The sequence below is a fragment of the Pseudotabrizicola sp. genome (assembly GCF_030656345.1).
Lineage (GTDB): Bacteria > Pseudomonadota > Alphaproteobacteria > Rhodobacterales > Rhodobacteraceae > Pseudotabrizicola.
Genome location: NZ_JAUSNR010000049.1, coordinates 1 through 104,056, shown reverse-complemented (window position 1 = coordinate 104,056; position 104,056 = coordinate 1). Strand labels below are relative to the sequence as shown.

General features: G+C 60.8%; 125 protein-coding genes and 2 pseudogenes. 58 read left to right on the top strand and 69 right to left on the bottom strand.

The window, feature by feature from the left end; genetic code table 11:
* The first annotated feature begins 142 nt into the window (after positions 1-142).
* The 4 genes from Q7J44_RS21975 to Q7J44_RS21960 all read left to right on the top strand — a co-directional run bounded on the left by Q7J44_RS21975 (position 143) and on the right by Q7J44_RS21960 (position 3,531).
* Positions 143-1,102 (top strand): helix-turn-helix domain-containing protein, encoded by a 960-nt coding sequence (locus Q7J44_RS21975; protein WP_304883220.1) that lies wholly within the window; start codon positions 143-145, stop codon positions 1,100-1,102.
* A gap of 248 nt (positions 1,103-1,350) precedes the next feature.
* The gene (locus Q7J44_RS21970; protein WP_370693061.1) at positions 1,351-1,560 is read left to right on the top strand and encodes a metal-sensing transcriptional repressor; all 210 of its coding nucleotides are present in this window, start codon (positions 1,351-1,353) and stop codon (positions 1,558-1,560) included.
* A complete protein-coding gene (gene dmeF, locus Q7J44_RS21965) occupies positions 1,557-2,537 on the top strand; it encodes a CDF family Co(II)/Ni(II) efflux transporter DmeF (protein ID WP_304883207.1) in 981 nt (326 codons plus the stop codon). The genes Q7J44_RS21970 and dmeF overlap by 4 nt, the downstream gene beginning before the upstream one ends.
* Positions 2,538-2,643: 106 nt before the next feature.
* On the top strand, positions 2,644-3,531 hold the full coding sequence (locus Q7J44_RS21960; protein ID WP_304883219.1) for a cation diffusion facilitator family transporter: 888 nt from the start codon (positions 2,644-2,646) through the stop codon (positions 3,529-3,531).
* Positions 3,532-4,271: 740 nt separating this feature from the next.
* On the opposite strand, the gene Q7J44_RS21955 is transcribed toward Q7J44_RS21960, so the two are convergent.
* Together Q7J44_RS21955 and Q7J44_RS21950 are read right to left on the bottom strand one after the other, a co-directional pair.
* Complete coding sequence (locus tag Q7J44_RS21955; RefSeq protein ID WP_304883206.1) at positions 4,272-5,678, bottom strand: ATP-binding protein; 1,407 nt, start codon at positions 5,676-5,678, stop codon at positions 4,272-4,274.
* Positions 5,675-6,397 (bottom strand): response regulator, encoded by a 723-nt coding sequence (locus Q7J44_RS21950; RefSeq protein WP_304883205.1) that lies wholly within the window; start codon positions 6,395-6,397, stop codon positions 5,675-5,677. The genes Q7J44_RS21955 and Q7J44_RS21950 overlap by 4 nt, the downstream gene beginning before the upstream one ends.
* 184 nt (positions 6,398-6,581) lie before the next feature.
* On the opposite strand from Q7J44_RS21950, the gene Q7J44_RS21945 reads away from it, so the two are divergent.
* The 5 genes from Q7J44_RS21945 to Q7J44_RS21925 all read left to right on the top strand — a co-directional run bounded on the left by Q7J44_RS21945 (position 6,582) and on the right by Q7J44_RS21925 (position 11,420).
* Entirely contained in the window at positions 6,582-7,082 is a 501-nt protein-coding gene (locus tag Q7J44_RS21945; protein ID WP_304883204.1) for a calcium-binding protein, read from the top strand.
* A 290-nt stretch (positions 7,083-7,372) separates the two neighbouring features.
* Positions 7,373-7,858: a DUF305 domain-containing protein gene (locus Q7J44_RS21940; RefSeq protein WP_304883203.1), complete on the top strand. Its 486-nt coding sequence runs from the start codon at positions 7,373-7,375 to the stop codon at positions 7,856-7,858.
* 66 nt (positions 7,859-7,924) lie between these two features.
* Positions 7,925-8,311, top strand: coding sequence for a DUF302 domain-containing protein (locus Q7J44_RS21935; protein ID WP_304883202.1), 387 nt, complete (start codon positions 7,925-7,927; stop codon positions 8,309-8,311).
* Positions 8,312-8,473: 162 nt separating this feature from the next.
* The gene (locus tag Q7J44_RS21930) at positions 8,474-10,798 is read left to right on the top strand and encodes a heavy metal translocating P-type ATPase (RefSeq protein ID WP_304883218.1); all 2,325 of its coding nucleotides are present in this window, start codon (positions 8,474-8,476) and stop codon (positions 10,796-10,798) included.
* Between the two features lie 10 nt (positions 10,799-10,808).
* Complete coding sequence (locus Q7J44_RS21925; RefSeq protein WP_304883201.1) at positions 10,809-11,420, top strand: trans-aconitate 2-methyltransferase; 612 nt, start codon at positions 10,809-10,811, stop codon at positions 11,418-11,420.
* Between the two features lie 88 nt (positions 11,421-11,508).
* On the opposite strand, the gene Q7J44_RS21920 is transcribed toward Q7J44_RS21925, so the two are convergent.
* The 3 genes from Q7J44_RS21920 to Q7J44_RS21910 all read right to left on the bottom strand — a co-directional run bounded on the left by Q7J44_RS21920 (position 11,509) and on the right by Q7J44_RS21910 (position 15,021).
* Positions 11,509-11,937, bottom strand: coding sequence for a YqaA family protein (locus Q7J44_RS21920; RefSeq protein ID WP_304883200.1), 429 nt, complete (start codon positions 11,935-11,937; stop codon positions 11,509-11,511).
* Positions 11,938-12,057: 120 nt separating this feature from the next.
* Entirely contained in the window at positions 12,058-12,540 is a 483-nt protein-coding gene (cueR, locus tag Q7J44_RS21915; RefSeq protein WP_304883199.1) for a Cu(I)-responsive transcriptional regulator, read from the bottom strand.
* 12 nt (positions 12,541-12,552) lie between these two features.
* Positions 12,553-15,021 carry a heavy metal translocating P-type ATPase gene (locus tag Q7J44_RS21910; protein WP_304883198.1) on the bottom strand — a complete coding sequence of 823 codons (2,469 nt, stop codon included), beginning with the start codon at positions 15,019-15,021 and terminating at the stop codon, positions 12,553-12,555.
* Positions 15,022-15,196: 175 nt separating this feature from the next.
* Between Q7J44_RS21910 and Q7J44_RS21905 the strand changes: the two genes are divergently transcribed.
* Both Q7J44_RS21905 and Q7J44_RS21900 read left to right on the top strand, forming a co-directional pair.
* Positions 15,197-15,385, top strand: a complete 189-nt coding sequence (locus Q7J44_RS21905; RefSeq protein WP_215507493.1) for a heavy-metal-associated domain-containing protein — start codon at positions 15,197-15,199, stop codon at positions 15,383-15,385.
* Between the two features lie 55 nt (positions 15,386-15,440).
* The gene (locus tag Q7J44_RS21900) at positions 15,441-15,863 is read left to right on the top strand and encodes a DUF305 domain-containing protein (RefSeq protein ID WP_304883197.1); all 423 of its coding nucleotides are present in this window, start codon (positions 15,441-15,443) and stop codon (positions 15,861-15,863) included.
* Between the two features lie 60 nt (positions 15,864-15,923).
* Here the strand turns inward: Q7J44_RS21900 and Q7J44_RS21895 are convergent, their stop codons facing one another.
* From Q7J44_RS21895 to Q7J44_RS21885, 3 genes are all read right to left on the bottom strand, one after another.
* A complete protein-coding gene (locus Q7J44_RS21895) occupies positions 15,924-16,511 on the bottom strand; it encodes a cobalamin biosynthesis protein CobQ (RefSeq protein WP_304883196.1) in 588 nt (195 codons plus the stop codon).
* Between the two features lie 4 nt (positions 16,512-16,515).
* A complete protein-coding gene (locus Q7J44_RS21890; RefSeq protein ID WP_304883217.1) occupies positions 16,516-17,004 on the bottom strand; it encodes a DsbA family protein in 489 nt (162 codons plus the stop codon).
* A 275-nt stretch (positions 17,005-17,279) separates the two neighbouring features.
* Positions 17,280-18,050, bottom strand: coding sequence for a L,D-transpeptidase (locus Q7J44_RS21885; RefSeq protein WP_370693060.1), 771 nt, complete (start codon positions 18,048-18,050; stop codon positions 17,280-17,282).
* A 314-nt stretch (positions 18,051-18,364) separates the two neighbouring features.
* On the opposite strand from Q7J44_RS21885, the gene Q7J44_RS21880 reads away from it, so the two are divergent.
* From Q7J44_RS21880 to Q7J44_RS21860, 5 genes are all read left to right on the top strand, one after another.
* Positions 18,365-18,925: a L,D-transpeptidase gene (locus Q7J44_RS21880; RefSeq protein WP_304883195.1), complete on the top strand. Its 561-nt coding sequence runs from the start codon at positions 18,365-18,367 to the stop codon at positions 18,923-18,925.
* Positions 18,926-19,492: 567 nt separating this feature from the next.
* Entirely contained in the window at positions 19,493-20,113 is a 621-nt protein-coding gene (locus Q7J44_RS21875) for a cytochrome c (protein ID WP_304883194.1), read from the top strand.
* A gap of 2 nt (positions 20,114-20,115) precedes the next feature.
* Positions 20,116-21,099 (top strand): cytochrome c, encoded by a 984-nt coding sequence (locus Q7J44_RS21870; protein WP_370693059.1) that lies wholly within the window; start codon positions 20,116-20,118, stop codon positions 21,097-21,099.
* Between the two features lie 205 nt (positions 21,100-21,304).
* A complete protein-coding gene (locus Q7J44_RS21865; RefSeq protein ID WP_304883192.1) occupies positions 21,305-21,517 on the top strand; it encodes a hypothetical protein in 213 nt (70 codons plus the stop codon).
* A 169-nt stretch (positions 21,518-21,686) separates the two neighbouring features.
* Entirely contained in the window at positions 21,687-21,998 is a 312-nt protein-coding gene (locus tag Q7J44_RS21860) for a hypothetical protein (RefSeq protein ID WP_304883191.1), read from the top strand.
* Between the two features lie 14 nt (positions 21,999-22,012).
* Here Q7J44_RS21860 and Q7J44_RS21855 read toward each other — a convergent pair whose 3' ends face one another.
* The 5 genes from Q7J44_RS21855 to Q7J44_RS21835 all read right to left on the bottom strand — a co-directional run bounded on the left by Q7J44_RS21855 (position 22,013) and on the right by Q7J44_RS21835 (position 25,070).
* Positions 22,013-22,294: a hypothetical protein gene (locus Q7J44_RS21855; protein ID WP_304883190.1), complete on the bottom strand. Its 282-nt coding sequence runs from the start codon at positions 22,292-22,294 to the stop codon at positions 22,013-22,015.
* A 105-nt stretch (positions 22,295-22,399) separates the two neighbouring features.
* Positions 22,400-22,621 (bottom strand): hypothetical protein, encoded by a 222-nt coding sequence (locus tag Q7J44_RS21850; protein ID WP_304883189.1) that lies wholly within the window; start codon positions 22,619-22,621, stop codon positions 22,400-22,402.
* Between the two features lie 2 nt (positions 22,622-22,623).
* The gene (locus tag Q7J44_RS21845; protein WP_304883188.1) at positions 22,624-24,258 is read right to left on the bottom strand and encodes an IS66 family transposase; all 1,635 of its coding nucleotides are present in this window, start codon (positions 24,256-24,258) and stop codon (positions 22,624-22,626) included.
* 60 nt (positions 24,259-24,318) lie between these two features.
* Entirely contained in the window at positions 24,319-24,669 is a 351-nt protein-coding gene (gene tnpB / locus Q7J44_RS21840) for an IS66 family insertion sequence element accessory protein TnpB (protein WP_304883187.1), read from the bottom strand.
* Positions 24,666-25,070 (bottom strand): transposase, encoded by a 405-nt coding sequence (locus Q7J44_RS21835; protein ID WP_238373424.1) that lies wholly within the window; start codon positions 25,068-25,070, stop codon positions 24,666-24,668. Before Q7J44_RS21835 ends, tnpB (Q7J44_RS21840) begins: the two co-directional genes overlap by 4 nt.
* Positions 25,071-25,136: 66 nt before the next feature.
* Between Q7J44_RS21835 and Q7J44_RS21830 the strand changes: the two genes are divergently transcribed.
* The 5 genes from Q7J44_RS21830 (at position 25,137) to Q7J44_RS21810 (ending at position 29,415) form a co-directional block, all read left to right on the top strand.
* Positions 25,137-25,517: a hypothetical protein gene (locus tag Q7J44_RS21830; RefSeq protein ID WP_304883186.1), complete on the top strand. Its 381-nt coding sequence runs from the start codon at positions 25,137-25,139 to the stop codon at positions 25,515-25,517.
* Entirely contained in the window at positions 25,498-27,450 is a 1,953-nt protein-coding gene (gene mrdA / locus Q7J44_RS21825) for a penicillin-binding protein 2 (protein ID WP_304883185.1), read from the top strand. Before Q7J44_RS21830 ends, mrdA begins: the two co-directional genes overlap by 20 nt.
* Positions 27,447-27,923 carry a cytochrome c gene (locus Q7J44_RS21820; RefSeq protein ID WP_304883184.1) on the top strand — a complete coding sequence of 159 codons (477 nt, stop codon included), beginning with the start codon at positions 27,447-27,449 and terminating at the stop codon, positions 27,921-27,923. The genes mrdA and Q7J44_RS21820 overlap by 4 nt, the downstream gene beginning before the upstream one ends.
* A 104-nt stretch (positions 27,924-28,027) precedes the next feature.
* Positions 28,028-28,756, top strand: coding sequence for a DsbA family protein (locus tag Q7J44_RS21815; RefSeq protein WP_304883183.1), 729 nt, complete (start codon positions 28,028-28,030; stop codon positions 28,754-28,756).
* Between the two features lie 8 nt (positions 28,757-28,764).
* On the top strand, positions 28,765-29,415 hold the full coding sequence (locus Q7J44_RS21810; RefSeq protein ID WP_304883182.1) for a hypothetical protein: 651 nt from the start codon (positions 28,765-28,767) through the stop codon (positions 29,413-29,415).
* Positions 29,416-29,492: 77 nt separating this feature from the next.
* Here Q7J44_RS21810 and Q7J44_RS21805 read toward each other — a convergent pair whose 3' ends face one another.
* The gene (locus Q7J44_RS21805; protein ID WP_304883181.1) at positions 29,493-29,927 is read right to left on the bottom strand and encodes a DUF411 domain-containing protein; all 435 of its coding nucleotides are present in this window, start codon (positions 29,925-29,927) and stop codon (positions 29,493-29,495) included.
* Between the two features lie 133 nt (positions 29,928-30,060).
* On the bottom strand, positions 30,061-30,672 hold the full coding sequence (locus tag Q7J44_RS21800; RefSeq protein WP_304883180.1) for a hypothetical protein: 612 nt from the start codon (positions 30,670-30,672) through the stop codon (positions 30,061-30,063).
* A 151-nt stretch (positions 30,673-30,823) separates the two neighbouring features.
* On the opposite strand from Q7J44_RS21800, the gene Q7J44_RS21795 reads away from it, so the two are divergent.
* From Q7J44_RS21795 to Q7J44_RS21785, 3 genes are all read left to right on the top strand, one after another.
* On the top strand, positions 30,824-31,210 hold the full coding sequence (locus Q7J44_RS21795; protein WP_304883179.1) for a hypothetical protein: 387 nt from the start codon (positions 30,824-30,826) through the stop codon (positions 31,208-31,210).
* Between the two features lie 70 nt (positions 31,211-31,280).
* A complete protein-coding gene (locus Q7J44_RS21790; protein ID WP_304883178.1) occupies positions 31,281-32,750 on the top strand; it encodes a multicopper oxidase family protein in 1,470 nt (489 codons plus the stop codon).
* Positions 32,751-32,810: 60 nt separating this feature from the next.
* Positions 32,811-33,332 carry a TlpA disulfide reductase family protein gene (locus Q7J44_RS21785; RefSeq protein ID WP_304883177.1) on the top strand — a complete coding sequence of 174 codons (522 nt, stop codon included), beginning with the start codon at positions 32,811-32,813 and terminating at the stop codon, positions 33,330-33,332.
* A 513-nt stretch (positions 33,333-33,845) separates the two neighbouring features.
* Here the strand turns inward: Q7J44_RS21785 and Q7J44_RS21780 are convergent.
* The 3 genes from Q7J44_RS21780 to Q7J44_RS21770 all read right to left on the bottom strand — a co-directional run bounded on the left by Q7J44_RS21780 (position 33,846) and on the right by Q7J44_RS21770 (position 35,649).
* The gene (locus tag Q7J44_RS21780; RefSeq protein WP_304883176.1) at positions 33,846-34,481 is read right to left on the bottom strand and encodes a transmembrane anchor protein; all 636 of its coding nucleotides are present in this window, start codon (positions 34,479-34,481) and stop codon (positions 33,846-33,848) included.
* Between the two features lie 20 nt (positions 34,482-34,501).
* Complete coding sequence (locus tag Q7J44_RS21775) at positions 34,502-35,170, bottom strand: HupE/UreJ family protein (RefSeq protein ID WP_304883215.1); 669 nt, start codon at positions 35,168-35,170, stop codon at positions 34,502-34,504.
* Between the two features lie 119 nt (positions 35,171-35,289).
* Positions 35,290-35,649, bottom strand: a complete 360-nt coding sequence (locus tag Q7J44_RS21770) for a hypothetical protein (RefSeq protein WP_304883175.1) — start codon at positions 35,647-35,649, stop codon at positions 35,290-35,292.
* Positions 35,650-35,714: 65 nt separating this feature from the next.
* Here Q7J44_RS21770 and Q7J44_RS21765 point away from each other — a divergent pair, with 65 nt between their 5' ends.
* The 9 genes from Q7J44_RS21765 (at position 35,715) to Q7J44_RS21725 (ending at position 42,400) form a co-directional block, all read left to right on the top strand.
* Positions 35,715-35,987 carry a metal-sensing transcriptional repressor gene (locus tag Q7J44_RS21765; protein WP_304883174.1) on the top strand — a complete coding sequence of 91 codons (273 nt, stop codon included), beginning with the start codon at positions 35,715-35,717 and terminating at the stop codon, positions 35,985-35,987.
* A 9-nt stretch (positions 35,988-35,996) separates the two neighbouring features.
* On the top strand, positions 35,997-37,349 hold the full coding sequence (locus Q7J44_RS21760) for an MFS transporter (RefSeq protein WP_304883173.1): 1,353 nt from the start codon (positions 35,997-35,999) through the stop codon (positions 37,347-37,349).
* A gap of 102 nt (positions 37,350-37,451) precedes the next feature.
* Positions 37,452-37,892 (top strand): hypothetical protein, encoded by a 441-nt coding sequence (locus Q7J44_RS21755; RefSeq protein WP_304883172.1) that lies wholly within the window; start codon positions 37,452-37,454, stop codon positions 37,890-37,892.
* Positions 37,893-37,976: 84 nt separating this feature from the next.
* Positions 37,977-38,198 (top strand): hypothetical protein, encoded by a 222-nt coding sequence (locus Q7J44_RS21750; RefSeq protein ID WP_304883171.1) that lies wholly within the window; start codon positions 37,977-37,979, stop codon positions 38,196-38,198.
* Positions 38,198-39,661 (top strand): TolC family protein, encoded by a 1,464-nt coding sequence (locus tag Q7J44_RS21745; RefSeq protein WP_304883170.1) that lies wholly within the window; start codon positions 38,198-38,200, stop codon positions 39,659-39,661. Before Q7J44_RS21750 ends, Q7J44_RS21745 begins: the two co-directional genes overlap by 1 nt.
* A 23-nt stretch (positions 39,662-39,684) precedes the next feature.
* Positions 39,685-41,049: a multicopper oxidase family protein gene (locus tag Q7J44_RS21740; protein WP_304883214.1), complete on the top strand. Its 1,365-nt coding sequence runs from the start codon at positions 39,685-39,687 to the stop codon at positions 41,047-41,049.
* Between the two features lie 50 nt (positions 41,050-41,099).
* On the top strand, positions 41,100-41,573 hold the full coding sequence (locus tag Q7J44_RS21735; RefSeq protein ID WP_304883169.1) for a cupredoxin family protein: 474 nt from the start codon (positions 41,100-41,102) through the stop codon (positions 41,571-41,573).
* Positions 41,574-41,606: 33 nt separating this feature from the next.
* Complete coding sequence (locus Q7J44_RS21730) at positions 41,607-41,888, top strand: copper-binding protein (RefSeq protein WP_304883168.1); 282 nt, start codon at positions 41,607-41,609, stop codon at positions 41,886-41,888.
* Between the two features lie 77 nt (positions 41,889-41,965).
* Positions 41,966-42,400 (top strand): cytochrome c, encoded by a 435-nt coding sequence (locus Q7J44_RS21725; RefSeq protein WP_304883167.1) that lies wholly within the window; start codon positions 41,966-41,968, stop codon positions 42,398-42,400.
* A gap of 45 nt (positions 42,401-42,445) precedes the next feature.
* Here the strand turns inward: Q7J44_RS21725 and Q7J44_RS21720 are convergent.
* The 14 genes and pseudogenes from Q7J44_RS21720 to lnt (Q7J44_RS21655) form a co-directional block, all read right to left on the bottom strand.
* A pseudogene (locus Q7J44_RS21720) lies at positions 42,446-43,003 on the bottom strand (ISL3 family transposase); the annotation flags it as partial.
* A gap of 189 nt (positions 43,004-43,192) precedes the next feature.
* Complete coding sequence (locus Q7J44_RS21715; RefSeq protein ID WP_304883166.1) at positions 43,193-44,824, bottom strand: IS66 family transposase; 1,632 nt, start codon at positions 44,822-44,824, stop codon at positions 43,193-43,195.
* Positions 44,825-44,881: 57 nt separating this feature from the next.
* Positions 44,882-45,232, bottom strand: a complete 351-nt coding sequence (tnpB, locus tag Q7J44_RS21710; RefSeq protein WP_304883165.1) for an IS66 family insertion sequence element accessory protein TnpB — start codon at positions 45,230-45,232, stop codon at positions 44,882-44,884.
* Positions 45,229-45,633, bottom strand: coding sequence for a transposase (locus Q7J44_RS21705; RefSeq protein WP_304883164.1), 405 nt, complete (start codon positions 45,631-45,633; stop codon positions 45,229-45,231). Before Q7J44_RS21705 ends, tnpB (Q7J44_RS21710) begins: the two co-directional genes overlap by 4 nt.
* A 56-nt stretch (positions 45,634-45,689) precedes the next feature.
* Complete coding sequence (locus tag Q7J44_RS21700) at positions 45,690-46,199, bottom strand: hypothetical protein (protein ID WP_304883163.1); 510 nt, start codon at positions 46,197-46,199, stop codon at positions 45,690-45,692.
* A 1-nt stretch (position 46,200) separates the two neighbouring features.
* Positions 46,201-46,887 (bottom strand): IS110 family transposase, encoded by a 687-nt coding sequence (locus Q7J44_RS21695; RefSeq protein ID WP_304883213.1) that lies wholly within the window; start codon positions 46,885-46,887, stop codon positions 46,201-46,203.
* A gap of 98 nt (positions 46,888-46,985) precedes the next feature.
* Positions 46,986-47,141 (bottom strand): hypothetical protein, encoded by a 156-nt coding sequence (locus Q7J44_RS21690; protein WP_304883162.1) that lies wholly within the window; start codon positions 47,139-47,141, stop codon positions 46,986-46,988.
* A 23-nt stretch (positions 47,142-47,164) separates the two neighbouring features.
* Positions 47,165-47,569, bottom strand: coding sequence for a transposase (locus Q7J44_RS21685; RefSeq protein ID WP_304883161.1), 405 nt, complete (start codon positions 47,567-47,569; stop codon positions 47,165-47,167).
* A 68-nt stretch (positions 47,570-47,637) separates the two neighbouring features.
* Positions 47,638-47,835, bottom strand: a pseudogene (locus tag Q7J44_RS21680) (IS110 family transposase); the annotation flags it as partial.
* Between the two features lie 301 nt (positions 47,836-48,136).
* Positions 48,137-48,649, bottom strand: a complete 513-nt coding sequence (locus Q7J44_RS21675) for a murein L,D-transpeptidase family protein (RefSeq protein ID WP_304883160.1) — start codon at positions 48,647-48,649, stop codon at positions 48,137-48,139.
* Between the two features lie 364 nt (positions 48,650-49,013).
* The gene (locus Q7J44_RS21670; RefSeq protein ID WP_304883159.1) at positions 49,014-49,589 is read right to left on the bottom strand and encodes a DedA family protein; all 576 of its coding nucleotides are present in this window, start codon (positions 49,587-49,589) and stop codon (positions 49,014-49,016) included.
* Positions 49,590-49,864: 275 nt separating this feature from the next.
* Positions 49,865-50,458 (bottom strand): SCO family protein, encoded by a 594-nt coding sequence (locus Q7J44_RS21665; RefSeq protein ID WP_304883158.1) that lies wholly within the window; start codon positions 50,456-50,458, stop codon positions 49,865-49,867.
* A 107-nt stretch (positions 50,459-50,565) separates the two neighbouring features.
* Positions 50,566-50,739, bottom strand: coding sequence for a hypothetical protein (locus Q7J44_RS21660; protein WP_304883157.1), 174 nt, complete (start codon positions 50,737-50,739; stop codon positions 50,566-50,568).
* On the bottom strand, positions 50,736-52,301 hold the full coding sequence (gene lnt / locus Q7J44_RS21655) for an apolipoprotein N-acyltransferase (RefSeq protein ID WP_304883156.1): 1,566 nt from the start codon (positions 52,299-52,301) through the stop codon (positions 50,736-50,738). Before lnt (Q7J44_RS21655) ends, Q7J44_RS21660 begins: the two co-directional genes overlap by 4 nt.
* A gap of 270 nt (positions 52,302-52,571) precedes the next feature.
* On the opposite strand from lnt (Q7J44_RS21655), the gene Q7J44_RS21650 reads away from it, so the two are divergent.
* The gene (locus Q7J44_RS21650) at positions 52,572-53,237 is read left to right on the top strand and encodes a L,D-transpeptidase (RefSeq protein WP_304883212.1); all 666 of its coding nucleotides are present in this window, start codon (positions 52,572-52,574) and stop codon (positions 53,235-53,237) included.
* 49 nt (positions 53,238-53,286) lie between these two features.
* Here the strand turns inward: Q7J44_RS21650 and Q7J44_RS21645 are convergent, their stop codons facing one another.
* The 9 genes from Q7J44_RS21645 to lnt (Q7J44_RS21605) all read right to left on the bottom strand — a co-directional run bounded on the left by Q7J44_RS21645 (position 53,287) and on the right by lnt (Q7J44_RS21605) (position 59,782).
* A complete protein-coding gene (locus Q7J44_RS21645; protein ID WP_370693058.1) occupies positions 53,287-53,679 on the bottom strand; it encodes a hypothetical protein in 393 nt (130 codons plus the stop codon).
* A 54-nt stretch (positions 53,680-53,733) separates the two neighbouring features.
* Positions 53,734-54,285: a hypothetical protein gene (locus Q7J44_RS21640; RefSeq protein WP_304883155.1), complete on the bottom strand. Its 552-nt coding sequence runs from the start codon at positions 54,283-54,285 to the stop codon at positions 53,734-53,736.
* Between the two features lie 361 nt (positions 54,286-54,646).
* A complete protein-coding gene (locus tag Q7J44_RS21635) occupies positions 54,647-55,117 on the bottom strand; it encodes a DUF411 domain-containing protein (RefSeq protein ID WP_304883154.1) in 471 nt (156 codons plus the stop codon).
* Entirely contained in the window at positions 55,114-56,190 is a 1,077-nt protein-coding gene (locus Q7J44_RS21630) for a M23 family metallopeptidase (protein WP_304883153.1), read from the bottom strand. Before Q7J44_RS21630 ends, Q7J44_RS21635 begins: the two co-directional genes overlap by 4 nt.
* 103 nt (positions 56,191-56,293) lie before the next feature.
* On the bottom strand, positions 56,294-56,836 hold the full coding sequence (locus tag Q7J44_RS21625) for an SCO family protein (RefSeq protein WP_304883152.1): 543 nt from the start codon (positions 56,834-56,836) through the stop codon (positions 56,294-56,296).
* A gap of 38 nt (positions 56,837-56,874) precedes the next feature.
* Complete coding sequence (locus tag Q7J44_RS21620; RefSeq protein WP_304883151.1) at positions 56,875-57,348, bottom strand: copper chaperone PCu(A)C; 474 nt, start codon at positions 57,346-57,348, stop codon at positions 56,875-56,877.
* Between the two features lie 3 nt (positions 57,349-57,351).
* Positions 57,352-57,945, bottom strand: coding sequence for an SCO family protein (locus Q7J44_RS21615; RefSeq protein WP_304883150.1), 594 nt, complete (start codon positions 57,943-57,945; stop codon positions 57,352-57,354).
* A 104-nt stretch (positions 57,946-58,049) separates the two neighbouring features.
* A complete protein-coding gene (locus tag Q7J44_RS21610; protein WP_304883149.1) occupies positions 58,050-58,223 on the bottom strand; it encodes a hypothetical protein in 174 nt (57 codons plus the stop codon).
* Positions 58,220-59,782 carry an apolipoprotein N-acyltransferase gene (lnt, locus tag Q7J44_RS21605; protein ID WP_304883148.1) on the bottom strand — a complete coding sequence of 521 codons (1,563 nt, stop codon included), beginning with the start codon at positions 59,780-59,782 and terminating at the stop codon, positions 58,220-58,222. The genes Q7J44_RS21610 and lnt (Q7J44_RS21605) overlap by 4 nt, the downstream gene beginning before the upstream one ends.
* Positions 59,783-60,049: 267 nt before the next feature.
* Between lnt (Q7J44_RS21605) and Q7J44_RS21600 the strand changes: the two genes are divergently transcribed.
* Entirely contained in the window at positions 60,050-60,643 is a 594-nt protein-coding gene (locus tag Q7J44_RS21600; RefSeq protein WP_304883147.1) for a L,D-transpeptidase, read from the top strand.
* Between the two features lie 408 nt (positions 60,644-61,051).
* Positions 61,052-61,786: a cytochrome c biogenesis CcdA family protein gene (locus Q7J44_RS21595; protein WP_304883146.1), complete on the top strand. Its 735-nt coding sequence runs from the start codon at positions 61,052-61,054 to the stop codon at positions 61,784-61,786.
* Between the two features lie 3 nt (positions 61,787-61,789).
* Here the strand turns inward: Q7J44_RS21595 and Q7J44_RS21590 are convergent, their stop codons facing one another.
* The gene (locus Q7J44_RS21590; protein WP_304883145.1) at positions 61,790-63,115 is read right to left on the bottom strand and encodes an Nramp family divalent metal transporter; all 1,326 of its coding nucleotides are present in this window, start codon (positions 63,113-63,115) and stop codon (positions 61,790-61,792) included.
* A gap of 118 nt (positions 63,116-63,233) precedes the next feature.
* Here Q7J44_RS21590 and mntR point away from each other — a divergent pair, with 118 nt between their 5' ends.
* Entirely contained in the window at positions 63,234-63,686 is a 453-nt protein-coding gene (gene mntR / locus Q7J44_RS21585) for a manganese-binding transcriptional regulator MntR (RefSeq protein ID WP_304883144.1), read from the top strand.
* A 6-nt stretch (positions 63,687-63,692) separates the two neighbouring features.
* Here mntR and Q7J44_RS21580 read toward each other — a convergent pair whose 3' ends face one another.
* From Q7J44_RS21580 to Q7J44_RS21560, 5 genes are read right to left on the bottom strand one after another with little or no spacing between them, the layout of a single operon-like run.
* Positions 63,693-64,352, bottom strand: a complete 660-nt coding sequence (locus tag Q7J44_RS21580) for a thioredoxin domain-containing protein (protein ID WP_304883143.1) — start codon at positions 64,350-64,352, stop codon at positions 63,693-63,695.
* Entirely contained in the window at positions 64,349-64,786 is a 438-nt protein-coding gene (locus Q7J44_RS21575) for a disulfide bond formation protein B (protein ID WP_304883142.1), read from the bottom strand. Before Q7J44_RS21575 ends, Q7J44_RS21580 begins: the two co-directional genes overlap by 4 nt.
* Positions 64,773-65,258 carry a signal peptidase II gene (gene lspA, locus Q7J44_RS21570; RefSeq protein WP_304883141.1) on the bottom strand — a complete coding sequence of 162 codons (486 nt, stop codon included), beginning with the start codon at positions 65,256-65,258 and terminating at the stop codon, positions 64,773-64,775. The genes Q7J44_RS21575 and lspA overlap by 14 nt, the downstream gene beginning before the upstream one ends.
* Complete coding sequence (locus tag Q7J44_RS21565) at positions 65,255-65,878, bottom strand: isoprenylcysteine carboxylmethyltransferase family protein (RefSeq protein ID WP_304883140.1); 624 nt, start codon at positions 65,876-65,878, stop codon at positions 65,255-65,257. The genes lspA and Q7J44_RS21565 overlap by 4 nt, the downstream gene beginning before the upstream one ends.
* 4 nt (positions 65,879-65,882) lie before the next feature.
* The gene (locus tag Q7J44_RS21560) at positions 65,883-68,258 is read right to left on the bottom strand and encodes a heavy metal translocating P-type ATPase (RefSeq protein ID WP_304883139.1); all 2,376 of its coding nucleotides are present in this window, start codon (positions 68,256-68,258) and stop codon (positions 65,883-65,885) included.
* A gap of 88 nt (positions 68,259-68,346) precedes the next feature.
* On the opposite strand from Q7J44_RS21560, the gene Q7J44_RS21555 reads away from it, so the two are divergent.
* Both Q7J44_RS21555 and Q7J44_RS21550 read left to right on the top strand, forming a co-directional pair.
* On the top strand, positions 68,347-68,787 hold the full coding sequence (locus Q7J44_RS21555) for a helix-turn-helix domain-containing protein (RefSeq protein WP_304883138.1): 441 nt from the start codon (positions 68,347-68,349) through the stop codon (positions 68,785-68,787).
* A 166-nt stretch (positions 68,788-68,953) separates the two neighbouring features.
* Positions 68,954-69,385 (top strand): DUF411 domain-containing protein, encoded by a 432-nt coding sequence (locus Q7J44_RS21550; RefSeq protein ID WP_304883137.1) that lies wholly within the window; start codon positions 68,954-68,956, stop codon positions 69,383-69,385.
* A 148-nt stretch (positions 69,386-69,533) separates the two neighbouring features.
* On the opposite strand, the gene Q7J44_RS21545 is transcribed toward Q7J44_RS21550, so the two are convergent.
* Together Q7J44_RS21545 and Q7J44_RS21540 are read right to left on the bottom strand one after the other, a co-directional pair.
* A complete protein-coding gene (locus tag Q7J44_RS21545; protein ID WP_304883136.1) occupies positions 69,534-69,953 on the bottom strand; it encodes a DUF305 domain-containing protein in 420 nt (139 codons plus the stop codon).
* A gap of 20 nt (positions 69,954-69,973) precedes the next feature.
* On the bottom strand, positions 69,974-70,162 hold the full coding sequence (locus Q7J44_RS21540) for a heavy-metal-associated domain-containing protein (RefSeq protein ID WP_008030632.1): 189 nt from the start codon (positions 70,160-70,162) through the stop codon (positions 69,974-69,976).
* Between the two features lie 160 nt (positions 70,163-70,322).
* Here Q7J44_RS21540 and Q7J44_RS21535 point away from each other — a divergent pair, with 160 nt between their 5' ends.
* The 3 genes from Q7J44_RS21535 (at position 70,323) to Q7J44_RS21525 (ending at position 73,798) form a co-directional block, all read left to right on the top strand.
* Entirely contained in the window at positions 70,323-72,809 is a 2,487-nt protein-coding gene (locus Q7J44_RS21535) for a heavy metal translocating P-type ATPase (protein WP_304883135.1), read from the top strand.
* On the top strand, positions 72,806-73,243 hold the full coding sequence (gene cueR / locus Q7J44_RS21530; RefSeq protein WP_008030636.1) for a Cu(I)-responsive transcriptional regulator: 438 nt from the start codon (positions 72,806-72,808) through the stop codon (positions 73,241-73,243). Before Q7J44_RS21535 ends, cueR (Q7J44_RS21530) begins: the two co-directional genes overlap by 4 nt.
* Positions 73,244-73,324: 81 nt before the next feature.
* Positions 73,325-73,798 (top strand): DUF411 domain-containing protein, encoded by a 474-nt coding sequence (locus tag Q7J44_RS21525; protein ID WP_304883134.1) that lies wholly within the window; start codon positions 73,325-73,327, stop codon positions 73,796-73,798.
* 113 nt (positions 73,799-73,911) lie between these two features.
* Here Q7J44_RS21525 and Q7J44_RS21520 read toward each other — a convergent pair whose 3' ends face one another.
* On the bottom strand, positions 73,912-74,034 hold the full coding sequence (locus Q7J44_RS21520; protein WP_257724885.1) for a hypothetical protein: 123 nt from the start codon (positions 74,032-74,034) through the stop codon (positions 73,912-73,914).
* 39 nt (positions 74,035-74,073) lie between these two features.
* Positions 74,074-74,394, bottom strand: coding sequence for a hypothetical protein (locus Q7J44_RS21515; RefSeq protein ID WP_304883133.1), 321 nt, complete (start codon positions 74,392-74,394; stop codon positions 74,074-74,076).
* 278 nt (positions 74,395-74,672) lie between these two features.
* Here Q7J44_RS21515 and Q7J44_RS21510 point away from each other — a divergent pair, with 278 nt between their 5' ends.
* Both Q7J44_RS21510 and Q7J44_RS21505 read left to right on the top strand, forming a co-directional pair.
* Positions 74,673-74,924, top strand: a complete 252-nt coding sequence (locus Q7J44_RS21510) for a helix-turn-helix domain-containing protein (protein ID WP_304883132.1) — start codon at positions 74,673-74,675, stop codon at positions 74,922-74,924.
* Positions 74,924-76,237, top strand: a complete 1,314-nt coding sequence (locus Q7J44_RS21505) for a type II toxin-antitoxin system HipA family toxin (protein ID WP_304883131.1) — start codon at positions 74,924-74,926, stop codon at positions 76,235-76,237. The genes Q7J44_RS21510 and Q7J44_RS21505 overlap by 1 nt, the downstream gene beginning before the upstream one ends.
* 384 nt (positions 76,238-76,621) lie before the next feature.
* On the opposite strand, the gene Q7J44_RS21495 is transcribed toward Q7J44_RS21505, so the two are convergent.
* From Q7J44_RS21495 to Q7J44_RS21470, 6 genes are all read right to left on the bottom strand, one after another.
* Positions 76,622-77,134: a DUF2478 domain-containing protein gene (locus Q7J44_RS21495; RefSeq protein WP_304883130.1), complete on the bottom strand. Its 513-nt coding sequence runs from the start codon at positions 77,132-77,134 to the stop codon at positions 76,622-76,624.
* Positions 77,135-77,203: 69 nt separating this feature from the next.
* The gene (locus Q7J44_RS21490) at positions 77,204-79,663 is read right to left on the bottom strand and encodes an arsenate reductase (azurin) large subunit (RefSeq protein ID WP_304883129.1); all 2,460 of its coding nucleotides are present in this window, start codon (positions 79,661-79,663) and stop codon (positions 77,204-77,206) included.
* Between the two features lie 10 nt (positions 79,664-79,673).
* Entirely contained in the window at positions 79,674-80,201 is a 528-nt protein-coding gene (locus tag Q7J44_RS21485; protein WP_304883128.1) for an arsenate reductase (azurin) small subunit, read from the bottom strand.
* A 171-nt stretch (positions 80,202-80,372) separates the two neighbouring features.
* Complete coding sequence (locus Q7J44_RS21480) at positions 80,373-81,581, bottom strand: sigma-54 dependent transcriptional regulator (RefSeq protein WP_304883127.1); 1,209 nt, start codon at positions 81,579-81,581, stop codon at positions 80,373-80,375.
* The gene (locus Q7J44_RS21475; RefSeq protein ID WP_304883126.1) at positions 81,574-82,944 is read right to left on the bottom strand and encodes an ATP-binding protein; all 1,371 of its coding nucleotides are present in this window, start codon (positions 82,942-82,944) and stop codon (positions 81,574-81,576) included. The genes Q7J44_RS21480 and Q7J44_RS21475 overlap by 8 nt, the downstream gene beginning before the upstream one ends.
* Before the next feature lie 53 nt (positions 82,945-82,997).
* Positions 82,998-83,858: a PhnD/SsuA/transferrin family substrate-binding protein gene (locus tag Q7J44_RS21470; protein WP_304883125.1), complete on the bottom strand. Its 861-nt coding sequence runs from the start codon at positions 83,856-83,858 to the stop codon at positions 82,998-83,000.
* 133 nt (positions 83,859-83,991) lie between these two features.
* Here Q7J44_RS21470 and Q7J44_RS21465 point away from each other — a divergent pair, with 133 nt between their 5' ends.
* From Q7J44_RS21465 to arsH, 3 genes are read left to right on the top strand one after another with little or no spacing between them, the layout of a single operon-like run.
* Positions 83,992-84,315 carry a helix-turn-helix transcriptional regulator gene (locus Q7J44_RS21465; RefSeq protein WP_304883124.1) on the top strand — a complete coding sequence of 108 codons (324 nt, stop codon included), beginning with the start codon at positions 83,992-83,994 and terminating at the stop codon, positions 84,313-84,315.
* The gene (arsB, locus tag Q7J44_RS21460) at positions 84,312-85,331 is read left to right on the top strand and encodes an ACR3 family arsenite efflux transporter (RefSeq protein ID WP_304883123.1); all 1,020 of its coding nucleotides are present in this window, start codon (positions 84,312-84,314) and stop codon (positions 85,329-85,331) included. Before Q7J44_RS21465 ends, arsB begins: the two co-directional genes overlap by 4 nt.
* A complete protein-coding gene (gene arsH, locus Q7J44_RS21455; RefSeq protein WP_304883122.1) occupies positions 85,328-86,044 on the top strand; it encodes an arsenical resistance protein ArsH in 717 nt (238 codons plus the stop codon). The genes arsB and arsH overlap by 4 nt, the downstream gene beginning before the upstream one ends.
* Positions 86,045-86,046: 2 nt before the next feature.
* Here arsH and Q7J44_RS21450 read toward each other — a convergent pair whose 3' ends face one another.
* Positions 86,047-86,829: a sulfite exporter TauE/SafE family protein gene (locus tag Q7J44_RS21450; RefSeq protein ID WP_304883121.1), complete on the bottom strand. Its 783-nt coding sequence runs from the start codon at positions 86,827-86,829 to the stop codon at positions 86,047-86,049.
* 46 nt (positions 86,830-86,875) lie between these two features.
* On the opposite strand from Q7J44_RS21450, the gene Q7J44_RS21445 reads away from it, so the two are divergent.
* On the top strand, positions 86,876-87,019 hold the full coding sequence (locus Q7J44_RS21445; RefSeq protein ID WP_304883120.1) for a hypothetical protein: 144 nt from the start codon (positions 86,876-86,878) through the stop codon (positions 87,017-87,019).
* Here the strand turns inward: Q7J44_RS21445 and Q7J44_RS21440 are convergent, their stop codons facing one another.
* Genes Q7J44_RS21440 through Q7J44_RS21420 form a run of 5 tightly spaced genes read right to left on the bottom strand, consistent with a single transcriptional unit; the run spans position 87,020 to position 89,813 of the window.
* On the bottom strand, positions 87,020-87,898 hold the full coding sequence (locus Q7J44_RS21440; RefSeq protein WP_304883119.1) for a cation diffusion facilitator family transporter: 879 nt from the start codon (positions 87,896-87,898) through the stop codon (positions 87,020-87,022).
* A gap of 4 nt (positions 87,899-87,902) precedes the next feature.
* Positions 87,903-88,307 carry an OsmC family protein gene (locus tag Q7J44_RS21435; RefSeq protein WP_304883118.1) on the bottom strand — a complete coding sequence of 135 codons (405 nt, stop codon included), beginning with the start codon at positions 88,305-88,307 and terminating at the stop codon, positions 87,903-87,905.
* Positions 88,304-88,531, bottom strand: a complete 228-nt coding sequence (locus Q7J44_RS21430; RefSeq protein ID WP_304883117.1) for a thioredoxin family protein — start codon at positions 88,529-88,531, stop codon at positions 88,304-88,306. The genes Q7J44_RS21435 and Q7J44_RS21430 overlap by 4 nt, the downstream gene beginning before the upstream one ends.
* 11 nt (positions 88,532-88,542) lie before the next feature.
* Positions 88,543-89,541: a permease gene (locus tag Q7J44_RS21425; protein WP_304883116.1), complete on the bottom strand. Its 999-nt coding sequence runs from the start codon at positions 89,539-89,541 to the stop codon at positions 88,543-88,545.
* A complete protein-coding gene (locus Q7J44_RS21420; protein WP_304883115.1) occupies positions 89,538-89,813 on the bottom strand; it encodes a metalloregulator ArsR/SmtB family transcription factor in 276 nt (91 codons plus the stop codon). Before Q7J44_RS21420 ends, Q7J44_RS21425 begins: the two co-directional genes overlap by 4 nt.
* 139 nt (positions 89,814-89,952) lie before the next feature.
* Here Q7J44_RS21420 and Q7J44_RS21415 point away from each other — a divergent pair, with 139 nt between their 5' ends.
* From Q7J44_RS21415 to arsJ, 3 genes are all read left to right on the top strand, one after another.
* Positions 89,953-90,807 (top strand): metalloregulator ArsR/SmtB family transcription factor, encoded by an 855-nt coding sequence (locus Q7J44_RS21415; protein WP_304883114.1) that lies wholly within the window; start codon positions 89,953-89,955, stop codon positions 90,805-90,807.
* 5 nt (positions 90,808-90,812) lie between these two features.
* Positions 90,813-91,820 (top strand): ArsJ-associated glyceraldehyde-3-phosphate dehydrogenase, encoded by a 1,008-nt coding sequence (locus Q7J44_RS21410; protein ID WP_304883113.1) that lies wholly within the window; start codon positions 90,813-90,815, stop codon positions 91,818-91,820.
* A gap of 80 nt (positions 91,821-91,900) precedes the next feature.
* A complete protein-coding gene (gene arsJ / locus Q7J44_RS21405; protein WP_370693062.1) occupies positions 91,901-93,088 on the top strand; it encodes an organoarsenical effux MFS transporter ArsJ in 1,188 nt (395 codons plus the stop codon).
* Here arsJ and Q7J44_RS21400 read toward each other — a convergent pair.
* From Q7J44_RS21400 to Q7J44_RS21375, 6 genes are all read right to left on the bottom strand, one after another.
* Positions 93,075-94,235, bottom strand: coding sequence for an MFS transporter (locus Q7J44_RS21400; RefSeq protein WP_304883111.1), 1,161 nt, complete (start codon positions 94,233-94,235; stop codon positions 93,075-93,077). The genes arsJ and Q7J44_RS21400 overlap by 14 nt on opposite strands.
* Positions 94,226-95,593: an NAD(P)-binding domain-containing protein gene (locus Q7J44_RS21395; protein ID WP_304883110.1), complete on the bottom strand. Its 1,368-nt coding sequence runs from the start codon at positions 95,591-95,593 to the stop codon at positions 94,226-94,228. The genes Q7J44_RS21400 and Q7J44_RS21395 overlap by 10 nt, the downstream gene beginning before the upstream one ends.
* A gap of 55 nt (positions 95,594-95,648) precedes the next feature.
* Positions 95,649-95,951 carry a helix-turn-helix transcriptional regulator gene (locus Q7J44_RS21390; RefSeq protein WP_304883109.1) on the bottom strand — a complete coding sequence of 101 codons (303 nt, stop codon included), beginning with the start codon at positions 95,949-95,951 and terminating at the stop codon, positions 95,649-95,651.
* A 209-nt stretch (positions 95,952-96,160) separates the two neighbouring features.
* Positions 96,161-97,006 carry a hypothetical protein gene (locus tag Q7J44_RS21385; protein ID WP_304883108.1) on the bottom strand — a complete coding sequence of 282 codons (846 nt, stop codon included), beginning with the start codon at positions 97,004-97,006 and terminating at the stop codon, positions 96,161-96,163.
* A gap of 240 nt (positions 97,007-97,246) precedes the next feature.
* Positions 97,247-97,900: a hypothetical protein gene (locus Q7J44_RS21380; protein ID WP_304883107.1), complete on the bottom strand. Its 654-nt coding sequence runs from the start codon at positions 97,898-97,900 to the stop codon at positions 97,247-97,249.
* Positions 97,901-98,078: 178 nt separating this feature from the next.
* Entirely contained in the window at positions 98,079-98,357 is a 279-nt protein-coding gene (locus tag Q7J44_RS21375; protein ID WP_370693057.1) for a hypothetical protein, read from the bottom strand.
* A gap of 195 nt (positions 98,358-98,552) precedes the next feature.
* On the opposite strand from Q7J44_RS21375, the gene Q7J44_RS21370 reads away from it, so the two are divergent.
* The 7 genes from Q7J44_RS21370 to Q7J44_RS21340 are packed head-to-tail and all read left to right on the top strand — an operon-like array spanning position 98,553 to position 103,983.
* A complete protein-coding gene (locus Q7J44_RS21370; RefSeq protein WP_304883106.1) occupies positions 98,553-98,912 on the top strand; it encodes a hypothetical protein in 360 nt (119 codons plus the stop codon).
* Positions 98,836-99,603 carry a lytic transglycosylase domain-containing protein gene (locus Q7J44_RS21365; protein ID WP_370693056.1) on the top strand — a complete coding sequence of 256 codons (768 nt, stop codon included), beginning with the start codon at positions 98,836-98,838 and terminating at the stop codon, positions 99,601-99,603. The genes Q7J44_RS21370 and Q7J44_RS21365 overlap by 77 nt, the downstream gene beginning before the upstream one ends.
* Before the next feature lie 20 nt (positions 99,604-99,623).
* A complete protein-coding gene (locus Q7J44_RS21360; RefSeq protein WP_113901338.1) occupies positions 99,624-99,914 on the top strand; it encodes a TrbC/VirB2 family protein in 291 nt (96 codons plus the stop codon).
* Between the two features lie 9 nt (positions 99,915-99,923).
* Positions 99,924-100,202 carry a type IV secretion system protein VirB3 gene (locus tag Q7J44_RS21355; protein ID WP_304883105.1) on the top strand — a complete coding sequence of 93 codons (279 nt, stop codon included), beginning with the start codon at positions 99,924-99,926 and terminating at the stop codon, positions 100,200-100,202.
* Positions 100,192-102,588: a type IV secretion system protein B4 gene (locus Q7J44_RS21350; protein WP_304883104.1), complete on the top strand. Its 2,397-nt coding sequence runs from the start codon at positions 100,192-100,194 to the stop codon at positions 102,586-102,588. The genes Q7J44_RS21355 and Q7J44_RS21350 overlap by 11 nt, the downstream gene beginning before the upstream one ends.
* Entirely contained in the window at positions 102,585-102,800 is a 216-nt protein-coding gene (locus Q7J44_RS21345) for a hypothetical protein (protein ID WP_304883103.1), read from the top strand. Before Q7J44_RS21350 ends, Q7J44_RS21345 begins: the two co-directional genes overlap by 4 nt.
* A gap of 4 nt (positions 102,801-102,804) precedes the next feature.
* Positions 102,805-103,983, top strand: a complete 1,179-nt coding sequence (locus tag Q7J44_RS21340; RefSeq protein WP_304883102.1) for a lytic transglycosylase domain-containing protein — start codon at positions 102,805-102,807, stop codon at positions 103,981-103,983.
* Positions 103,984-104,056 lie beyond the last annotated feature (73 nt).

Here is a 104,056-nt window from a genome sequence, read left to right as displayed (position 1 = left end):
TCAAAACCTATTGAAGTCCATAATGAAATTGAAATCGCAAAGCAGAAACCCGCGCCACTTCCGGAGGTACCTTGCGGAAATCATGTGAAAACCACGCAGTGAAATCGTGAAGGAAAAGCGACATTGGTTCCTGCCCGGTCCCATGGAAGAGGAGCCGGATTATTTGCCGACCGGACCACGGGCCGAACCGCGTGAAGCCGAGGTCCTCGACGATTGGCGGAAAGCAGAGGCGGGTCATGCCGCACTTCTTGCCCGTGTGGCCGGTCGCGTCGGCGCGCTGGACGACCGGCTAAAGCGCGGCCCTGACGGATGGCGGCACAGGCTTGCCCTGATCGAGGCTGCCGACCTCAGCTGGTTCGCGGGCGACCGTATCGGCCCGGATCGGCTCGCGCTCTGGATGTCCATGCGCATTTCCGGCCTGCAAGACGACATCGACGCACTCGCGCGCGTCGGTTGGGCGGTACGTCGTCTGACAGGGGGGCCAGGCCCAGAGGTGGACCTGTCCGCCTTCCTCGACCGCCGCGATCCAGAGAACATGGCAAATGAAGCCGAGCCCTTTGCGGACCGCGCGGGCGGTTGGCTCGACCTGATGGCACAAGTCGCCGATCTTCACCCGATAGCCCGTGCTTGCGCGGGTTATCACTTCTGGAGCCTCGCGGGCCTCGGGCAGCAGGGCGATCGAATGGAAGCGGCCGTCACGGCCGCGCGGATCGCGGCCAGCGAGGAGAGAGGCGCAGTCTTTGCGCCTCTGGCCATGGGCGGGGCAGGGGGGCTGCGCGCCGGCGGCCCACCCGCTGACCGTCTGGCGCGCTGGCTTGACGGGATGGAGACCGCCTGTCTGACCGCAATGCGGCACCTTGACGATATCGAGGCATGGTCAGCGAGGGCGGAAACCGAGATGACCCCACTCTCGGGAAAGACCCCACGCGCCTTGCGCGCCGTTCTGACCGAATGGCCTATTGTCTCTGCCCCGATGGCCGAGGCCCTGACCGATGTCAGCCGCGCCGCTGTCCAGCGCAATCTCGCTTGGATGCAGGCACAGGGTCTGGTCCGCGAGATGACCGGCCAGGGGCGGTATCGGATGTGGCGCACCACGAACTGAAAGCACAGAGCGCACCTTGGGCTGTCAGGGAACAGGAACGCCTCAACTTCAATTGCGTCATTCACCACGTGAATGATTGTGATCTGGTCAGCACCGATACGGTAAAAGATGAGGCATCGGTGGCGACAAGGTGAGGCCAACATCGGGATTGAAGTTGCACTATTAATAGGGTAGCCCCCTATGCTATGGGTCATACTGTCCAGAACAAATCCAAACTTCTCGCCAGAGTCCGCCGCCTGAAGGGGCAGATGGAGGCGATCGAACGGGCGCTGGAGGCGGAAGTCTCCTGCGCCGAAATCCTGAACCTCGCCGCCTCGGTCCGCGGGGCGACGAACGGCCTCGTCGTCGAACTCCTCGAGGATCACCTGCGCAACCACGTCGTTGATGTCGAAGGCGATGCGCAGCGGAAGGCCGGGGCGGACGAACTGATCGAAGTCATGAGAAGGCACCTGAAATGAGCCCGAACGCCGCCGCACCGCACGACCACGTCTTCCTCGGCGAGAACCATGCCCGCAACGAACGCCGCACTTGGGCGGTGATCGCGCTGACCGCGACCATGATGGTCGCGGAGATCTCCGCGGGCACGATCTACGGGTCCATGGCGCTGCTGGCCGACGGCTGGCACATGTCCACCCATGCCTCGGCGCTTCTGATCACGGCGCTCGCCTATCGCTTCGCCCGGAAACATGCGCGCAACCCGCGCTTCACCTTCGGGACCGGCAAGCTCGGCGATCTTGCTGCCTTCGGAAGTGCGACCGTCCTCGCTATCGTCGCACTGCTGATCGGTTGGGAAAGCCTTGTCCGCCTGCGCAGTCCGGTCCCGATCAGCTTCGACGAGGCGATCCTCGTCGCCGTGATCGGCCTCTTGGTGAACCTCGTCAGCGCCTGGCTGCTCAAGGACGACCACAGCCATCACCAAGGCCATAGTCATCACCATGCTCATGATCATGGCCACGGGCACGGTCACAATGATCACGATCATGACCACGGGGCGGCAGCCACCCGCGCGGGAGACCGCGACAACAATCTGCGTGCGGCCTACCTCCACGTTCTCGCGGATGCCCTGACATCCGTTCTTGCCATCGCCGCACTGCTCGCGGGCCGCAGCTATGGCTGGGTCTGGCTCGACCCGGTGATCGGCATCGTCGGCGCCCTCGTCATCCTGAGCTGGTCGTGGGGACTGCTGCGCGACAGCGGATCGGTTCTCATGGACTATCTGCCCGACCACGAGGATCTTCCGGCCGAAGTGCGTGCAGCCATCGAAAGCGAGCATGACGAGATCGTCGATCTTCATGTCTGGCAGCTCGGGCCGGGGCATCACGGCGCCATCATTGCGCTGAAATCCACGCGCCCCGAACCGGTCGCGGCCTATCGTGCGCGGCTGCGGCACATCGACGAACTCTCTCACGTGACCGTGGAAATTCATCCCGCCTGAGGTGCGAGGCTTCTCGTGGGCCTCGTGATCCTGGCCAATTCCCCTGTGCCGATGACCTCGTCTCGCGGCCGCCGAACATCTCCGAAAGGTAGCTGAGATGCCGACCATGTCCCCGCTGATGAAGATCGCCACTGGAAGCATCGTGGTCGGCATCGTCGTGCTGGCGCTGAAGACGCTCGCATGGTGGATGACCGGTTCGATCGCGCTGCTGTCCGATGCGCTCGAAAGTACGGTGAACGTCGCGACCGCAATTGCAGCGCTCATTGCGATCCGCCTCGCTTCACGACCCGCGGACGCCAATCACCCCTATGGCCACCACAAGGCGGAACTGTTCAGCGCGATCCTGGAAGGCGTGATGATCATCATCGCTGCGCTGCTGATCATGCGCGAGGCGTATCACGGGTTTCTCGCGCCGCGCATGCTGGACGCGCCACTCGAAGGCCTACTGGTGAACGGCCTGGCCAGCGTGATCAATGCCTTCTGGTGCTGGATGCTGATCACGCAAGGACGCAAGCGGCGGTCGCCTGCGCTGGTTGCGGATGGCCGTCACCTTTTCACGGACGTCATCTCCTCTGTTGGCGTGACCTTCGGGGTCCTTGTGGCGATCCTGTCCGGGTGGGCCATGCTCGACCCTTTGATGGCGCTGATCGTGGCGATCAACATCCTCTGGTCCGGCTGGAGGGTGATGCGGGAGTCTCTCAGTGGTCTGCTGGACGAGGCCATCCCGGATGTGACCCTCGCGCAGGTGCGCGAGACGATCTCGCGGGAAGCCGAAGGCGCTGTCGAGGCGCATGACCTTCGCACGCGCCATGCCGGTCAGGCCTCGTTCGTCGAGTTCCACCTCATCGTCCCCGGCGATATGACGGTGAACGCCGCGCACGACATCTGCGACCGGATCGAAGCGGCATTGAAGGAGATCCTGGAGGGCTGCGTCGTCACCATCCACGTCGAGCCGGAACGCAAGGCGAAGCACTCCGGCGTGGTGGTGCTGTAAAATCTACAAGAAGATCAGGCTTCTCGTTGATCGGGCATTCTTGGGCTGACAGATGCGCGGCGAGGCTTCTGTGCACCGCTGTATGGTTTTGCCAAGTCGAGCCATGTTGCGGCTCCGCGCAAAGTGATCGCATGGAGGGCAGGGTGCTGCTGCGAGAAGTGAAAGATCAATACACAGTGCGAATGTGGCGCGCCGCGGCATGACTTACTGCCATGACCGCCCTGCATCAGGTTTTTTTGCCGGAAGATTTGGCATGTTTGCTGATGCTTCACGACGGATGATCCCTTTCCCAAGTTTTCATCTATACATTGAGCAGGCCGATTTTTTGACTGAACCTCAGCCACCGACTGGTGTCGCTTTGCCTTTAAAGGCGAGATGACGAGTTCAACAAAATCAATGGGTGTGCTTTGCCATTAAATATGAGATTTTGTCTTTAAATGCGATACTCTTACCCTTAAAGCTGAGACAGAGGTTAAGGGGGCGCGTGGCTAAGGGCGTCATCATGATCTCGGCGGAGAGCCAGTTGCGACAGGACCGACCTCGGAGGTCATCATACCCTGCTGGCCGACCAGCGCTTCATCCTGGAGCTAAACCTCCAAGGGTTTGCCCCGCAGCCCCGTACCAGATCAGTACAGTCTTCGCTGATGCGGACGATGTGCCCATCCGGCAAGGTCACCAGGTCCATGTCGCATTTCCAGTGGTCCGGTCGCCAGGAGGCCAGTGGGCTACGCCACACCAAGTTAGTGCGCATCACCGAGTGGCAAACACACAACTGCTTCCAGTCCACCTGCCAGCACATTGCGGAGCACGACTGTCCCGCCGTGTGCCTGAATGATCGTGCGGGCGATTGCCAAGCCGAGGCCGACGCCGCCGGTATCTCGGCTGCGAGACCCTTCCAAGCGTACGAACGGCTCAAAGATCGCTTCAAGCTGGTCTTCGGGCAATCCCTGGCCCTTGTCCGCGATGGTGATGATGGCCAATCCCGGCGTTCGGTCCAGCTTTACCATCGCCACCCCGCCATAGCGGACAGCATTGTCGATCAGGTTCCTTAGAGCGCGGTTCAAGGCGTGCGGGCGGACGGTGATTGGCAGAGGCGACGACGGGGCAAGATTGGCTCGTTCTCCCCCTACATCGTTGACCAGATCAGCCAGCAGGACGGCAAGATCGACTTCAGCGGCGGGTTCTGCCCGCGCAACCCCGCGTGCGAATTCCAAGGTTGCCTCGACCATGGCCTGCATTTCTTCGACCAGTGCCTTCAGGCGTACACTATCCTCGGTTTCGTCCAGCATTTCGATCCTGAGCCGCATTGCTGTAAGCGGCGATCGCAAATCATGACTCAGGGCGGCGAGCATGTGCGTGCGCTCGTTCACGAAGCGGGTCAGTCGGGCCTTCATCCGGTTGAAGGCCTGCGTGGTCTCGCGCACCTCGGATGGCCCCGTCGTCGGCAGCGGATCGGCATCAAGCCCACGGCCCAAGCGGTCGGTGCCAACAGCAAGAGCACGCATCGGGCCGACGACGCGCCGCGCAGTCCACCAGGCCACCAAAGCTACCGCAACCGCCATTAACACCACCGGCAGCAGGGCCTGCGGAGTTAATTGCAGGGCAGGGCGGTAAAACATCGTGCGTACGTTCAGCCAGTCGCCCGCCGCAAGACGGATCGACAGCGTCAGCTCAATGGGGTCGGTCCGCCCTGCCATCATCGCCTCATGCATCGGGCGCATGGACGCAGGTACTCCCTCTGGCAATGGCAGGGACGCGAGGGACAGCGCATGAACATCGGCGCGCACTTCCCGTTCCGGCTCGCCAAGGATCTGGCGGATCTGGCGCAGAACCATGTCCGCCTCGGCGCTGTCGTGGGACGCTGCAGGCTCGGGTCCGACTTCAAACCGGACAAGCGGAGAATTTGCCGCGCGGAGTATCGACATGCGCAGATCAGTGGGGGCGCCATCCAGAAGCAAGACAACATTCGCGGCGCGCCCTGCCGCCTCCAGCCCGAGGGCTGCACGAACTGCACGGTTCCGCTCGTCTGTCAGCAGCAACAGGCCAAGCCCCTGTGTGATGGCCAACGCCAAAAGCAACATGATCAGCAACTGCCCGCCAAGAGATTGCGGGAAGAGCTTGCGCAACATCGAGAAGCGCGCGCTCACGGCATTGCACTCACGTCTGCGGCAAGGCTGTAGCCACCACCCCAGACAGTTGCGATCAGCACAGGCTTGGCCGGATCGGCCTCGATCTTGCGGCGCAGGCGGCTAATCTGGTTGTCGATGGTGCGATCGAACACCTGTGCGGCGCGACCCGATGTAAGATCGAGCAGTTGTTCGCGGCTGAGCACGAAGCGCGGCCGTTCCAGAAACACCGTCAGCAGACGGAATTCTGCAGTTGTGAGTGCGACCTCGATGCCATCGTCGTCGGTCAGGGTCCGGCGGTCGGTATCAAGCACCCATCGGTCGAAGGCCAATCTGTGCCCGGCAAGGCTGCCACCAACGACGCCCCCCCGGTCGGATCGGCGCAGGATCGCCTTGATCCGGGCCAGCAACTCTCGCGGATTGAAGGGTTTGGGCAGATAGTCGTCGGCCCCGACCTCCAACCCCACGATACGGTCAGTTTCATCACCCAGGGCTGTCAGCATCAAGATCGGAATGGCCCCCTGCGCACGCAAACGTCGGCAGACCGAGAGGCCATCTTCGCCCGGCATCATCACATCCAGCACGATCAGATCGAATTGACCCACCTTCATCGCCGCATCCATTGCGACGGCATTGGCGGCAGAAGTCGCGCGCATGCCGTTCCTTTCCAGATATTTCACCAGGGCATCGCGGATATCACGGTGGTCATCGACGATCAGAATATGCGGCGGCTGGGTCATCATCTTGTCTCCTGATGTCGACCCTAGCTGAACGCGGTAGTGCTGCGGACAGAAGATTGTCGCAAACCTCTCTCAGGACCTCTGCCTGCGACAGTTTGATACAAAACAGGCGTCGCCCTGACAAACCTGTGGGACACCTCGCTCCCAGATTGGACCCATCGCAATCTGATCCAGGAGAGACAGAATGAAACGTTCGACAAAATTCGCCCTCGCTACCGTTGCCGCCCTTGGCGTAGCCGCTGTCGCCGTGCCGGTCGTCGCCCAGCAGGGTCAGATGCAGCATGATGGCATGATGGACGGAGGCATGGGCATGATGGGCCAGCATGGCGGCATGATGGGTGGCGCCATGGGAATGATGGCCGGCGGCCAGAGCTATGCCATGGCCACGTTCGATAGCAACAAAGACGGCACGCTTAGCCCCGAGGAAATGACAGCCGGGATTCAGGCTGAACTCAAGACCTACGACACCGACGCCAACGGGACTTTGTCGCTGGAGGAATTCGCGGTGATGCATGCGGCCCACACCCGACCGATGACCGTGCGTGCCTTCCAGATGCACGACGCCGACGGTGACGCACAGGTCACGGAGGCTGAAATGGCCGCCATGGCAGAAATGATGCAAAGCCACATGGGCGGGCAGCAGGGCATGCCGGGCATGGGTCATGGGATGATGGACAACGACTGACGCGCTTTATTTTCCCGCTAACTGGGCAAATCTCCGGTTAGCGGGAGGAATCCCAACACAGATCAGGAGGCCATGAAGATGAACGGCTACGGTATGGGATTTGGAATGGGCTTCGGCTGGCTCTGGATGATCGTCACCCTTGTGCTGGTCGGCCTCGCGATTGCGGCGCTGGTCAAATACTTGCGCAAGTGAGCGTTCTCCGGCCCTGAAAAGCTAAGGGCGTTGGTGCTTCGGAACGCTTCTCTGCTGAAGGGATTAACTTGGAGCAACATTTGTTCAGGAGTCGAAATATGAACTACGGACGTTTCTTTGCAATGATCGCGACTTCGACGATCGTGATGTTTGGATTGATGTATCTCAACACCTACGCGCTTGACCATATCTTCTTCTCCCAGACGCGGATGTGGATGGCGATCTATATGGGTGCGGTAATGGCAATCATCATGCTCGCTTTCATGCTGGGCATGTATTCCAACAAGAAGGTCAATCTCGCGATCTTCGCGGGCGCTGCTGCAGCCTTCGCCCTTTCGCTGTGGCTTGTCCGAAGCCAGGCGACGGTCGACGATCTCGCCTGGATGCGGGCGATGATCCCACATCATTCCATTGCAATCCTGACCAGCGAGCGGGCCGATATCTCAGACCCAAGGGTTCGGGCACTGGCAGATGCAATCATCGAGGCACAGCTCAGCGAAATCGCTGAAATGAAGATATATATCGCTGACATCGAGGCGAACGGCGAGGCACCTGCAGGCACCCCCCGCGCCGAACTTGAATGACGCCACAGCCGGGTGGAAAGCAGAGTCGGCTGCTCGAGTTGAGGTAATGAACCAAAAGGAACGACAATGGATTACACGATCAACCGCTTGATAGTAGACGCTGATTTTGACGCCGTCGACGCCCGCACCCGCGCGGCGCTGACTGACAAGGGTTTCGGCATTTTGACAGAGATCGACGTCAAGGCAACGATGAAGAAGAAGCTGGACGTGGATATGCCAGCCTACCGGATTCTCGGGGCCTGCAACCCGAAGATGGCGATGGAAGCCATTGGGATGGAACCGCGCGTCGGTGCGATGCTGCCATGCAACGTGATCCTGCGCGAGGTCGAAGGCGGGGTCGAGGTCAGTGCGATTGATCCGGTTGCTTCGATGCAGGCCATCAACAATCCCGCATTGCATGCCGTCGCAGGTCAGGTGCGCGACTTGCTGGCCAAAGTTGTTGCGGCAATTTGATTGCAACCGCAGCCGCAATCTTCGCTTGACCTTCCAATAATGGGAAGGCGCATCGTGAGTCGGTAGGCCTTTGCATCTGCCTTCGCGCGGCGCTTACCGCGACAGGAGAACGCTATGAAACCCACCGATCCGCACGGCAGCCATGCCCATCCCGACCCCGACATGCCTGAAAGCCAAGGCGCCCCACAAAGTGGAACTGGGCCAACTTCCATCGACCCAGTCTGCGGCATGACCGTCACGTTGAAACCCGACACGCGGACCGAGGCGTTTGGCGGCAAGGACTTCCATTTCTGCTCCGGCAAGTGCCAGACGAAGTTTCAGGCCGATCCGTGGTTCTACGCCTCCGGCCGTGCGGCGGGGCGCAAGAAAGTTGCCCCCGCCAATGTGCAGTATACCTGCCCAATGCACCCCGAGATCATCCGCGATGCGCCTGGCTCATGCCCGATCTGCGGCATGGCGCTGGAGCCGATGCTGCCATCGGACGAGCCCAGCCATGAGTTGACCGATTTCACCCGCCGCATGTGGATCTCAGTTGCCGCGGCGGTGCCGCTGATCGTGTTGACGATGGGAGAGTTCGTGGCCCTGCCGGTGCGCGACTGGATCGGGCATCAGGTGGCCAGTTACCTGGAGTTCGCGCTGGCAACTCCGATCATCCTTTGGGCGGCCCTTCCCTTCTTCAGACGCGGCTGGGATTCGCTGGTGAACCGGTCGCCCAACATGTGGACGCTGATCAGCCTTGGGGTGGCGGCGGCCTACCTCTATTCGCTCGTCGCGACGTTTCTGCCTGGCGTGTTCCCTGAAGTCTACCGGATGGGTCACGGCGTTGGCACCTACTATGAAGCGGCGGTGGTGATTGTGGCTCTGGTCTTTGTCGGCCAGGTCCTGGAGCTGCGCGCACGCGAACGCACCGGCGATGCGATCCGCGCGCTTCTCGACCTCGCGCCGAAGACGGCGCGGCGCATTCTGCCGGACGGCACCGAATACGATGCGCCTTTGGAGAACATCATGGAGGGCGACCGGCTGCGTGTGCGCCCCGGAGACGCCGTGCCAGTCGACGGCGTGGTGATCGAGGGTCATTCATCGTTGGACGAAAGCATGCTGACCGGCGAGTCGATGCCGGTCGAAAAAGGGCCGGGAGATGCGGTGACCGGGGCCACCATCAACAAGAACGGAAGTCTTGTTATCGAGGCAGGCAAGGTTGGCGCAGACACTGTTTTGGCTCAGATCGTGGCCATGGTATCGAACGCGCGCCGGTCGCGCGCACCAATCCAGGGGCTGGCGGATCGGGTGTCCGCAATCTTCGTTCCGACCGTAGTTGGGATCGCAATACTGGCCTTTGCGGCCTGGATGATCTTTGGCCCCGAGCCAGCCCTGGTCTTTGCCATCGCGTCGGCGGTGTCGGTGCTGATCATTGCCTGCCCCTGCGCGTTGGGTCTTGCCACCCCAATCTCGATTACGACAGCGGCTGGACGCGGCGCTCAGGCGGGTGTGCTTATCAAAGACGCTGAGGCGCTGGAGCGGATGGCGGGAGTCGATACGCTGATCGTCGACAAGACTGGCACGTTGACCATGGGCAAGCCCAAGCTCACCGATACGGTGACGCTTGGGGACGTGGCAGTCACAGACCTGTTGTCCCTTGCTGCGGCGCTGGAACGTGGGTCGGAACATCCGCTGGCCGAAGCCATTGTCGAGGGGGCTGACGCGCAGGGCGCGTCCCGACAAGAGGCTACGGGATTCGAGGCGGTCACCGGCAAGGGTGTGCGTGGCAAGGTCAAAGGTCGCGCGGTTGCGCTTGGCAACGCAGCCATGATGCAGGAAATGGGGTTGGACACTGCGCGTGCGGAGGCACAGGCCGACACTCTGCGCGCCGAGGGCAAGACCGCGATGTTCATCGCTGTCGACGGTGTGCTCGCAGGCATCCTCGCCGTCGCAGATCCGATCAAGGAGTCGACCGCGCGGGCGATCAGGGAACTGCATGCCCAAGGGTTTCGCGTCATCATGGCGACCGGCGACAACGAACGCACGGCACAAGCGGTCGCGGCCAAGCTCGGCATAGATGAGGTGCGCGCGGGCGTGCTCCCCGAGGCGAAGAAAGACCTAATCGACCGGCTACGCCGCGAGGGTCACAAGATCGCAATGGCGGGCGACGGCGTGAATGACGCGCCTGCGCTGGCGGCAGCGGATGTCGGCATCGCCATGGGTACCGGGGCTGACGTCGCGATGGAAAGCGCGGGCATCACTCTTTTGGGTGGCGACCTGATGGGCATCGTCCGGGCGCGCAAGTTGGCACGCGCAACCTTGCGCAATATCAAGCAGAACCTGTTCTTTGCCTTTGCTTACAACGCACTTGGCGTACCGATCGCAGCCGGGCTGCTCTATCCGATCACCGGCCTTCTTTTGTCGCCGATGATCGCAGCTGCGGCGATGAGCCTGTCATCGGTCTCCGTCATCACCAACGCATTGCGTCTGCGCAGGGTTGATCTGTGAAAGACCAAGAATGACTCGAGAACTTAACCGCTGGGAAGAGGTCTATCAGACCAAGCAAGACGCCGAGACCAGCTGGTTCGAGGAGCGACCGCAAATCTCTCTCGACCTGATCGCCATGGCAGGCGTAGCAAGCGATGCCGCTATTGTGGATGTGGGCGCGGGGTCCTCGCGTTTGGTGGATTGCCTGCTGGACCAAGGGTTTTCACGAATCACTACGCTTGATCTTTCAGCGACTGCGCTGGCCAAGACGAGGTCACGTCTCCCTGAGGATGCTCCGGTCGAGTGGGTCGTGGCAAATGTGCTGAATTGGCAGCCGTCGCGGCTCTTTAGTATCTGGCACGACCGTGCGGCGTTCCATTTCTTGACCGAAGCTGCCGATCAGGACACCTATCTGAGGACAATGGATCTGGCTCTTCTGCCTGGCGGCCATACAATCATCGGCACGTTCGCGCTGGATGGACCGGAAAGTTGCAGCGGCCTGCCTGTTTCCCGGTATGATTCGGCCTTATTGGCGGGGCGGCTCGGTCAAGGATACAGGCTGGTCAAATCGGTCATGCATGAGCACCGGACACCCTGGGGAAGCAATCAGAAGTTCCACTTCGGGCTGTTCAGGAAAATCTGAAGGCCACGACCGCAATGAAGGTCAGCTTTGATCACGCTGCAATTCATGCGCAAAGTAATACGCTCCAGCGGGTGACATACGTGACGTATCAAATGACCGAAAGTGTCACGAACGCAAGAGCGGCGTAGCGACCGAACTTAGCAAGTGTGACGACCAGTATGAACCGCCAGAACGGTTCCCGCATCATGCCTGCGGCCAAGGTGATCGGGTCACCGATGATCGGCAGCCACGACCCAAACAGGCTTACCCACCCCCACCGGCCATACCAGCACTGGGCCTGAACAACTTGCCGTACCGAAAACGGGAAACGTGGATGGTCGGAGAAGCGCATCAGAAACCGTCCGATGGTCCAGTTGATCGCCGCACCGAGGACGTTGCCCGCCGTCGCAACCAATAGAAGCAACCAAACGGGCTGTGTCCCGGCAAGAAGCAGTGCAACAAGCACGGCCTCGGACTGTGCTGGGATCAACGTGGCGGCGATCAACGCTGCGAAGAAAAGACCCGTCAGGGCAAGCATCGGTTCAGGCCGGCTTTGACCGACAGCGTATCAGACTGTCTATCAGAGACGCTCGTGTTCGACACGCCGCCTCCGTGCTCCCCCAGGGACGCTCAGGCGATGACGTTGAGCACGAGCGGGTCACGTCGCGGTATGGCGCGGGGACGCACTGGTCACTCTTACTGAACTAGGCAGACCAGTCTTCTTTGCAGGGCCAGTCTTGTTGACGGGGCTGGGGCCATTCCCGAGGTCGGTCAGAATTGGACAATCCGGCCGATGATCTCCACAGCAGGCGTCAGCAAGGTGTTGCAGGGTTTCCATCATGGCCTGCATCTCGCTGATTTTCCGTTCCAGCCCGTTGATCTGCTCCTGTGCCAGACGCTTCACATCGCTACTTTGGCGGGATCGGTCTCGCCAGAGCGCGAGCAGTTCCTGAATCTTCTCGACTGGAAAGCCAAGGTCGCGGGAGCGCCGGATGAAGCGCAGCATCTGCACTTCGGTGTCGGAATAGACGCGGTAGCCCGAACCGGTGCGCCCCGCCGCAGGGATCAGCCCGGTGGACTCGTAGTAGCGGATCATCTTGGCCGATACGCCCGAGGCTTTCGCTGCTTCACCAATGTTCATGATCTGGCTCCTTCAGGCTTGAATGGGGACAAAGCGGCGCAGACGCAGCGCGTTGCCAAGGACGAAGACTGACGACAGCGCCATCGCACCGGCGGCAAAGATCGGCGACAGAAGGACTCCGTAAGCTGGCCAAAGCGCACCGGCGGCGACCGGGATCAGGGCGGCATTATAAGCAAAGGCCCAGAACAGGTTCTGCCGGATGTTGCGCATCGTGGCCTTCGACAGCGCAATGGCGTCGGGCACGGCGGTGAGACGCCCCGACATCAACACCACATCGGCAGCCTCGATAGCGATATCGGTGCCTGTGCCAACGGCAAGCCCGACATCCGCCTCAGCCAGAGCCGGGGCATCGTTGATCCCATCGCCGACATACGCCAGCGTGCCAAGGGCCTTCAGCCGCTTGACGGCGGCGACCTTTCCGTCGGGCAGGACCTCGGCCACGACCTCGTCGATGCCCAACTGCCGTGCGATGGCCTGCGCCGTGCGGGCATTGTCGCCCGTGATCATCGCAACCTTCAGGCCAAGCGCATGCAGGGCCTTGATCGCCTGGGGTGTCGTTGCCTTGACTGGGTCGGCAACGGCAAGGATCGCCGCCAGCTTGCCATTTATAGCGGCATAGAGCGGCGACTTGCCCTCATCCGCCAGCCGGGCGGCGATATCGGCAAAGATCGCAACATCCAGACCCAGCTTTTCCATGTAGCGGTCGGCACCGATGTCGACCTGTTGGTCGCCCGCGCGGGCTGTGACACCATAGCCGGTGACCGAGGCAAAACCGGTGACGTCGGGCAGGGCAAGGCCCGCGTCCGCCGCCGCGGCCACGATGGCGCGGGCAATCGGGTGTTCTGATTTGCCCTCGACCGCCGCGACGGCGGCCAGCACCGGGTTATGCACAAAGCCGGGGGCAAGGTGAAGATCCGTCAGGCTGGGTTTGCCCATCGTCAGCGTGCCGGTCTTGTCAAAGGCCACCACCTTGACGTCCTGCAAGGCCTGCAACGCTTCACCCTTGCGGAACAGGATGCCCAGTTCCGCGCCGCGCCCGGTTCCGACCATGATCGATGTCGGCGTGGCCAGCCCCATTGCACAGGGGCAGGCGATGATCAGTACTGCCACGGCGTTGACAAGGCCAAAGGTCAGGGCAGGCTCAGGGCCAAAAACCAGCCAGACGATAAAGGTCAGCGCGGCCAGTGCCATAACGGCGGGCACGAACCACATGGTCACGCGGTCCACCAACGCCTGGATCGGCAGCTTTCCCCCCTGGGCGGCCTCGACCATGCGGATGATCTGGGCCAGCATCGTCGCTTCGCCCACCGCCGTGGCGCGAAAGGTGAAGGCACCGGTCTGGTTGATCGTGCCACCGGTCACGGCGCTGCCAATCGTCTTTTCCACCGGCAACGGCTCGCCCGAGATCATGCTTTCGTCGATCCAACTGGCCCCTTCGGTCACTTCACCATCGACCGGCACCCGCTCGCCGGGGCGCACCTCGACCAGATCGGACGGACGAACCTCTGCAATCGGCAACTCGACCACAGCACCATCTCGGAAAACCCGCGCCGTCTTGGCCTGCAATCCGACCAGACGCTTGATCGCCTCAGAGGTTCGCCCCTTGGCCCGTGCCTCTAACGTGCGGCCAAGCAGGATCAGCGTCACGATGACGGCCGCCGCCTCGTAGTAGACGTTCACCGTGCCTGGTGGTAGCAAAGTGGGGACGAAGGTTGCGATCAGCGAATAGCCATAGGCGGCTGAGGTGCCGACGGCGACGAGGCTGTTCATGTCTGGAGCAAGCCGTGCCAGAGCAGGCAGGCCCTTGACAAAAAAGCGCAAACCCGGGCCGAAGAGTACCGCCGTCGTCAGGGCGAACTGCAGATACCAGCTGTTCTGCATACCGATCGTATTCATTACTGCCGTGTGCACCCACATGAACAGGTGCGATCCCATCTCCAATACAAACACCGGCAGGGTCAGTGCGGCCGCAATCAGCAGATCCCGCCTCAGGGCGCTTTCCTCTGCTGCTTTTCGTAAGGTGGCCTCCTCCGACAGATCAGCGGCTGACACGGCAAGCCGCGCATCATAGCCTGCATCTTCGATGGCACGGATCAGGGCTGCTGTGTCGGCCTGTCCGATCACATGCGCCCGCTCGGTTGCCAGATTGACCGAGGCATTTGTTACCCCGGAAACGGATTTCAGCGCACGTTCCACCCGGGCGACGCAAGAGGCGCATGTCATGCCCTCGATCTGCAGATCGACAGGGAGAGAAGTAACGTCATAGCCCGCATCCTCGACAGCCTTGACGAGCAACGCACGTTCAACGGTTGCCCCGGTCACCTCTGCCCGTTCGGTGGCGAGGTTGACCGAGGCCGATTGAACGCCGGGCACCGCTTTCAGGGCGCGCTCGACACGGCCGACGCAAGAGGCGCAGGTCATGCCCTCGACGTCGAGAACGAATTTCTCTGCCTCAGCAATTGGCAATGTATTCGCCTGCATGTTCACAGCGGAACTCCTTCGGCATATGTTTCCGCTATTCGAGATAGGGCTTCCCATGATGGTAAGGTCAAGGGCTGTTTTTTGTTTTTTCACTCACGGGTTTGTGCTCTTGACCTTACAACGATGGGAAGCCCCATATGCTGTTGCATGAGACGGAACCCTGAAGGAGGTACTCATGCAGTTCCATATTGAGAACATGACCTGTGGCGGCTGCGCACGCAGCGTGACCAAGGCAATCCAGTCGGTTGATCCGACCGCCGAAGTCAATGCCGATCCCGGCGCACGCAAAGTCGATGTCAAATCCTCTGCTCCGCGCGACCAGTTGGTCAACGCCTTGACCGAAGTTGGCTATGCGCCTGCGTGATCGCGCTAGCAGGGCCATGAAGATAAAGTTCAGAAAATAAAAGGAAGAAAACGCTATGAAGAAGATCGCAACCATTGCCACGCTCGCCGCCCTCTTGGGCGCAGGAAGCTTTGTCTACGCCCAGACCGACAATATGGCAGGGATGGACCACTCGGGCATGAACATGGGAACCGACGGCATGACCATGATGAGCCATGCTGCCATGATCCCGCCAGAACTGGCCGACAATGCAGCCGTCAAAGGCTATGCCGCCGCGATGGACGCCATGATGTCCAACATGGCTCCCTATACCGGCGATGCTGACGTCGATTTCGTCAAGGGCATGATCCCGCACCATCAGGCCGCCATCGACATGGCGAAAGTGCAGCTTGAATTTGGTAAGGACCCCGAGATGCGCAAGCTGGCAGAAGAAGTAATCGCGGCGCAGGAAGCCGAGATTGCCGATATGAACGCATGGCTTGCCGCCAAAGGCAAGTAATCGGTCTTGCGCTGCGGGCATCGTGGTCAATGGCCGCTTTGCCCGCAGCATTCTTGCCCGTCACCCCATGCCGTGCAGTCCATGGAAGCCACCGGTGAGGATGACGGGCACCACGATCAGGGCTGCGGGCGCAAGGATCAGCGCCCGTTGCCATGCCCGCTCGAGCCGCCAACACAAGAATAAAGCGAGCAAGACAACCAACCCGACCTCGAAGACCGCGAAAACGTTGCCGTAGAAGCGCTGGTCCCAGTAGCTGACCGGGCTTCGGAAGATCCAGTCAGACAGCGGCCAGAACTGGCGTCGAGCGTCGTCGTGATGGGTTACGAAATCCGCTACAGCGTGAAGCAGACCAGACCCCGCGAAAGCACGAAGCAGGACGCGGCCGCTCCAAAGGGCAGCGAGGAAAAGCGGGGCCCAGATCAGGAAGCCGTGATCCACCGCGAAAATCGCTTGCCACGAGTCTGAAAAGTATAGCCGTCCAAAGACATCATGCTCCGGCAAACCGAGCACGCGGGTGGACCACAGGACCATAGCGAACATCGGCAAGTCCGGGACAAAGCCCCCGACCATCGCCGCAACAAGTGTTGCCGATGCCAGGGGCCGCGCAAAAAAAGCCGCTCCGATCAACATGTGCGACGGCGTGTTCATGACGTCAGCATACAGGTGTCTGTCTGGATTTCTCGTCTTCCGCGATGCGCCGGAGGAGAGTGTAGGGAATTGCGCCGTTGAGGACGGTTCGCCCGATCACGAGCCCCGGCGTGCCGATAAATCCAAAAATATCTGCGAGTGCTCGGGTCCGATCAAGCTCTGCCTGAACTTCCGGCGAGGCCATGTCGCGGGTAAGCTGATCGACGTCGAGTCCGATGTCGGTGGCTACGCGCAAGACGGATGCCGGTTCTGCAACCAGTGGTGTCCGCATAAAGCGGCGACGAAGCTCCTGCTGCTTGCCTTGCCGTGCGGCCGCAACCGACGCGCGTGCGGCGAGTTCGGACGCAGGCCCGAAAATCGGAAGTTCGTGCTGGATGAGGCGGAAGGATGCGGGATCCTCTGCCAAAAGCGTGTCCAGATCCCGCTCAAGTGCCCGACAGTAAGGGCAGCGGAATTCACTTAAGTATGCGATTGGGACGCTTTCCGTCGGCACCGCCGGGCCGAACAGAGCAGGGCATAGGTCGGCCCGCAAAGCGTCTGCACGCGCACGTCGCTGATCAGCATCGGCGGGCGGTGCGTCGAGTCCTATGAGTGCGACCGTTGCCCCAGAAGTCTGACCCTGTTCCTCAAGCCGGCGAAATGGCGGCAAGTCTGGCAAGTCGACATAACGTGGGCCGCGCCCGGGAAGACGGTCCCACGGCAGCGCACGCAAGCCGTAGATCAGGGCGACGGTCCCGCCAAGAATGAGAAGGCCACGGCGTGACCCTGTCACAGTACGGTAACCGGCGTGCCGACAGGCACCTGATCATAGAGCTGCTTCACATGATCATTCAGCATTCGGATGCAGCCGTTCGATACGGATTGCCCTATTGAGGCCGGATCTGTCGTGCCGTGGATGCGGAAATAGGTGTCGCGGCCGTCTTTGTAAAGATAAAGCGCCCTCGCCCCGAGAGGATTGCCAGGCCCGCCCGGCACGCCGTCCGCGAATTGCGCATAGCGGTCGGGGTCACGCCGTATCATGTCATTCGTCGGCCGCCACGAAGGCCACTCAGCCTTGCGCTCGATGATCGCTGTTCCTTTGAACTCGAGACCAGCCTTGCCAACACCGACGCCGTAGCGAATTGCGCGTTCGCTGTCGAAGACGTGGTAGAGGTAGTAAAGCCGTGGGAATACTAGGATCTGACCCGGAGCGTGCTGCTCGCGGACGCGCACCTCTCGCGGCTGAAATTCTTCGGCCAGAACGAAAGGTTCTTTAGTGTGGGCGCGCAGGATAGAAGGTGTGACAAAAGCGGCAGTTGCGGCACCGCTTAAAAGGGAACGTCGGGAAATCATGATGTCTCCTGAGATGAAACGATTGAAATTGGAGTCGTTCAGGAGACGTATCGCGGAGGCGGCGGTTGTGGAGAAGAGATGCGGCTGCTTGCCCGGACTGGCACAATTTCGAACGGCGATGAGGTAAAAGCGAACTTCAATACCGGAGTAGCGACCATACTGGCTAATAAGACCTGGCAGGCCACGTGACTGGAACCGCTGCCGCAATGGGAGTCCTGGACCATCGGCACAACAAATGTTTCCAGCAATGCGCTTTCATGAAGCGCATCACCTGAACGCGACTCCTCAAAAAAAGACGTGAGCACAATAACGCTGCAAAGAATGGCCATCAACTTTCGCATTCCTAAACATAGAGTCACTTTTGCCCCGAAGTGATATTCACATCAAAGTGAGGGCCGCTATTTTCGCGCCGCGCGGCGAAATCGCCACGGTATCACCAGTTTGTGACCATTTGATCTGTCAAACAGGTTTGACCTTCCCACGTTGGAAGGCGGCATTATCTTAAAAAAAAAAGGCAGCCCATGCGATTCAATCGACGCTACTTCGTTGCCGGAGCACTGGCATCACCCTTTTTGGTGGGTCGGGGCGCATTTGCTTCGGAAGACACTGATGCCCCGGTTCGCAATAACATCTCGTCGTTTCGGGTACACGAGTGGCAAGACCATTTCGATGCTCTGGGTCTTGGGATCATCATATCTGACACGACAGCGAGAGTTCTTCAGCACTGGACCAGTGATGGTCAGATGTACGTTTATCCGAGCTCTGTTCCACTTTCCGACGATTTGACCCGCACGGGCTACACCGAAGTCGTCGAGAAGCGCGTCAACCCAAGCTGGGCACCGACACCGTCGATGCGGGAACGAAACCCCGAATGGCCCGCACGTGTGGCAGGCGGCGATCCCAGCAACCCGCTCGGAACACGTGCTCTTTATTTGTCCTGGCAATATTACCTAATCCACGGCACCCACGATACGCGGAAAATCGGGCGCCGCTCTTCAAACGGTTGCATCGGCCTCTACAACGAGCATATTGAAGAAGTCTTCGACCGAGTTCCGGTCGGGACGCAAGTCAAGTTGATCTAACCTTATGTTGAAGACGCCGACCAAACGGACCGCATTGAGCTTCCTGCTTCCGGGCAGGATGGTGCGTCTCGTATGGTCTTGGTCTTTCGCCATCGTGCTGCTATGCGGTTTGATTATTGGTCAATCTGCATCGGCTTTCGCCACGGCTGGTCATCACCCCCCGACTTCAGTCGAGGCGTCTGACGGCCCTGCCGGACCTGCGAACATATCGCTGTCTTGCCATCCGGCGCTGGCATGCGCTGCATTTGTGTTGCCTATCGGTGCAGTGACCGCGTTCATCCCCGGCTATGCAGTGGTGTCGCGACCGCATTTTGCCCAGACCCAGCTTCGCTTCGGGGGCCCCTCTGTCAGTCTGCCCCCTCCACGCCTGCTGATCTGAAGGTCAGCCTGGGCGAGAGCCATGGTTCGACGGTGCCGTTTCAGGCCCAGTCGAGCGCTCTGTCGTTTTAATCCTGACCCAAAACATGTGCGCAGTTCGCGAACCGCCTGACGTGCGGTGCGCGGAGGTCAATCAAAAACAACAAACCGAGAGCAGTTAGGCAGATGGCAAAACAATGGACAGGCGCTATGGCGCTTGCCGCTTCCGCAGTCGCGGCAGTGGCGATGGCACACAATGGGGCGAGCGGCGTCGTCCTTGAGCGGATGAATGGCATGACAGCGATGCGAGATACCGTGGCGGAACTGGCGCCAATGATGCAAGGCGCTGTGCCTTACGATGCCTTCATCGTGTCGGAAGGTGCCGCCGTAATCGCCAGTCACGCCGGCGAAACCTTGCTGTCGCTTTTTCCCAAGGACAGCCTTGAAGGCGTAACCTATGCCAAGCCGGAGATCTGGTCAAACTGGCAGGATTTTGCAGCTCTGGCCGAAGAGATGAAACTTTATGCAGATGCCCTTTCCGTGGCCGCGCCGAACGGGCTTGAACCGGCTTCCGCACCGTCTGGAGACATGGCAAGGATGGATCACTCCGGAATGGTCATGCCGCCCGCCGAGGAGACCGGCCTACGCTTCTCGGTTGCAGAGTTGATGGGCTACGCCGAAAAGACTGCCGACAGTCTGGTGACGCGCGGACAGATAGAGCCGACGTCCCTTGCCCTGACCCTGTCAAGCCTTGCAGCAGATGACCTGTTTACGCGGATTAGCGGAACCTGCTCCTCCTGTCATGCGCAGTTCCGCGCGGGTCGGAACTGATCATGCGGGGCCTGATCCGGTTTTTTGCCATTCTTCCGGCGGTGGCAGGTGGCCTTGGTGCCGGGGTATTGGCGCTCTGGCCTATCGGAGACGCGGAGCCTGCCGCATTTCCGATGGGCGACCCTGAACGTGGGGCGTATCTGGCCCGTGCAGGCGGTTGTGTGTCGTGCCATACCAATGCGGCGGCGAAGGGCCCCGCACTTGCTGGCGGCGCACCTCTCGATACGCCGTTCGGGACTTTCGTGCCGCCGAACATCACGCCGCATCCGGTGGCGGGAATTGGACGGTGGACCATTCAGGATTTCGCGCGTGCCGTACGGCAAGGGGTCTCTCCGGAAGGAGAGCCCTATTATCCTGTTTTCACCTATTCCTTCTATGCCGGATTTACCGATCAGGAAATCGCCGACCTTTGGGAGGCTTTCCGGACAGTCCCACCCGTCGCTGATGAGGCTCCTATCCATAACGTGGGCTTCCCCTTCAGTTTCCGGTCCGGGCTGAAACTGTGGCGGGCTGCTTATCTTGACGCGCCGGTAACTGATGCGTTGATGGGCACATCGTCGCCGTGGAACCGCGGACGTGTTCTGGTCGAAGGTGCGGCGCATTGCGCGGCCTGTCACACGGGACGGAACCTCGCCGGTGGGCTGAAAGACAGCGCGCGTTTTGCGGGGAACGACAACCTGCCCGGCGGCAGCAAGGCGCCGTCGATCCTCATGGCTGACCTCGTTGGGCGGGGCTTTACGGTGTCGAACCTCAGCTATGCCCTTAAGTCCGGGCTTCTTCCGAACGGAGATGCCTTTGGCGGCAGCATGGCTGAAGTCGTGGCGCAGGGAACGTCGTTTTTCACCGATGCCGACCGCGAAGCGATCGCAACCTACCTTCTTGATCCCGATGGCACTGGCATAGTGCCCGTGCCCGCACCGCTGCCCGCCGATACACCCATGGCGGGCATGGATCATTCAAACATGGACATGAGCAATGAAAACTAGAGTTCTGGCCATTCTCGTTGCCCTCGGAATACTCGCATTTGTGGGTGCATTCGTCTGGGCAGCGATACGGCCCCCACCGTCAGTGCCGATATCATCCGCCGGAATCGCACCAGCTGCATCGGTTTCTGAAACGCTGTCGGACGGACGACTCGACGTGCAAGTCTACGCGCCGGGGAACCGAGATGTCCGAATAGAGATCCAGTTCATGCCCGACGCTGATGCCTTCGAGTCGGTTGGCATGCGCCCGGACGTCAACCTTGCCATGGTCGAGATGCACATGGACGGTCTTACACCGCCGCTTGAACTGGTCGAGGCAGGCGTATGGCGGGTCAACGTCAAGCTGCCGATGGCTGGTCAATGGATTGTTAGCGTCGGTTTCGGTGAAGAATTTGCGGAGATTCAGTTCTATGCTCCCTGAAACTCTCGGACCTGAGAAATCGCGCGCAGATCTCTTCCAAAGGCTCTTTCGTGGAACCCTAATCGGGCTGGCCCTATTCGTCGCTTTGGGCACAGTTACCGCTGTCTGGATCAATCCCTTCTTTGTGCGCATGACACCTGTTGGACCGTGGGAGCTTGGGGCCACGACTTTGACCGCGATACTGGCTGGTGTGATCGTTGGCCTCTGGGTTCCGCAGTGCCGTCTGCGAACGTCCGCGGCGGGCGGCGTTGCAAGCTTTCTCGGCATCGCCTGCCCGACCTGCAACAAAGTCCTGATGCTGATCTTCGGTGGCCCAGCCCTGCTGGCCTGGTTCGACCCAGTGCGGCCCTATCTGGCGGTGGCAGGCGTGATCATCATGTCATTCGCCGCGATGCGGGCGTGGCGAGCATTCCGTGACTTCCGAATGTCGGCGGGCAAAACAGCAAATGCCAGTTCGGCGTCGTTTGGGAGCAACAAATGAGGGACGCGGAAATATCAGGCCACGCTGCAAGTCCGCGCCGTCTGGCGCAACGGATGCCGGTTCGCCATGCGGTCGTGGCATTTCTGGCCACGGGGCTGGTTCTTGGCTTTGCCGCCGTACACATCGACTTCAGCCCAATGCACCGCTGGAACAGGGCGTTTGGGGATGCCTCCACGGTACTTGTTGCTCTTTCCGTCGGGTTGGGGCCATTGGCCCGGCTCCTCCGGGGCGTCGTGCGTGTTCTTCCTTTCCGACGTGAACTTGGCATCTACTGCTGCCTTCTTGCTATAGTTCATGCCGCTGTGATCCTGATTGGTTGGGTCCAATGGAACCTAATGCAGCTTTTTGGCTTCGAATGGCATCCTGAACTTTGTAAGCATCCGGCGTAGGCCACAGCGAGGTCAACGCGCGCGGTCGCGGTCCATTTCGATGAGCTCTTGCAGGTTTTCAATCCCGAACGGAGTGAAGGCGATGACGCTGTCGTCGCCAGGGCCGTAGACCCAGATCACGCCATCTTCGGTTTCCATGTCGATGGCGAGATGGAAGATCCGGTCGACGGTTTCGCCCAGTTCGGCTGCAACGCGGTCGATGGTCTTGACGGAATACACCTTGTTGAGCTGCATGATCATGCCGCCTCAGCGAGGTGCCACGACTTCCAGTTCCATGGCAGAAGGTCATGGATGCGCGAGACGGGCATGTCGGGCAGCCGGGCGAGGACATCGGCAAGCCAGGCCTGTGGGTCGACGTCGTTCATTTTGGCTGTGACGATGAGGGTATACATGGCGGCGGCGCGCTCACCGCCGCGCTCGGATCCCGCGAAGAGCCACGACTTTCTGCCCAAGGCCACGCCGCGCAGGGCGCGTTCGGCCGCATTATTCGTCAGGCAGATGCGCCCGTCATCGAGGAATGCCGTGAACGCCTGCCAACGGCCGTCTTTCTCGAACATGTAGTTGATCGCCTTAGCCACCTTGTTGTGTCGGGACAGTTTCGCGCGCTCTGCCAGCAGCCAATCATGGAGATTATCGACCAGGGGACGGGAGCGTTTCTGACGGGCGGCAAGCCGGGCATCGGCATCCAGCCCATTGATCTCGCGCTCGATGTCGAAGATGGCGTCGATCCGTTTCACCGCTTCCAGCGCGACCGGCGAGATTTGATGGCTGGGTTTGCCCTTGCGGACGTTGCCCGCGATGTCGGCCAGCTCGAAGAACTTTCGGCGGGCATGAGCCCAGCACAGCGCACTGGTCACAGCCCCCGCATCACGGTCGGCGCGATAAAGATCGTTGTATCCTCCATAGGCATCCGCTTGCAGCACGCCTTGCCATCCGGCCAGGTGCTGATTGGGATTGGTTGCCGCACGGTCGCGGGAGAAGTGGAAGACCGCCGCCGGCGGTGCGCCACCATTCCAGGGCCGGTCATCACGGACATAGGTCCAGAGCCGGGCCTTTTTTGCGCCGCCTCGCGCCAGAAGCGGCACGGTCGTGTCATCGCCATGCAGGCGGTGAGCGGCACGCACATGGCTCTCGATCAGCGCATGGAGGGGCTGCAGCGCGACAGTCGCGTGCCCGACCAGGTCCGCCAGGGTCGACAGGCTCAACTCGACGCCTTCACGGGCGAACCGCTCGGCCTGCCGGATCAGCGGCTGGTGCTGACCATATTTCTCGAAGACGAGCATGGCGATCAGGCTGGGCCCGGCCCATCCACGCGGGATCGCATGGAACGGGGCTGGCGGCTGGCTGATCTTCTCGCAGGCCCGGCAGGTGAACTTCTCACGCACGGTCTGGATCACCTTCCATTGCCGTGGGATTACCTCCAACGTCTCGGTGACATCTTCGCCCATCTTCACGAGACGATCCGAGCCACAGCAGGTGCAGGTGGCAGGTGCCTCAACGACAACCCGCTCGCGCGGCAGGTGATCGGGAAACGGCTTGCGCACAGGACGGCGACGCGTGAAGGCGCGCACCGTGGAGGCGGCCTTGTCGGCCGCCTCTTCGGCGGCCAGGGCATCCTCGGTTGCCGCTGTTTCCAGTTCTTCAAGCTGCAGTTCCAGTTGATCGATCAGCCGCGAGCGCCGTTCCGACGAGATGCCGTATTTGTCTCGGCGCAGTTTGGCGATCTCGAGCTTGAGCTCCTGGATCATCGCTTCCGAACAGGACACGACGGCCCGGGTCTGTGCCAGCTCACTTTCCGCAACATCTGCACGAGCCTCGGCGGCGGCCAGGGCAGCGCGTAATTTGGCGAGTTCGGAGGCGGCGTCAGACATGGCCAATATTTAGCAGCCGGGGCCGCGGAACACCAATAAAAACAGGCCTGTCAGTGCAATTTATCCAGCCTTTGCAGGGCGTTGCGTCCAGCGTGGATTGCGCCAGTCAATGCCCTCCAGAAGATAGCCCAACTGTGCCGCCGAGATCTGCACCGCCTGGCCAGACCGGCTCACCGGCCAGATGAACTTACCCGCTTCCAAGCGCTTCAGATACAGCGACATACCCACGCCGTCATGCCACAGGATCTTGACCAGATCGCCCTTACGGCCCCGGAAGCAGAATATCTCACCCGCATGGGGATCGCGGCCGAGCCCCTCCTGCACCTGTAGCGCCAGCGTGTTCATGCCCCGCCGCATATCGGTGGTGCCGCCCGCAATCCAAACCTTCACGCCCGCCGGAAACGCGATCATTGTCTGTCCACCACGGCCAGGATCCGCGCAAGCGCTTCGGGCTCCACGCCCACCGGAACGATGACCCGCCGCCCGTTCGGCAGAGCTATCTCAATCTGACAGTCCGGAGGCGGACAGGGATCAACTGAATGGGTCTGTGGCGCGGGCGCTTTCGTCACGGTCACCGGCGCGAACGATATTGGACGAGAAGACCCAAGCTCACCGTTTCGATACTGCCGCCGCCAAGTCGTCAACAGCGAGCGGCAAATGTCGTGTCGCCGCGCTGTGGCTGCCACCTGACGGTGGCCGATAAAGCTCTCCTCCACAATGCGCAGTTTGTCATCATCCGACCAATACCGGCGGCGTTCACCATCGGCAGCAGACAGAACTTCGATTTGAGGGCGGTTGATAAAGTCGGACATAAGGGCGGACTTACCATCGGAGCGAACACAAGTTCAGACGGCCGCCCCCGGAGGCTTACTGAACTTTTGACCTATGTGATGCTTCAGCATGGCTTCGGACTTGCCAATGCCATTGGGATTGCCGCCCTTCTGCTTACAATCCTGCTAGGTGCGACTTCGAGCGACTTCGCAATGCGTCGCCTTGGTATTTCGGGCTGGAAATTTCTTCAAATGGGCGTCCTGCCGCTCTGGTGGCTGACGGTTGCGCATGTCGCCTACTTTCTGTTCATGCACTTCCTTAGTTTTCACCGCGCGACCCCGCCGCCGAATACGCTCCAGCCATGGTTCGTGGGGCTCGTCGCCGCAGTTTTTGCTCTGAGAGGGGCCGCTTATGTGCTGACTGTTCGCGCCAAGAGGAAATCTCGACCGGAAGGAGACGGAGGTGACCATGCGACGATCCGAACGTGACCTTGCACAGATGTCCCAGAAAACCACACGAAGGGCGCTTCTGATGGGGGGCGTCATGACAACCGTGTTAGGCGTGCTTGGCCTGCGGATGTGGCAACTAGGTGTCCGTGATGCCGATCAATATTATCTGTTGGCCGAAGAAAACCGTATCAGCTTGCGGCTCGTGCCACCCAACCGAGGTCGCATCTATGACCGCGCAGGAAAGTTAGTGGCTGACAACGAGCAGGCTTTTCGCATCACGCTGGTGCGCGAGGAGGTCGAAGATCTTGAAGACGTGCTTGCAAAACTGCGACGCCTTCTGGGTCTTGATGACGAAGCCATCATGAAACTCAAAAGCCAGATCGAACGGGCAAGTGGCTTTGCGCCAATCACCGTGAAAGACCGGGTCATATGGGAAGAATTGGCAATTGTCGCTGTGAACGCGCCAGCACTTCCGGGCGTCTACCCGGAAACGGTCCTGTCGCGTGTCTATCCCTTTGGAGCCGATTTTGCTCACCAGGTTGGCTATGTGGGCCCGGTGAGCGAGAACGATCTGAAGGAAGAGGGGGACGCGGCTGAACCCTTGCTTCGTCTGCCAGACTTTGAGGTCGGCAAGATCGGGATCGAGCGCAGACATGAACGTGCTCTGCGCGGCTTGCCGGGAACGCGACGTGTTGAGGTCAATGTGTCTGGCCGCACTATGCGCGAACTAGCACTCGATCCGCCATCAGCCGGACCCGACATGCAAATCACGCTTGATCACCATCTGCAGAATTTTATGCGCGTGCGTCTCGAAGGTCAGAGCGCCGCAGCCATCGTCATGGATGTGACGAATGGCGATGTGCTTGGTTGCACATCGGCACCGTCGTTTGATCCGAACCTGTTCGTGCGTGGTATTTCGAACCGGGACTATGGCGCGCTGCGCGACAACGAGTTTCGCCCGCTGTCCGACAAGACAGTGCAGGGCGCCTATCCACCGGGATCAACGGTCAAGATGTCGAATGCTTTGGCGGCACTTGAAAGCGGTGTCATGGAACCTGCGGAAACCGTCACCTGCAATGGCTATGTCGAGATATCAGGCCGCCGGTTCCATTGCTGGAAACGTGGCGGGCATGGGCGGGTGGATATGGTCGGCGCTTTGCGTGAGTCCTGCGATGTCTACTTCTACGAGGTTGCGCAACGCATCGGGATTGACGGCATTTTTGCCATGAACGATAGGCTCGGGCTTGGCCAGAAGTATGATCTGCCGCTGTCCGGCATAGCGCATGGCAACAACCCCTCGCGCGAATGGAAGCAAAAGAAGTACGGGCAGGACTGGCTGATTGGCGATACGATCAACGCCTCCATTGGCCAGGGCTTTACGCTCGCCTCACCCATTCAGCTCGCAACCATGGCGGCGCGGCTTGCTTCCGGCACGGCCGTGCTGCCTCGGATGGTGCGGTCGATCAGCGGGAGGTCGACGGAAAACCCTGCTCCAGTGTCTCTTGGACTTTCAGACGAGGCGCTGTCCATCGTTCGGCAGGGGATGTTCGAGGTATCGAACCATGAACGTGGAACCGCCTACGCGTCACGAATTGTCGACCCGACAAAGGTGATGGCAGGCAAGACCGGCTCAAGCCAGGTCTTCTCGATCTCGGCTGCGGAACGCGCGGCGGGTGTGCGGACGCAGGCCGAACTGCCGTGGAACCGTCGGGACCACGCGCTGTTTGTCGCCTTTGCCCCGTTCGACGCACCCCGCTATGCTGTCACAGTGGTGGTCGAGCATGGCGGCGGAGGTTCCACGGCTGCCGCACCGATCGCACGCGATATCATGCTGTTCGCACAACACGGCGGATTGCCACCGACGGACGCCTATCCCGCGTCGCAAAGGACCCGCCTCAGCGAGCAGCTGGCACTCTTGTCCGATCGCATCCTTCCGCCCGATGGCGCGACATCAATTGTGAGCCGGACATGACCTTTTGGGAGAAGAACAGACCGCCGTTGCGCCTTCAAAGGTCGTTGCTCATCGGCGGGCTCTTGGCGAGCGTGGCCACTCCATCCTTCGCCTTCTTTCACAAAGAGCCGGATATCGAATTGGGTCGGACGACGTATCAGGAAACCTGTGCATCCTGCCACGGCGCAGATCTGGAAGGGCAGCCGAACTGGCAATCAGCAAACTCGAACGGGACTTATCCTGCACCTCCCCACGACGAGACAGGTCATACGTGGCACCACGGGGATGAAATGTTGCTCAACTACATCCGCAAAGGTGGGCAAGTTGTGCTGAACGAGATGGGTGTCGATTTCATCTCCGGCATGCCCGCATTCAGTGAGCAACTTTCGGATGCCGAGATCGAAGCGATCCTCGCCTATATCAAATCGACTTGGCCAGCGCGGGTCCGCGCTACGCAGGAAGACCGCACCCGCATGGAGGCGGCGAGCGAATGAACAAGCACTTTAGTCTCTCCCCAAGAAGAATCCTGCTTGCCTCTCTAGTTACTAGAGGGTTCACACAAGACAAAATCAGCCCTATTTCCCAGAAGGTCTCACCTATGCGCGTTACCCAAATGATACTTGCCGCCACGTTTGCACTAGCGTTGCCAGAACAATCCCTGTCGCAAGACATCTCCGATGATCGGATCAAGGCGCTCGTGGCTGAAACACTTCGGGAAAATCCCGAACTGGTGCTGGAAGCCTTGCAGGCCCTGGAAGCGCGCCAAGCCGAAGCTCAGGCCGCCACAGCCGCGTCTGTCCTCACTAAAGAACGCGGCATATTGGAACGTGACCCGAATGCCCCGATCCTCGGCAATCCAGACGGCGACGTCACGATTGTCGAATTCTTTGACTATAATTGCCCCTACTGCAAACGGGCGATGCCCGAAGTCAATGCCTTGATGGCCGAGGACACCAACGTGCGCCTTGTTTTGCGTGAGTGGCCGATCCTGAGCGAGGGGTCTGCTTTTGCCGCCCGCGCCGCCCTGGCATCGCGGCAGCAGGGCAAATACGCCGAAATGCACGACGCCCTGATGACGATGCGCGGAAAGGTTGAAGCAGAGGCTGTGCTGCGCATAGCAGGTGAGGTTGGTCTCGACGTTGAGAAGCTGAAGATCGACATGCAGTCGCCCGAAGTTGAGGAGCATATTGCCACCTCAATGCGACTGGCCGAGGCGCTTGGTTTCAATGGCACACCGTCGTTCGTGGTCGGCGATCAGCTGATCCCCGGCTTTGTGGAAAAGCCGCAGTTGGTCGAAGCCGTGACCACCGCGCGGGCGGCGGAATGAGTGTCCTATTGGCGCGCTTTGCTGTCGCCCGTCTTCTATTCCCGTTTGCGGAAGTAGAAAGGGTCCAGACCGCGATCAAGCAGTCTGTATTGGCGGTTGCAGTGTGGATGGCCCTGTCAGGGAACACCCTGGCGCATTCGTTCACTGCCGCTCTTATAGTCGCCGGCGATAACCGTGAAGCAAGCCTCGCAGAAGCCGTCCGCGGTTTCCTGCTGGCGGCAGACGAGCAGGATGGGCACGCAAACGAAACGTCTGACGGGCATCTGGGTGGGGTCGATGTAAATGTGCTTCCGCTTCCGCGCGATGCAGCCGGGCTGGTCGAAGGCCTGATCGGTAAACCCACCGAGACCGGCGATGTCGTGGTCGTCCTGGGGCCTGAACCCGCAGCAAGCGAAGCCGCGCGTGAGTATCAGTCAACCAGCACCGTCTTGCTGCAAGTGGTGCTGACCGAGAGATGGGTCAGCGACGAAGGGACTGACAGTTTTGTGACGCGCTACCGTCGCGCCTATGGCACAGCGCCAAGTGTGATGGCGGCAACAGGCTATCACGCAGCGCGTCGTCTGGATGTAGCCATCAGACCGCTGGACGGTGTGATCCCGCGGGCGGCTCTGGAAGACGCTTGGCGGTCAACCGAATCTGGGCTGCCTTGGAAATCCTGAAGTTCTCGGAAGTCGCCGCCAGCGCCGCGCCGCGAAGAGTCTGTGCTTTTGGCGCGTTCTCGCTTGCCTGACCCAGGTCAGGCGGCCGGATAGCTGGTGAAGATGCTGCTGCTGCCGTCAAGTCCGACGAGAATAACGTCATAGGCTTCGCGCTCGGCCTCTGGCCCCATGCCGGGAGAGCCGAAGGGCATGCCTGGAACGGTGAGCCCGGTAGCAGCGGGACGTTCGGCCACCAAGCGACGGATATCGGCGGCGGGGACGTGGCCTTCGATGGTGTAGTCGCCGATCGTCGCCGTGTGGCATGAGACAAGATTGTCGGGGATGCCACGTTCGCGCTTGAATGCGGTTAGTTCTTCAATGCTGCGTTCTTCGAAGCTGACGGCAAAGCCGTTATCGCGAAGGTGGCCGATCCAGGCATTGCAGCAGGGGCAGCCCGGATCCTTGACCACGTGGATACTCGCGTGTGTTTCGGCCCAAACGGGCGTGGTGGCGAGGCTGATGGCCCAACTCATTGCTCCGATCATGCTGCGTCGAGATATCTGCATGCTTTTGTCCCTCGTGGTTGATCACGTTGCCATCGTTGTAGTGGTCTGCAGGCATCCAAGCCATCAATCTTTGGTGGATTCGTGCCCGATCACCGAAAGATTACTCCAATCGTGGATCGTCAGCCTGCACCAGAAGAACACCATGATTGTTGTCTGCATCGTCATCCGTAATCTTGCGGGTTTCGACCCCGGGCAAATCAGCAAAAGCTTCCATCATGCGCTTGGGAAACCACGTCATCGGCAAGCTTTCAAAGCCGGGGACACCTTCAAGGACCCGAGAGAGCGCAATGGTGCAGTTCGCTTTTGGAACCGCACCATAGGCCATTGCCCGCTGCATGATCAGTGCGGCCACTTCGGGCGAAACTTCGACCGTCTGCTCCACCACGTCGAAAGTCTCGCGCGCATGGTAGTCGATATAGAAATCAACCATTTTTGGCGTAACACCGAAATGCACATCATTGCGCTCGGGAAGCTGCGGGTGGCGCCATGTTCCGGCGGGATCAAACATGACCCTCTGAGCGCCGTTGATCAGAAGCCCCGCATGCGCACCAGAGCCATTGCGTGTCGAAAGCACGGTGTAGAGTGTTACCGACGTCGGGCCGGGATGCGTGTAGCGTGATGCGACAACAGCCGCCTCCGGTGCCCAGATCGGTTCCGCCCCGCAGGCCGCCAAACTCAGGGTTGTCGCTATCGCCAGAAAGATTTTTCTCATCTGTGTTACCTGCCTGTGTAGCCAAGCCTTTCTTGGCAAAACTCAGGTCAACCAGTAAACTCTCCGATAGGCTGGATAGTATTCAGCAGTTTTGACAATTCTGCCGCATCGTACGGGTTCTCGGGCATGTTCTGAGACACCAAAATGTCAAATGACTGTGCCGCATCATTCTGATAACTACAGTTCTATGAACAAGTCGGGCCTCTTCATTAAAGTTCTGGTTTTCGCTGCGTATGTGCTGGCGACGCTTGCTCCCGGTTGGACCGTGGTCGGTGAGCAAACTCCGGTTGAACATGCCCAGATGATGGCCACGGCTGGCCACGAAATGAAGCTCGCCGATACGGGCCGCTCTGAGACAAACCAAACAATGCGCTTGTGCCAGCAACTTTGTTTGGTTGTGGTTGCGACCCTGCCGACAGCTGATCAAACAATTGAAATAGCCGGGCACCCGATTGACGTTGAGACCGGAGATGATCCTCTGGTTTCCTCGCTGGCCTTTCCGCCTCCCGGACATCCTCCAAAAGTTGCAGTGATCTGACCCTGCAGAAGGGGCGCCCGCGCCCCGATCTGCCAGTCTGCTATTTTCTGCGACTCACAGGAGAACTCACATGTCGCTTTTGACCCGACGCGGCTTTCTTGCCGCAACTTCGGCTTCGGCCGCTACTTTGCTTTTGCCCGCTCAAGTGCGTGCCCAGTCTGCCCGGATGGCCCTTTCTGCCACATCGCGCACGATTGAGGTGCAAGGCAAGGCTGCAACTGTCTGGGGCCTTCTGGACAACAAAGGTCGTTCGGGCCTTGTCCTCGATTCGGGGCAGGCCTTTGCCGTTGATCTGACCAATACGCTGGACGCGCCGACGATCATCCACTGGCACGGTCAGATCCCGCCCAATGTACAGGACGGGGTGCCCGACCTCCCGATGCCAATGCTGCAACCCGGAGAGTCCCGCGCCTATGACTTTACCGCACGTCCCGGCACCCACTGGATGCATGCTCATGTCCCCGAGCATGAAATGCTGCTGCTTGCCGCACCGCTCGTGGTTCGGCGGCCGGAAGATGTGTCGGCCGACAGGCAGGAGGTGACGCTATTCCTGCATGACTTCTCCTTCAAACCACCAGCCGAAGTGCTGGCCGAGATCACTGGCAGCACCTCGATGACCGGGATGGATCACGGCCAGATGGGGCAGGACGGCATGGCTACGATGGAGATGGGCTCGATGGGGCAAGGCGACGCGATGTCGATGCCGGGCATGGACGGCATGGCCATGGACCTGAACGATTACAACTTTGATGCCTATCTCGCCAACGACCGCACCCTTGACGACCCTGAGGTATGGCAAGTCGAAAAAGGCGGCCGGGTCCTTGTTCGTGTCATCAATGCGGCAGCAGCGACGGTGTTCTGGATCGACACAGGCAGTCTGCCAGGACGTTTGGTCGCAGTGGATGGTGAGCCGGTCCAGCCCTTGCCCGGCAGCCGTTTCGGTCTGGCCATGGGTCAACGTCTTGACATCGAACTGGACGTGCCAGCAGAGGGCGGAGCTTTCCCCATCCTCGCGCTGCGTGAAGGGGCAAAGGAGCGCACGGGTGTAATTCTTGCAACGCCGGGCGCTTCAGTGATGAAGGTATCCAGTCTGTCGGACGCTGAACATCCGGCATTCAGCGCCGACGCGTCCCAAGAGGCTGCCTTGCGCGCCGTCATGCCGCTGCCCGAACGCGCGCCGGCTTCGCAGCCGATGCTGATGCTAGGCGGGTCGATGGTGCCCTATGAATGGACGATCAACGGCAAGACCTGGCGTAACCATGACCCTGTCACAGCGAAATCCGGGGAAAGGGTCGAGATCACGTTTCACAATATGTCGATGATGGCGCATCCCATGCACTTACACGGTCATGCGTTTCAAGTCGTCAGCACGGGCGGTGCGCGCTTTGCAGGTGCCGTGCGCGACACCGTACATGTGCCACCTATGGGTATGGTGACGGTTGCGGTTGATGCAGGCGAAGCCGCACGGTGGATGCTGCACTGCCACCACATGCCCCATCTTTTGGCGGGCATGATGACCGAATTCGCAGTTTCGGTCTGAAAGCTGCCGTGACCCATGGCGTGCCCCATGGGTCATGGCCCCCTTTGCAGGAGACAGGGAATGACGCAGTTTCTCGGGCGACGTGCCGTTCTCGCCGCATTGGCGATGCCATTTGTCACGCAGCGTGCGGAAGCGCGTGCACCCTTTCGGCTGCGCAGGGACCCGCAGCCATTGCTGTCGCCCCCAATCCTGGAAGAGTCTGGCACCGAACGGCGTCTCGAAGATTTCGCGGGCCGGGTGATCCTTTTGAACATCTGGGCAACTTGGTGCCCGCCGTGCCGGGAAGAAATGCCAATGCTCGACCGACTTCAGGCGCGGATCGGCGGCGCGGATTTTCTGGTGCTTGCTCTTTGCATCGATGATGCGGGAATTGGCAAGGGGCGCCGCTTTTATAATGAGATCGGCATTGCGAACCTATCACTTTACTGGGCTGAGTCTCTCCGTGTACAGCTGGCCCTTAGCTTTGTCGGACTGCCGACGACACTTCTGATTGACCGCAAAACTCGTGAGATTGGGCGGCTACAAGGCCCGTTCGACTGGGACAGCGACGACACCGCCGCGCAAATAAGCGGTCTTTTCTGAGCGACGCTCCCTCACGCAGATGGCCCTGATGAGGTGACCGCCCCCTGGCGGCATCAATGTGCCAAGGTGAGTCTGCGAGGATCCACAAAGGCTACGGTCACATAATCGGAACCGTCCAGCGTCCTAGTGCCCATGCGGAAAACGCTCAGAACCGACATTCCCCAAGTGGCCTGCCGCCTGATTGGAAGTTCGCCCGATTTCGTTTGCTGATCGAATTCTTTGGCATCCCGTGCGGTGTCCACCCCGGCCTGAGCTGCAGAAAGCGGGCAGATCGGGCCTTGATCAGTATCATCTCGGCCCGGCACCCATATTTTGCAGCGCTCCGGATAAATCTGTCGAGCCGCTTTCGTTCGCTGTCGGGCGGGTTCAAGGTCACGCACATGTCGGCGGTGCCCGCAATCGACGGATGGCAGCCAGTTCACAGAAGGGGCTCGCTTCACCACCTTACCGCGATGCGGCTGAGGCCTTTGTCTGAAGAATGGCCCCCGCCAAGCGACAGGGGCCATAGGGTACTTAGGGCAGTGTCATCTCGCTGTATTCGCCACGGACAGAGAGCGTGATGGTGACATCCTGCCCGCCCCGGTTGCGCCAGAACCAACCATGATTGCCCGTGAAAGCAGCAGTCAGAACGCCCTCGGCACGCTCTACCGCTCGGCCCTTTTCATAGCTGATGTTCTCGCCACCACCGTCGCCATGCAGATCGAAGTTGACGACGCCGTTTTCAGCAACCCAAAGGAACTCGGCTTTCGCCCCTTCTGTCATAACCAGCTTGACCTCAACTCCATCGCCTGGCGTCAGCGTAACGCTGTATTGATCCGTCCATTCGGGCGCGACGGTCTGGGCATAGGCGGCTGGGAAAAAGAAACCGAATATGCCGCCACGAAGGCTTGACTGATCGTCGCTGGCACCACTTTTTTGAAGCTCCAGCAGCCGGTCTGCTTCAGCTTCTTCAGAAAGTTGAGTCTTTATTTCGCCCATCTCGGCCAAGCCAATAGCCTTGCCGATGCCGGTCGGATCAATTGCGTATTCTGATGGCAGGACGACAGTTATGAGGATTGCAACTGCCGCAGCAGCGGCCAGAATCGTGGATTTGATTAGCTGCGCCGAGGTCGGCAACTCATCGAGGTTTGGTTTGTTTCCGTTGTGCATTTTCATGTTCTCCAAGGGGATCAGGCGACGAAGTAGCCGGTCATCTGCATTCCAAACAGAATGAATCCGGCCGACATCATCACGACATTAGCGGTGTAGGCGTGCTTCCAGAAACCGGCAGTCCTGCGCCAATAGCCCATGACAATCAGGATCATGGCGAGGGCGATCAACTGGCCGATCTCGACGCCGACGTTGAAGGCAAGCAGGTTCGGGATCAGGCCGTCCTGTGCGATTTCATATTCCAGGATTTTGGTCGCAAGACCCAACCCGTGAAAGAAGCCAAAGATCAGGGTCGCAGCCTTCGTATCGGGCTGGAACCCGAACCACCGTTGGTAAGCGCCCAGATTGTCGAGCGCTTTGTAGACTACCGACAGACCGATGATTGCGTCGATAAGATAAGCGCTGACATTCCAGCCGAAATAGACGCCCGCCAGCATTGTTGTGGAATGGCCGATGGCGAAAAGGCTGACGTATAGAGCGACGTGCTTCATCTTGTAGAGGAAGAAGACGACACCAAACAGGAACAGCAGATGGTCGTATCCTGTGACCATATGTTTGGCCCCCAGATACATGAAGGGTATCAGCTTCATGCCGCTAACCTCCTGGATATAGCCCTTGTCGCCTTCGGTGACGGCATGGGCATAGGCCGTGGTCACAAGGGCGATGAGCGCCAGCAGGACCATTGCCATGAGGATCAGGGATTGTCGCATTGGATGCGACAGATGCCCCGACCCGTAGGATCGGTTGTGTAACATTGTGATTTTCCGCTTTGTGAAAGGAATTGATAAACACGCTCTGAGGCGTGGTCTCATCCTCGCGGGGGTCGGTCCAGATCAAAGACACTACGACCGGGTAGTGCATTGTTGGCCACAAGCCAATTCGAGCGGTTCGGTTGCATGACGCCAGACGCCATGCGGGTAAGTAGGAATGCTGTGTTATGATCATGATCGGTCACATCATGTCCGTGGCCATGATAGGCATGCACCACATCAACGATTTCCTCGTGAGTGTGACCATGATCCGCGATCTTCGTTTGATGGTCGGCGACGATCTGGGCCAGTTCAGGCAAATCGTGTGATGCAATTCGCGCATTCGACGACAACAGCATCGCGACCGCCAGTGTGACGGTCAGCATAAGTCTGACAAGTGTTCCAATCTGCTGTTTCATGTTGCCTGCATTTTGCGAGTCTGGGCCCGCTTGCCTTATCCCCCTGGGGGGGTTAGCTCTTATCTATGTCAAAACACCACACTCATGCAACCCACGCCGACATCGCAAAGCGGCTGAAACGTGCCAATGGCCACCTATCCAGCGTGATAGCGATGATAGAAGACGGTAAACCATGCACGGATATTGCCCAACAGCTCCAAGCAGTTGAGAAGGCCGTGCTACAGGCCAAACGCACCTTGATTCAAGACCATATTGATCATTGCCTCGATGAAGCGGTGACTGGCTTGGGCGACACATCCGTCGTTGCGGATTTCAAGGCAATCACCAAATACCTTTGAGGGACCACCATGCTCTCTGTCCTCGCCGACCGCACCTATCGCCATTTGTTTCTTGCCCAAATCGTCGCTCTGCTTGGTTCGGGACTTGCCACGATCGCGCTGGGGCTGTTGGCCTATGATCTGTCAGGCGACCGTGCCGGTCTGGTCTTGGGCACGATCTTCACGATCAAGATGATCGCCTATGTCGGCATTGCGCCCATCGCGGGGGCTTTCGCCAACCGTTTGCCGCGCCGGACCATGCTGGTCAGCCTTGATCTGATCCGGGCAACCGTGGCGCTGTGCCTGCCCTTCGTGTCCGAGGTCTGGCAGGCCTATGTTCTGATCTTCGTGCTGCAATCGGCCTCTGCCGCCTTCACGCCGACGTTTCAGGCTACAATCCCCGACATCCTGCCCGAGGAAGACCGCTACACCCGAGCCCTGTCACTCTCGCGGTTGGCCTATGACCTTGAGAACATCGTCAGCCCGATGCTGGCCGCGATTCTGCTGACCCTGGTCAGCTATCACGTCCTGTTCTTCGGAACCGTGATCGGATTTGTCGGATCTGCATTGCTGGTTGTGTCGGTCCTGCTGCCCAGCCCACAAGCGACAGCGCCGAGGGGCATCTATGACCGAACTACACGCGGGATGCGGATCTACCTTGCCACGCCGCGCCTGCGCGGGCTCTTGTCGCTCAACCTCGCCGCCGCAGCGGCAGGCGCGATGGTACTGGTGAACACCGTGGTTCTGGTCCGCTCCGATCTGGGGCTGGGTGACGCCCAGGTGGCCATCGCGCTTGGCTTTTTTGGGGGCGGCTCAATGCTGGCGGCCCTCTTGTTGCCCCGTTTTCTGGACAAACGCCCCGATCGCTCCCTGATGATCGGTGGCGCGGCTGTTCTGGTTATCGCTCTTCTGGGCCTGTCTCTGATGTCACGGGTCCACGACACGCAGTGGCTGCCGCTCCTTGCAGGTTGGTTCGTCATCGGGATCGGCTATTCCGTCGTACTGACCCCATCCGGGCGGCTGCTCAAGCGATCCGCCCACGCCGAAGACAGACCAGCCGTCTATGCCGCACAGTTCGCGCTGTCACACGCTTGCTGGCTGGTGACATACCCGCTGGCAGGGTGGCTGATCACGGTCGCCGGACCAACGACGGCATTTGCCCTGCTTGCATTACTGGCCGCTGCCGGGATGGTCGGCGGGAGTGTTCTATGGACGCCGGACGATAGCAGGCCTTTCGAACACACTCATGAGGACCTGGCAGAAAATCACCCACATGTTCAGCAAGGCCGAACACATAGCCATCCAATCGTCATTGATGACTATCATCCGCACTGGCCAAGAGTGGAAATGCTGAAAAGTGGCCGTGGCAACAAGACCATTTAACGGTAGCAAGGTCTGGCATGGAGTGAGTTCATATCCAGCACACCTGTCCCGTCGCCCACAAATCGGTCGATTTCCGCCGCTTCACAGAAAAGTCAGGCACGGATGTCTTTGACGGAATTGACAAAACAAGGGATGCAAGGCATGCAAGCTCGCATGAAGACGTCGTGGACCTTTCCCAAACTCCTTCAGGCACTTGCTTGCCTGATGTTTGCGTTTTCGGTGGTCGCCCTTCCAGCGATGGCAGGCACACAAAATCACTCTGCTCACATGATACATGCGACGCAGTCATCAGTGGCCGATGCTGCTCATGATCACGTCGCGGCATCCGCGCACTGCGCGGGTGATGGGCAGGTCGCCGCGAAAGCGGATGACTCAAGCGGTGCGTCGTTAGTCTGCTGTGACAGCATCTGCGTAGCTATTGTTATGCTCGATCAGGCAGGTGGGGCAGGATCACTGCCACTACAAGAACACAGCGCCATTCGGGTTGATACCTTTTATGGTGCAGCTACTGTTGGGCTATTGCGCCCACCAAAACTGATCTGATTTTTCGTCGGTCCCCTTCGCAGGGGTAAATGCTGCAAGCGTTGACCGCTTGCCGCCGTGACCAGATTAAATCAGGCAGATCAAATGAAATTCCAACTTATGATGGGGGCCTTCGCCCTCCCTCTAGGGGCGTGTGCCTATCAGCCCACTCCCCTTCCCGATGTCACGGCTCAACAGGCTGTTGTCAACCTGACAGTCGCGTCGCCCATCCCGTATCAGGACCCGCTGGCTGGCTACACCTATCGCGGGCCGACGGGGCCGCGCGATTGGCGTGAAGTCAACGAAGAACAGACGGAGGGCAACTGATGCGGATGCTCAAACGCCATCTGTTTTTCGCTGCTCCTATGCTGCTTGGCGCTTGTGTGGGTGCTGTTCCGGGCGCCTATACTGATCAAAAAGCTGGTTTCGGTGTGGTGTCAGCGCAAACCTCTGCCGCTATCGGCAAGCGCACCGCCTTTGCCCAGACTCAGGTCGAGAATGATGCCCTGCGACGTCAGGTTCAGGGAATGGTCAGCGGCAAGCGGATCGGTGCAGATACGGCCGTTCAGGCAGCCCTTTTCAACAACAAGGGATTGCAGGCCGCTTATGCCAATGTCGGGCTGTCGGCAGCAGACGCGTGGCAGCAATCGACCCCGGAAAACCCCATCGTCTCCATCGGCCTCTTGGGGATCGGAGCGCCGGAGCTTGGTGCCTACCGCGCGATCGAGGGCATGTTCCGCGCCAATGTTCTGGATGCAACCACCCGCAAACAACGCGTTGCCATTGCGGATGCCGCGTTTCAGCAGGCGCAGCAAACAGCCGTTAATGACACGCTGACGCTGGCCAACCAGACCCGCATTGCCTGGATCAACGCGGTCGCGGCGTTTGAGACGGTCGGCTATCTGACCCAAGCCAAACGTACCTCGGATGCTGGCTCGGAACTCGCCCGCAAGCTGGGCGAAACGGGGGCGCTGAACAAGGCGGGGCAAGCGCGCGAACAGGCGTTCAATGCCGAACTCGCGGGCCAGTTGGCACAGGCACGGCTAAACGCAACTCGCGCCAAGGAAGAGCTGACCCGGCTGATGGGCCTTTGGGGCGGTGATGTGAATTACACCGTGCCGGACGCCCTGCCCGCGCTGCCCAAATCGGTGGGCAAGATCAGCAACCTTGAGGCCAAGGCCCTGAGCAACCGGGTCGATCTGCGCATCGCCAAACTGGGGCTGGCCGCTCAGGCGGCGGCCTTTGGGCTGACCGATCAGACCCGGATCGTCAACGATCTGGAGATCGTCGGCGGTGTGGAACTGGAGCGCGAAGTCGGCGCTAGCGGTGAGGTCGAACAGAAAGTGGCGCCCCCGAACCTTGAGGTCGAATTCGCCATACCGATCTTCGACTCCGGCAAGGCGCGCATGCGCAAGGCCGAGCTTTCCTACCTGCAAGCCGCCAATGTGCTGGCGGAAAAGGCCGTGAATGTTCGCTCGGAAGTGCGCGGCGCGGAGGCGTCCTATCATGCGTCCTACAAGATCGCGCGTCACTACCGCGATGTGGTCGTGCCGTTGCGCACCACGGTCGAGGAAGAAGGTCTGCTGTCCTATAATGGCATGATCACCAACACGTTCGAGCTGCTGACCGATGTGCGCGAAAAGCTCTCCGCACAGCTTGAGGCGGCGAATGCCAAGCGCGACTTCTACCTTGCCCAAGCCGAGTTGACCGCCGCGATCTATGGCGGCGGTGCAGGTGGCGGTAGCGGCGGCGAAGGCCCCGCAATCGCTGCTGGTGGCGCAGGACATTGACCTTAGGTTTGAAAGGACATCCCATGTTGAACAGACGTCAATTGATCGGGGTCGGTGCCGCAGGTGCGGCGCTCGTCTCCACGCAGGCCTGGGGCAAGACCACGAATATGGGTCTGCCAGAGGCCGCCGAAATGGACAGCGCGGCCACGCTGATCACACCACGCCCGTCTTCGGGGCCGGACTACACGCCCGTTGTCACCCTGAACGGATGGACCCTGCCGCACCGGATGAACGGTAACGTCAAGGAATTCCATCTGGTCGCCGAGCCGGTCGAAAGGGAACTTGCAGACGGCATGATCGCCCACCTCTGGGGCTACAACGGTCAGTCGACTGGACCGACCATCGAGGCAGTCGAGGGCGACCGAGTGCGGATTTATGTGACCAACCGTCTGCCCGAACACACCACCGTGCATTGGCATGGGCTTATTTTGCCGTCTGGCATGGACGGCGTTAGCGGCTTGAGCCACCCCGGAATCCCACCGGGCAAAACGTTCATCTATGAGTTCGATTTGATCAAGTCTGGCACCTTCATGTACCATCCGCACGGCGATGAGATGACGCAGATGGCAATGGGGATGATGGGCTTCTTCATCGTCCACCCCAAAGACCCCACGTTCATGCCCGTAGACCGCGATTTCCTGATCATGCTCAACGCTTATGACATTGATCCCGGCACATTCGTTCCGCGCATCATGACAATGACGGATTTCAACCTGTGGACGTGGAACAGCCGGATCTTCCCCGATCTCGACCCGCTGGTCGTGAACCGGGGCGATAAAGTGCGCGTGCGGGCGGGCAACCTGACCATGACCAACCACCCGATCCACATGCATGGCTATGACTTCAAGGTGACCTGTACAGATGGCGGCTGGGTGCCCGAAAGCGCGCAATGGCCCGAAGTATCCATCGACATCCCCGTGGGCGCCATGCGAGCCTATGAGTTTGTGGCCGATCACTTGGGCGATTGGGCGATCCATTGCCACAAGTCGCACCATACGATGAATGCAATGGGCCATGACGTTCCCACCTTTATCGGCGTCGACAAGAAGCAGTTGACACAGAAAATTCGCCAGTTCCAGCCGGAGTACATGCCCATGGGCACGTCCGGCATGGGCGACATGGCGAAAATGGAAATGCCACTGCCCGACAACACGATCCCGATGATGACAGGATGGGGACCATACGGACCCATCGAGATGGGCGGCATGTTTTCGGTGGTCAAGGTGCGCGAAGGGATTGGCGCCGACGATTACTCAGACCCCGGCTGGTATGAAAACCCGCCCGGCGAGCAGGCCTATGAATGGACAGGTGAACTTCCCGAGTTTGCCACCAACACAAGCCCAAAAACGCAGATTACCCCCCGCCCAATGCCCACCCACAAGGGCTGACCCTACCAAGCAATGGCCCTGAACGGGCCGCAAACATACAGGAAAAAAACATGAAACTATTTCTTACCACGGCTTTAATCGCTTTTACCGTCACCTCTGCGTTTGCGTCTGGCACACATGAAGGCAGCGATGATGGGATGATGGAGGTCGGAATGCCCGCCAAGAAAAAGGCAGGTATGACCAAGGTGAATGTCTCAATGATCGAGACTGAAGACGGCGAGATGCTGTTTGAACCGCGCAAGCTGGATTTCAAAGCTGGCGAAACAGTGCAGTTCACCTTCACCAACAATGGTGAGAACGCCCATGAATTTGTCATGGATACCTTTGCAAGTATCGAAGAGCATAAAGGTGTGATGGAAAAGTTCCCAGAGATGGAACATGACGACCCGAACGCCATCCGTCTGCAACCCGGCGAGAAAGGCACCATCGTCTGGACCTTCGCCAATGAGGGCGCCTTTGAATTCGCCTGCCTGATCCCCGGTCACTACGAGGCGGGCATGAACGGCGCGCTGACCGTAAACTGATCTCAACTCAACCCACCTCAATAGGATATAAACATGACCCTTCTCAAAACACTCTCGCTTGGCACCGTCGCATTGATCGCCTCAATGTCTTTCGCATCTGCCGAGACCTATACCAAAGGCACCATCAAGAAGCTGGACGCCAAGGCAGGCAAGGTCACTATCATTCACGAAGATCTGGTCGATCTTGAGATGCCCGCCATGACCATGGTTTTCCGGGCCGATGACGAACTGATCGCCAAAATGGCTGAGGGGCAGGACATCGAGTTTCTGGCCGACCGCGTCAAAGGCAAACTGACCGTGACGGCGCTGAAGTAGCGCGCCTTCTGGGGGGTGCGGACATAAAGTGCCGCGCCCCCCTCTCTTTCCATTGCAGCAGCAGAGCGGACCCCAAAATGAAAAAACTCGCCCTTGTTTGTGTGGCCATCGCAGTAATTGCTGGCGCATGGTTCTTGTTCCAGCCCAAAGGTCAGAGCCTGTCGGCGGCGCAGACAAGCCCGCTTGCCGATGGTGCCATGGTGGCCGTGGTTGTGCCTGCACAGTTCACCGAGCAAGAGCAGATGGGCGAGCGCGCTTATGAAGCGAAGTGTGCGGCTTGCCATGGTGCGAATGGCCAAGGCCAGGATGGCGTGGCACCGCCTTTCGTGCACCGGATCTACGAGCCAAATCATCATGGCGACATGGCTTTTGTTCTGGCCACACAAAACGGCGTTCGGGCGCACCATTGGTCGTTTGGCGATATGCCAGCCGTTGAAGGCGTCACGGTTTCCGACGTATCAAATATCGTGGCATATGTCCGGGCGCTGCAGCGGGAAAATGGCATCAACTGACGATATTGCAGACGACTGTCGCGTTGCCCTTAAATGGGGTCATCCTCAATTTGTGTGGTGGAGTGGCAGCATTCGAGTTCTGAGTAATTCCGGTCCTGCTCTACCGTTCATAGCGCGTTTGAGGGTTTTCAGTTGGTTGATTTGGTCTTCAGCTTAGCCGTTTCTCCACGGCATTTCGATGGCATTTCGGACCGCATCGATGTCCCTGTGGAGCGTTCGGGCCAAGCGCATGGCTAGGGCCCTCATCGTTGAGAAGGTGGGAGATCCGACCTCTAGCGCATCTACTTTCCGCGCCTGATCTGGGGTGAGCTTTCCTCGGGGCTAGATACAGAGCGCAGCCGAAATAACCGGGGAGATCGCGTGCCCCGTTTCAGTATCTCGAACTGGTCCTAGGATCTGAGCCACCTTGGTTGGATGGTTATGTGCTTGTTTTTCGGCTCGGCGCCAGCCGGCCAATAGTTGCTGCAAATTTGCCAAACTGCCCTGATACCCGCGACCCCTTATCATCTGGAACAAGGCACTGCCGGTGTGAGTGTCGTTTTTTCAACATTGTCTCATGAACTCTTCAAAGTACCACGGGGATGTCGGCTTCAATGGGGACCGTTCAACTATCTGGTGTCATGCTGCGCGCCGAAAGAGCGGTATTGGCACGAATGGTGAAATGACGGTGTGCCTTGTTTGAAGGGGCGTCTTGTATGCGAGGCGTTCTGGAAAATCGCCGTGGGCCGGGGCTACGCGAACTTGAAGGAGCAGGTTTGCACCTCGTACGTAACCATCCGGCGTAGGCCGCGGTTATGCGGCTTTGACGATCAGACCGCGCTGCCAGTTCCAGGGAAGGAGTTCTGGCAAGCGTGAGAGGGTCATGTCCGGCAGTCGTGCCAGAACATCTGCCAGCCAAGCCTGAGGGTCGACGTCGTTCATCTTGGCGGTGACGATCAGGGAATACATGAAGGCGGCGCGGTCTCCGCCGCGGGAGGATCCGGCGAAGAGCCATGCCTTCCGGCCAAGGGCCACGCCGCGCAGGGCACGTTCGGCTGCATTGTTCGTCAGACAGATGCGGCCGTCTTCGAGGAAGCGGGTGAATGCGTCCCAGCGGCCGTCTTCATCAAGCATGTAGTTGATGGCCTTGGCGACGGGGTTGTGCTTCGACATCCGGGCGCGCTCAGCCCGCATCCAGTCGTGCAGGTCCTCGACCATCGGGCGCACGAGGCGCTGACGGGCGTCATGGCGGACCGCGGCGGTCAAGCCGGTGATCTCGCGCTCGACATCGAAGATGGTATCGATGCGTTTGACCGCCTCCAGCGCGATGGGCGAGATATCTTCGGCGACCCTTTTGCCTTTCCGGGCGATGGCCTTGATGTCGGCCAGTTCGAAGAACTTCCGCCTGGCGTGGCTCCAGCACAGGGCACTCAGCACTGGCGCGGGTTTGCGAGCCGCATCGTAAACGCCGTTATATCCGCCATAGGCGTCGGCTTGCAGGATGCCTGTCCAGCCCGCCAAGTGCCGGGTCGGATGTTCCATCCTGCGGTCGGTGGAGAAGGAATAGAGCGCCGCCGGTGGTGCCCCGCCTGCAAAGGGCCGGTCGTCGCGCACATAGGTCCAGAGCCGGGCCGTCTGGGTGCCACCCTTGGCCATCAGGGGCACGGTCGTATCATCCGCGTGCAATCGTTCTGCCCCGAGGACATGGGTGCGGATCAGGTCGTGGATCGGCTGCAGGGCGGCAGCGCAGGCCCCGACCTGATCGGCTAGGGTCGAGAGGCTGATCTCGACGCCCTCCTTGGCATAACGCTCCGCTTGCCGGTTCAGGGGCTGATGCTGTCCGAACTTCTCGAACAGCACCATCGCGAGCAGGTTGGGGCCTGCCCAACCCCGGGGCGTCGGGTGGAACGGCGCTGGCGGCTGGCTGATCTTCTCGCAGTCGCGGCAGGTGAACTTCTCGCGGACGGTCTGGATGACCTTCCATTGCCGGGGGATGACCTCCAGCGTCTCGGTGATGTCCTCGCCCATCTTCACGATGCGTGTCGACCCACAGCAGGTGCAGGCAGCCGGCGCTTCGATGACCACGCGCTCGCGCGGCAAATGCTCGGGGAACGGCTTGCGGGCGGGACGGCGGCGTTCGAAAGCCGCAACTGTGGTCTTCGCCACGGCGGCATCCGTCTTTGCTCGATCCTGCCCAAGGTCCGTCTCCAGATCCTCGAGCTGCATCTCGAGTTGTTCTATCAGCCGGGCGTAGCGTTCGGCGCTGTGGCCGAACTGCTTGCGGCGGAGTTTGGCGATCTGGAGCTGCAAGTGCCGGATCATCGCATCGGAGGCGGAAACGACGGCGCGCGCCTGTGTCAGCTCTTCCTCTGCTGCGGCTGCACGCGCTTCTGCCGCAGCGAGAGCAACACGCAGAACAGCAATCTCCGAAGGGGTCTCCGACATGCCAGAAACCTACCACGGAACACCGGAATAGTCCAATAAAACAAGGGCATTTGGCTATCAACCCGCCGAGGCAGGCCGCTGCGTCCAGCGCGGATTACGCCAGTCTATCCCTTCCAGAAGATAGCCGAGCTGCGCCGCCGAAACCGGAACGGCCGCGCCATTCTGGCTCACCGGCCAGATGAACTTCCCGGCCTCCAGCCGCTTCAGATACAGCGACATGCCGACCCCATCGTGCCAGAGGATCTTGATCAGATCGCCCTTGCGGCCCCGGAAGCAGAAGATCTCACCACCATGCGGGTCGCGCCCGAGCCCCTGCTGGACCTTCAGCGCCAGACTGTTCATCCCGCAGCGCATGTCCGTCACTCCGCCCGCGATCCAGACGCGCGCCCCTGCCGGAAAGGCGATCATCGTGGATCCAGCACGGCCAGCAGCGCCGCCAGATGCGAAGGGGCCAGCAACACAGGGATCGTCATGCGGCGCCCGTTCGTCAGCGTGATGTCGATCCGGGCATCATCGGCTTCCCGCGAGGGCCGCTCCGCTGGCTCAGGCAGGGCGCTTTCCATCACCAACGGCACGAACCCCCCGCCAGCCTCCGGCACGCCAAGCGTCCCGCTGCGATACTCGCGCCGCCAGATCGAGAGCAGCGACCGCGAAATCCCATACCGCCGCGCAGTTGCCGAGCCCTGCCGATAACCGCACAGGCTCTCCTCCACGATCCGGATCTTGTCCTCGTCCGACCAGTGCCGACGACGGCCAACCTCGTCGGCCGCGAAGATCTCGATGGGTGAAACAAATGAAGCGCATGCCATAAGGCAATGCCTTACGACCATTTACTCAATCAGAGCAGACGGCCCTCACCGCAGGCTTACCCTCGTACTGACCAGCGCATCTGCTGCTTTTTGACCATCCGCCTTGCAACGAGATTGTTGAAGCTCGCTTCCAGGATCTGCGACACAGTCAACCGCGCGGTCTTCTTGTGGTCCGCAGGCACAACGTACCAAGGCGCATCTTCGGTGCTGGTCGCCGAGACGCAGGCCTCATAGGCGGTTTGATAGGCGTCCCAGTAGGCGCGTTCGGTCATGTCGGCAGTGCCGAACTTCCAGTTCTTGGTCGGGTCGTCGATGCGACCTAGGAAACGTGTGCGCTGTTCGTCCTTGGACAGATTCAGGAAGATCTTCACCACGCGGGTGCCGTTGGCGTGCAGATGGCGCTCAAGGTTGGTGATCGACCGGTATCGATGCTTCCAGAATACCTTTGCGTCAATCATCGGCTCCGCCAGCGCCTCGGCGCGCAGCAGTTCAGGGTGAACGCGCACGATCAGCACTTCCTCATAGTAAGAGCGGTTTAAGATGCCGATGCGGCCCCGTTCGGGCAAATCACGCGCGGTGCGTCAGAGAAAATCGTGCTGCAATTCCGTGGCGGAGGGGTGCTGATAGCTGAACACCTGGCAGCCTTGCGGATGCTAGAGACGCCAACAGTTTAGTCTTTGCAGTGATGCGATCGGTCAACTCGTCGATCAGGGCCAGAATGTCGGTGCATTCATCCACCAGCAGCTTGGGCAAACTTGTTGCATGTTCAGCCAGCCATGCAGTCATACGCGTCATTTGGTTCATGCCGATAGAAAACACGACGCCATATTCGTAGAAGTTGGCCCGTAGGGCGTTCATCAATTCTGTGCGCTGCCGAACCAGCCTCTCTCGCCCTCTAAAGACCGCCGCGCGGGCCTGCTGCGCCTCGGACTTGGGCGAGACAAAGCGCATCTCCGGCTGGCGTGCGGCAATGACGATCACCTCAGCATCGGCGGCATCGTTCTTCTGCTTCTTGACGAAGGGACGAACATACTGCGGTGCAATGAGCCTGGCCTCATGACCAAAAGACTGAGCTTCCCGAGCCCAATAACTGGCGCTCCCGCAGGCCTCAAAGACCATGAGACTGGCAGGTAAACGCGTCAGGAATACGCGAAACTGCGCTCGGCTGAGCTTTTTCCGGTAGACAACGTCACCCGGAGGGGTCGCGCCATGCACCTGAAAAATGCGCTTAGCCAAGTCCACGCCAAGGATCATATCCTTCACAGACCATCCTCCCCTGAATGTGCTGCAGGACAAGCATCGCACAGATGCAGCTTGCGAATAGGGGCGCGGACGGCAACCACCCCATCTATTCAGACATTTTCGTTTATCGTGCCGAGTTCCGCAGCCATGTCCGCCAGCAACGCCATCATCCGCGGCGACAGATCGCTATTCTCGTCTTTGACCAGTTGTGTCAGAAACCTTTGGAATACATGCCGTCCTTGTGCCGGACGCAGCCCCCGCTCCATCAGAAAGCCGCGCGCCTGATTGATCAGTCGGGTCCTATCCTGCACAAGCCGCTCGCGCGCCCGGTGGAGAGCCTGCAAGTCGACTGCTCTTCCGTCTTGATCGGCACAAAACTCATGGTCGGGCGGGTTGCGGCCTCTGCGATGCCTTCTGCGTCCCGGTCATCATTCTTGTGCACATTTACGTAGGGGCGAACATAAAGCGGCGACATCAGGCGCGGCTCGTGGCCAAACTGCAAACAGAACCGGCCAATGTGATGCGCCCCGCCACAGGCTTCCATGGCGACGACGCAACGCGGCAACTGCGCCAGAAACTCCTGAAGTCGAAAGCGTTGAACCCGTCTGCGCAAAACGACCGAACCCTTGGCGTCGATGCCCGCCAGGCTGCAAACCGGTTTGCCCAGATCAATCCCAAGAACCGTGATCTCCATCGGAATACTTCTTTCCCACCGACACTCGCAACTATAGCTGCGGTTGGGCGGGAAGGCAGTTCATCCCATTAGTTCATGGCCCAGAGCATGCGCGCCATCTTATTCGCCAGAGCAATGGCTGCCAGCATCCTTGGCTTGCGGGCGAGGATGCGCCCGAGCTGCGAGCCTTCCACTGGAGGTCGAGCCTTGGTACCGGAGATTACCGCCATGGCCCCGATGATCAGAAGGCGCCGGATATCCCGCTGCCCTGATTTGCTCGTTAGCCCGTCATATCTAAACGCAAACTTCGATTCCGAGACAGTCTTGTCCAGAGACATCAAACTGACGGTTGAAAGCTGCTTTAGCCAATCGGCCGATGCGAACAGAACATCAATCTCGCTTCAACAGTTCAAGTGATGGTGTATTGCTCTGTAAATTCGGATAGCCTCGGTTACGGTGGCACGCTACCTTGAGGCACCATCGAACCAGCGGATTTTCACGCACTCAAGTAATTTGACGTGTCTAAAGCCGGTGTCTTTCTAAACAAGCGCTTTTGGCCACGTTCTGGGAGTACAGCGATATGCAGCCTCAAGAGAATATCTCGATCGGAGTTCCATCTCGTACCATCGAATAAATCTCTTCCATTTGGCGATCTGAAACCGAGATACACCCTGCCGTCCAATCCGGTTTGATCGGATCGATGTTGCGGCGGCGCCCGCCGTGAATGAAGATTTCGCCGCCTGGCTCACGTCCCTTTGCTTTAGCAAAAGCTACGTCGGCCTCGTTTGGATAAGAGATGCCGATCGACAGATGAAACAAACTTCTCGGATTGCGCCGATCTATGATGTACTTACCCTCCGGCGTTTTGCCGTCGCCCTCGAATTGCTTGTGTCCTGTCGGCGCGAAGCCAAGATCTACCTTGTAGGATTTGAGGACCCGCTCACCGTTGTAAAGCAGCAATGTTCGGTCGCTTTTGAACAGGTCTATGTGGGTAACTTCTGGTCCGTCATAGGTCTTGAACTTGCTGCTGGCACAGCCTGCCAAGCCAAGAGCAAGACCACCTAGAACGACTCTTCGACGTGTCGTAGGCGTCATATTCATTCCTCAACTCCTTTGGATTTGACCAGTAGTGGGTCTCTATTTGGTGTTCAAGTCCGACTCGTTTAAGATAAGATCGGCATAGGATTTTATAAACGATGGTACTGAGCCACGTTTTCGCGGGTTTCTGGCCTGAAACATTGCTCCCGCTTCCGTGTTGAGTTTAGCCTCCACGAATGGCCTCCACGGTGCCGAGAGATGATAAGCATTTCGCCACGCGACGCCGTTCCGGATTTCGGTGGCCTGGCGATAAGGGTTTCCGCGATGGCGAGTACTGCTCTGAAATGGCCGTAGTGAAATCGTTATAGGTTCATGGGCGGCCGTTGGGCTTTTGGGCGGTCGCCATGGCCCGTGGTACGTTTGCAGGTCACGGCGCCTTTTGCTGGAGGTGGGCAATTCGGCGGAACGCGACAATCGACGCGATGATGAAGGCCATCAAAAGTACGACGCTGGCTACGCCCCACCATCTTTCTGCCACTTGCGACAGCTGCTCACCCAAAATAATCCCAAGTCCAACGAGAAGGCCACACCATAGCACCGCAGACAAGGCATTGAGGATTGTAAACTCCATCCATGGCATCTGGCTCAATCCGACGGGGATCGCACCAATTGTCCGCATGCCTTTGGGATAGCGATAGAGAAATATGTAGATCCTGCCATACCGCTCCATCGCCTGTTTGGTACGATCCAGATATTCACGCCAAGTCGGTTTTGTCACGAACAAGGCGCCGCCATAACGCCGCGCAACGAAGAACCGGATCTCGTCGCCTAGATATCCTCCGAGGAAGGTTGCAAGAGCCACTGATGCCAAATCCAGCGCGCCCTGCTGCACCAATACGCCAGCAAGAAGCGGGAGCGCGCCGCTTTTCAGGGCACAGTATCCAAACAGTAGCAGATAGACCAAGGATTGATTTAATTCGATCCAGATCAGAAGTTGTTGCATATTCTTGGATTGCCCTGTCAGCTTGTTTCTTTTAACTAGCGCGAATAAATGATTCGTCGATAAAGTTCGGGTGCTTCAGTCGATTTCATCTGCGCATCACCTTTTAATATCCGGTATGCGCAAGGATGGTTTCCTTGTGAGGCCCCGTTCACTCTGCCAGCATCATACTATAATTCATTTTTTTGTTCAGGCGGCAACGCTGTCACGGTTTCGCAGGCAAAAGCCGCTGATGCAGTCAACGACAGGGTCGCAGCAAGCAACAAGTGTTTCATGGGTCAAAACCTCGTCTGAAGGTCGGAAAGGATTTCGGCGGCCGAAGTGCCGTAGGTGAATTGGCGAAGCCATTCACCATCCGGACCAATCAGGAAAAGGCCGGGACTATGCGCCATGGAATAGCCGTCAAGCGATGCAGCATCGTTCTCGCGTTCATAGAAAATCTTGAAGCTGTCGGCCGCGGCTTGCGTCTCGGTCTCGGTTCCTGCCAGACCCAGGATCGCCGGATGAAAGGCTGCAGTGTAGGCCGCAAGGCCGAGCCGCCGGTCGCGTTCGGGGTCAATCGAGACGAAAAGCGGTTGAACTTTCTCGGCATCCGCCCCGAGATCATCCATAACTTGGGCCACGTCTGAAAGCGTCGTCGGGCAGACATCGGGGCAGTTCGTGAAACCGAAGAAGTCGAGAAGGAATTTCCCGCGAAACTCTGCACTCGTCCTGATACGGCCTTCCTCATCCGCAAGCGTAAAGACTGGCGTGAAAGCTGGACTGGTTTCGGCAACACCCTCGCCTTGGGTGGCCCACCTTGTTCCGGCAAGAATGATCATCGCCGCGATAGCGGCGATCCATAACCCAATTTGAAGGCGTCTAAGGCGCATCGAAATATCTGACCAATGGGTTCATTTGAGTGGTCTAGAACCTTGGGCAGCTGGCGGTTCAAGCGACATTGGTGTGAGTATTTTGACGACCGGCGATGTTTCGCCGATCAGTGCGCCCCAAGAAACCGCCCCAAGGCGATCCCGAGGAAGATACCGAAAAGACCAAATGCGATGGCGAAGCCAGCCCCATACAGCAGCCGGTCCAGTCGCTTGCCACCGCGTTGCCGCGCGAGGAGATAGCCCCAAACAAATCCGATGGCTCCAAGTAGCGGTCCGATCATGTCGATATCCTTGTCAAGAATGCCATATTTCGCAGTCGCGGTCGCAGTCTGATAATAACCCATGCCAGCAGGACCAGCGCCAGTGCGGTCCAGTCGCCAAAGCGTGCATAAGGGGTCGGCGAAAGCGGTCGTGGCAAGCGCGTGTCAATTATTGCTGGCGTTCCAAGTTCGAGCATAGCCACCGTCCGACTGTAGGCGTCGACCACAGCGGAAATTCCGGTGTTGGCGGCACGAACAAGCGGAAGGCCTTCTTCGACCGCTCGCATTCGGGGTGAAGCCAGATGTTGCGATGGTCCGATCGTGGTGCCGAACCAGGCATCGTTGGTTGCGTTGAAGATCCAGTCCGGACGGATCGCGTCATCGGCGACATTGCCGGGAAAGATTGCCTCATAGCATATCGCCACTCCAACGCAGGGGTGGGGCCCAATCGCCAGCGTGCGCGGTCCAGGGCCTGGCGCAAAATCGCCCAGAGATTGAACCAACCGCTGAAACGGCAACACACTGCGCCAGTGAACATACTCGCCAAAGGGCACGAGGTGATGCTTGGCGTAACGTGTGAGGATTGTGCCGTCTGGAGCGATGGCGAGGATGGAATTGCGGTGGACCGCCCCCGCCTGGGTTTTTTCCCGCTCCGGGCTGCCGGTGAGCAAGACACCCGTTTCGGGCAACAGCCACCCCAACGTGACCCGTGCGCCACGATCCTCTGCATGGAACCCAGGCCAGGCGGTTTCGGGCCAAACAGAAGATCGAAAGACCCGGGGCGGGCCGACAGGGAAAAAAAGCCGCAGGATGTCCGCTTTTCGCGAAGTGTTATCCCATTTGGCATTTTGTGCGATGTTGGGCTGCACGACCCGAACCTGCGTGCCACGGTCCGAAGCCGGGTCTGAGGTGGCAAGCCGCACCACTCCAAAGCCCGCAACGCTGAGCAAAATCGCGGTCGCACCAGTCAGGCGAAGCATCCGTAGATGGCGGTCAGCACGACCGAAGGCGAGAGCAGCAAGTGACGCACACAGCACGAGCAGAAATCCAAGCCCGTAACTGCCGACCACCGAAGCGGCTTGGGACGGAACGGTCCAGTCAGCCAGCGTGTAGGCTGCAAGATTCCATGGAAACCCGGTCACGACATGTCCTCGCAGCCACTCAGACGCCGCCCAGGCCGTGGCGAGCGACAACGCCGGAGGCAGGCCGGACCGCGCCACGCGCGCCGCAATGGCACATGCCAAAGCTGGAAACGCTGATAGCAGCCCGGCGAGGCCGAACACAGCAGGCAGCGCGAGCCATCCGAACCGGTCTGCCTCGACCTGAAAGCTTTCAGTGATCCAGAACAGGCCGGGCACAAACTGTCCTAAGCCGAACATATATCCAAGCCAGAACGCCCCAAGCGCCGATGCGCCACGCAGCGCCCGTGCAAGCGCCACGAAGGCAACGAGCGCGAGCGGCAAAATCGAATACGGCGGCAGGGCGAGGACAAGGCATGCACCAGCCGCTACGACAATCCCCAGTCTGGCCAGACGTCGCAGGTGCGTCCTGCCGGAAAACAGATGTCCGTCCGAAATGATCAATTCTGCCAGACCCTCCAAATTGCAGGGTGACGGCTGACTGCTCTAGCAACTAGAGGTGCAGCATTGCCTTCGGCAGATCACGGCATTGTCAGAATGGCGCAGCAGAAGGGGCTTTTTCAATAGCCGCCGTGTTGCGATGAAGACTGCGACGCGAGGCCGTAGGTCACATAGACTTGACTGGACAACAGTACCGCTTTGCCGACTGCGTACTTCACGATACGTGCTCAATCGAAGGATTTGCGCTGCTATAATTTGAAGAAAGCGAAGCCAATGTTCACACGACGCCATTTCATTGCAACCACAGCCGCGCTGTTTTCGGCACCGATTTCCGCCCCGGTGTTCGCTGCGTCGCATCTGCAAGATCAGTGGGCGGCCTGGGATGCGGAGGTTACTCCGCCGGGCTATGATGCTGCAACGACCAATCCATGGGGGTTGCACCCGCGCCTGCTGCCGACCCGTGTCGAAGCGCGAGCGGGGTTTGTAGCTGGTGATATCCATGTCGACGCGATCGCGAGGTATCTCTACCATATTCAGGCTGATGGAACGGCCATGCGCTACGGCGTCGCCATCGGCCGGGATGGTCTGTACGAGCCCGGAACTTACACGATCCGCCGCAAGGCGAAATGGCCAAGCTGGACGCCGACCCCCGCCATGATTGAGCGTGAGCCGGAAATCTATGCAAAGTATGTGGATGGGATGGCCCCCGGTCCGGCAAATGCCTTGGGATCCCGCGCGCTCTATCTCTTTGTCGGCGAGCGCGACACCTATCTGCGAATTCATGGCTCTCCGCTTCCTGGTTCAATCGGAAGCCGCGCCAGTTCGGGCTGTGTGCGCATGGTCATGCCACATATCAACGATCTGTTCGATCAGGTCGAGGCTGGCGTAACGGCGCATCTCTACCCCGCCGAAGAAGGGAATGTGGCGACGACCCTGTAACGGACACCGCTCATTTGCGCGTTTGGGGCTGCCAACGGAACTTTTTGGATCAGCCCACCGATGCTGTTTTGGCTGCAACGTCGGTGCAAATCGGCCTGCCCCTGACCGATCGCAGCGGCAACATCGTCGTCTCAACCGGTCCGACATGGCGGTACCAATAGCAGCCGTCTTCAGGTTTCAGGATCACTTCCTGCAGGTTCTGATACGGTGCCGCAATCAGGGCGACCCCTTCCGGCAGCTCCTTGAGAAACCCAGTCGTCTTGTCAGTTGCCTGATTGATCGGGACGGTGCAGGCCCCAAGTGCCAGAAACCCAATCGCAAGACAAATCGGTCGCAACTGTTTCAAAGCCACGGGCGGGGTTCGGTTTATCATCGCGAAGTCCTCGGTTGTGATCGCTGATCTGTTAATACTGCTCGGTCGCATAGAATATCCTTGTTTCATGTTCTGTCGCGTTCCTTATCCGGCATGGGCGGCTTTGGCCCAAGGCTGCGACGACTATACCTTGATCAGGGCCGCCGTGGCATACATGAACGCGAGCCCAGCAAGAAAACCGGCAAGAATAGCGGTAGCAAACAGCACGGCTTGCCGGTCAGAATTCTGGCGCATGAGGTAGGCGGTGACCTCGACCATGACCTGCAGGATCGCACCTGCTTCGACGGCCAGTGCCAATGCCGACCACTGCGGCGCATAGGCTAGGCTGCCCGCCCACATTCCCAGCACAGCCGGGCCGCCAGCCAAAAGCGTCAGGGCAGCAAAGGTCCAAAGTGGTGGCCGGACACGCAGCATCGGTGCAGCAATACCAATCGCATCCGTCACATTGTGCAGTGCAAATCCGAGGACGAGGAAGGTGCCAAGCCCCGCCGATCCGGCGGCGAACGCCCCACCGATGGCCATCAGCAACAGGAAACTCGCAAAGCCAGCCAGCCAGACCATGGCAGATCTCTGGAACAACGCGGCGGCACTGGCTGCAAGCTCCAGCGCCTCGGACGTCATATCGATGAGCAGGAAGGCCAGCAGGCCCACAGTAAGGGCGAGCAGGAAGTTCATACCCCCCCCGGCCCGACCCCGCGCATCGCCGGATAAAACATCAAGCCAAGCGCCACCGGCAGCTGACAATTGCGCCCGCAAGCGCCTGAAGGCGAAGCTGCCCCCCCCCGTGGCCTTTGGTGTTGGCACAGCCACGGCAATTTTATGCTAGAATGCGGTCCCGGTGTTGGACAGCATATTCACAAGATGCGCTTCACCTAGAACCCAAGGATAGCTAGGCGATGAGCAACGGCATTCGCATAGAACGATCATATGCCCCCAATGCTACAACCCCGGTTAGTCAAAATAACGTGACCGGACGCCATTTCCTGCGTGGATATGAAAAGCCGCACAGGCTGAGCTGACCCGGTCATCGTTCAGGTCACGCTGCCGGATAGCTTGTAAAAACTTCCAGGCTGCCATCCCGGCCAACCAGCAGGACGTCATAGGCGTCCCGACTGTCTTCTGATCCCATGCCGGGGGAGCCGTAAGGCATGCCGGGTACGGCAAGACCAACTGCATCAGGACGCTCGTCGAGCAACCTTCGGATGTCCGCAGCCGGGACATGGCCTTCGAGGGCATAGCCGTCAACGGTCCCCGTGTGGCAGGAAAATGCCTTTGCTGGAATGCCCTGGTCCATCTTGAAGCGGATCAGCAGCGTTCCCATCGACACCTCATCCGTAACCGTGAAGCCTTGCTCCCGCAAGTAATCCACCCATGCCTCGCAGCACTCGCAACCGCGCCCTTTCACGACATGGATCGGTGGTTCTTCCTCTGCCCTGGCGGCAGGGGCCAGGGCGAAGGCTGCTGATGCAAGCATGAGTTCACGGCGACCGATAAAACACCTTTTCATCCACGTTCCCCGTCAGTTGTTGGCATGAAGCCGGTTTCGCTGCGCCAGGTGGCGAGTGCATCAAGGTCCGCAGCGGTAGCAATCTCCTGCTCCGGCAAGGCGTCCTGGTCTTTAGGATCGACCGGTCTGCCGTCGACACGGACTTCGTAGTGAAGGTTGGGGCCGCTCACGAGCCCTGTCGCGCCGACCGCGCCAATCTCGTCTCCCGCCTTGACCCGCGACCCCACGCGAACGTCTTCGGCAATTTCAGACAGATGTGCATATCGCGTGACCACCCCACCGCCGTGATCGATGTCGATCGTGGTGCCGTAGCCACGGATCGTACCCGCAAAGGTCACCCGCCCGGCGCCGGTCGCCGAGACTTCGGTTCCCACGGGTGCCGCGTAATCAATCCCGGTATGCATGCGAACCCCACCCAACACGGGATGGTTCCGGCGCCCAAAGACGGACGACAGTCGTGCGCCAAGGATGGGTGCCGCTGAACGCTGCACGGCTTCGCCATCTTCAAAGACGATGACCGGGCCGGCAGCTTCGGTCGCGACGAGTTCGAGGACGCGATCAGTAAGCTCCAGCCGAGCGTAACTCAGGCGCGGCTCTCCCGCGATGCTGCCATCGGGAAGCTGATCTTCCTGCCAGACCAGCGCGAAGGTCTCTCCACCTTTGAGGTCGCGCCTGAAATCGACCTGGCCTGCAAGAAGTGCCGTAAGGTCAACCGCAAAGCGTTCCGGTGCATTTCGCGCCATCAAGGCGTCGTAAAGGGTTCCGTCGAGGGTCAAGGTCTCCCGCCGGTCTGTCTCACGAATCGGTGGGTCAAGCCGTCGTGCCGCGATCGGCCCGTCGAAGGTGAGAGCGATCTCCACACCATCTTCCACGAAGAGCGACAGGCGTGTCAGCGATGCTGGATCCCCGGACGCCGCAGTCCATTCGATTCGGTGACCAGGTCGCAGGTCGGTCAGGTCATAGACTCCCGAAAGAGCCAGTGCGGCTTCTGCCCGGATCGTCGCGGGGATTCCTGAGTGACCAAGGACACTGTCCAAAGTGTCACCGGGTTCGATTGTGGCTTCGAATGCCATGGGCAAATGCGCCGTCGGAGGATCGGCCACTGCTTGGAGCGGGGCGAATGACGCGAGAGCAAGGATCAGAAATGCGGAGCGGATCATCTGGCAGAATGACCTTTCAACTGAGGGTTCGGCGGATTTTGGGAACGGCGAAGCGCCGGTCCTCGTGAAAGTCGATGATGCTGGCGAAGCGCCCATCGGCGTGGAACAGGAACACACCGGCGGTATGGTCCATCGTGTAGTCACCGGCGTCCTTGGCGACGCGGCGATAGGTTGCGCGAAAATCTGCGGCGGCCTGCGCGACCTCGTCAGCAGATCCCGTCAGCCCCATGATGCGTGGATCGAAATTGCCGACGTAGTCGGAAAGGACGTCTGGCGTGTCCCGCTCCGGATCGACCGAAATCAACGCGACAATCATTCGATCGGCGTCAGCACCTATTTCTTCGAGCCAGAGAGATATGTCGCTTAGTGTGGTTGGACAGACGTCCGGGCACCACGTGAAGCCAAAGAACACCATGACCGGGCGACCGGCCCACTCGGCGGGTCTGACGGATCGGCCACGGTGATCGGTCAATGTCCAGGACATCTCGCCGATTGGCAAGGGAAGGAGCTCGCTGCGGGTTGGCTGCTTGCGCGTGCGATAGGCCCCGACGCCCAGCATGAAGGCGACGGCTCCGACTGCCCCTCCAGCACCGAGGATTATTGCCCTGCGTCGGCGCAATCCGGACCCTCCGCACGCAAGGACAGGACGTCGACATTCACGGTAACCTCACCGGCCTTTTCGAAGGACAGGGTAACCGGGAAGCTGTCGCCCTCCTTGAGGGCGGTGGTCAGCCCCATCAGCATGCCATGGTATCCACCAGGCGAAAGCTGCACGTTCTGGCCGGCCGGTATGGGGATCGACATCGCATGCGGCATTGATGCGATGCCATCCTGAACCACAGTCTCGTGCAACATCGGCATACCAGCCGCGGGCGTCGCGATGCCAACCAGCGCGTCGTCGGTCGATCCGGTGTTCTTCATCTCCACATAGAAGACGCCGGGACGCCCCGCGCCGATCGTTGCCTTGGACCAGGCGTGTTCAATGGTCAGATCACCGATGGTTACAGTCTCGCAGGCCATGGCGGCAGGCGCGGTCAGGATCAGAGCTGCGGCAAGAAGGAAGTGTTTCATGGGTCAGAATCTCGATTGAAGGTCGGAAAGGATGTCGGCCGCAGGTGTGCCGTAGGTGAATTGACGCAGCCACTCGCCATCCGGGCCGATCAAGTAGAGGCCCGAGGTATGCGCCATAGTGTAGCCATCCGGCGACGAGGTGTCGGCCTCCCGCTCGTAGAAAATCTTGAAACTTGCGGCCGCAGACTGTGTTTCCGCCTCGCTTCCGGCCAGACCGAGGATCGCTGGATGAAAGGCCTTGGTGTAGTCGGCCAGCCCCAGACGCCTGTCCCGTTCAGGATCGATCGAAATGAAAATCGGCTGCACCGATCCCGCGTCAGATCCAAGATCATCCATGACCTGCGCGACTTCGGCGAGCGTCGTCGGACAGACATCCGGGCAGCTTGTAAAGCCGAAGAACACCAACAGGAACTTTCCGCGGAATTCGGCAGTCGTGCGGATGCTGCCTTCGCTGTCCGCAAGCGCGAAGGCAGGACTGAAGGCTGAAGCTGCTGCGGCGCTCTCGTCCGTTGCGGGCCACCACCGCATCGCCGAGAACGCGACGACCGCCGCAGTCGCGGCGATCCAAAGGATGATCTGAAGAGAACGAAGACGCATGAACAGCCCAGACAATGAGAACAGAGTGCCGTCTAGAACCTCGAGTAACTAGAGGTTCAACCGACAAAGAGGTGAGGATTTCAGGATCGGCAAGGTTTCGCCGATCAGGCCGCCCCAAGAAACCTGGCGAGGGCGATGCCAAGGAGGGTGCCGAACAGCCCGAAAGCGATGGCGAAGCCTGCGGCATACTGCAAGCGGTCAAGTGGCTTGCCGCCGCGCTGTCGGGCGACATAGTAGCCACACAGGAATCCGACGATCCCAAAAATCGGTCCGATCATGTACGTTGTCCTTTCAGGATAGTCTTTTTCCGCCAACCCCAGAAGGCGAACCCCCCCCAAGAGACAAGTATAAGAAGAAGCACGGACCAGTCGCCGAGACGGGCGTAGGGGGTCGGTGGTAGGCGCCTCGGCAAGCGCATGTCGATTACGCCAGAAGTCTCGATGTCCAGCATCGCCAGTGTCTCGCCGTAGGCATCGACCACTGCCGAGATTCCCGTATTCGCGGCTCGCACGAGTGGAAGCCCCTCTTCGATGGCCCGCATCCGGGCTGAAGCCAGATGTTGCTTTGGACCAATGGAAGCACCGAACCAAGCGTCGTTGGTTGCATTGAATATCCAGTCCGGTCGGATGGCATCATCGACAACATGCCCGGGAAAGATGATCTCGTAGCAGATCGCGATGCCAGGGTAAGGATGAGGGCCGAATGCGATGGTGCGGGGCCCCGGACCGGGCGAAAAATCCCCGAGAGATTCGACGAGACGCTGGAATGGCAAAACACTCCGCCATGGAACGTATTCACCGAAGGGGACAAGGTGATGTTTGGCATAGCGCGTCAGGACAGAGCCGTCAGGCGCGACGGCGAGCACAGAGTTTCGGTACGCCGTTCCGGTGGCTGTTACTTCCCGCTCGGGACTGCCCGCCAGCAAGACCGTGGTATCCGGCAAAAGCCAGCCAAGTATGACGCGGGCCCCTGTGTCTTCTGCAAGAAACCCCGGCCAAGCTGTTTCGGGCCAAAGCAGGATATCGTAGTCGCCCGGGCGCGCAGAAAGAGCCAGAAGCTGCAGGATGTTGGCTTTCCGGGATCCTTCATCCCACTTGGCGTTTTGCGCGATGTTCGGTTGCACGACGCGGATTTGAGCGCCGCGCTCCGACGGGGGATCTGACAAGGTCAGGCGCGCAAGACCGAAACCAGCGACGGTGACCGCAATCGCAGCGGCGCTGGCGAAACGGACGACCTGCAATCTGCGGTCGGGCGTACGGAAAGCCAGCCCTGTCAGAGCTGAACAAAGCACCAAGAGGAACCCCAGCCCATAGCTGCCGACCAGGGAGGCCACCTGCGCGAAAGGCAACCAGTCGGCCAGCGTGTAGGCAGCAAGGTTCCAAGGAAATCCCGTCAGAACATGCCCCCGCAGCCATTCAAGGCCGGTCCAGCCTGTCGCAAGCGAAAGCGAGAGCGGCAATCCGGCGCGCGCCATACGGGCGGCAAGGGCGCAGGCAAGAGCCGGAAACACTGCCAGCAGAGCTGCAAGGCCGAACACGGCTGGCAAAGCCAACCATCCAAACCGATCCGCCTCGACCTGAAAACTTTCGGTGATCCAGAAAAGCCCGGGCACGAATTGGCCCAAGCCAAACAGATATCCCAGTCGAAACGCGATAGGCCATGACGCGCCACGCAACATAATTGCCAGCACTGCGAAGGCGATCAGCGCAAAGGGCAGGATCGAATATGGCGGCAAGGCTAGGACAAGTGCGGCGCCAACGGCCAGCGCCATGCCCAAACCAGGCAGACCTTGAAGCAGCTTACCGCCGGAAAAGGGATGAGCATCTGAAGTGATCAATCCTGCGAAAGCCCCCGTCTTGAGGGGTGAGGGTTAATTGCTCTAGCTACTAGAGGTGCAACGCTTTGGTTGACAGATCACGGCATTGTCAGAGTGTCGAGAAATGTTGGGCGACTTCCATGGGGCGATCTGAAGCCACGCAAGATGAACGGCGTCGTGCTTGTAGAGCTTCCGGCTCAAACCATGCGCCGCTAACGGTTCTTTGATTTGTCCCGCTGGCAAGAGATCGTTACTCACCATTCCGAAACCTAGATGAAGGAGTGATGCATGGCCGATGATCGGATCGGGCGACGGGCTTTGATGGGCGGAGCAGTCGGGATGGCATCTCTTGCGGCCCTACCAGCCTTGGCACAGGACGGCACGACTGAGTTTCAGGCTCCTGTATCCGGCAGCGTGCGGAACAACGTGTCCAGCTTCCGGATGCCTCAGTGGCGGGACTATTTTGAGAATACTAAGGGTGGTGCGATTCTGGCGGACACCAAGTCACGCGCACTGCATTATTGGTCAGAGGATCAGTCGATCTACCTCCTTTACCCCACGTCTGTCCCTCTGTCCGAGGAACTGACGCGGCTCGGGCGGACCGAAATTGTCCGCAAAGCCGTGAACCCACCGTGGCGTCCGACGGCATCCATGCTCGAGCGCAACCCGGACTGGCCAAAGATGGTCGAAGGCGGATCCAAGGACAACCCGCTTGGTGTCCGCGGAATGTATCTGTCATGGCCTGCCTATTTGATCCACGGCACCCATGATACCCGGAAGATCGGTCGCAGATCATCGAACGGGTGCATCGGCCTCTACAACGAGCATGTCATTGAACTGTACGATTTGGCACAGGTCGGCACTCAGGTACTGCTGATCTGACGACCAAGAGGAAGGCTGTCGCACCTTATAGCGAGGGTTTGTGTAGCAATTGGCTGACCGTGGTTTGCTCCAGTTTGACGCTCTCTTTGCTTGAAGGTTTTTTTCTGCGGCCTGTGGTTGCAAATGCGGCGAGTTGACGTAACGTAATTGTGAAAACCCGTCCGCGTTCAGGCAATGGGACGGCGATGCAGAAAGCACAGAACTTTCCATTTTTTTTCACGAAGCGCTCGACGAGCCATGTTGGCGAGGACGATTTCCCGCGACCAGCGCAACTTTGACTCCCAAGCCACGAAAAAGAGAACTCGCTTGCAGCTCAAGTTGCTAGAGGTGTTAGCGAACTCTCAAGCTGACGTCATCGAATGGCGGGAGATAGCATATAATTCAATCTGTCGAAAGTGAGCAGGGCGCATGTTCGAAATTTCTGGCGTCGGGGTCCTCGTGGCCTTTTTGGGAGGGGCTCTGTCATTCTTATCTCCGTGCGTACTGCCGCTCGCTCCTGGCTATGTTTCCTACATAGCAGGGCAACCGGGGCCAAGTTCGCGCGAAAAAGCACAGATGAGAACTCGCCTGCATAGCCTGCTCTTGAGCCTGTACTTCGTCATGGGTTTTTCGACCGTATTTATCTCATTGGGTGCAGGTGCCAGCCTTCTCGGTGGCTTGCTTTTGCAATGGAAGTACGAGCTCGGTATTGTCGGGGGTGCGCTAATCATAGTGTTTGGATTGGTCATGACCGGGCTTATACGGCCGGGCATCCTGCTCCGTGACACGCGATTCACATTTGATGCAAAAGGTGGAAATCCTCTCGGGGCCTATTTGCTTGGACTGGCTTTTGCTTTCGGCTGGACGCCTTGCATTGGGCCGGTTCTGGGGTCGATCTTGACGGTGAGTGCTGCCTCGGGCGCAGATGGAATAGCTCTTTTGACTGTGTATTCTGCCGGTCTCGGCGTCCCGTTCCTATTGCTCGCAGCTTTCACGAATGAACTGACTGAACGAATAAGGCGTCTTGGTCGTGCAAGTCTCTGGCTTCATCGGGTAGCGGGCGTTGTCATGATCGCCATGGGCTTCGCCGTAATGACCGGGCAAATTACGGGTATTGCCTTCTGGCTGCTGGAAACCTTCCCTGTTTTGGGAACGATCGGCTGAGGGTCAGCCCAAGAGTACTGTCGACAGCAGGTTCACGTTCAGCACGATGATCAGGGCCGCAATCAGCCAACAGAGGCCGGTCAGCCAGCGGGGCGCTACGAGTTCGCCCATCTTGGCGCGGCTGGCGGTGAACATCACCAAGGGAACGATGGCGAAGGGAAGCTGGAATGACAGCACCACCTGGCTCAGGATCAAAAGCTCCCCCACACCACCGCTGCCGTAGAGCAGGATCACGAAGATCGCCGGGATGATGGCAAGGCCCCGTGTGATCAGGCGCCGCGCCCAAGGCGCGATGCGCAGGTTGATGAAACCTTCCATCACGATCTGCCCGGCCATGGTAGCGGTTACAGTGGAGTTCAGCCCCGCGCACAAGAGCGCCACGCCGAACAGGACCGGCGCGAGCGACGAACCGAGCAAGGGCTCCAGCAACAGATGCGCCTTGTCAATTTCGGCTACGTCGTTTTGCCCCACCGTGTAGAAGGCAGCAGCGGCCAGGATCAGGATCGATGCATTGATCGTCAGCGCGAACATCAGTGCGATGGTGCTGTCCCAAGTCGCCAACCTCAGCGCCTCGCGTTTGGACGGAAGATCAAGCCCGAAGGCGCGAGTCTGCACGATGCCCGAATGCAGGTATAGGTTATGCGGCATGACCGTCGCCCCGATAATGCCAAGCGCCAGGTAAAGCATCGTCGGGTTGTTGAAAATCTCGCGGCTTGGGGCAAAGCCTGCGATGACCTCGCCCCAGACCGGATCGGCCTGCGCGATCAGCACGACAAAGCAGGCGGCGATCAGCGCCGTGAGCGAGATGATCAACGCCTCGATCCAGCGGAACCCCTTGTTCTGCAGCCACAATATCAGGAACACGTCGGCGGCGGTGATGAAGATGCCAATCTCCAGCGGAATGCCGAACAAGAGGTTCAGGCCGATCGCGGTGCCGATCACCTCGGCCAGGTCCGTGGCGATGATGGCGAGCTCTGCGAAGATCCAGAGCGGGACTGACATCCATTTCGGGAAGGCATCGCGGCAGGCCTGTGCCAGATCGCGGCCCGAGGCGACCGCAAGCCTGGCACACAGCGATTGCAGCAGGATCGCCATGATGTTCGATAGCAGTGCGACGAACAGCAACGTGTAGCCAAAAGCCGCCCCACCCGCCAGCGAGGTCGCCCAGTTGCCGGGGTCCATATAGCCCACTGCCACCAGATAGCCGGGACCAATGAAGGCGAGGAACCGGCGGAACCGGCTGGTGCCACCGTTCCCAACCGCGATGGTGCGGAAAACTTCGGAAAGCGACGGCGTTTCGCTTTCTTGCCGCCAGGCATTGGTCGTCATGACTCTTGGCACTCCGGGCTTGACCACGCCAAACAAGACGCGGCGCATAAAGTTAGACACTGCTAACATTCTGCCCCACGCCTTTACTTGTCAATCCATCCCGTGCGACACTGAACGGATGACAGAGCTCGATCCTGAAACCCAAGCCACCTCGGATGACCGGCCTGCGGATCTGCGCGCCGGGGCGTTTCAAGGTGTCCGCGAAGCCCGGCGCAATGAACTGGCCGAGGACTATGTCGAGCTGATCGCCGAACTGATCCACGATCAGGGCGAGGCGCGCCCGGTGGACATCGCCGCCCGGCTTGGCGTGAAGGTGCCGACCGTGAGCAAGACTCTCGACCGTCTCGCGCGCGAGGGGCTGATCACCCGCGCGAAGTATCGGTCGGTCTTTCTGACAGAGGCGGGCCGCGCACTGGCCAAAGAATGCCGGCGGCGGCACGAGATCGTCTTGCGCTTTCTCATCAGCCTCGGCCTTGACACCGAGACAGCGGAACGCGATGCCGAAGGCATCGAGCACCATGTCAGCGAACGGACACTGGCCCTGTTTTCTTCCTTCGCCAACCGGCCCTGAGCGCTGTCAGGAATTCTCGACCGCGAACCGCACATCGGCGATCAGGCTGTCTGCGCTGAAGTTCTCCAACCGCTTTCCGTTCAGAAAGAAGGTCGGCGTCTGGCGAATGGCCAGGGCTTCCACATCGGCCGCGTCCTGGTTCAGGATGCCGGTGATCCCCGGAAAGAACTGGTCTGTTTCCGCCTTCTCCAGATCGAGACCTGCGGACCCAGCGATTTCCCAGGCGACATCCATCTCGGGCGAGCCATGAACAGCCCAGCCGGGCTGTTGTTCCAGAAGTGCGTCCAGCACCGGCTCGAACTTGTCCTGCATCCGCGCAGCCTCGAGGATGCGCACAGCCTCGTCCGAGCCTTCATGGAAGACGGTGTAGCGCAGCACGACGCGGACCTGCGTCGGAAACTGCCGCCGGATTTCCTGCACCACCGGGTGGTAGGCACGGCAGGCCTCGCAGGAGGGATCGAAGAACTCGACCAGCGTGACCGGCGCGTCGGCGGGGCCAAAGCTCGGGGAGTACTCCCGGACCAAAAGCGCCTGATCCTCAGTTGGCGTGGCGGCGGCCACCGCCTCTGCCTCGGCCGCGCGGCGACGGTTCAGGACGATGGCGCCGCCTGCGAAGGCGGCAAGCCCGAGTGCAGAGGCCCCGATCAGAAGAGTGCGGCGGTTCATGGGCGTTGTCCTTTCGGCAAGAGGAGGCAGGTAAGGATCGCTGCGAAGGCGACCACGGAAAGATAGGGGATCGGCAGGCCAAGAATCATCTGCGCCTCGCCGGTACAGGAGGGGCCATTCTCGGTGCAGGGCACGATCGGCGCAGGCAAGAACCCTGCGTAAAGGCCAGAATGCCATACCGCAAGCGCGAGCCCGGCGATGGCCAACGGCAAGCCATAGGCGCGCGCCATCCCGTCGCCCCGCCAGAGCGACATGCCGAGGATCGGCACCAAAGGGAACATGGCGATGCGCTGATACCAGCAGAGGGTGCAGGGCATCTGGCCCAGCACCTCACCGATAAAGAGCGCGCCAAGCGTGCCCGCCAGTGCGATCAGGAAAGCGACGGTCAAGGAAAGGTCGTCACGCGACAGGCTCTGCGGGTCAGCTTTGGTCAAGAACCGGCTCCTTGCGGCGACGAAGGGGAAGCGAGGCGGCAAGGATCAGGACCGCGCCGAGAGTGATCGCAATATCGGCGACGTTGAACGTGGGCCAGTGCCAGTCGCGCCAGTAAAGATCAAGGAAATCGGTCACGGCACCCTGCCGCAACCTGTCGATGATATTGCCAAGCGCGCCCCCCACGACCAACGCAAAACCTGCCCGTTCCAGCGCGTGCTGCGCCCGGAATGCCATGACGGCGAAGGCGATGGTCAGTGCGCCCGTCAGCGCAGCCATCAAAAGGGGCTTACCCGCCATGAACCCGCCCATCATGCCAAAGCTCGCGCCGGTATTGAACCCGAGGGAAAGGTTGAAGCCCGGCAGGACCGGGACCGCAGTCCCCTGCGACAGCAGCGACAGCGCTGCGGTCTTGGTCAACTGGTCTGCCACCACTGCGGCAACAATCAGCGAAATCAGCATCACCCTGGTCATTCTACGGCCTTGCTCTTGATGCCGATCCAGCGTGGGACCGACGCGGAGTAACGATCATAGTCCGGCCCGATTGCCGTGCGCAGGGCGGCCTCCTCGGACCGCACTTGCGTGCTGGCCGACCAGAGAAACATGACTGGGGCGAGGACGGTAGGGAGAGAGGGAACCGCCATCGCAACACCTGCCAGCAGTGCCGCTTGCCCCACAAACGTCGGGTTGCGGCTGAACCGGTAGAGCCCGCCGCAGACCAGATCGCCGGTTTCGCCGCCGACCACGCCGACGCGCCAGGATGATCCCATCGACATCTGCGCGGCAAAAGCCACCATCGCGCCAAGCCCTGCGACAAAGACCCCGACCAAGCCAAGAACCACAGCGCGACCCTCGGTCCAGAGCAAGTCGACCTTGTGGAACCCGGGCACGGCGAGCCAGAGGAGCGGCCCGAAAAACGCCAGCGCAAAGGCCATACGGAACCCCATCGCTGCCAAGCGGTCCCTCCCTGTGGCGCGCGCGAACAGCCAGACCGGGCGCCCCGCCGCTTGTGCGGCCAAGGCGCTGCCCCAGAAGAACAGTGCCAGATAGCCGAAAAGAAGGGCCAGCGCGGCCCAGCCAAAACCGGAGATCATCTGCTCAGCCCTCGCGTTCCGGGTTGAACCGCAGCAGACGCAGGGCGTTCAGCGTCACAAGCACGGTTGCACCGGTGTCGGCGAGAATTGCGATCCAGAGGCCGGTCAGTCCGAATACCGAGGTCACAAGGAACACTGCCTTCAGGCCAAGCGCGATGGTCACGTTCTGGCGGATATTGGCCATTGCCGCGCGCGAAAGGCGGATCGTGGCCGGAATGTCGGTCACCCGGTCGCGCAGAATCGCCGCATCGGCGGTTTCCAGCGCCACATCGGTGCCCGATCCCATTGCCACGCCAACGCTTGCCTGCTTCAGCGCGGGCGCGTCGTTGATGCCGTCGCCGATCATCATCACGCCGCCTTTGGTGCCGATCTCGCGGATGTAGGCGAGCTTGTCCTCGGGCATCATGTCGGCTTCGAACTTCAGCCCGAGGCTTCCGGCAATCGCAGCGGCCGTGCGCGGGTTATCCCCGGTCAGGATAACTGCGGTCACCCCCATGGCCGTCAGCTGGCGCACAGCGTCTTTGGCATCCGCCCGCGGCTCGTCCCGCATGGCGATCAAGCCAAGCGGGGTTTTCTCGCGGAACACGGCGACCGCGGTCTTGCCATCCTCTTCGAAGATCGTAGCCTGCCGCAGGCCAAGGCCATCGAGCCCACCATGCTCCATCGCGTAACGCGGAGAGGCGACCCATGCAGGCACGCCGCCCACGGTTGCGACAACCCCTTTGCCCATCAGCGCCTTGGCATCTTGCGACGGCAGCGCGGTCACGCCGGCCTCCTTGGCCTTGTTCAGGATGGCGATGGCGAGCGGGTGGCTCGACCCCATTTCGACCCCTGCCGCAACAGCCAGAAGTTCAGCTTCTGTGGTGGCCCCGAACAGCACAAGATCTGTCACTTGCGGGCGGCCATGCGTCAGCGTCCCAGTCTTGTCGAAGGTCACGACATCGACCTTCGCCGCAGCCTCGATCACGGCACCACCCTTCATCAAGAGCCCGCGCCGCGCCCCGGTGGACATGGCCGAAGCGATGGAGGCGGGGACCGAGATGACCAGCGCACACGGGCAGCCGATCAGGAGCAAGGCAAGGCCGCGGTAAACCCAGGTGTCCCAGGGTTGACCAAAGGCCAGCGGCGGCACCAGCACCACCAGCGCCGCCACGGCAACGATGGCGGGCATATACCAGCGGCTGAAGCGGTCGATGAAGCGTTCGGTTGGCGCGCGCGCCTCTTCGGCCTCTTCGACAAGGCGGATGATGCGGGCGATGGTGTTGTCTTCGGGGCCCTTGGTAACCTTGACCCGCAAGGCGGCCTCGGTGTTGATCGAGCCTGCAAACACGGATTCCCCCGGCCCGCGCGTCTTGGGTACGCTTTCGCCGGTGACCGGGCTTTCGTCCACGCCCGAGGTGCCATCGGTGATCTCACCATCGGCCGGAATCCGGTCGCCGGGGCGCACAAGCACGGTCTGGCCCACGGACAGGCTCGCCGCTGGCACCTCGCGCGTGGTGTCGCCGGTGACCAGTTGCGCCGTCTTCGGCACCAGATTGGCCAGCGCCCGGATGCCGTCCCGTGCCTTGCCTGCGGCCACGCCTTCCAGCACCTCGCCCACGGCAAAAAGGAAAACGACCAGCGCTGCCTCTTCGGCCGCATTGATGAACAGCGCACCGACTGCGGCGATGGTCATCAGGCTTTCGATGGTGAAAGGCTGACCCATCCGCAATGCCGCAAAGGCGCGCTGCGCTACCGGAGCAACCCCGATCAGACAGGCGGCAACGAAGGCCCACTTCCCAATGTCGGGTGCCAGATACTCGATGATCCAGGCCGCACCCAACAAGAGGGCGGTGAAGATGACGAGCTTGCCCTTGCCCGTCTGATACCAGCGCTTGCCGCGATCTGCGGGGTCGTCATGGACATGGCCGGGGCTGCCGTGACCGCTGTCGTCGCGCGCAGATGCCTTTGCGGTCTTTGGCGCAGCGTCACGGCCTGCATGATCGTGCTTGGTGTGATCTTCCCCGCTGTGATCGTGGCTCGAATGGTCTTGCCCGGCATCATCATGGCCATCGTCGTGGCTGTGGCCCTCGGCTTCGTCGTGGTCATCCTCGGGCACCGCACCCGGAAGCACGAAGTCCTTCTTGGCCCCCGCCTTCCGCGGCTCTATCTGATAACCAAGCGACCGCACGGTGCCTTCGATCTTTTCACGCGGGGTGGTGCTATCGGCCAGCGTCAGCTTCAACCGTTCGGACATGATTGCCACATTCACATCGCTGACACCCGGCAGACGCCCGACCGCATTCTTGATCTTGGCCGCGCACGCGCCGCAATCCATGCCCGTCACGGTCCATTCAACCGTTGCTGTTGCGTTGGTCGTATCGGAATTCTTGTCAGCCATGATCGCTCCCCCGCCCGAGCTGGGGCAGTTGCCATTATTGATTCGTAGACTTAATGTCTCTAGCAACTATAGCTTCAAGGGGAATCTGATGCTGACCATCGGAAAATTGGGCGAAGCCGCCAGGGTGAAGGTTCCGACCATTCGCTATTACGAACAGATCGGGCTCCTTCCTGAAGCCGAACGCAGCGCAGGCAACCAGCGGCTCTATGGTCGCAAAGCGCAGGAGCGGCTCGCCTTCATCCGTCATGCGCGCGATCTGGGCTTCACGCTGGAAGCGATCCGGGACCTTCTCAGTCTGTCGGACCGACCCGATCAGTCGTGTGCCGCCGCTGATGCCATCGCGAGAGCGCAACTGGCCGAAGTTGAAAGCCGCCTTGCCCGCCTGACCGCGCTGAAAGCCGAACTCGAACGCATGGTCGTGCAATGCGCAGGCGGGAAGATAGCCGACTGCCGGGTCATCGAAGTGCTGGGAGACCATTCACTGTGCGCGACCGATCACCGCCATCCGGAGACGGAGTTGGCGCAGTAATCAAGCTGGACATCGCGAGGCTCAGTCGGCCAGCGTCCGACGACTTGCTGGTCCGCAAGGGTCAAGGTCGCATTGAGCGCCTTCGGCTAAGTCCGAAACCCGCGCCTGTGTGCGTTTGCGTCGTAGCCCTAGCCAGACGGCACCCCGGGCCAGCGCAGCCGAGGCGATGCCTCCACAAAAGACGGCATCAAGGCTGAGTTCGGCCAGCCAGCTGCCGCCGATCCATGTCGCCAAGGGCACGGGCTGCGAATGCTGCTCGGCCTGGGTGGAACACCTTTGCTCGGAAGGGTTCACCGTCACCGAGGAAGAGCTCTACGGTATGCTGCTGATCAACTACAAACTCGAGAACGGCATTCCACAGCGCATGACCTCGTGCCACACCGGAAAGATCGACGGTTACATGATCGAGGGTCATGTTCCTGCTGCGGACATCCGCCGCCTTCTGCAGGATCGCCCGGATGCCATCGGCCTTGTGGTGCCCGGCATGCCTTATGGCTCGCCGGGCATGGGGAATGAGGCTGACCGCGATGCCTATGAGGTTTTCCTGATCGCGCGCGACGGGACGACCTCCGTATTTACGTCTTATTCCGAAGCTTGAATGCTTTCCGGGCGAGTGGTCAGGACCGACCGGAGGCTCTCATCCTATTTGCTCGACCAGTCAGCGGTGAGCATGCCGAACCGGCGTCCGCTTCAGGATGCGAGCAAGGGCAGAGGGCCATGGAAGACAGCCCCCTGCGCACAATCCCTCACTGACCGCGTGCGGCCAGCCAGGCTTTCATCTGTGCAATCTCGCGCTCTTGGGCCGCGATGACCTCCTCGGCCAAGGCGCGCACCTCGGGGTCGGTGCCATGTTCCAGTGCCACACGCGCCATTGCGACGGCGGCTTCGTGATGCGGGATCATCCCCACCATGAAATCCACGTCCGGATCGCCGGTATAGGGCACCATCATATCGGCCATCATCTTGTCCATGGCGTCGGCATAGGCGTTCGTGGCCGGGTCATTGGCAAGCTCGGGCGGGATCAGCGCGGAATGGTCCATCATTGCCATGCCTTCCATCGATCCGCCAGCCATGTTGCCGTGGTCCATGCCTTTCATCTGGGCAAAGGCAATGCCGCCTGCCACAACGAGGGAGGCAGCGGTCAGGGCAAGAACGGTGTTTTTCATTTTCTTCTCCTTTGGGTCGGTTACGCGGGTGCAAAGCCCGCTTCGGTCAGGGCGGCAACGATCTGGTCGCGCGGCGCAGTGGTGGTCACTTCCACACGGCGGTTAGGCGGATCGGCTTGCACGGTTGCGGTGGCGTCGACGCTCTGGATCGCCTTGGTCACACCCCGGGCACAGCCGCCGCAGGTCATTGTTTCAATATGGAACTGCATCGCATCCTCGTTCGGTTGAACTTCGATGCGTAGGACATGGGGCTTCCAAGCGTTGGAAGGTCAAGAGCACGTTTTTGTGTAATTTGACGCTTGACCTTCCAATGATGGGAAGGCCTATCTGTGAGTGCGACCCGACACTTTTCTGATCAGGACAGTCGCCATGAACGCTCCCTTTACTCCACCGGCCCCCGTCACTTTGAGCTTGCCCGTCGATGGCATGACCTGCGCCTCCTGCGTGGTACGGGTGGAACGTGCGCTGACGGCGGTGCCGGGCGTCACGTCTGCGACGGTCAATCTGGCAACGGAACGGGCGGAAGTTTTGTCAGCGGCACCGATTGACCGCGCGGCTCTGGTCGCGGCGGTGGACCGGGTGGGCTATACCGTGCCTTCGCAGACTGTGGATATTGCCATCGAAGGCATGACCTGTGCCTCTTGTGTGGCGCGGGTAGAACGGGCCCTGACCGCAGTGCCGGGCGTTGTGTCGGCCAACGTCAATCTGGCCACCGAACGGGCTACCGTGACCGGGACGGCAGACGCCGCTCTGTTGCAAAATGCGGTCGAGACGGTCGGTTATGGCGCGCGGCTGGTTCAAGCCTCGGCCGCGGGCGATGCCGAAGGCGCGGCGCGCAAGGAGGTGCAGGAGGCCGTGTTGCGCCGCGACCTGATGATTGCGGCAATGCTGAGCCTGCCCGTCTTCGCGCTGGAAATGGGCTCGCATCTTTTTGCTCCCATCCATCATCTGATCATGACCACCATCGGCATGCAGACAAGCTGGGTGCTGCAATTCGTGCTGACTTCGCTGGTCCTGCTGGGGCCGGGGCGTCGTTTTTATCTCAAGGGCTATCCCGCGCTGTGGCGGCTTGCCCCCGACATGAACAGTCTTGTCGCAGTGGGCACAACGGCGGCCTTTGCCTATTCGGTGGTGGCGACCTTCCTTCCAAGTCTGCTGCCGCCCGGGACGGTGAACGTCTATTTCGAAGCGGCGGCAGTCATCGTCACGCTGATCCTGCTGGGCCGGTTTCTGGAGGCGCAAGCCAAGGGCCGCACGTCGCAGGCGATCAGCCGATTGGTCGGCTTGCAGCCGCGCATGGCCCGTGTCCATCGGGGTGATACGGTGGTCGAGGTGCCGATTGCCGAGGTGCGGACAGGCGATCTGCTCGACCTGCGTCCCGGCGAGCGAGCGCCGGTCGATGGCGAGGTGACGGCGGGCGACAGCTGGATTGACGAATCCATGATCACCGGCGAACCCGCCCCCGTCGCCAAGGCCGCAGGGGCTGCGGTCACCGGCGGCACGGTCAACCAGACCGGCGCGCTGACCTTCCGCGCGACGGCGGTGGGCGAGGCGACGATGCTGGCGCAGATCATCCGCATGGTCGAGGCCGCGCAGGGAGGCAAGCTGCCCATCCAGGGGCTGGTGGACCGCATCACCCTGTGGTTCGTGCCGGTGGTGATGGGGCTGGCCGCGCTGACCTTTGCCGTCTGGTTGATCCTTGGCCCCGACCCGGCGCTAACCTTCGGTCTGGTCAATGCTGTGGCGGTCCTGATCATCGCCTGCCCCTGCGCGATGGGGCTGGCGACACCCACGTCGATCATGGTGGGCACCGGGCGGGGCGCGGAACTCGGCGTGCTGTTCCGCAAGGGCGAGGCGTTGCAGGCGCTGCAATCCGTCCGTGTCGTGGCACTCGACAAGACCGGAACGCTGACGGCGGGCAAGCCTGCACTGACCGACCTGATCCTGGCCCCCGGGTTTGATCGCGCCGAGGTGCTCGCGTTGGTGGCCTCGGTCGAGGCCAGATCGGAACACCCCATTGCCCGCGCCATCGTGGCCGCGGCCGAAGCCGAGGGGGTGACCCTACCCGCCGTGACCGGCTTTGCCTCAGAAACCGGGTTCGGTGTGACCGCGACGGCGGGCGGAGTGCCGGTGCAGATCGGCGCAGACCGCTACATGGCCCGCTTGGGGCTGGACGTGACCCCATTTGCTGAAGGGGCCGCGCGAATGGGGGCAGAGGGCAAGTCCCCGCTCTATGCGGCCATCGGCGGGCGGCTGGCTGCTATGATGGCCGTGGCTGATCCGATCAAGCCGACCACCCCGGAGGCTATCAGGGCCTTGCACGAGCTGGGCCTGAAGGTAGCGATGATCACTGGCGACAACGCCCGCACCGCGCAGGCCATTGGCCACCAACTGGGCATTGATGCAGTCGTGGCCGAGGTCCTTCCGGGTGGCAAGGTCGAGGCGATCCGGCGGCTGCGCGCAGACCATGGACCTCTAGCCTTTGTGGGCGACGGCATCAATGATGCCCCGGCCCTGGCCGAGGCGGATGTGGGCCTTGCCATCGGTACGGGCACCGACATTGCCATCGAGGCGGCGGATGTCGTGCTGATGTCGGGCCGGTTGACCGGGGTGCCCGATGCCATCGCCCTCAGCCGGGCGACGATGGGCAATATCCGGCAGAACCTGTTCTGGGCCTTTGTCTATAACGCGGCCCTGATCCCGGTGGCGGCAGGGGCGCTTTATCCAGCCTTTGGCATCCTTCTGTCGCCCGTCTTTGCGGCGGGGGCCATGGCCTTGTCCAGCGTGTTCGTGCTGGGCAATGCCCTGCGCCTGCGCCGCTTCCAGCCAACGCAAACCAACGGAGAAACGGCATGAACATCGGAGAAGCCGCCAAGCATTCGGGCGTTTCAGCCAAAATGATCCGCTACTATGAGCAGACTGGCTTGATCCCTTCAGCCGGGCGCACCGCATCGGGCTACCGCACCTATACCGGCACCGATGTCCAGATGCTGCGCTTCATCCGCCGCGCCCGCGATCTGGGGTTTCAGGTTGAAGCAATTGGCGAACTTCTGGCCCTTTGGCGGGACCGCAGCCGCCACAGCGCGGACGTCAAGCAACTGGCACAGGCCCAGATCGCTGGCCTGCGCCGCAAGATCGTGGAGATGGAAAGCATGGTCGCCACGCTTGACCATCTGGCGCAGGGTTGTTCCGGCGATGATCGGCCCGATTGCCCGATCCTGGCCGATCTCGAGGGGGAGGCATCACTCGTTGCTCCCGCCTGCCACAGCGGGCCGGGCTTCAATCGATAACGGCGACGTCCCAGCCACTTGCCTTTCAGTGGCAGCGGGCCAAACTTCCTTTCAACTAATTACATTCGCTGGAGAGACCCAATGACCCTCAATCGCCGCCATGTCCTGTCCGGGGCCGCCAGTTTGATCAGCCTCGGCATTCTGCCCGACCAGACATTTGCCCAAGAGCTGGAGACAATCGAAGTCTTCAAGACGGCCACCTGTGGATGCTGTCACGACTGGATCGCGCATCTGAAGGACGCAGGCTTTGCCGTCGCGGCACAGGATCTGGAGTATGTCGCGCTCGCCGAACTGAAGCAGACGGCGGGGGTGCCAGATGCCCTTGTGTCCTGCCACACCGGCCGGATCGCTGGCTATGTCATCGAGGGCCATGTCCCCGCCGCCGACATCCGCCGACTGCTGGTCGAAAGGCCCGACGCCATTGGTCTGTCGGTCCCAGGCATGCCCATCGGCTCACCCGGAATGGGACCAGAAGACCAGCGCGAAGCCTATGACGTGATCCTGATCGGGCGCGACGGGGCGGCCAATGTGTTCGCGTCCTATCCGGCTGCCTGAACACGGTCAGGTCCGAAGCAGGCAAGAAGCCGAACGAAACCTGTCAGCGGCCTTTCCGGAACGAAAACGCCAGCCCGAAGGCTGGCGTTCCCCTTAGTTTGGTCAAGTGCGGATCAGAAGCAGCACTCGAACATCGCAGCACAGCAGGCCATCAGATCACCGCAGCAATCCGAGGCCGCAAAGGCGGCGCCGCCAAAGGCGAGCAATACTGCCGCAGCAGCAAGTGTGGTTTTCATCATTGGTTTCCTTGATGAGGTTGAATTGGGAGTGTCATCTCAAACAAGGGATCGGGGGGGCGGCACATCCGGCTCTGTCAGGATGCCCGCGAACCGCGGGACCTTCGGGACGGGCAGAACGGATATCTTGCCGACAAAGGCGGGTGTGGCCTGAACGCCGTATTGGAATGGAATACCGCAGGCTAAAACGCAGACGCCATCTTGGGTTTCCATGTCCATGCCTGCCATGGAGCAGTCGGTCTGACCCGTTGGGCAATGGTTGGAGCTCAACATCACAAGCCCGAGGCCGACCATGATGGCGCAGGCCCGCAATACGCGGGCGAAAAAGTTCAGCGCATGCGCAACCAGACCGATGTTCATCGATAGAAAGTCATCGGAAGCCGCTTCGGAAACAAGTCACAAAGCTGACATTCGGGCAGGGAAGCGAACTACCTGCGCGGCAGAAACTGTCCCCAAAACCCTATGTGAAAGACCGCAACGGTAGAAAAGGCGTTTTGGACACTGCCACTACGTCAAAATGATCTGCAGATCGTGGCGACATTTAAGGACCTCGGGATCATGGGGAACGTTTATGATCTTAGAGATATATTGACAAATTATGATCCAGAGAACATGCTGCCTCTAAAGGGGTCAGATAAATGGATCAGATCGCGCGCACTACGAAGGATCTCGGCAACGTCTTGCGCAAGGCGCGCAAGGCGCGGAACTTGACGCAGGCCGACCTTGCTACACTCGCAGGCATCTGGCAGCGCACAGTCTCCAACATCGAGACCAGCGCCAGCGGAGCAAAGGTCGACACGATCTTCGATCTGCTCGCGGCCCTCGATCTCGAGCTGCACATCGTCCCCCGCAGCAAGATGACGCCTGGCGATCTTGAGGACATTTTCTGATGGGGCGCAAGCGCGCCTATGCCCCGCTCGACGTCTACATGAACCGCCGCAAGGTGGGGCAGTATTTCCGTGACCCGGACGGAGCCTTTTCCTTCACCTATGCCCCGGAGTGGCTGGCTTGGGAAAACACCCTGCCGATCTCACGCTCCTTGCCCCTGCGGGCCGAGCGGTATGTCGGCCAACCAGTTATAGCTGTCTTCGAGAACCTCCTGCCGGACAGTGACGATATCCGTCGGCGTGTGGCCGAGCGGGTCGGGGCGGATGGTGTTGATTCCTTCAGCCTTCTGGCCCGGATCGGACGTGACTGCGTCGGCGCGCTGCAATTCCTCGCCGAGGGGGAAGAGCCAGGGGATAACCGGGTGCTAACGGGAGAGCCGCTGAGCGACGACCAGATCGCTGCGATGCTCAAGGATCTTGGCCGTACGCCACTTGGTATCCGGGCCGAGCGGGATTTCCGGATTTCAGTCGCTGGCGCACAGGAAAAGACCGCACTTCTGTTCCATGATGGTCAGTGGGTTGAGCCAACCGGCACGACGCCAACCACCCATATCCTGAAGCCCGCGATCGGCGCTTTGCCTAATGGCATGGATCTGACCGACAGCGTCGAGAATGAGCATTTCTGCATGAGCCTGATGGCCGCGTTCGGCCTGCCCGTCGCTCACACTGAGATGGTCACTTTCGCAGGTACCAAGGTGCTGGTCATCGAGCGTTTCGACCGGCTTCGCGCGCGGGACGGTCGGCTGATCCGCCTGCCTCAGGAGGATTGCTGCCAAGCGTTATCCGTCCCGCCGACCCGGAAGTACCAGAGCGAGGGCGGTCCCGGAATCGTTGAGATCTGCGGCCTGCTTCAGGGTAGTGACGAGCCGCTGCGCGACCGGGCGAACTTCCTGAAGGCCAACATTCTGTTCTGGTTGATCGGGGCCACAGATGGACATGCCAAGAACTTCAGTATTGCGCTGATGCCGGGCGGCCGCTTCGTCATGACGCCACTTTACGATGTGCTGACCGTCCAGCCTTCGCTGGATGCCGGGCAGCTTCAGATCAAGGACATGAAGCTTGCGATGCGAGCCGGGAAAAGCCGTCACTACAAGGTCTCCGAAATCCAGGGTCGCCATTTCGTCGAGACCGGTCTGGCTGCCGGGTTTTCCCGTGAACAGGTCGCGAGTATCTTCATGGACATCCACACGAGAGCGGAGCAGGCATTTGCCACGGCGCTTGCTGACATGCCGGCCAGTTTCCCCGAGGCGCTGTTCGCCTCTGTGAAGCAAGGCTTTGAACAGCGGATACCGCGTCTTCGGGCCGCAGCCGACTAGCCGATTGGCGCACCCAGAAAACCTCGGCCTCAACTCGGAATCTCCCCGGCCAATACAGCCCGTCCATGGACCACCAGGATTGCAGCGAACTTGGGACATCCGAACTTTCGGACGACATCAAGGACCCGAGCATCATAGGCAGCCTGACCGATCACCCTGCAGAAATCCGATGCGTGAAATGCCGGTTGGCGGTTGGTGTGGCCCTGTTCTGCTCATGCAGCCCATGCGCTTTTGGGTCAGCTGCGCGCATTGGTACTGGCCCCGCTGTGGGTGCTTGAGGTGTCGTTGACGGACTGGTCCGTCAGGGACACATGACCCCGAGCAAGAAGCTAGCCGGAACGCCGACATTGCTGCGAAAACAGATGTGGTGCCAAATCCAGAGCGCTAAACAGTCTCAGCGACAATAGACTGTCTGCACCACTGGACGACACTGGCGACATCCGTTGGCAAGGCCAATGCCTCCTCTCCAGCAAATGCCAGAAACGCCGCGAGATTGAGGCCGTTAACACCCACAAGAATTGGAATTCCCAGATCGACAGCGTCGCCTATGACGGGGACCAGACCTTTGCCCTCGGCCTCACGCTTGCCGAACTTGTTCACAATGAGCATGTCAGATCCCGATAAGCGCTGCTGAACCTCGGCGACCGATTGTTCAAGAGCGCCAGAGTCGAGGGTGCAGCCTCTTGCGAGGTCGCCGCGATCCTCACTGATCCGAACGATGGGACCTTGAGGAAGAATCATCAGGTCCATGTCGCACTTGCGGCGGTCGGGACGTTCGATGTTCGACTGCACTGTTCCGGCAAGGCGCACTCCGTCCATCTGCAACTGGTTTGCTACGGCTGCGATCAGTGTATCGGTTCGGCCGCGGCCTTGAAGTGTTACATAAGCAAGTCTCACGGCAGCCTCCCCTGCGTCATGGAAAAAATGTTGCGCCGCCGACGTTGAGCCGGCGGCGCAGCAAAGTCTTCAGAGCTGCACTTCCCACGACTTGTAGGAAACCCGCGCTGCAGCAGGGGTGGCATCCGAGATCTTGCGGATGTTGGCCCAGGTCTGCTTGTAGTTCGGCAGGATCAACTCGTTGGTGCCGGCGTTGATCACGTTCCCCTGCGTCCCGTTCGGGGCGCCGAAGATCATGAAGGTCTCGTTCTTCCGGGCGGTCGGCTCGGGATAGACGAGTGCCTGCGTGGCACCAACTTCGTTGAACACCTCGACCATATCGCCCGGCTTCAGACCAAGATCGGCCATGTCGTCGGGATTGATCTGGATGAACGGAACCGGGAAGCGGTCCATGACGAAGTCGTTCTGCTGGTCCAGGAACCAGTTCTGCCAGTTCAGGTTTGCCCGCCCGTTGTTGATCAGGAACCGGTTGTTGGCCTGTTGCTGGGCCTTTCCCGGGGCCTGAAGCCCGCGCCAGGACCCCATGCAGAACAGGGCCTTGCCATCTTCACGACCGTGGCGCGTAAAGACGCCGTCCTCGTAGAGCCGTGGGGTGCCGACGAGTGCTCCGTTTTCATAACCCTTGACCGGCTCTTGCACACCGTCGTTGCCGGCAGCCCGCAACCGCTCGTAGGTCACTTCCGGATTGCCCGAGTTGTAGCCGTCCATGAAGGCGTCTTCCTCGGTCTTCCAGTCGAAGCCTTTGAACTGGTCGGCATATTCGGCGCGGCCTTCCTCACGCAGCACGCGTTCCAAATGATTGGCCAGCCGGGCTGCGATGATGCAGTCGGGTTGGGCCGATCCGGGGGCATCCATGTATTTTTCGACCAGCCGCAAGCGCCGCTCGCCGTTCATCGAGGTCAGGTTCATCTCGCCCGACTCCACCGCCGGCAGGATGACATGCGCGGCTTGCCCGATTTGGCTGTGGATGATGTCGACGCAGACGCTGAATATTCCGCCCGCGTTGATTGCGCTGACGATCGCATCGACCAGCTCCTCCCGGGTCGCCCCGGCGCGTGCGTCCATTGCCTCCTTCACCATGTTCGAGCGGCGGTTGTAGACGCGCTTGAACTCGGCGGCGTTGAGCGTGGTCTTGTAGTGGTCGTTGGCCCAGATGTGGTGCACCTTGCCGCCGCCCGCGATGATCAGCTGGTCGATGTAGGGTGCCGGGCGGCCGACATGGGCGTCGGAGGGGCGGAAATAGCCTTCCTGGTGTCCGCCGAGACGGCAGACGCCACCGCCTTCGCGACCGATGTTGCCGGTTGCAAGACCTATGTTCACCAGTGCCCCGATGACGCGGTAGTTGTCATTCCCCCAGATGATGCCTTTCTCATATCCGGTGACAGTCTTGGTACGGCTGCCGTCCTCCTTGGGTTTGGCGATCCATTCGGCGGCCTGGATGATCTGCGCCTCAGACAGGCCGGTGGTCGCTGCCCCGTCCGCAAGGCTCATCTTGCAGGCTGCGCGGGCGGCTTCGAATGATCCCAGAGACGCCGGATGCGCGGCATCCTCGGGCACCGCAACGTCACCCTGGAAGGTCGACTTGGCGATGAAGTCTGCGTCCACCCAGCCTTGGTCGGCGATGTAGGTGAAGAGCGTGTTGAAAAGCGCAAGGTCCGAGCCGCTGGCAATCGCCAGATGAAGCACGTTTTCTGCCCCGGCAACCTGCTCGCAGCTGTCCACCGTCACGGTGCGGCGGGGATCGACGACGATCACCTTCGCCCCGTTCTGCATCCCCTTGACCATGTGGTTCAGGAACAGGTTGGTCTGGCATTCCATCGGGTTGGTGCCGACCAGCATAATCGTGTCGGCGACCTGATAGTCGGAATAGGAGTAGTTCAACTCGTCCACGCCCATGTCGCGGGTGCTGTGCACCTCTGAGTTATAGGCCGGGCGGTTGTGGATGCGGCAGTGCTTCACCTTCATCGATCCGAAGTAGAGCTTGCCGGTGCCCCAGGTGTTCTCGTATCCGCCGGCGCTGCCGCCGTGATCGAACATCGAGACGTAAAGGTCGTTCTCGTCTTCCTTGTCGATGACACGCGCGGTGACGCGGGCCACGAGGTCCAGCGCATCATCCCAGGAGGTCGGCTGCCAGGTGCCATAGCGCCAGACCATCGGTTCCGTCAGGCGCTGAGCCTGCGTGCCGGTGATTTCGGAGCGGCGGTTCTCGGCCATGCGCGCGCCGCGCACCGAGCCCAGGCCCGAGTTCACCACGCAGTTGACGTCCGGCTTGATGACCAGATGAACGTCTTTGCCATTCTGCTTGACGACGTTGTACATGGACGGCGCGTACCACGCCTCCGTCTCAGCACCCTGCTGCTTGGACAGGTCCTCGCCCATCCAGTTGCTGTCGGTCGTGCCTTGGGTCTTCAATGGCCAAGTGTAGGCCTTGTAGCCGCAACCGACGATGCAATAGTGGCAGGTGACGTTGTGTTCCTTGGCGCCTGCGGGGATGATCGGCAGGCGGTCGATGTTGCGTTTGTAAGCCATGATCGCCCCCTTACCCTTGCAGCACGTTGGACAGACGGCCGTAGATCAGCTCGTCCGCGCCTTCGGCATAGATGTCGCCCTTGTCGTCCACACGCAGCGCGAATTGCGGCAGGTTCTGCGTGGAGTGACCCCAGATTTGCTGACCGCCCTTTTCACAGTCGAACCGGGAAAAGTGGCCAGGGCAATTCAGAGTCTTGTCGGCCCCGTGGTAGGACATGACAAACCCCTTGTGCGGGCACAGCACTGAATAGGCGACGACATCGCCATCGGGCCCGGCACCGCCTTCGACTGCGGTGCCCAGTTTCAGCAGGACGCCGGGGCTGTCGGAATCGGGATAGCCGATATCCAGCGGCTCGTTCACCTTGAGATCGGCGAGGTTCGCCAGTTTGGTGGACGGGTAGTCCAGCATTGCGCGCGCCGTCTGCGCCTGAGCCTGCCCTGCAGGCATGACCGTTGCCGCCGCAGCCCCTGCAACGCCGAGAACACCCCCGCGCAGGAACTGACGGCGGCCGACATCGACCAACCGGTTGCATTTCATGGTAGCTATTCCTCCCTTGGCTCCCTTGCCCAAAGGTTAGCAGGAGACAGCGTCGGTCTGGTCGGCTGAATGTCTTGCCTGCCCGTTTGCAAACCGCTCAAAAACATAGCTTATTTTCAGGTGTTCGGGTTTCCGAACATGCCAATGACCAGAAGTCAGGCGCTTGCCCAGTCAAAGACCAAGCTTCTGCATCTTCTCCCACAGCGTGGTCCGGGAGACCCGCAGAAGCTTTGCCGCCTCGCCGACCTGGCCCCCGGTTCTCTCCAGTGCAGCCGCGATTTGCGACCGCTCGGCCGCATCGCGCACCTCGGCAAGGGATCGTAGCCCTGCATCTCCGGCGCGCTCTGGAAACAGGTCCGATGTCAGCACAAGATCACCAACTGCAGCCTCGACAGCACGCAGCAATCTCGCGCGCAGCTCGCGACCATTGCCCGGCCAGTCATGCGCCCGGATGGCCTCTTCGGCGGACGCGGCAATGCCGGTCAGCGGACTTGCCCTGCGGGCATTCATCGCGGGAAAAAGCCGGGCCGCAAGCCAGACGGCATCTTCCGGCCGCTCGGCCAGAGCCGGGATGACAATTTCATGAGAGGTCAGGAGCGACTGAAGGTCGGACCGAAAATGATCAGCCCCCTTTTCCTCAAGCCGCAACCCGGCTGTAGCGATGAGCCGGAAGTCTCTTTCTCTGAGACTGGCCAGCAGTAGGTCTTGGCTATCCGAGGGGAGGCGACCGATGCCAACGATGATCAAGCTTCCCTCGCCGACGTCAGCGATGGCCCTGGCGAGCGTCTCGTTTTCAACTGGCCCCGCCAAGGCATCGAGGACGATTGCAGGGGCCGCGCGTCGGTCGGAATGATCGTGAATGCGCCGGGCAAGCCGGAGTTTACCAAGCCCAGGGCCACCCCGCAGGAGAACAGGTGAAGCGCGGCCTGCCGCATCGCTCACTTGCCGGTCGACTGCTCGGGCTGCGTCGGAAACACCGGTTTCGGGGGGCATCTCCTGATCGGCGCGCGGCTGCATCACCTGGGTCAAGCGGGTCAGGAACCGGCCGATGTCGAAGGGCTTGGCGATGTAATCCAACGCGCCGGAGCGGATCAGACGCACCGCTTGATCAATTGACCCCTGACCCGTGATGAACAGGAACGGCGGTGGGTGCCCAGTCCTTGTCAGGGTCTCGTAGAGGTCCTCGCCCGTGCCATCTGGCAGCCGGATATCGCAGATAACGGCATCGACTGGCTTTCTGGGCGTGCGGATCGCGGGCAGGGCGCGCAGGATATGGCGGTGCCACTGAACCTCGGCGCCCTCCAGCTCCAGACGCTGCACGAGCGAAGCGCCCATGATTTCGTCGTCCTCGACCAGGACAATGCGTCTGCCTTCAAGCATAGCTAATGTCCTTCATGGGTAGGTTGACGCGGACGTGTGTCCGGGCGTCTTTGCGCTCGTGCTGGATTTCCCCCCAAAGCCCGCGCACCAGATCGTGCACGAGGCGCAGACCCACGCCGCCGCCCGGCGGCAGGGGGCCTGATGCCAGCAATCGGTCAAGATCGGCCTGACCCAAGCCAGGACCACTGTCTGTAACCTCAATGGCAAGACGGTACTGTTCCGCAGCTACGGATAGACCCACAATGCCATTCTGTCCCGCCGCGGCGCCCGCGTTGAGAAGGAGGTTCAGCACCACCTGACGCACGGGAGCGGCCGGAAACCTTGCCAACTCATCCTGTCCCGCTTCGACTTTCCAGTTCAGGGATTGCGCGCGGCTGGATACTTCCGGCTCAAAGAGAAGCTTGAGGTCTTCCAGGTCTTCGCGGCGGAGCACCTGGCCAATGCGATCAAGGCGGTTCTCATCAAGAATGGCGCGGGTGACGTCTCGCAAATGCGACAATCCACGTAGCATCAGCTCTGCGGATTGGCGCACAACCTCCGGACGGTCCGAATAGGTGCGGATCGTGTCGGCTGCATTGAGGAGACCACCGAGCGGGTTGTTCACCTCATGCGCCAGCGAAGACGAAAGGCGCCCGAGGCTGACGAAGCGTTCACGCTCGGCCAGGCGACGCTCGGCCTCGGCGCGGCTTTCGACAGCCGTGGTCATCCGGTTGTACGTGAGGATCAGACGCGACAGGCCGGGGTCGCCGCGGGGAATATCCGCCTCAGAAATCGGGCGGGGCGCGCCTTTGGAATCGTCCATCGCCAGCACCAACGTGCCGACAGGTCGCAGGATACGGGCAACCGCCAGCCAGCCGCCGAATGCCAGAACGGCCGTTGCCGCCGCGTTTCCGAACAAGAGCCACATCGAGACGTTGCGACGCTCGGTCAGCAGGTCGGTCACATCAAGCTCGGTGACGATCTGACCGATCTGGCGTCCCTGAAAGAGGAGCGGTGCCATGACCCGAAGCGTGGGGTCGCCGGTCATCCGGATGGCATCCGGTGAAACGGCGTTCACCTCGAAACCCGCGACCTCATCCCCCACTGGCGCACGTCGCGGATCGGTTGCGGCAAGGATGCGCCCGCGCTCGTCCGCCACGATCGACAAAAGCAAGCGTTGACCGTCATAAGCCGAGCGGGCCCGGTCCAAAATGTCATAGACCTCCCAGACATCCTGCCGCAAAACGGAGGGCCCAAGGGCCACGGACAAGCCTTCGACATGCAGCCGCGCGGTCTCTGACAGACGCGCATCCTGAACGCGGCCCAAGGCCGAAAGGACGCTTTGGCTCGCAAGAAAACCCAACAGGACCATCAGGCTGGCCATCACAAGTGGCACGCGCAAAGTTACGGGCAGATCGCGAAAGCGGGGCACGGCTCTCATCCGTCCGCCAGGATTGACATGCGGGCAGCGATCCCGTCGAACAGCGCATCTTCTCCCGGAATAATCCCGTCAAGACTCAGGAGCCTCAACGCATCTTTGCCGGGTGGATTGGCCGAGAGAGCCAGAAGGGCAGTCCGGCACGCCTGAACTGACGGCTCGTCCATGCGATCCTTCCGCGCGACCATCGGGGGGAAACCCAGCCATTCCGAGCGGGCGATGACCTTGGTTTGGGCCGTCAGCTCGGGCTCTGCCACGCTGAGGGCTTCCCACACGTAGCCGTCCACGCTGCCGGATCGCGTCAGGCCTCCGGCGACTGAACGAACCACGTTGCGGTGGCCATAGGTGAAGATCACCCTGGAAAAGAACTCCTCAGGCGTTTGGTGGTCGCGGGCGAGGTCGGAAGCCGTGACGAGAAAGCCGGAATTGCTGTCAGGATCTGAGAAGGCGTGCGCAGCACCACGAAGATCTGACAAGGTCTTTGCCGCATCGTCCTTGCCGACGATCAGGTAGGATTGATAGAGCGGCTGTCCTCTCCAGACCGGCACGCCGAGCAGCGAAAGTTCGGTCCGATGCTGAAGATAAGGAAAACCGCAGGTCCAGGCGGTATCGACGGAGCCGTCGAGCAGGGCGCCAGAAATTTCCTGATAGGTTCGGCGCTGGACGAGTTCGATCTCTTGTCCCATGCCTTGCGATAAAGCGAGTCGAAGGGCATCGATGACTGCGGCGTCATTGTCGAGGAAGACTGGCGTAAGGGCAAACTTGAAGGGCGCGGGGCCTTGAGCCCAGCCTCTTGTACCAACGAAAGGCGCGGCCACGGCAGCCGCACCAAAAAGCACCGCGCGGCGTGTGCTATGCATCTCTGTCCTCCTCGCGGCGCGTCTCCCCTCGCACCAACTTCGATGTCCTGCACCCCTGAACAAGCTTGTCCTATGCTGCACGAAATCGTAAATCGACGATATACGGAAACGGATCAGCTTGGAAAGCGTCCAGATGGCAACAGACGAAACGACCACCGCCGCTTTGGCGAAAGCGCTTGCGCATCCGGCACGTATCCGGATCCTCTGTCTGCTTCAGGCGACGCCCGGATGTATTGGCGGCGAGATCGTCGGAGCGGTCGGTCTGGCGCAATCGACGGTGTCAGAGCATCTCCGTATCCTGAAGGCTGCGGGCGTGATCACCGGTGAGATTGACGGACCGCGGGTCTGCTACGCGCTGAACCCGGCCGCACTCGCGCCGCTTGCCGAACTGATCATGGGCCTGACCCCACCACCCAATGGAGCCTGCTGCATTCCAGGCCAAAAGGAAACGGCATGAGTCTCTTCGAACGCTGGCTTACCCTTTGGGTCGCCCTGTGCATTCTTGCAGGCCTGCTTTTGGGCAACCTGATGCCCGATCTGTTCGCTGCCTTAGCTGGTCTTGAGTACGCCTCGGTCAATCTTGTCGTGGCGATACTGATTTGGGCGATGGTCTATCCGATGATGATCGCCATTGACTTCGGGTCGCTGAAGGACGTCGGGCGCAGACCAAAGGGGTTGGTCATCACGCTGGTCATCAACTGGCTGATCAAGCCGTTCACCATGGCCGCCCTTGGCGTGCTGTTCTTCAACCACCTCTTTGCTGGTCTGATCAACCCGGCCAAGGCCCCGGAATACATTGCAGGCCTGATCCTCTTGGGCGCAGCCCCCTGCACCGCGATGGTCTTTGTCTGGTCGCAGCTGACCAAGGGTGACCCGAACTACACGCTGGTGCAGGTCAGTGTGAATGACCTCGTCATGGTGGTGGCTTTCGCCCCCATCGTGGCCTTCCTCTTGGGAGTGACAGATATCAATGTCCCATGGGAGACGCTGATGCTTTCAGTCGTCCTCTACATTGTCATCCCACTGATCGCCGGGGCGCTAACGCGGCGCGCCCTGATGTTGCGTGGGGGTGAGGCTGCCCTCAGCGCCTTTACCGCCCGGATCAAACCGGCCTCAGTTCTCGGGCTCCTACTGACCGTCGTGCTTCTGTTCGGGTTCCAAGGGCAGGTGATCATCGCAGAGCCTCTGCTGATTGCCCTGATCGCCGTGCCGATCATCATTCAGTCCTATGGCATCTTCGCACTCGGCTATGCTTGGGCTTTTGCGTGGAAGCTGCCGCACAAAGTGGCGGCTCCTTGCGCGTTGATCGGGACGTCGAACTTCTTTGAGTTGGCCGTGGCAGTGGCCATCGGCCTCTTTGGCCTGAACTCCGGTGCCGCATTGGCCACGGTGGTCGGCGTCCTTGTCGAAGTGCCGGTAATGCTGTCGCTCGTAGCATTTGCCAACCGCACCCGCGACAGGTTCCCAGCATGACAAATACGCCCAATATCGACGACGCGCTGTTCCCGGGCATTGACGAAGCGGCGCTGATGACCCCGCCGCACAAGACGCACGCCCCGCGTATCTTGATCCTCTACGGCTCGCTTCGCCCTCGCAGTTTCAGCCGACTGTCGGGTGAAGAAGCCGGACGCATCCTGACGCGGCTTGGGGCGGAGGTGCGGTTCTTCAACCCGTCTGGCCTGCCGCTGGTCGATGACGGGGTGGACGCGACGCCCCCCAAGGTCCGCGAGTTGCGCAATTTGGTGGCATGGAGCGAGGGGATGGTGTGGTCCTCGCCCGAACGTCACGGCGCGATGACCGGACTGATGAAGACGCAGATCGACTGGATTCCGCTTTCCGACGGGGCGGTTCGGCCCACCCAAGGCAAGACACTGGCGGTGATGCAGGTCTCGGGCGGATCGCAAAGCTTCAACGCGGTCAACCAGATGCGCCTTCTGGGGCGCTGGATGCGGCTGATCACGATCCCCAACCAATCCTCGATCCCTAAGGCGTTTCAGGAGTTTGATGAGTTGGGCCGCATGCGCCCTTCACCGCTTTATGACCGGATTGTGGACGTGATGGAGGAGTTGATGAAGTTCACCCTCCTGACGCGCGACCGGGCGGATTACCTTGTTGATCGGTATTCCGAACGCAAGGAAAGCGCCGAGGCCCTGATGAAGCGGGTGAACCTGTCGGCCGCCACATGATCTCAGCCGTGACGCCAGACTTTGACGGAGGATACCAGCAGGATGGCGACCAGCACCGGCAGCAGCACAGCCTCGGGCACGATCCCCAGAAGTTGGCCGCCGATGGCGACGCCGATCACTGAACCCAGTGCCATGAACAGCACGAAGCTCCGGTTGCGTGCGAGTACCGTGAAACTGTCGTCCCGACTGTAGCGGGCGAACCCGACCAGCATGGTGGGCAGGCTGATGGCAAGTGACAGGCTGCCTGCGAGTTTCAGGTCAATCCCGAACAGAAGGACCAGCGTCGGGATCAGCAACTCACCCCCCGCAACGCCCATCAACGAGGCCACGATGCCGATGCCGAACCCTGCGACAAGGCCCGCGACGATCTGCGCAGGTCCGGTGACAAGGGCAGCGGGCGCAAGGGTCATGCTGTGGCTGAGCGCCAGGACTGCCGCGATCAGCACCAGAAGACCGGCCAGAACGCGATAGAGGGTGCGGGATTTCATCCGAACGGCCAGCCCGGCGCCGATCCATGCGCCAAGCAGGCTTCCCGCGAGGAGGTTCAAGATGATCGGCCATTCGGCCAGCACCTGATCCAGCGGCACGGTTCCCGCCCGGAACGGCAGCGCTGTGGCCACCACAATCAGACTGGTGGCTTTGTTCAGGATCACAGCTTCCAAAGCTGCAAAGCCAAACAGGCCGATCAAGAGTGGTAGGCGGAACTCTGCCCCGCCAAGGCCGATCAGCCCGCCAACAAGGCCGACGGCCGCCCCAGCCAATACGATCCGCTGCCATCCGACCATGCCTGCCCCCAAATGACCCTGTCACACCTTGCGACGCAGGCTTCCCTTGAGCGGCACGGCATCGGACAGGGTGTTCGAGATGGTGCCGTATTTCAAGATGCTGCTGTGCGAAAAGCGCAGGCGCTATTTCGAACGCAAGGGATTCTCTGAAGCCCTGAAAGAGCGGTTGAACCCATCGGTCGCTACCTGATCAGGCCGCCCTGTCGCAGGGTCGGCCTTCCAACTGCAGTGTGACATTGGCGATGCCATGCGCCTCGGCCAAGGCATCGGTCACCCGGTCGATGAAGGCGTCCGGGTCGGCCCCCTGCCAGACCAGATGCACAGCCAGCGCGGTGCGCGTGGTGGACAGTGGCCAGATGTGCAGGTCGTGCAGGCCCTGCACGCCGTCTTGCTGCACCAGCCAATCGGCAATGGCAGCACGATCAATTTCGAACGGCACACCATCAAGGCTCAGGTGCAAGGCTTCACGGAACAGTCCGGCGGCAGTGACGGCAATCAGCAGGCTGACCGCGATGGCCACGGCGGGGTCAAGCCAGTCCCATCCGGTAACCAAGATCCCGGCCGCTGCCAGCACCACGGCGCCCGAAACCGCCGCATCTGCCGCCATGTGCAGGAACGCGCCCTTCGCGTTCAGATCGCCCTTGCGTGAAGACATGAACAAGAGCGCAGAGCCCGTGTTCACGCCGATCCCGACCAGTGCGACCAACATCACCGTCAAGCCGGGCACAGCCACTGGGTCAGACAGCCGCTGCACCGCCTCCCACGTCACCGCACCGACACCCACCAGAATGGCGATGGCGTTGAACAGCGCTGCCAGGATCGTGGCCCGCCCCATCCCCCAAGTATGCCGCGCGGTCACTGCCCGCTTGGCCAGCACAGCCGCGCCCCAAGCGATCAGTAGCCCGGCCACATCGGTCAGGTTGTGCGCCGCGTCGGCCAAGAGGGCGAGCGATCCGGTAATCCAGCCCGCGACACCTTCCACGATGACATAGGCCGTGTTCAGGCCAACGGCCCAGCGGAACGCGGGGCCAAGGTCGGCGGGCGGGCTGTGGTCATGATCGTGGGCCATTTGGTCAGACCTTTCGGGTCAACGTGCCTTCCAGTGGCACCGCCCCGGACAGCGTGTTCGAGATGGTGCCGTATTTCAGGATGTTGCGATGCAAGAGGTCCAGCCGCTGATCTGTCTCGGCGCTGTCAATCGTGATCTGATAGCGGATCAGCGTCAGCTTGGGTGGCGCATCCTGGCGGATCGCCTCCAACGCAACCTCTACACCCTCGATCTGGAAGGCCAGCATCGGTGTCACCCGCTCGATCCCTTTCAGCATGCAGGCGGCAAGGGCCGCCAGCAACAGTTCGACCGGGTTCATCGCATCGCGCCGCCCGGCCATGTCGGTGTCCAGCACCACCTCGGCCTCTTTGGCCACTGCAAGGCTGCCGTGGTTGTCGATGCGGCGGGCGGAGACGCGATACTCCGTCACAGCAGGCGCCCGATTTCTTCGGCGGTCAGCACCTTGCCCGCCGACAGCACCTTTTCATCCACGACCAGTCCGGGGGTGGACATGATGCCATAGGCCGCGATTTCGGCAAAATCGGTGACCTTGACGATCTGGGCCTCCTTGCCCGCGGCATCGGCTGCCGCCTTGGCGTTCTCGCCCAAAGTCACGCATTTCTTGCAGCCCGAGCCGAGGATCTTGATGATCATGATTTGTCCTTTCAGATGAACCAGTGGGTGATGGCGTTGAAGGTGAAGCCGATGGTCAGGATGCCCACGGTCACGACGCCGGTGAAGGTGGCCAGAAGCGGCAGCTTGACCACGCGCTTGAGCATGATCAGCGAGGGCAGCGACAGCGCCGTCACCGCCATCATGAAGGCCAGCACGGTGCCAAGGCCAACGCCCTTGCCCACCAGCGCTTCGGCTATCGGCAAGGTGCCGAAGATGTCGGCGTACATCGGGATGCCTACCAAGGTGGCGACCGGCACTGCCCACCACTTGTCCTGACCAAGAAGCGCAGAGATCGTCTCGGCAGGAACCCAATTGTGGATTGCAGCACCGATCCCGACGCCGATCAGCACATAGGGCCAGACCTTGCGCACGATATCCATCACCTGATCGCGGGAGAAGGCTACACGCTCGGCCCGGGTCAGGGTTTCATCTGCGTCCGTGACCGGCACGTTGCGCACGAAGGCGGCGACCTGATCCTCCATCCCCAGCTTGCCGATGATCGTGCCGCCGATAATCGCAACCAATAGGCCGACCCCCACATAGGCCAACGCGATGGGCCAACTGAAGATCGAGGCCAGCAGAATGACTGAGGCCATGTCCACCAGAGGTGATGAGATCAGGAACGAAAACGTCACCCCAAGCGGGAGACCGGCTGCGGTAAAGCCGATGAACAGCGGGATGGAGGAACACGAGCAGAACGGCGTGATGGTTCCTAGAAGTGCGCCAAGGATGTTGGCGCCGATCCCCGACCGCCCGCCAAGGATGCGCCGCGTCCGTTCCGGTGGGAAATAGCTTTGCACGTAAGAAATGGCGAAGATCAGCACTGAAAGAAGGATGAAAATCTTGATGACGTCATAGACGAAGAACTGCACCGAGCCGCCGATGCGCGAGGCCGGGTCCAGCCCGACCGCCTGCACCCCCGCTGTCACGAGGTCGGACAGCCACAGCATCCGCAAAAGCTGGTCGTTCATCCAGGTGAAAACGTTCACGCCATCACCTCCTCGACCAACGCCGCCGTCAACAGCGCGCGCAGATGCGGCGGCAGATCATCCCTCATCCGGTAGCGCACCCATTGCGCATCCCGCCTGTCGACTACGAGGCCCGCCTGCTTCAGCGCCTGCATGTGGCGCGACATCCGGCTTTGCGTCGCGCCCAGCTTGCGCATCAGCTCGCAGACGCAGTGTTCCGAGCCATCAGACAAAAGACGCATCGCCTCAAGGCGGGTTGGTTCGGCAAGGGCGGAAAGGAGGGAGACGATCATGGGGAAACTCCACTTCATGCGCATCTGCGCATAAGCGGGCGATGTCCGCCGTGATGTGGATCAATCAACCTGACACTAGACCCGAAGTGTCATGAAACCTTCATTGGACGCACTCCCTCACTTCCTTTAATCGGGAATTATGGAACAGAATCACGCCACTCATGCCTTTGCCACCCTCGGCCATCCCGGCCGGATGGCTGTCTTTCGTCTCTTGATGCGCTTTGCCCCACAGGGCGTGCGCCCGACTGAGATCGCCGAGGCGCTCGGGATGAAACAGAACACACTGTCCCACCATCTGGCAGATCTTACGGCGTCTGGCCTGGTGCAGGTCACGCGGGTCGGCCGTTCCCTCTACTACGCCGTCGATCTCGACACGACCGAAGGATTGATCGGCTACCTCGCCCTCGATGTTGGTCGTGCCCGGCCCGATCTCCTTGCCCCCTTGCTCTCTGCCCCAAAGGACGCCGCCCAAATGGACCCGAATATCCCCGACACCGACTTCGACGTACTTTTCATCTGCTCAGGCAACTCGGCCCGCTCGATCTTTGCCGAGGCACTGCTCCGCGATCTGGGCAAGGGTAAATTCCAGGCCTTCTCCGCCGGAACGCGCCCCAACACCGAGTTGAACCCCTTTGCTTTGGAAATCCTGAAGCGCAACGGCCATGACACTTCTGTCTTGCGGTCAAAGCACATTTCCGAATTCCAGCGGCCGGGCGCTATCGTGATGGATTTCGTCTTCACCGTCTGCGACACGGCGGCAGCCGAGGAATGTCCGCCTTGGCCGGGTCAGCCCATTACCGGCCATTGGGGCTTGCCAGATCCGGTGAAAGCAACGGGAACGGACGCAGAGAAGGCGCTTGTCTTTGCTCAGACCTACGCTGGCCTGCGGCGGCGCATCATGACCTTCGTCGAGCTGCCTTTTGAGTCGCTTAGCCGGATGTCTCTCCAATCCCGTGTTGATGCTATCGGCACTGACAGCAAAGCAAAGGCCTGACCTTCATGACTCGTATCGCCCTTAACGGCCTTGGCCGCATCGGAAAGCTTGTCCTGCGCGACTTGATCGACACGGGTGCGGGCGGTGAGATCGTGCTGCTAAACGATCCCGTCGGCGATGCTGAACAGCATGCCCTGCTGATGGAATTCGACTCCGTCCACGGGCGCTGGCGCACGCCGGTCGCGGCCGGTGAAGGAGCACTGGTTCTGAACGGCCAGACAATCCGGCTGACGCATGAGAAGACTATCGAAGCACTGCCGCTGGCGGAACTGGGCGTTGATCTGGTCATCGACTGCACGGGGGTCTTCAAGACTGCCGCAAAGGTGGCGCCTTACTATTCGGCGGGGGTCAAGAAAGTGGTCGTCTCGGCCCCGGTCAAGGACGGTGGCGCGCTCAACCTGGTCTATGGCGTCAATCATCACCTTTACGATGGCTCGCAGACTCTGGTCACAGCGGCCTCCTGCACGACGAACTGCCTCGCCCCGGTGGTCAAGGTGATCCACGAGGCGCTTGGCATCCGCCACGGATCGATCACCACGATCCATGACGTGACCAACACGCAGACTATCGTGGATCGCCCCGCCAAGGACATGCGCCGCGCGCGGTCGGCGCTCTTGAACCTGATCCCGACCACGACGGGCAGCGCCACGGCGATTACACTGATCTACCCCGAACTCAAAGGCCGTCTGAACGGCCACGCCGTGCGGGTGCCGCTCTTGAATGCCTCGCTGACCGATTGCGTCTTCGAGGTGGAGCGGGCGACCACGGTCGAGGAAGTGAACACGCTGTTTAAGGCCGCCGCAGAGGGACCGCTGAATGGCATTCTGGGGTATGAGACGCGCCCGCTGGTGTCATGCGACTTCACCAACGATCCGCGGTCATCCATTATCGATGCGCTGTCGACCATGGTCATCAACGGCACGCAGGTGAAAATCTACGCATGGTATGACAATGAATGGGGCTATTCCTGCCGCCTCGCCGACATCACGCGAATGGTCGCGGGGTCGCTGTGACCGAAGCCGTGACCACGGCCGTCCCGCCGCCGAACCCGCTCCGCGCCTATGCTGCCGTCACGGCGGCCTACTGGGCCTTCATGCTGTCCGACGGCGCGTTGCGGATGCTGGTGCTGTTGCACTTTAACAGTCTCGGCTTCACGCCGATCCAGCTTGCCTGGCTGTTCCTGCTTTATGAAGTGGCGGGGATCGTGACCAACCTCGCTGCCGGCTGGCTAGCTGCACGCTTCGGTTTGGCCGCAACGCTCTATGGCGGGCTGGCCTTGCAGATCGCAGCACTTGTGGCACTTGCCCAGCTTGATCCGTCTTGGAGTGTCGCCGCCTCGGTCGCTTTTGTCATGGCGGTGCAGGGCGTGTCGGGCGTGGCCAAGGATCTGGCCAAGATGTCCTCGAAATCCGCCGTGAAACTGCTGGCGCCCAAGGAGGACGGAGGCCTTTTCCGCTGGGTGGCGTTGCTGACCGGGTCGAAGAATGCGGTGAAGGGGCTGGGCTTCTTCCTCGGCGCGGCGCTTCTAGCTCTGGCAGGTTTTCAGACAGCGGTCTGGGGCATGGCCGCGGTGCTTGCGGTCATCCTGCTTGCCGTTGTTCTGTTCCTTCCCGCCGGTCTTCCGGGTCGGATGAAATCGGATGAAGCCTGGGGCGGCTGGCGGTCGAAGGACGCGCGGGTGAACCGCCTGTCGCTGGCCCGCATGTTCCTTTTCGGTGCGCGCGATGTGTGGTTTGTCGTCGGCATCCCGGTTTACTTCCAATCCGTCCTTTCCGACGGCACGGCCGAGGGGCGGCGTGAAGCGTTCTTCCTGATCGGCAGCTTTCTCGCGCTCTGGATCATTGCTTACGGAGCGGTGCAGGCCTTCGCCCCTCGGCTTCTTGGCGGCAAGCGCCAGCCCGAGGCGGAGACAGCGCGGAAAGCCATTCTCTGGGCCGGACTTCTGGTGCCGATCCCGTTCCTACTGGCCGGAGCGGCATGGGCGGCGGGTGAGCCATCACCTTGGCTGACCGCCACGCTGATCGGCGGCCTGTTGCTGTTCGGCTTTGTCTTTGCAGTGAACTCCTCGGTCCATTCCTACCTTATCCTCGCCTTTGGATCGGCGGAACGGATCACGCGGGATGTGGGGTTCTACTACATGGCCAATGCCGCAGGCCGGCTGATCGGCACGCTGCTCTCGGGCCTGAGCTATCAGTTGGGCGGGTTGCCCCTTTGCCTTACGACCGCAGGCGTGATGGCACTGGCCAGTTGGCTGGCTGCACGCAGGCTCAGGTCCGCCTGAGCAGGAACAGCGCCGTGGTCGCCAGAACGCCGACCCCGGCGGTCAGCCAGATCGCCTGCAATCCCCAGGCCGCCAATGCCGCACCAAAAATCAGGGGAGCGGCGGCTTGAAGCAAACGGGCTGGCGCATTGAGCCAACCCAAACGCGCGCCATAGCCAGCTGCCCCAAAAAGGGCGAGCGGCAAGGTGCCTTTGGCAATGGTCAGGATACCGTTGCCCGCACCATGCAATATGGCAAATCCATAGGCGGCGGGGCCACCGAAAACCACCAGACATACCGCAGCCAGCGGATGGGCCGATGCCGCCAGTCGGGCCGATGCCAGCGGATGGAACCGCCGCAACAACCCGAACTCCAGGATACGCGCCGCTACTTGAGCTGGGCCAATCAGGGCGCCTGCAGCGATGGCGACGGCCGTGCTGGCCCCCGCTGCTTGCAAGAGCCCCGGCAGATGCGCGGCCATGGCGGTCGAATTGAACCAGGTTGCCGCAAAGACAAAAGCCAGCAACCAAAGCGCAAAGCGTGGGGGAGGTGGTCCCTCTGCCGCGTCTGGCATTGGGGCAGCGATCTTCTGCGATCCTCTGGGCAGAAGCGCGTTCAGCGGCAGCGCAAGAAAGAGGTGGATCAGCGCCCAGCCAAGGCAGGCCTCTCGCCAACCCCAAGTTGCCATCATCAGCCCTGATAGGGGCCAACCCACCGTGCTGGCAAATCCAGCAATCAGGGTGATGCCGGTGATTGGTCCCCGCGCCTCCTTGCCATAGATGCCTGCCAACGAGGCAAATGCCGCCTCGTAGAGCCCCATGCCCATGCCAAGCCCGATGATCGCCCATCCGACAAACAACACGACCGGCGAAGGTGCTGCCGCCAGCAGCGCCAGTCCGGCGGCAAAGAGCAGGTTCGACAGCATCAGCACGCCCCGCCCGCCGATCCGGTCGATCCGCGCCCCCGCCCATGGCCCGATCGTGGCCGAAACCACCATGGCCATGGAAAACGCTCCGAACACCCAGACAGGCGAAAGCCCAAAGCTGGAAGCCATCGGTGCGGCCAGAACGGCAGGGATGTAGTAGCTGGACGCCCAACCTATCGTCTGGGCAATGCCAAGGCTCGTGACAATCCAGCCGCGACGGGCGGGCGGCAGGGTCAACAGCATGCAGCAACCTTGTCCGGTTCACTCTTGGTCCCGCAGCCGCACCCCGACGTGCCGCTTTCCTTGGCCACCTCATCCTGAGCGCAGCAGGCATCCGCCCGCGTCTTGGCCGGCCCGCCGCAGCAGCCTGAAGCAACGACCTGCAGTAATTGAGGACCTGGGCCGTTGCAGACGCCCGTCTCCGGCAAGTCAAGTTCAACTCGGGCAGCGGCGGCGTGATCTCCGGCAAGCGCTGCGATGATCGACCGGACTTGCTCATGTCCTGTTGCCAAAAGGAAAGTCGGTGCCCGGCCATATGATTTCATACCGGCGATGTAGAAACCGGGCTCGGGATGGGCGAGTTCCTGGGCCCCATGCGGTCTGACCGTGCCGCATGAATGCTGGTTTGGGTCGATCAGGGGAGCCAGAGTCGGCGTGCATTCCAGTGCTGGGTCAAGAGACACCCGAAGCTCTCGAAAGATGGAGAGGTCGGGCCGAAAGCCGGTCGCAATTACCAATTCATCAACTTCAATCTGCCTGCCATCCATCGCGGTCGCTTTCAGCGGGGTGGCTCCTTCGACGGACGCAAGGCGGAAACCGCTTTCCAGCTTGATGCGGCCTTCCTTTACCAGCCGTGCAAGCTCGGTCCCAAGGGCACCCCGCGCGGCCAGCTGGTCAGCCCCTCCGCCGCCCAAGGCCCGCGTGATCGTAGGGGCGCGGCAAAGCCAAATCACTTGCGTAGCTGGCAGATCAGACAGGGCGATCAGCGTTCCAATGGCCGAGTGCCCGCCGCCAAGCACCGCAACCTGCTTACCAGCAAAGCGCGACCTGTCCTGCCCAGCCACGTCAGGCATTCCATAGCTGATCCGCGCGTTGCCGGTTTCGCCCGATACAGGGCGACCCGCACCGCCCGGGTTCGGCTGGAACCATGTCCCGGTCGCGTCGATCACGGCATCCGCGCGATGCAATTCCGGGCCGGACGTCCCTTCGGTTTCGATCACGAAAGGCGTTTGCTCACGGCCCGTATCCTTGACCTTGTCGATCCCCGCGCGTGAGACCGCCACGACACGGCGACCAAGGCGCAGCCACGACGAAAGTGACTGACCGAGCGGTTCCAAGTAGTCCGTTAAGAGATCTGCCCCGGTTGGATGTGCCTCCGGATCCGGTCGTTTCCAGCCCGCCGCCTCAAGCCTGCGTACTGCGGCCGCATCAATGTTGTAGCGCCAGTTTGAAAACATCGGCACGTGGCCCCAGGCCCGGACAGCGTGACCGACGGCATCGCCCTGCTCGAGAACCAAAGGGAGCATACCGCGCTCCAGAACATGCGCAGCGGCGGCAAGCCCGACCGGCCCCGCCCCAAGGATCGCAACTGTCTTTGTCATTCCGCTGTTCCTTTTCTGCTAGAAATATCGAAATATGGAGGCTGAGGACATGCGCTCACTTGCTCGCGATGCAGGCATCGGCACAGCATTCGGCAGCCAGATCGTCGATCAGTCCGCGCATCACAGTGTAGTTCGTACGGCAGATCAGTGAGGTGCCAGCCCGCTCCTGCTGGATCAGATCGACCTGAACCAGCGCGCGGCAGTGGTGTGACAGGGTGGAACCAGGAATGCCCAGCTTTTCCTGAATCTGGCCCATCGAAAGCCCGGTCTCGCCCGCACGCACAAGCAAGCGATACAGGCGCAAGCGCGTCGAGTTTCCAAGAGCAGCGAGGCGAGATGCCGCAAGGTCGATGTCCATGGAGGTTACTCCTTCTGCGGTATTTCTAGCATTATGAAAATATAGTGCAAGCGCGTTTTTCTAGCCCTCTGATCGACCAGCAGTTCCACAAAAGGGAGCGTCCTTGATCTCCATCGCATCGACACGCCTTGCTTGGCGAGCTGCAGCACACTGTCAGAAGCGCGGTTCAGGGCCAGGCACTTGAAACGATCGATGTCGTGTTCACCGTACTACCTGGCAATCTCTCCTTCAATTACGGCACGTCCGTGGACCGCGAGGATTGCAGCAAACCTTGGACAGCCGAACTGTCGGACGACGTCCAGGACACGAGCATCGTAGGCGGTCTGACCAATCAGCCTACAAAGATCCGATGCATGAAACTCCCGGTTGGAACTCGGCGCGGCGCGGATCTGGTCATGAAGCTCCTGCATCTTGGGATCTTCTTTGGCCAACGGTTCTGGCTCAGATGAAGCTTTTGGAGCCGTGCTTGACGAACCGGTCCGCCAACGGCGCATGAACCCGAGCAAGTATCCAGCCGGAACGCGGGCATTTCCACGTGCCCGGTTAAAGGCAAGGAACCGCTCCCAGATCGCCTGCGTGTCGACGTTCCAGCAGGGCAGTGCCGTCTTCGCGGCCTTGATCAGTTCGGCCCAACATGTTCGGAACACGTTAGGCGCTTCATCGATGTTGATATGCCCAGAGAATATAGTTTTGTGAGATTCTTCTCTAGATAGTGATGTGTCGTGTCCCTTTGACACGACATCGTGGGGGCCTTCGCTCTCATCAAAGGCTGCAAAGCGGAAGAGCCAAGGCGCATACTTGCCGTTCGGCTTCTCACGCTCGAGCTTCAGGCTCGACGCTTCGAGTTCTCCCAGCAAGACGCTCAGATACTGACGCGACACGTCCATCTTCTCTGCCAACGTGGTGAGAGTGAACGCGGCCGTTCCGCGGGATAGGCCGTTGTAGCCGTCCTTCCACGCTATCCCATCGAGGATCAGCGTTGCGAGCTTGTGAGCGGATACGGAAAGGTCCGTTTGAGTGATCCGTCGCAGGATCAGGCCGGTCGTTGGTTCCATGGTCGGGTCTCCTGAGGACTCCGATGCCATGCCGAGAGCAAACAACATTTTTGCCAGCAAAAATACTTTGCTGGTTGAAGGTGTTCAGACAGTGCGCTAGAAGAACCGTGTTCAGGGGTTTTATCTAGCGCGGCGTCAGGCTTTTCGGTCTGGCGTCGTTTCCCTTTTTGGGTTCGGTGCACAGCCTCCGGTGCAGGTGGCTAAAGGAACAGGCCAACACGACGCTGGCCCGGGGAGGGTTCAGTATCGGACTTCTTCGAAGCCGTAGTTGCCGGCATGGTCCCGCCAATCGACGAAGACCGATCGGTAGCTGACGGATCCGCAGCCCCCAGGGCGAGGAAGGTCAGATGCCGTAGGAACCTGGGCCACACTCGAACGTGCCCAGTGATAGTCTCCTTGGGTGCCGTAGGAACCAAGGCGCGTGCTGTCAGAGCGGATGCAATCGCCATCACGATTTTGGCGCTGGCTGAACTGGATGTGATAGACCCGGATGCTCCGGACGAAGTCGAATTCGTCACCCGAGATATCGACGTCTGCACGCTCGACAGCTTGAACCGGGACGAGAGGAACTGTGGGATCCGGCACGCTGATCGCCTGCTCGGCCTTGAGGGTGATGTCGTAGAGCCGTTCCATTGGAGAAAGCGGTGCAGGGCCGTCGAACGCCACTCCCATCGGACAGCGCCAGATTTGGAGCGGTGGCTCGATTGGCCAGGGCGTGATCCGCTGGATGAAGACAGCACGTGCATGAGCGCATGGCGCTGAAGCCGGCCAGCCACCCGCGAGGCAGAGGAGGATGGCGCAATCAACCTGGTAGCTCTGGGCGGAAGCCGTGCCCGGCAGGATTGCCGCAAGCGCTACCCCCAGGGCTGTGAGTGATCGTATTGGCACCTTCATGTATCGACTCCCTGCAAAGTTACACGTCCGATACAATACAACATTTACGACAGCAATCGGATTTAATCAGCTGATGTTGTGCTCTTGGTCGTGCAAGCCATCCGGCGTGGAACCTCGCTCGCAGGGTGGTTCATGCACCAAACTGGTACCTTTCCCCCGGGGAAGTCATACAGGTCACTTATTCGACGGCTTCAAGAAACCGCCCGTACTCGGCGCTGACTTCCTGCGCCTCGGCGAACGCGCGCGCACGCTCTGCATCGAGACAGCGGAAGTAGTCCTGAACCCCCGCGATGTAGCCTTCGAAATCCGCCCTCAGGAGGTCGGCATAGGCACGCATGTCTTCCGGAGTTGAGGGCAGGTAGGGGCGCTCAGGGGGGAGGCAGGGGGAGGCCAAAGCGTCCTGAGGCCATGCCACCATGGCGAGCAGCACGAAGGCTGCTTTGCGCGCACAGAACATGTGCAGGGCAAAACTCCTTTCGCGCCTTTAATGTTGTAATGTCGTCCTGTAGCACTGCTATCAGAGCAAGGCGATCTGCGTCAACTCAATATTATTGCCTTGCTATCATTTATGTTGTCTTGTATCGCCCACGGTGTTGCGACCCCGTGGGACTGATGCTGCACCTCAGGCAGGAAAAGGACCCAAGGGAAGGCCATGATAGAAGAAGCCCCGAATGTGGTTACAGAAGACGGTCTGCGCGGCCTCCTGGCCGACGGCTACCTCCTCGAGGTGGTCTGCAAGGAGGCAGGCGAGAAGCGCCATAACAGCTGGTACGGTACTTGGGTTGTGCGCGCCGTCGCGGAAGACGGGCGTGCAGACAAGATGCTTGTCACCAGCCGCAGCTATCTCAAGGTGCGCGAGTTCAAGACTATCGTCGGCCTCGTCAGCTTCCTCGCCGAGATGGGCTGCAAGAGCGTCAGCATTCCGCTCGAAGAAGGTGGACGCGAACGGCACGCTGCGCCTGGGCGCGTCGACGCACTCCGGACTGGTCCGGTTCTGGTCGCGGATAACTGACAGCGTTTGCGCCGTTGCGATTGCCCTCGGAACCGGCGTCTATTCCGCGCCGGCAGCCCTAGCTGATGGCTTCATCTTCTCGGTCGGCCCGGATGGCCGGCTGATCGACACCGCAGTAGATGCGAGCTCACTACGCACCCTCTCAAGGGATGGCTCCGCGCAAACCGATCGCCTCTTTCTCTTTGCGGCCCCGCAATCGGACGAGGATGAGACTTCCTCCAGCGAGATTGCTGCGCGAGTAACCCCGCGGGCCGTCCGCGCCTCCCCAGAAATCCTCCACGCCATCGAGACCACGGCACTGCGCTACGGCAGCCATGACGCGCTTCGTCAGGCGGGTCTGTCGGTCACGGACTGGGCGCTCTTCTACCGCGCAAACATCGAGGTCGAGAGCGCCTACAACCCTGGCGCACTCAGCCCTGTCGGTGCCATCGGCCTCGGTCAGTTGATGCCGGGCACGGCCAATGATCTTGGTGTCGATCCCCACGACATTTCGCAAAACCTCGACGGCTCGGCCCGTTACCTACTGATGATGCTCGAGCAATTCGGCGATCCTGCGCTGGCGCTCGCCGCTTACAATGCCGGACCCGATGCGGTCGCCCGCCACGGCGGCATCCCCCCTTACCCAGAAACCCAAGGCCATGTGGCCCGTGTGACAGCCGTGTTCCAACGGCTCAGAGGAGACCTGTCGTGACGTCCAAGAACCTTCAAACTGTGTTTCACACGCGGGCCGTTGTCGCGCTCGGTGCGGCTGCCCTAATCGTGCTGGCGGGACCGGCACTCGCCCAGAGTATTGACCTCTCGCCGGTGCAGACACTGCTGCAGGGCATCGTCGATGCGATCACCGGCCCGTTGGGCATCGTGATCGGCACGCTCGCACTGATCGGCGTGTTCCTCTCCTGGCTCTTCGGCATCCTCGATTTCCGTCAGGCGCTCTGGGTCGTGGTCGCGATCGCGGGCATCGCCGCGGCGCCCACCATCGTCGCCGCCATCTGGACGACCTGAGCAAGAACCATGTCGGAGCAGTCCCGCGTGTTCATCGGCCTTCTCAGGCCGCCCAAGCTGATGGGCCTGCCGATCATGTACGCCATGGTCTGGCTATTCGGCTCAACGCTCCTGTTTCTCTGGGTACAGAGCGGGGTGGTGGCCGTTTTCGCGGGGCTGGCCTGGCCAGCGCTCTGGAAAGCCGCGGACTGGGATCCGAACTTCCTCGATGTGCTGGTGATCACTTTGCAGGAAACCCCGCCCACGACGAACCGCAAGCTCCACGGAGGCGACAGCTATGCCCCGTGATGGACTTGCCGATGACGTGGCCGCCGCGCTTGATCCGCTCACCGCACTGCCTGCTTGGGTCAAGGGGGAGAAGCGGCTCTCGTCCATGCTGCCTTACGTCAGCCTTGTCACCGACCGGACGATCCGGACCCGCGGCAATGAGCTGATGCAATGCATCCGGCTCGAGGGGGTGAACAGCACCACGAGCGAAGATGCGCATCTCGACCGGATCGGCGGGCTTCTCGCCGGGATCGTCGCGCAGGTCGGAACCGAGTTTTCCTTCTACTTGCACAAGGTCTCGAAAGCGGTCGATGTGACCCTGCCGCCCATCCCGGGCGCAGGGTTCGCCGCCGCCGTTGACCAACGTTGGCAGGCCCATCTGGGTCGGTCGGGCTTGCGCGACAAGACACTGACCCTGACGGTGCTGAAGCGCCCGGAGACCGGCAGCCGTCTGCCGTTTGGCCTGAGCGCGGGACGCGCCCGGCATGCAGCCGACACGACCCGGCGCTTGCGAAAGCTCGACGAGGTCGTGGGATTTCTCCTGTCATCCTTCGATGAGTTGAAACCCCGCCTCCTTGCTGCCAGCTCCGGCGAGCTTCTGGGCTTCCTCGGATCTCTGAACACCGGCGAAGAGCACCCGCTCTACCCGCGATCGCGCCTCGGCGTGATCGCCGAGGATGTTGCCAATACCCGCGTCACCTTCCGCGGCACGACCATCGCGCTCTCTGACGGTGCCGTCGGCGACAAGCTCGGCACGATCTTCGCAGTGAAGAACTACCCCGCCAAGACCGACAGCCTGATGCTCGACGAGCTGAACCTGCCCGTCGACATGGTGGTCACACACTCCTTTGTGCCGATCAATGCCAACATTATGGCGGGTCGCATCAAGCGGCAGTTGCGCCTGATGCAGGCCGCCAATGACGGGGCCGTCAGCCTCGCGCAGGAACTCGAACTCGCACAGGACGATCTGGAATCGAAGCGCCTGATCTTCGGGGAACACCATATGACGGTGGCCGTCTATGCGCGCACCAGAGGCCAGCTCGACGATATCGCGGCCGAGATCCGCAACATCTCCGCCACCTCCGGCATCAACCTGATCTCAGAAGCCTTCGGGGCGCGGGCGCATTTTATGGCGCAGCATCCTGGCAACACCGGGGCGCGGAGCCGCAAGGCCGCGATCACGAACCACAACTTCGCGGATCTCGCCACCTTCCATCGCACGCCGCTCGGCAAGATTGGCCGGGAAGTGCCGTGGGGCGTGCCGATCACGCTTTTCCCGACGCCAGAGCGCAGCGGGTTCCGGTTCAACTTCCACGAAGAGGGCGCGCCGGACCGTGAGCCCACAGGCGGGCACACGCTGATCCTCGGCCGCCCCGGGTCGGGCAAATCCGTGCTCGCGGCTTTCCTCATGACCATGGCCCGGCGCGCAGGTGCCCGGCTCTTCGTCTTCGACTACCGCGCCGGCATGGAAATGGCCGTCCGCGCGCTTGGCGGCAGCTATTCGACCGTGCGCGCCGGACGGCCCACGGGGCTCAACCCCCTGCAGACCGAGATTGATGCCCGAGGTCAGGCCTGGCTTGCTGACTGGCTCGCAAGCCTCCTCGAGCGCCGCGACAGGCCTTTGACCCCGGTGCAGACCAACCGCCTGCAGGAGGTCGTGCGCCAGAACGCAAGCGCCGGGAATGCGGGGCTCAGGAACTGGTCGGACTTCGCCTCGCTCCTCGTCTCGACCGATGACGACGGCGATCTCTTCGAGCGGATGCAGGAATGGACCGCCGAGGGCCGCTACGGCTGGATTTTCGGGGCGAACGCAAACGACACGTTCCAAATCGGGGGCAGCACCGACGCTGATGTCGCGGGATTCGATCTAACCGGCATCCTCGACTCCGAGAGCGAACGGGAACGCATGGCGGTCCTGTCCTACCTCTTCCGCCGGGTCGAGCGGGTGATCGAGGATCGCAAGCCCACGATCATCGTGATCGACGAGGCCTGGAAGGCCCTCGACAACGCGTATTTCGCGGAGCGGCTCTCGAACTGGCTGGTGACCGCGCGAAAGCAGAACGCGGTCGTCGTGATGATGACCCAGTATGCCAGCCAGCTCGAGCGCACCCGGACCGGCAAGACCATCGTGGAAGCCGTACCGACGCAGGTGCTCCTGCCCAACATCCGCGCCTCGGCCGCCGACTACGCGATGCTGGGTCTCAGCGACAAGGAGCTCGACGTGCTCCTGGGCGTCGGCTCCGCCTCGCGGCTCGCGCTCGTGCGCGATGACCGGGGCGCGGTGGTGATCGACGCCGATCTGGGCGCGCTCGGCCCCCTCGTGACCATCCTTGGCGGCATGGAGAAGGGCCAGGCCCTTGTCGGCCCTGACTACCGTGACCGCCCTGATTTCTGGAGAGTGACATGATCCGTACCATCATGCGCAGCGCCGTGCTGCTTGGCCTCGGCCTGACCCTGACGGCCTGTGCGCAGCATAACCCCGCAGCGGCCAACTGCTTCAACTTTCGCGACGCACCCGCGCAGTCGGGAGCCGCCACGACGACGATCTCGACCATGGGCGCCACAGTCACGCGCCGCGACTCGGCCTGCGATTTCGTGATGCTGGGGGCGGGCGGCTGAACGCATGCGGACCTGGCTTTCCCTTTCAATGGTCGGCCTCGCGCTAGCAGGTCCCACGGCGGGGCCAGCGGTCGCCCAGGGCGTGCCGACCTTCGACCTGCGGCTCTTCGCAGAACGGCAGGCGATCCTCGAGCAGACGGACCAGGATCTGGCACTGCAACAGGACCGGCTGACACGCGAGGAGGAGCTGGCCGAGATCGAGCGCCAGCAGCTCGCCTCCCTCGAAGGGCTGATGGACGCGATGTCCCTCGGCTCCGGCGATGTCGCAGGCACCGTGGCCGGGCTGGAGGCGGGGCAGGGTGCGGTTCAGGGATCTGGGGGCGACGTCGAAAGCGCGGCGGCCAGCCTCTATGGGCCTGAGGACAACAACCCGGCCGCAGCCCGGATGTTCGGCGATGCCCGGGAAGGGATCGAGGAGCTGATCATCCGCGCCGCGCGCGACACCCACGGACTACCAGGCGTAAGCCGCGCGGGCTTGTCACTTGTGCAGTGGCGCTGCCTTCTGCAGGCGCTGATCTGGCAGGAAAGCCGGTTCCAGATTGGTGCGCGCTCCCCCGCAGGAGCTTTCGGGCTTACTCAGATCATGCCTGCTACGGCGAGCGACCTTGGCATCAACCCGGCCTATTATGACGACCCTTATCTGCAGGTCGCGGGTGGCGCGAGATACCTCGCGATGATGCTGAACATGTTCGATGGCAACATCATCCACGCGCTTGCCGCTTACAACGCAGGACCGGGCAACGTGCAGGATTATGGCGGTGTGCCGCCCTTCGCGGAAACCCAACACTACGTCGTGGTGATCCCGCAGCAGTACAACAGCTACCTCGCCGCCGTCGGCGGGATCGATGCGCTCGGAACCATCGACCCCGTCCTTCTGGCGAACGCGAGCTTCAGTCTCTCCGCCCATGGGGCGGGTGTCTACGGCGACTACTCGTTGGTCTCGGTCCGCGCAGCTGCCTTGCGGGTGCAGGACATCATCACCCGCATCGGTGAGACCGAAGACCTGCACGAGGCCATCGCACTCAACACTTACGCCCGGGCCGAGCTTGCCCGGCTGGTCGCGATCCGGACCCGGATCAAGGCCGCTCACACCCAGCCCCTCAGCGAGGAACAACTCGCCATGGCCGCCGCGCAAGCGGCCGAGCGGCAGTTCATGGATTTCACCTTGGAGAGTTTGCGATGATCAAGCGCTTGTCCCGTTCCCTTGCCACCGGTGCCGCGACACTTGCGCTTGGCCTCGCTTTTGCAGGTCCCGT

Excerpts from the sequence above, each read along its gene's own strand:
- Q7J44_RS21975 (WP_304883220.1), top strand. The coding sequence starts at position 143 with ATGGAAGAGGAGCCGGATTATTTGCCGACCGGACCACGGGCCGAACCG.
- Q7J44_RS21970 (WP_370693061.1), top strand. The coding sequence starts at position 1,351 with ATGGAGGCGATCGAACGGGCGCTGGAGGCGGAAGTCTCCTGCGCCGAA.
- dmeF (WP_304883207.1), top strand. The coding sequence starts at position 1,557 with ATGAGCCCGAACGCCGCCGCACCGCACGACCACGTCTTCCTCGGCGAG.
- Q7J44_RS21960 (WP_304883219.1), top strand. The coding sequence starts at position 2,644 with ATGTCCCCGCTGATGAAGATCGCCACTGGAAGCATCGTGGTCGGCATC.
- Q7J44_RS21950 (WP_304883205.1), bottom strand. The coding sequence starts at position 6,397 with ATGACCCAGCCGCCGCATATTCTGATCGTCGATGACCACCGTGATATC.
- Q7J44_RS21945 (WP_304883204.1), top strand. The coding sequence starts at position 6,582 with ATGAAACGTTCGACAAAATTCGCCCTCGCTACCGTTGCCGCCCTTGGC.
- Q7J44_RS21940 (WP_304883203.1), top strand. The coding sequence starts at position 7,373 with ATGAACTACGGACGTTTCTTTGCAATGATCGCGACTTCGACGATCGTG.
- Q7J44_RS21935 (WP_304883202.1), top strand. The coding sequence starts at position 7,925 with ATGGATTACACGATCAACCGCTTGATAGTAGACGCTGATTTTGACGCC.
- Q7J44_RS21930 (WP_304883218.1), top strand. The coding sequence starts at position 8,474 with ATGCCTGAAAGCCAAGGCGCCCCACAAAGTGGAACTGGGCCAACTTCC.
- Q7J44_RS21925 (WP_304883201.1), top strand. The coding sequence starts at position 10,809 with ATGACTCGAGAACTTAACCGCTGGGAAGAGGTCTATCAGACCAAGCAA.
- Q7J44_RS21920 (WP_304883200.1), bottom strand. The coding sequence starts at position 11,937 with ATGCTTGCCCTGACGGGTCTTTTCTTCGCAGCGTTGATCGCCGCCACG.
- cueR (WP_304883199.1), bottom strand. The coding sequence starts at position 12,540 with ATGAACATTGGTGAAGCAGCGAAAGCCTCGGGCGTATCGGCCAAGATG.
- Q7J44_RS21910 (WP_304883198.1), bottom strand. The coding sequence starts at position 15,021 with ATGCAGGCGAATACATTGCCAATTGCTGAGGCAGAGAAATTCGTTCTC.
- Q7J44_RS21905 (WP_215507493.1), top strand. The coding sequence starts at position 15,197 with ATGCAGTTCCATATTGAGAACATGACCTGTGGCGGCTGCGCACGCAGC.
- Q7J44_RS21900 (WP_304883197.1), top strand. The coding sequence starts at position 15,441 with ATGAAGAAGATCGCAACCATTGCCACGCTCGCCGCCCTCTTGGGCGCA.
- Q7J44_RS21895 (WP_304883196.1), bottom strand. The coding sequence starts at position 16,511 with ATGAACACGCCGTCGCACATGTTGATCGGAGCGGCTTTTTTTGCGCGG.
- Q7J44_RS21880 (WP_304883195.1), top strand. The coding sequence starts at position 18,365 with ATGCGATTCAATCGACGCTACTTCGTTGCCGGAGCACTGGCATCACCC.
- Q7J44_RS21875 (WP_304883194.1), top strand. The coding sequence starts at position 19,493 with ATGGCGCTTGCCGCTTCCGCAGTCGCGGCAGTGGCGATGGCACACAAT.
- Q7J44_RS21870 (WP_370693059.1), top strand. The coding sequence starts at position 20,116 with ATGCGGGGCCTGATCCGGTTTTTTGCCATTCTTCCGGCGGTGGCAGGT.
- Q7J44_RS21865 (WP_304883192.1), top strand. The coding sequence starts at position 21,305 with ATGCCCGACGCTGATGCCTTCGAGTCGGTTGGCATGCGCCCGGACGTC.
- Q7J44_RS21855 (WP_304883190.1), bottom strand. The coding sequence starts at position 22,294 with ATGAACTATAGCAAGAAGGCAGCAGTAGATGCCAAGTTCACGTCGGAA.
- Q7J44_RS21850 (WP_304883189.1), bottom strand. The coding sequence starts at position 22,621 with ATGCAGCTCAACAAGGTGTATTCCGTCAAGACCATCGACCGCGTTGCA.
- Q7J44_RS21845 (WP_304883188.1), bottom strand. The coding sequence starts at position 24,258 with ATGTCTGACGCCGCCTCCGAACTCGCCAAATTACGCGCTGCCCTGGCC.
- tnpB (WP_304883187.1), bottom strand. The coding sequence starts at position 24,669 with ATGATCGCGTTTCCGGCGGGCGTGAAGGTTTGGATTGCGGGCGGCACC.
- Q7J44_RS21835 (WP_238373424.1), bottom strand. The coding sequence starts at position 25,070 with ATGTCCGACTTTATCAACCGCCCTCAAATCGAAGTTCTGTCTGCTGCC.
- mrdA (WP_304883185.1), top strand. The coding sequence starts at position 25,498 with ATGCGACGATCCGAACGTGACCTTGCACAGATGTCCCAGAAAACCACA.
- Q7J44_RS21820 (WP_304883184.1), top strand. The coding sequence starts at position 27,447 with ATGACCTTTTGGGAGAAGAACAGACCGCCGTTGCGCCTTCAAAGGTCG.
- Q7J44_RS21815 (WP_304883183.1), top strand. The coding sequence starts at position 28,028 with ATGCGCGTTACCCAAATGATACTTGCCGCCACGTTTGCACTAGCGTTG.
- Q7J44_RS21805 (WP_304883181.1), bottom strand. The coding sequence starts at position 29,927 with ATGAGTTGGGCCATCAGCCTCGCCACCACGCCCGTTTGGGCCGAAACA.
- Q7J44_RS21800 (WP_304883180.1), bottom strand. The coding sequence starts at position 30,672 with ATGAGAAAAATCTTTCTGGCGATAGCGACAACCCTGAGTTTGGCGGCC.
- Q7J44_RS21795 (WP_304883179.1), top strand. The coding sequence starts at position 30,824 with ATGACTGTGCCGCATCATTCTGATAACTACAGTTCTATGAACAAGTCG.
- Q7J44_RS21790 (WP_304883178.1), top strand. The coding sequence starts at position 31,281 with ATGTCGCTTTTGACCCGACGCGGCTTTCTTGCCGCAACTTCGGCTTCG.
- Q7J44_RS21785 (WP_304883177.1), top strand. The coding sequence starts at position 32,811 with ATGACGCAGTTTCTCGGGCGACGTGCCGTTCTCGCCGCATTGGCGATG.
- Q7J44_RS21780 (WP_304883176.1), bottom strand. The coding sequence starts at position 34,481 with ATGCACAACGGAAACAAACCAAACCTCGATGAGTTGCCGACCTCGGCG.
- Q7J44_RS21775 (WP_304883215.1), bottom strand. The coding sequence starts at position 35,170 with ATGGCAATGGTCCTGCTGGCGCTCATCGCCCTTGTGACCACGGCCTAT.
- Q7J44_RS21770 (WP_304883175.1), bottom strand. The coding sequence starts at position 35,649 with ATGAAACAGCAGATTGGAACACTTGTCAGACTTATGCTGACCGTCACA.
- Q7J44_RS21765 (WP_304883174.1), top strand. The coding sequence starts at position 35,715 with ATGTCAAAACACCACACTCATGCAACCCACGCCGACATCGCAAAGCGG.
- Q7J44_RS21760 (WP_304883173.1), top strand. The coding sequence starts at position 35,997 with ATGCTCTCTGTCCTCGCCGACCGCACCTATCGCCATTTGTTTCTTGCC.
- Q7J44_RS21755 (WP_304883172.1), top strand. The coding sequence starts at position 37,452 with ATGTCTTTGACGGAATTGACAAAACAAGGGATGCAAGGCATGCAAGCT.
- Q7J44_RS21750 (WP_304883171.1), top strand. The coding sequence starts at position 37,977 with ATGAAATTCCAACTTATGATGGGGGCCTTCGCCCTCCCTCTAGGGGCG.
- Q7J44_RS21745 (WP_304883170.1), top strand. The coding sequence starts at position 38,198 with ATGCGGATGCTCAAACGCCATCTGTTTTTCGCTGCTCCTATGCTGCTT.
- Q7J44_RS21740 (WP_304883214.1), top strand. The coding sequence starts at position 39,685 with ATGTTGAACAGACGTCAATTGATCGGGGTCGGTGCCGCAGGTGCGGCG.
- Q7J44_RS21735 (WP_304883169.1), top strand. The coding sequence starts at position 41,100 with ATGAAACTATTTCTTACCACGGCTTTAATCGCTTTTACCGTCACCTCT.
- Q7J44_RS21730 (WP_304883168.1), top strand. The coding sequence starts at position 41,607 with ATGACCCTTCTCAAAACACTCTCGCTTGGCACCGTCGCATTGATCGCC.
- Q7J44_RS21725 (WP_304883167.1), top strand. The coding sequence starts at position 41,966 with ATGAAAAAACTCGCCCTTGTTTGTGTGGCCATCGCAGTAATTGCTGGC.
- Q7J44_RS21715 (WP_304883166.1), bottom strand. The coding sequence starts at position 44,824 with ATGTCGGAGACCCCTTCGGAGATTGCTGTTCTGCGTGTTGCTCTCGCT.
- tnpB (WP_304883165.1), bottom strand. The coding sequence starts at position 45,232 with ATGATCGCCTTTCCGGCAGGGGCGCGCGTCTGGATCGCGGGCGGAGTG.
- Q7J44_RS21705 (WP_304883164.1), bottom strand. The coding sequence starts at position 45,633 with ATGGCATGCGCTTCATTTGTTTCACCCATCGAGATCTTCGCGGCCGAC.
- Q7J44_RS21695 (WP_304883213.1), bottom strand. The coding sequence starts at position 46,887 with ATGATCCTTGGCGTGGACTTGGCTAAGCGCATTTTTCAGGTGCATGGC.
- Q7J44_RS21690 (WP_304883162.1), bottom strand. The coding sequence starts at position 47,141 with ATGGAGCGGGGGCTGCGTCCGGCACAAGGACGGCATGTATTCCAAAGG.
- Q7J44_RS21685 (WP_304883161.1), bottom strand. The coding sequence starts at position 47,569 with ATGGAGATCACGGTTCTTGGGATTGATCTGGGCAAACCGGTTTGCAGC.
- Q7J44_RS21675 (WP_304883160.1), bottom strand. The coding sequence starts at position 48,649 with ATGAATATGACGCCTACGACACGTCGAAGAGTCGTTCTAGGTGGTCTT.
- Q7J44_RS21670 (WP_304883159.1), bottom strand. The coding sequence starts at position 49,589 with ATGCAACAACTTCTGATCTGGATCGAATTAAATCAATCCTTGGTCTAT.
- Q7J44_RS21665 (WP_304883158.1), bottom strand. The coding sequence starts at position 50,458 with ATGCGCCTTAGACGCCTTCAAATTGGGTTATGGATCGCCGCTATCGCG.
- Q7J44_RS21660 (WP_304883157.1), bottom strand. The coding sequence starts at position 50,739 with ATGATCGGACCGCTACTTGGAGCCATCGGATTTGTTTGGGGCTATCTC.
- Q7J44_RS21650 (WP_304883212.1), top strand. The coding sequence starts at position 52,572 with ATGTTCACACGACGCCATTTCATTGCAACCACAGCCGCGCTGTTTTCG.
- Q7J44_RS21645 (WP_370693058.1), bottom strand. The coding sequence starts at position 53,679 with ATGAAACAAGGATATTCTATGCGACCGAGCAGTATTAACAGATCAGCG.
- Q7J44_RS21640 (WP_304883155.1), bottom strand. The coding sequence starts at position 54,285 with ATGAACTTCCTGCTCGCCCTTACTGTGGGCCTGCTGGCCTTCCTGCTC.
- Q7J44_RS21635 (WP_304883154.1), bottom strand. The coding sequence starts at position 55,117 with ATGAAAAGGTGTTTTATCGGTCGCCGTGAACTCATGCTTGCATCAGCA.
- Q7J44_RS21630 (WP_304883153.1), bottom strand. The coding sequence starts at position 56,190 with ATGGCATTCGAAGCCACAATCGAACCCGGTGACACTTTGGACAGTGTC.
- Q7J44_RS21625 (WP_304883152.1), bottom strand. The coding sequence starts at position 56,836 with ATGCTGGGCGTCGGGGCCTATCGCACGCGCAAGCAGCCAACCCGCAGC.
- Q7J44_RS21620 (WP_304883151.1), bottom strand. The coding sequence starts at position 57,348 with ATGAAACACTTCCTTCTTGCCGCAGCTCTGATCCTGACCGCGCCTGCC.
- Q7J44_RS21615 (WP_304883150.1), bottom strand. The coding sequence starts at position 57,945 with ATGCGTCTTCGTTCTCTTCAGATCATCCTTTGGATCGCCGCGACTGCG.
- Q7J44_RS21610 (WP_304883149.1), bottom strand. The coding sequence starts at position 58,223 with ATGATCGGACCGATTTTTGGGATCGTCGGATTCCTGTGTGGCTACTAT.
- Q7J44_RS21600 (WP_304883147.1), top strand. The coding sequence starts at position 60,050 with ATGGCCGATGATCGGATCGGGCGACGGGCTTTGATGGGCGGAGCAGTC.
- Q7J44_RS21595 (WP_304883146.1), top strand. The coding sequence starts at position 61,052 with ATGTTCGAAATTTCTGGCGTCGGGGTCCTCGTGGCCTTTTTGGGAGGG.
- Q7J44_RS21590 (WP_304883145.1), bottom strand. The coding sequence starts at position 63,115 with ATGACGACCAATGCCTGGCGGCAAGAAAGCGAAACGCCGTCGCTTTCC.
- mntR (WP_304883144.1), top strand. The coding sequence starts at position 63,234 with ATGACAGAGCTCGATCCTGAAACCCAAGCCACCTCGGATGACCGGCCT.
- Q7J44_RS21580 (WP_304883143.1), bottom strand. The coding sequence starts at position 64,352 with ATGAACCGCCGCACTCTTCTGATCGGGGCCTCTGCACTCGGGCTTGCC.
- lspA (WP_304883141.1), bottom strand. The coding sequence starts at position 65,258 with ATGACCAGGGTGATGCTGATTTCGCTGATTGTTGCCGCAGTGGTGGCA.
- Q7J44_RS21565 (WP_304883140.1), bottom strand. The coding sequence starts at position 65,878 with ATGATCTCCGGTTTTGGCTGGGCCGCGCTGGCCCTTCTTTTCGGCTAT.
- Q7J44_RS21560 (WP_304883139.1), bottom strand. The coding sequence starts at position 68,258 with ATGGCTGACAAGAATTCCGATACGACCAACGCAACAGCAACGGTTGAA.
- Q7J44_RS21555 (WP_304883138.1), top strand. The coding sequence starts at position 68,347 with ATGCTGACCATCGGAAAATTGGGCGAAGCCGCCAGGGTGAAGGTTCCG.
- Q7J44_RS21550 (WP_304883137.1), top strand. The coding sequence starts at position 68,954 with ATGCCTCCACAAAAGACGGCATCAAGGCTGAGTTCGGCCAGCCAGCTG.
- Q7J44_RS21545 (WP_304883136.1), bottom strand. The coding sequence starts at position 69,953 with ATGAAAAACACCGTTCTTGCCCTGACCGCTGCCTCCCTCGTTGTGGCA.
- Q7J44_RS21540 (WP_008030632.1), bottom strand. The coding sequence starts at position 70,162 with ATGCAGTTCCATATTGAAACAATGACCTGCGGCGGCTGTGCCCGGGGT.
- Q7J44_RS21535 (WP_304883135.1), top strand. The coding sequence starts at position 70,323 with ATGAACGCTCCCTTTACTCCACCGGCCCCCGTCACTTTGAGCTTGCCC.
- cueR (WP_008030636.1), top strand. The coding sequence starts at position 72,806 with ATGAACATCGGAGAAGCCGCCAAGCATTCGGGCGTTTCAGCCAAAATG.
- Q7J44_RS21525 (WP_304883134.1), top strand. The coding sequence starts at position 73,325 with ATGACCCTCAATCGCCGCCATGTCCTGTCCGGGGCCGCCAGTTTGATC.
- Q7J44_RS21520 (WP_257724885.1), bottom strand. The coding sequence starts at position 74,034 with ATGAAAACCACACTTGCTGCTGCGGCAGTATTGCTCGCCTTTGGCGGC.
- Q7J44_RS21515 (WP_304883133.1), bottom strand. The coding sequence starts at position 74,394 with ATGAACATCGGTCTGGTTGCGCATGCGCTGAACTTTTTCGCCCGCGTA.
- Q7J44_RS21510 (WP_304883132.1), top strand. The coding sequence starts at position 74,673 with ATGGATCAGATCGCGCGCACTACGAAGGATCTCGGCAACGTCTTGCGC.
- Q7J44_RS21505 (WP_304883131.1), top strand. The coding sequence starts at position 74,924 with ATGGGGCGCAAGCGCGCCTATGCCCCGCTCGACGTCTACATGAACCGC.
- Q7J44_RS21490 (WP_304883129.1), bottom strand. The coding sequence starts at position 79,663 with ATGGCTTACAAACGCAACATCGACCGCCTGCCGATCATCCCCGCAGGC.
- Q7J44_RS21485 (WP_304883128.1), bottom strand. The coding sequence starts at position 80,201 with ATGAAATGCAACCGGTTGGTCGATGTCGGCCGCCGTCAGTTCCTGCGC.
- Q7J44_RS21480 (WP_304883127.1), bottom strand. The coding sequence starts at position 81,581 with ATGCTTGAAGGCAGACGCATTGTCCTGGTCGAGGACGACGAAATCATG.
- Q7J44_RS21475 (WP_304883126.1), bottom strand. The coding sequence starts at position 82,944 with ATGGCCAGCCTGATGGTCCTGTTGGGTTTTCTTGCGAGCCAAAGCGTC.
- Q7J44_RS21470 (WP_304883125.1), bottom strand. The coding sequence starts at position 83,858 with ATGCATAGCACACGCCGCGCGGTGCTTTTTGGTGCGGCTGCCGTGGCC.
- Q7J44_RS21465 (WP_304883124.1), top strand. The coding sequence starts at position 83,992 with ATGGCAACAGACGAAACGACCACCGCCGCTTTGGCGAAAGCGCTTGCG.
- arsB (WP_304883123.1), top strand. The coding sequence starts at position 84,312 with ATGAGTCTCTTCGAACGCTGGCTTACCCTTTGGGTCGCCCTGTGCATT.
- arsH (WP_304883122.1), top strand. The coding sequence starts at position 85,328 with ATGACAAATACGCCCAATATCGACGACGCGCTGTTCCCGGGCATTGAC.
- Q7J44_RS21450 (WP_304883121.1), bottom strand. The coding sequence starts at position 86,829 with ATGGTCGGATGGCAGCGGATCGTATTGGCTGGGGCGGCCGTCGGCCTT.
- Q7J44_RS21440 (WP_304883119.1), bottom strand. The coding sequence starts at position 87,898 with ATGGCCCACGATCATGACCACAGCCCGCCCGCCGACCTTGGCCCCGCG.
- Q7J44_RS21430 (WP_304883117.1), bottom strand. The coding sequence starts at position 88,531 with ATGATCATCAAGATCCTCGGCTCGGGCTGCAAGAAATGCGTGACTTTG.
- Q7J44_RS21420 (WP_304883115.1), bottom strand. The coding sequence starts at position 89,813 with ATGATCGTCTCCCTCCTTTCCGCCCTTGCCGAACCAACCCGCCTTGAG.
- Q7J44_RS21415 (WP_304883114.1), top strand. The coding sequence starts at position 89,953 with ATGGAACAGAATCACGCCACTCATGCCTTTGCCACCCTCGGCCATCCC.
- Q7J44_RS21410 (WP_304883113.1), top strand. The coding sequence starts at position 90,813 with ATGACTCGTATCGCCCTTAACGGCCTTGGCCGCATCGGAAAGCTTGTC.
- arsJ (WP_370693062.1), top strand. The coding sequence starts at position 91,901 with ATGCTGTCCGACGGCGCGTTGCGGATGCTGGTGCTGTTGCACTTTAAC.
- Q7J44_RS21400 (WP_304883111.1), bottom strand. The coding sequence starts at position 94,235 with ATGCTGTTGACCCTGCCGCCCGCCCGTCGCGGCTGGATTGTCACGAGC.
- Q7J44_RS21395 (WP_304883110.1), bottom strand. The coding sequence starts at position 95,593 with ATGACAAAGACAGTTGCGATCCTTGGGGCGGGGCCGGTCGGGCTTGCC.
- Q7J44_RS21390 (WP_304883109.1), bottom strand. The coding sequence starts at position 95,951 with ATGGACATCGACCTTGCGGCATCTCGCCTCGCTGCTCTTGGAAACTCG.
- Q7J44_RS21385 (WP_304883108.1), bottom strand. The coding sequence starts at position 97,006 with ATGGAACCAACGACCGGCCTGATCCTGCGACGGATCACTCAAACGGAC.
- Q7J44_RS21380 (WP_304883107.1), bottom strand. The coding sequence starts at position 97,900 with ATGAAGGTGCCAATACGATCACTCACAGCCCTGGGGGTAGCGCTTGCG.
- Q7J44_RS21375 (WP_370693057.1), bottom strand. The coding sequence starts at position 98,357 with ATGTTCTGTGCGCGCAAAGCAGCCTTCGTGCTGCTCGCCATGGTGGCA.
- Q7J44_RS21370 (WP_304883106.1), top strand. The coding sequence starts at position 98,553 with ATGATAGAAGAAGCCCCGAATGTGGTTACAGAAGACGGTCTGCGCGGC.
- Q7J44_RS21355 (WP_304883105.1), top strand. The coding sequence starts at position 99,924 with ATGTCGGAGCAGTCCCGCGTGTTCATCGGCCTTCTCAGGCCGCCCAAG.
- Q7J44_RS21350 (WP_304883104.1), top strand. The coding sequence starts at position 100,192 with ATGCCCCGTGATGGACTTGCCGATGACGTGGCCGCCGCGCTTGATCCG.
- Q7J44_RS21345 (WP_304883103.1), top strand. The coding sequence starts at position 102,585 with ATGATCCGTACCATCATGCGCAGCGCCGTGCTGCTTGGCCTCGGCCTG.
- Q7J44_RS21340 (WP_304883102.1), top strand. The coding sequence starts at position 102,805 with ATGCGGACCTGGCTTTCCCTTTCAATGGTCGGCCTCGCGCTAGCAGGT.